The organism is Mesorhizobium sp. B2-4-13, from assembly GCF_006658535.1.
GTDB lineage: Bacteria > Pseudomonadota > Alphaproteobacteria > Rhizobiales > Rhizobiaceae > Mesorhizobium > Mesorhizobium australicum.
Genome location: NZ_VFVB01000001.1, coordinates 563,870 through 677,558 on the forward strand (window position 1 = coordinate 563,870; position 113,689 = coordinate 677,558).

The 113,689-nt window shown below is 63.2% G+C and carries 105 protein-coding genes and 1 riboswitch (2 of these 106 cut by a window edge); of the genes, 68 read left to right on the plus strand and 37 right to left on the minus strand.

Annotated elements, in window-relative coordinates; translation table 11 throughout:
- The 17 genes from FJ936_RS02755 to FJ936_RS02835 all read left to right on the plus strand — a co-directional run.
- Positions 1–95 carry the 3' end of a (2Fe-2S)-binding protein gene (locus FJ936_RS02755; RefSeq protein ID WP_140614790.1) on the plus strand. The gene continues 217 nt to the left of window position 1, outside the view, so only the last 95 of its 312 coding nucleotides appear in the window; its start codon lies off the left edge, out of view; it ends in the stop codon at positions 93–95.
- On the plus strand, positions 61–546 hold the full coding sequence (bfr, locus tag FJ936_RS02760) for a bacterioferritin (protein WP_015314026.1): 486 nt from the start codon (positions 61–63) through the stop codon (positions 544–546). The genes FJ936_RS02755 and bfr overlap by 35 nt, the downstream gene beginning before the upstream one ends.
- Positions 547–558: 12 nt before the next feature.
- Positions 559–2,160 (plus strand): di-heme oxidoredictase family protein, encoded by a 1,602-nt coding sequence (locus tag FJ936_RS02765; RefSeq protein ID WP_140787119.1) that lies wholly within the window; start codon positions 559–561, stop codon positions 2,158–2,160.
- Positions 2,160–3,239 (plus strand): imelysin family protein, encoded by a 1,080-nt coding sequence (locus FJ936_RS02770; RefSeq protein WP_140787121.1) that lies wholly within the window; start codon positions 2,160–2,162, stop codon positions 3,237–3,239. The genes FJ936_RS02765 and FJ936_RS02770 overlap by 1 nt, the downstream gene beginning before the upstream one ends.
- Before the next feature lie 352 nt (positions 3,240–3,591).
- Positions 3,592–4,698, plus strand: a complete 1,107-nt coding sequence (locus FJ936_RS02775; RefSeq protein WP_140787123.1) for a DUF1513 domain-containing protein — start codon at positions 3,592–3,594, stop codon at positions 4,696–4,698.
- Positions 4,699–4,805: 107 nt separating this feature from the next.
- Positions 4,806–5,483: a tRNA (adenosine(37)-N6)-threonylcarbamoyltransferase complex dimerization subunit type 1 TsaB gene (gene tsaB, locus FJ936_RS02780; RefSeq protein ID WP_140787125.1), complete on the plus strand. Its 678-nt coding sequence runs from the start codon at positions 4,806–4,808 to the stop codon at positions 5,481–5,483.
- Positions 5,484–5,565: 82 nt separating this feature from the next.
- Positions 5,566–6,060, plus strand: coding sequence for a ribosomal protein S18-alanine N-acetyltransferase (gene rimI / locus FJ936_RS02785; protein ID WP_140660641.1), 495 nt, complete (start codon positions 5,566–5,568; stop codon positions 6,058–6,060).
- A gap of 121 nt (positions 6,061–6,181) precedes the next feature.
- Positions 6,182–6,982: a 1-acyl-sn-glycerol-3-phosphate acyltransferase gene (locus FJ936_RS02790; protein ID WP_015314020.1), complete on the plus strand. Its 801-nt coding sequence runs from the start codon at positions 6,182–6,184 to the stop codon at positions 6,980–6,982.
- A 63-nt stretch (positions 6,983–7,045) separates the two neighbouring features.
- Entirely contained in the window at positions 7,046–8,467 is a 1,422-nt protein-coding gene (miaB, locus tag FJ936_RS02795; RefSeq protein ID WP_140787127.1) for a tRNA (N6-isopentenyl adenosine(37)-C2)-methylthiotransferase MiaB, read from the plus strand.
- An 83-nt stretch (positions 8,468–8,550) separates the two neighbouring features.
- On the plus strand, positions 8,551–9,543 hold the full coding sequence (locus FJ936_RS02800) for a PhoH family protein (protein ID WP_031241013.1): 993 nt from the start codon (positions 8,551–8,553) through the stop codon (positions 9,541–9,543).
- 18 nt (positions 9,544–9,561) lie between these two features.
- Positions 9,562–10,068, plus strand: coding sequence for an rRNA maturation RNase YbeY (gene ybeY / locus FJ936_RS02805; RefSeq protein ID WP_141906084.1), 507 nt, complete (start codon positions 9,562–9,564; stop codon positions 10,066–10,068).
- A gap of 28 nt (positions 10,069–10,096) precedes the next feature.
- On the plus strand, positions 10,097–11,191 hold the full coding sequence (locus FJ936_RS02810) for a hemolysin family protein (RefSeq protein ID WP_140787131.1): 1,095 nt from the start codon (positions 10,097–10,099) through the stop codon (positions 11,189–11,191).
- A 14-nt stretch (positions 11,192–11,205) separates the two neighbouring features.
- Positions 11,206–11,676 (plus strand): VOC family protein, encoded by a 471-nt coding sequence (locus tag FJ936_RS02815; RefSeq protein WP_140787133.1) that lies wholly within the window; start codon positions 11,206–11,208, stop codon positions 11,674–11,676.
- A gap of 86 nt (positions 11,677–11,762) precedes the next feature.
- Positions 11,763–13,355: an apolipoprotein N-acyltransferase gene (gene lnt / locus FJ936_RS02820; RefSeq protein ID WP_140787135.1), complete on the plus strand. Its 1,593-nt coding sequence runs from the start codon at positions 11,763–11,765 to the stop codon at positions 13,353–13,355.
- A 138-nt stretch (positions 13,356–13,493) separates the two neighbouring features.
- The gene (locus FJ936_RS02825) at positions 13,494–13,913 is read left to right on the plus strand and encodes a helix-turn-helix transcriptional regulator (protein ID WP_127279029.1); all 420 of its coding nucleotides are present in this window, start codon (positions 13,494–13,496) and stop codon (positions 13,911–13,913) included.
- A gap of 168 nt (positions 13,914–14,081) precedes the next feature.
- Complete coding sequence (metK, locus tag FJ936_RS02830; RefSeq protein ID WP_015314012.1) at positions 14,082–15,347, plus strand: methionine adenosyltransferase; 1,266 nt, start codon at positions 14,082–14,084, stop codon at positions 15,345–15,347.
- A 27-nt stretch (positions 15,348–15,374) separates the two neighbouring features.
- Positions 15,375–16,076: a tRNA (guanosine(46)-N(7))-methyltransferase TrmB gene (locus tag FJ936_RS02835; RefSeq protein WP_140787137.1), complete on the plus strand. Its 702-nt coding sequence runs from the start codon at positions 15,375–15,377 to the stop codon at positions 16,074–16,076.
- Positions 16,077–16,128: 52 nt separating this feature from the next.
- Here FJ936_RS02835 and FJ936_RS02840 read toward each other — a convergent pair whose 3' ends face one another.
- Positions 16,129–16,293, minus strand: coding sequence for a hypothetical protein (locus tag FJ936_RS02840; RefSeq protein WP_140714042.1), 165 nt, complete (start codon positions 16,291–16,293; stop codon positions 16,129–16,131).
- A gap of 281 nt (positions 16,294–16,574) precedes the next feature.
- Here FJ936_RS02840 and rimP point away from each other — a divergent pair, with 281 nt between their 5' ends.
- The 10 genes from rimP to FJ936_RS02890 all read left to right on the plus strand — a co-directional run bounded on the left by rimP (position 16,575) and on the right by FJ936_RS02890 (position 28,765).
- Entirely contained in the window at positions 16,575–17,222 is a 648-nt protein-coding gene (gene rimP, locus FJ936_RS02845; RefSeq protein ID WP_140787139.1) for a ribosome maturation factor RimP, read from the plus strand.
- A gap of 49 nt (positions 17,223–17,271) precedes the next feature.
- Positions 17,272–18,867: a transcription termination factor NusA gene (nusA, locus tag FJ936_RS02850; RefSeq protein WP_015314008.1), complete on the plus strand. Its 1,596-nt coding sequence runs from the start codon at positions 17,272–17,274 to the stop codon at positions 18,865–18,867.
- A gap of 38 nt (positions 18,868–18,905) precedes the next feature.
- Positions 18,906–19,556 (plus strand): RNA-binding protein, encoded by a 651-nt coding sequence (locus tag FJ936_RS02855; RefSeq protein ID WP_140614777.1) that lies wholly within the window; start codon positions 18,906–18,908, stop codon positions 19,554–19,556.
- On the plus strand, positions 19,553–22,129 hold the full coding sequence (gene infB, locus FJ936_RS02860; protein WP_015314006.1) for a translation initiation factor IF-2: 2,577 nt from the start codon (positions 19,553–19,555) through the stop codon (positions 22,127–22,129). The genes FJ936_RS02855 and infB overlap by 4 nt, the downstream gene beginning before the upstream one ends.
- 140 nt (positions 22,130–22,269) lie before the next feature.
- Positions 22,270–22,680 (plus strand): 30S ribosome-binding factor RbfA, encoded by a 411-nt coding sequence (rbfA, locus tag FJ936_RS02865; RefSeq protein WP_015314005.1) that lies wholly within the window; start codon positions 22,270–22,272, stop codon positions 22,678–22,680.
- A complete protein-coding gene (gene truB / locus FJ936_RS02870) occupies positions 22,680–23,660 on the plus strand; it encodes a tRNA pseudouridine(55) synthase TruB (protein ID WP_140660646.1) in 981 nt (326 codons plus the stop codon). Before rbfA ends, truB begins: the two co-directional genes overlap by 1 nt.
- A gap of 52 nt (positions 23,661–23,712) precedes the next feature.
- Positions 23,713–24,807: a magnesium/cobalt transporter CorA gene (corA, locus tag FJ936_RS02875; RefSeq protein WP_140787140.1), complete on the plus strand. Its 1,095-nt coding sequence runs from the start codon at positions 23,713–23,715 to the stop codon at positions 24,805–24,807.
- 181 nt (positions 24,808–24,988) lie between these two features.
- Positions 24,989–25,258 (plus strand): 30S ribosomal protein S15, encoded by a 270-nt coding sequence (gene rpsO, locus FJ936_RS02880; protein ID WP_015314002.1) that lies wholly within the window; start codon positions 24,989–24,991, stop codon positions 25,256–25,258.
- A 279-nt stretch (positions 25,259–25,537) separates the two neighbouring features.
- Positions 25,538–27,685, plus strand: a complete 2,148-nt coding sequence (gene pnp, locus FJ936_RS02885) for a polyribonucleotide nucleotidyltransferase (protein WP_140787142.1) — start codon at positions 25,538–25,540, stop codon at positions 27,683–27,685.
- 69 nt (positions 27,686–27,754) lie between these two features.
- Positions 27,755–28,765, plus strand: coding sequence for a class I SAM-dependent methyltransferase (locus FJ936_RS02890; RefSeq protein ID WP_140722943.1), 1,011 nt, complete (start codon positions 27,755–27,757; stop codon positions 28,763–28,765).
- A gap of 116 nt (positions 28,766–28,881) precedes the next feature.
- Here FJ936_RS02890 and FJ936_RS02895 read toward each other — a convergent pair whose 3' ends face one another.
- The 4 genes from FJ936_RS02895 to fabA all read right to left on the minus strand — a co-directional run bounded on the left by FJ936_RS02895 (position 28,882) and on the right by fabA (position 33,188).
- On the minus strand, positions 28,882–30,426 hold the full coding sequence (locus tag FJ936_RS02895; RefSeq protein ID WP_140787144.1) for a bifunctional diguanylate cyclase/phosphodiesterase: 1,545 nt from the start codon (positions 30,424–30,426) through the stop codon (positions 28,882–28,884).
- A 129-nt stretch (positions 30,427–30,555) separates the two neighbouring features.
- The gene (gene fabI, locus FJ936_RS02900) at positions 30,556–31,368 is read right to left on the minus strand and encodes an enoyl-ACP reductase FabI (protein WP_140660650.1); all 813 of its coding nucleotides are present in this window, start codon (positions 31,366–31,368) and stop codon (positions 30,556–30,558) included.
- A 31-nt stretch (positions 31,369–31,399) separates the two neighbouring features.
- Positions 31,400–32,620, minus strand: coding sequence for a beta-ketoacyl-ACP synthase I (fabB, locus tag FJ936_RS02905; RefSeq protein WP_015313997.1), 1,221 nt, complete (start codon positions 32,618–32,620; stop codon positions 31,400–31,402).
- Between the two features lie 49 nt (positions 32,621–32,669).
- The gene (gene fabA / locus FJ936_RS02910; RefSeq protein ID WP_015313996.1) at positions 32,670–33,188 is read right to left on the minus strand and encodes a 3-hydroxyacyl-[acyl-carrier-protein] dehydratase FabA; all 519 of its coding nucleotides are present in this window, start codon (positions 33,186–33,188) and stop codon (positions 32,670–32,672) included.
- Between the two features lie 242 nt (positions 33,189–33,430).
- Here fabA and irrA point away from each other — a divergent pair, with 242 nt between their 5' ends.
- Positions 33,431–33,862, plus strand: coding sequence for an iron response transcriptional regulator IrrA (gene irrA, locus FJ936_RS02915; protein ID WP_015313995.1), 432 nt, complete (start codon positions 33,431–33,433; stop codon positions 33,860–33,862).
- A gap of 28 nt (positions 33,863–33,890) precedes the next feature.
- Complete coding sequence (locus FJ936_RS02920; RefSeq protein WP_140787146.1) at positions 33,891–34,292, plus strand: DUF4260 domain-containing protein; 402 nt, start codon at positions 33,891–33,893, stop codon at positions 34,290–34,292.
- Here FJ936_RS02920 and FJ936_RS02925 read toward each other — a convergent pair.
- Positions 34,265–34,825 carry an SH3 domain-containing protein gene (locus tag FJ936_RS02925; protein ID WP_015313993.1) on the minus strand — a complete coding sequence of 187 codons (561 nt, stop codon included), beginning with the start codon at positions 34,823–34,825 and terminating at the stop codon, positions 34,265–34,267. The genes FJ936_RS02920 and FJ936_RS02925 overlap by 28 nt on opposite strands.
- Positions 34,826–34,973: 148 nt before the next feature.
- Here FJ936_RS02925 and FJ936_RS02930 point away from each other — a divergent pair, with 148 nt between their 5' ends.
- Complete coding sequence (locus tag FJ936_RS02930) at positions 34,974–35,975, plus strand: D-glycerate dehydrogenase (protein ID WP_140660652.1); 1,002 nt, start codon at positions 34,974–34,976, stop codon at positions 35,973–35,975.
- Between the two features lie 35 nt (positions 35,976–36,010).
- Here the strand turns inward: FJ936_RS02930 and FJ936_RS02935 are convergent, their stop codons facing one another.
- The 9 genes from FJ936_RS02935 to FJ936_RS02975 form a co-directional block, all read right to left on the minus strand.
- Positions 36,011–36,496, minus strand: a complete 486-nt coding sequence (locus FJ936_RS02935) for a GNAT family N-acetyltransferase (protein WP_181171000.1) — start codon at positions 36,494–36,496, stop codon at positions 36,011–36,013.
- Between the two features lie 2 nt (positions 36,497–36,498).
- Positions 36,499–37,251, minus strand: coding sequence for a molybdopterin-synthase adenylyltransferase MoeB (locus FJ936_RS02940; protein WP_015313990.1), 753 nt, complete (start codon positions 37,249–37,251; stop codon positions 36,499–36,501).
- A gap of 31 nt (positions 37,252–37,282) precedes the next feature.
- Positions 37,283–38,422, minus strand: a complete 1,140-nt coding sequence (gene recF / locus FJ936_RS02945; protein WP_015313989.1) for a DNA replication/repair protein RecF — start codon at positions 38,420–38,422, stop codon at positions 37,283–37,285.
- A gap of 66 nt (positions 38,423–38,488) precedes the next feature.
- The gene (gene dnaN / locus FJ936_RS02950) at positions 38,489–39,607 is read right to left on the minus strand and encodes a DNA polymerase III subunit beta (RefSeq protein ID WP_015313988.1); all 1,119 of its coding nucleotides are present in this window, start codon (positions 39,605–39,607) and stop codon (positions 38,489–38,491) included.
- Positions 39,608–39,807: 200 nt separating this feature from the next.
- Positions 39,808–41,352 (minus strand): chromosomal replication initiator protein DnaA, encoded by a 1,545-nt coding sequence (gene dnaA, locus FJ936_RS02955; RefSeq protein WP_015313987.1) that lies wholly within the window; start codon positions 41,350–41,352, stop codon positions 39,808–39,810.
- A gap of 855 nt (positions 41,353–42,207) precedes the next feature.
- Positions 42,208–42,474, minus strand: coding sequence for a 30S ribosomal protein S20 (rpsT, locus tag FJ936_RS02960; RefSeq protein ID WP_015319343.1), 267 nt, complete (start codon positions 42,472–42,474; stop codon positions 42,208–42,210).
- Positions 42,475–42,653: 179 nt separating this feature from the next.
- Positions 42,654–43,427 carry an enoyl-CoA hydratase gene (locus FJ936_RS02965; RefSeq protein WP_015319342.1) on the minus strand — a complete coding sequence of 258 codons (774 nt, stop codon included), beginning with the start codon at positions 43,425–43,427 and terminating at the stop codon, positions 42,654–42,656.
- Between the two features lie 33 nt (positions 43,428–43,460).
- Positions 43,461–44,351, minus strand: coding sequence for a bifunctional DNA-formamidopyrimidine glycosylase/DNA-(apurinic or apyrimidinic site) lyase (gene mutM, locus FJ936_RS02970; RefSeq protein ID WP_140787148.1), 891 nt, complete (start codon positions 44,349–44,351; stop codon positions 43,461–43,463).
- Positions 44,344–45,585, minus strand: a complete 1,242-nt coding sequence (locus FJ936_RS02975) for a phosphopentomutase (protein WP_140787150.1) — start codon at positions 45,583–45,585, stop codon at positions 44,344–44,346. The genes mutM and FJ936_RS02975 overlap by 8 nt, the downstream gene beginning before the upstream one ends.
- A 150-nt stretch (positions 45,586–45,735) precedes the next feature.
- On the opposite strand from FJ936_RS02975, the gene FJ936_RS02980 reads away from it, so the two are divergent.
- Positions 45,736–46,710 carry a phosphate/phosphite/phosphonate ABC transporter substrate-binding protein gene (locus FJ936_RS02980; protein ID WP_015319339.1) on the plus strand — a complete coding sequence of 325 codons (975 nt, stop codon included), beginning with the start codon at positions 45,736–45,738 and terminating at the stop codon, positions 46,708–46,710.
- Here the strand turns inward: FJ936_RS02980 and FJ936_RS02985 are convergent.
- The 3 genes from FJ936_RS02985 to FJ936_RS02995 all read right to left on the minus strand — a co-directional run bounded on the left by FJ936_RS02985 (position 46,662) and on the right by FJ936_RS02995 (position 48,483).
- Positions 46,662–47,303 (minus strand): TadE/TadG family type IV pilus assembly protein, encoded by a 642-nt coding sequence (locus FJ936_RS02985; protein ID WP_140660893.1) that lies wholly within the window; start codon positions 47,301–47,303, stop codon positions 46,662–46,664. The two genes, FJ936_RS02980 and FJ936_RS02985, sit on opposite strands and share 49 nt — an antisense overlap.
- Before the next feature lie 40 nt (positions 47,304–47,343).
- Positions 47,344–47,925, minus strand: coding sequence for a TadE/TadG family type IV pilus assembly protein (locus tag FJ936_RS02990; protein WP_015319337.1), 582 nt, complete (start codon positions 47,923–47,925; stop codon positions 47,344–47,346).
- Positions 47,926–48,063: 138 nt separating this feature from the next.
- Positions 48,064–48,483 carry a pilus assembly protein N-terminal domain-containing protein gene (locus FJ936_RS02995; RefSeq protein ID WP_140660658.1) on the minus strand — a complete coding sequence of 140 codons (420 nt, stop codon included), beginning with the start codon at positions 48,481–48,483 and terminating at the stop codon, positions 48,064–48,066.
- Positions 48,484–48,831: 348 nt separating this feature from the next.
- On the opposite strand from FJ936_RS02995, the gene FJ936_RS03000 reads away from it, so the two are divergent.
- From FJ936_RS03000 to FJ936_RS03040, 9 genes are all read left to right on the plus strand, one after another.
- Positions 48,832–49,008 (plus strand): Flp family type IVb pilin, encoded by a 177-nt coding sequence (locus FJ936_RS03000; protein WP_140614764.1) that lies wholly within the window; start codon positions 48,832–48,834, stop codon positions 49,006–49,008.
- Positions 49,009–49,196: 188 nt separating this feature from the next.
- Positions 49,197–49,715, plus strand: a complete 519-nt coding sequence (locus tag FJ936_RS03005) for a prepilin peptidase (protein WP_015319334.1) — start codon at positions 49,197–49,199, stop codon at positions 49,713–49,715.
- Positions 49,716–49,925: 210 nt separating this feature from the next.
- Positions 49,926–50,735, plus strand: coding sequence for a Flp pilus assembly protein CpaB (gene cpaB / locus FJ936_RS03010; RefSeq protein WP_140614762.1), 810 nt, complete (start codon positions 49,926–49,928; stop codon positions 50,733–50,735).
- Positions 50,732–52,246, plus strand: coding sequence for a type II and III secretion system protein family protein (locus FJ936_RS03015; protein WP_140614761.1), 1,515 nt, complete (start codon positions 50,732–50,734; stop codon positions 52,244–52,246). Before cpaB ends, FJ936_RS03015 begins: the two co-directional genes overlap by 4 nt.
- 14 nt (positions 52,247–52,260) lie before the next feature.
- On the plus strand, positions 52,261–52,992 hold the full coding sequence (locus FJ936_RS03020) for a CpaD family pilus assembly protein (RefSeq protein WP_140787152.1): 732 nt from the start codon (positions 52,261–52,263) through the stop codon (positions 52,990–52,992).
- A gap of 47 nt (positions 52,993–53,039) precedes the next feature.
- Positions 53,040–54,329, plus strand: a complete 1,290-nt coding sequence (locus FJ936_RS03025) for a CpaE family protein (RefSeq protein ID WP_140787154.1) — start codon at positions 53,040–53,042, stop codon at positions 54,327–54,329.
- A gap of 23 nt (positions 54,330–54,352) precedes the next feature.
- Positions 54,353–55,864: a CpaF family protein gene (locus FJ936_RS03030; protein ID WP_015319329.1), complete on the plus strand. Its 1,512-nt coding sequence runs from the start codon at positions 54,353–54,355 to the stop codon at positions 55,862–55,864.
- A 29-nt stretch (positions 55,865–55,893) separates the two neighbouring features.
- Positions 55,894–56,907 (plus strand): type II secretion system F family protein, encoded by a 1,014-nt coding sequence (locus FJ936_RS03035; protein ID WP_015319328.1) that lies wholly within the window; start codon positions 55,894–55,896, stop codon positions 56,905–56,907.
- 9 nt (positions 56,908–56,916) lie between these two features.
- Positions 56,917–57,933, plus strand: a complete 1,017-nt coding sequence (locus tag FJ936_RS03040; protein ID WP_015319327.1) for a type II secretion system F family protein — start codon at positions 56,917–56,919, stop codon at positions 57,931–57,933.
- A gap of 89 nt (positions 57,934–58,022) precedes the next feature.
- Here FJ936_RS03040 and FJ936_RS03045 read toward each other — a convergent pair whose 3' ends face one another.
- A complete protein-coding gene (locus tag FJ936_RS03045; RefSeq protein WP_140615415.1) occupies positions 58,023–58,853 on the minus strand; it encodes a tetratricopeptide repeat protein in 831 nt (276 codons plus the stop codon).
- A gap of 126 nt (positions 58,854–58,979) precedes the next feature.
- Here FJ936_RS03045 and FJ936_RS03050 point away from each other — a divergent pair, with 126 nt between their 5' ends.
- From FJ936_RS03050 to pdeM, 5 genes are all read left to right on the plus strand, one after another.
- Positions 58,980–60,344 carry a leucyl aminopeptidase family protein gene (locus tag FJ936_RS03050; RefSeq protein WP_140787156.1) on the plus strand — a complete coding sequence of 455 codons (1,365 nt, stop codon included), beginning with the start codon at positions 58,980–58,982 and terminating at the stop codon, positions 60,342–60,344.
- A gap of 71 nt (positions 60,345–60,415) precedes the next feature.
- Positions 60,416–60,766, plus strand: a complete 351-nt coding sequence (locus FJ936_RS03055) for a MarR family winged helix-turn-helix transcriptional regulator (RefSeq protein ID WP_015319324.1) — start codon at positions 60,416–60,418, stop codon at positions 60,764–60,766.
- A gap of 33 nt (positions 60,767–60,799) precedes the next feature.
- Positions 60,800–61,660: an NlpC/P60 family protein gene (locus FJ936_RS03060; protein ID WP_140787158.1), complete on the plus strand. Its 861-nt coding sequence runs from the start codon at positions 60,800–60,802 to the stop codon at positions 61,658–61,660.
- Between the two features lie 68 nt (positions 61,661–61,728).
- Positions 61,729–64,257, plus strand: a complete 2,529-nt coding sequence (locus tag FJ936_RS03065; RefSeq protein ID WP_140787160.1) for a ligase-associated DNA damage response DEXH box helicase — start codon at positions 61,729–61,731, stop codon at positions 64,255–64,257.
- 3 nt (positions 64,258–64,260) lie between these two features.
- Positions 64,261–64,977, plus strand: coding sequence for a ligase-associated DNA damage response endonuclease PdeM (pdeM, locus tag FJ936_RS03070; protein WP_015319321.1), 717 nt, complete (start codon positions 64,261–64,263; stop codon positions 64,975–64,977).
- 3 nt (positions 64,978–64,980) lie between these two features.
- Here pdeM and FJ936_RS03075 read toward each other — a convergent pair whose 3' ends face one another.
- From FJ936_RS03075 to FJ936_RS03085, 3 genes are read right to left on the minus strand one after another with little or no spacing between them, the layout of a single operon-like run.
- Positions 64,981–65,916, minus strand: coding sequence for a DmsC/YnfH family molybdoenzyme membrane anchor subunit (locus FJ936_RS03075; protein ID WP_015319320.1), 936 nt, complete (start codon positions 65,914–65,916; stop codon positions 64,981–64,983).
- Between the two features lie 6 nt (positions 65,917–65,922).
- A complete protein-coding gene (locus tag FJ936_RS03080) occupies positions 65,923–66,657 on the minus strand; it encodes a 4Fe-4S dicluster domain-containing protein (protein ID WP_015319319.1) in 735 nt (244 codons plus the stop codon).
- Entirely contained in the window at positions 66,654–69,584 is a 2,931-nt protein-coding gene (locus tag FJ936_RS03085) for a molybdopterin oxidoreductase family protein (RefSeq protein WP_181171002.1), read from the minus strand. Before FJ936_RS03085 ends, FJ936_RS03080 begins: the two co-directional genes overlap by 4 nt.
- 278 nt (positions 69,585–69,862) lie before the next feature.
- Here FJ936_RS03085 and FJ936_RS03090 point away from each other — a divergent pair, with 278 nt between their 5' ends.
- A complete protein-coding gene (locus tag FJ936_RS03090; protein WP_015319316.1) occupies positions 69,863–70,759 on the plus strand; it encodes a LysR family transcriptional regulator in 897 nt (298 codons plus the stop codon).
- Positions 70,760–70,767: 8 nt separating this feature from the next.
- Here FJ936_RS03090 and FJ936_RS03095 read toward each other — a convergent pair whose 3' ends face one another.
- The 4 genes from FJ936_RS03095 to FJ936_RS03110 form a co-directional block, all read right to left on the minus strand.
- The gene (locus FJ936_RS03095; RefSeq protein ID WP_140787162.1) at positions 70,768–72,024 is read right to left on the minus strand and encodes an Hsp70 family protein; all 1,257 of its coding nucleotides are present in this window, start codon (positions 72,022–72,024) and stop codon (positions 70,768–70,770) included.
- A gap of 171 nt (positions 72,025–72,195) precedes the next feature.
- Complete coding sequence (locus tag FJ936_RS03100) at positions 72,196–72,984, minus strand: TIGR02186 family protein (RefSeq protein WP_140614750.1); 789 nt, start codon at positions 72,982–72,984, stop codon at positions 72,196–72,198.
- Positions 72,984–73,907 (minus strand): sulfite exporter TauE/SafE family protein, encoded by a 924-nt coding sequence (locus FJ936_RS03105; protein WP_015319313.1) that lies wholly within the window; start codon positions 73,905–73,907, stop codon positions 72,984–72,986. Before FJ936_RS03105 ends, FJ936_RS03100 begins: the two co-directional genes overlap by 1 nt.
- A gap of 192 nt (positions 73,908–74,099) precedes the next feature.
- Positions 74,100–78,164 (minus strand): peptidoglycan-binding protein, encoded by a 4,065-nt coding sequence (locus FJ936_RS03110; protein ID WP_140787164.1) that lies wholly within the window; start codon positions 78,162–78,164, stop codon positions 74,100–74,102.
- Positions 78,165–78,616: 452 nt separating this feature from the next.
- Between FJ936_RS03110 and FJ936_RS03115 the strand changes: the two genes are divergently transcribed.
- The 9 genes from FJ936_RS03115 to FJ936_RS03155 all read left to right on the plus strand — a co-directional run bounded on the left by FJ936_RS03115 (position 78,617) and on the right by FJ936_RS03155 (position 88,147).
- Positions 78,617–79,078 (plus strand): MerR family DNA-binding transcriptional regulator, encoded by a 462-nt coding sequence (locus FJ936_RS03115; RefSeq protein ID WP_015319311.1) that lies wholly within the window; start codon positions 78,617–78,619, stop codon positions 79,076–79,078.
- Positions 79,079–79,343: 265 nt separating this feature from the next.
- Positions 79,344–81,134 carry an acyl-CoA dehydrogenase gene (locus tag FJ936_RS03120; RefSeq protein WP_140787166.1) on the plus strand — a complete coding sequence of 597 codons (1,791 nt, stop codon included), beginning with the start codon at positions 79,344–79,346 and terminating at the stop codon, positions 81,132–81,134.
- A gap of 46 nt (positions 81,135–81,180) precedes the next feature.
- Positions 81,181–82,353, plus strand: a complete 1,173-nt coding sequence (locus tag FJ936_RS03125) for an acyl-CoA dehydrogenase family protein (RefSeq protein WP_140787168.1) — start codon at positions 81,181–81,183, stop codon at positions 82,351–82,353.
- Between the two features lie 34 nt (positions 82,354–82,387).
- Positions 82,388–83,596 (plus strand): acetyl-CoA C-acetyltransferase, encoded by a 1,209-nt coding sequence (locus FJ936_RS03130; RefSeq protein ID WP_140787170.1) that lies wholly within the window; start codon positions 82,388–82,390, stop codon positions 83,594–83,596.
- Between the two features lie 13 nt (positions 83,597–83,609).
- Positions 83,610–85,829, plus strand: a complete 2,220-nt coding sequence (locus tag FJ936_RS03135; protein WP_140787172.1) for a 3-hydroxyacyl-CoA dehydrogenase NAD-binding domain-containing protein — start codon at positions 83,610–83,612, stop codon at positions 85,827–85,829.
- 28 nt (positions 85,830–85,857) lie between these two features.
- A complete protein-coding gene (locus tag FJ936_RS03140; RefSeq protein ID WP_318011802.1) occupies positions 85,858–86,043 on the plus strand; it encodes a hypothetical protein in 186 nt (61 codons plus the stop codon).
- Positions 86,044–86,186: 143 nt separating this feature from the next.
- Positions 86,187–86,492, plus strand: coding sequence for a hypothetical protein (locus FJ936_RS03145; RefSeq protein WP_015319306.1), 306 nt, complete (start codon positions 86,187–86,189; stop codon positions 86,490–86,492).
- Positions 86,493–86,629: 137 nt separating this feature from the next.
- Complete coding sequence (locus FJ936_RS03150) at positions 86,630–87,265, plus strand: helix-turn-helix transcriptional regulator (RefSeq protein WP_015319305.1); 636 nt, start codon at positions 86,630–86,632, stop codon at positions 87,263–87,265.
- 9 nt (positions 87,266–87,274) lie between these two features.
- Positions 87,275–88,147, plus strand: a complete 873-nt coding sequence (locus FJ936_RS03155) for a thermonuclease family protein (protein ID WP_348642576.1) — start codon at positions 87,275–87,277, stop codon at positions 88,145–88,147.
- On the opposite strand, the gene FJ936_RS03160 is transcribed toward FJ936_RS03155, so the two are convergent.
- Complete coding sequence (locus FJ936_RS03160; RefSeq protein WP_015319303.1) at positions 88,113–89,759, minus strand: lysine--tRNA ligase; 1,647 nt, start codon at positions 89,757–89,759, stop codon at positions 88,113–88,115. The genes FJ936_RS03155 and FJ936_RS03160 overlap by 35 nt on opposite strands.
- Positions 89,760–89,915: 156 nt before the next feature.
- Between FJ936_RS03160 and FJ936_RS03165 the strand changes: the two genes are divergently transcribed.
- Entirely contained in the window at positions 89,916–90,329 is a 414-nt protein-coding gene (locus tag FJ936_RS03165) for a tellurite resistance TerB family protein (protein WP_015319302.1), read from the plus strand.
- Positions 90,330–90,368: 39 nt separating this feature from the next.
- Here the strand turns inward: FJ936_RS03165 and FJ936_RS03170 are convergent, their stop codons facing one another.
- The gene (locus FJ936_RS03170) at positions 90,369–91,220 is read right to left on the minus strand and encodes a transporter substrate-binding domain-containing protein (RefSeq protein ID WP_140787174.1); all 852 of its coding nucleotides are present in this window, start codon (positions 91,218–91,220) and stop codon (positions 90,369–90,371) included.
- 257 nt (positions 91,221–91,477) lie between these two features.
- Between FJ936_RS03170 and FJ936_RS03175 the strand changes: the two genes are divergently transcribed.
- From FJ936_RS03175 to FJ936_RS03185, 3 genes are all read left to right on the plus strand, one after another.
- Positions 91,478–92,209, plus strand: coding sequence for a LuxR family transcriptional regulator (locus FJ936_RS03175; protein WP_041163567.1), 732 nt, complete (start codon positions 91,478–91,480; stop codon positions 92,207–92,209).
- 98 nt (positions 92,210–92,307) lie between these two features.
- Positions 92,308–92,946 (plus strand): acyl-homoserine-lactone synthase, encoded by a 639-nt coding sequence (locus FJ936_RS03180; RefSeq protein WP_015319299.1) that lies wholly within the window; start codon positions 92,308–92,310, stop codon positions 92,944–92,946.
- Positions 92,943–93,692, plus strand: coding sequence for an enoyl-CoA hydratase-related protein (locus FJ936_RS03185; protein WP_140787177.1), 750 nt, complete (start codon positions 92,943–92,945; stop codon positions 93,690–93,692). The genes FJ936_RS03180 and FJ936_RS03185 overlap by 4 nt, the downstream gene beginning before the upstream one ends.
- Before the next feature lie 52 nt (positions 93,693–93,744).
- Here the strand turns inward: FJ936_RS03185 and ppk2 are convergent, their stop codons facing one another.
- On the minus strand, positions 93,745–94,653 hold the full coding sequence (gene ppk2 / locus FJ936_RS03190) for a polyphosphate kinase 2 (RefSeq protein WP_140787179.1): 909 nt from the start codon (positions 94,651–94,653) through the stop codon (positions 93,745–93,747).
- A 156-nt stretch (positions 94,654–94,809) separates the two neighbouring features.
- On the opposite strand from ppk2, the gene FJ936_RS03195 reads away from it, so the two are divergent.
- The 3 genes from FJ936_RS03195 to FJ936_RS03205 all read left to right on the plus strand — a co-directional run bounded on the left by FJ936_RS03195 (position 94,810) and on the right by FJ936_RS03205 (position 98,020).
- Positions 94,810–96,075 carry an ATP-binding protein gene (locus FJ936_RS03195; protein WP_015319296.1) on the plus strand — a complete coding sequence of 422 codons (1,266 nt, stop codon included), beginning with the start codon at positions 94,810–94,812 and terminating at the stop codon, positions 96,073–96,075.
- Between the two features lie 114 nt (positions 96,076–96,189).
- Positions 96,190–96,915, plus strand: coding sequence for a phosphate signaling complex protein PhoU (gene phoU, locus FJ936_RS03200; protein WP_015319295.1), 726 nt, complete (start codon positions 96,190–96,192; stop codon positions 96,913–96,915).
- A gap of 97 nt (positions 96,916–97,012) precedes the next feature.
- A complete protein-coding gene (locus FJ936_RS03205; RefSeq protein ID WP_015319294.1) occupies positions 97,013–98,020 on the plus strand; it encodes a magnesium and cobalt transport protein CorA in 1,008 nt (335 codons plus the stop codon).
- A 70-nt stretch (positions 98,021–98,090) separates the two neighbouring features.
- Here FJ936_RS03205 and FJ936_RS03210 read toward each other — a convergent pair whose 3' ends face one another.
- A complete protein-coding gene (locus FJ936_RS03210; protein WP_140614743.1) occupies positions 98,091–98,609 on the minus strand; it encodes a GcrA family cell cycle regulator in 519 nt (172 codons plus the stop codon).
- A 356-nt stretch (positions 98,610–98,965) separates the two neighbouring features.
- Here FJ936_RS03210 and FJ936_RS03215 point away from each other — a divergent pair, with 356 nt between their 5' ends.
- The 3 genes from FJ936_RS03215 to FJ936_RS03225 all read left to right on the plus strand — a co-directional run bounded on the left by FJ936_RS03215 (position 98,966) and on the right by FJ936_RS03225 (position 102,272).
- Positions 98,966–100,165, plus strand: a complete 1,200-nt coding sequence (locus FJ936_RS03215; RefSeq protein WP_015319292.1) for an aspartate aminotransferase family protein — start codon at positions 98,966–98,968, stop codon at positions 100,163–100,165.
- Positions 100,166–100,181: 16 nt separating this feature from the next.
- Positions 100,182–101,093, plus strand: coding sequence for an ornithine carbamoyltransferase (argF, locus tag FJ936_RS03220; RefSeq protein ID WP_140660683.1), 912 nt, complete (start codon positions 100,182–100,184; stop codon positions 101,091–101,093).
- Positions 101,094–101,240: 147 nt separating this feature from the next.
- Positions 101,241–102,272 carry an Hsp33 family molecular chaperone gene (locus FJ936_RS03225; RefSeq protein WP_140660684.1) on the plus strand — a complete coding sequence of 344 codons (1,032 nt, stop codon included), beginning with the start codon at positions 101,241–101,243 and terminating at the stop codon, positions 102,270–102,272.
- 74 nt (positions 102,273–102,346) lie between these two features.
- On the opposite strand, the gene apaG is transcribed toward FJ936_RS03225, so the two are convergent.
- Positions 102,347–102,739 carry a Co2+/Mg2+ efflux protein ApaG gene (gene apaG / locus FJ936_RS03230; RefSeq protein ID WP_023772981.1) on the minus strand — a complete coding sequence of 131 codons (393 nt, stop codon included), beginning with the start codon at positions 102,737–102,739 and terminating at the stop codon, positions 102,347–102,349.
- Between the two features lie 219 nt (positions 102,740–102,958).
- Between apaG and FJ936_RS03235 the strand changes: the two genes are divergently transcribed.
- The gene (locus FJ936_RS03235) at positions 102,959–104,110 is read left to right on the plus strand and encodes a ceramide glucosyltransferase (protein WP_140787183.1); all 1,152 of its coding nucleotides are present in this window, start codon (positions 102,959–102,961) and stop codon (positions 104,108–104,110) included.
- Positions 104,111–104,140: 30 nt separating this feature from the next.
- Here the strand turns inward: FJ936_RS03235 and FJ936_RS03240 are convergent, their stop codons facing one another.
- Positions 104,141–105,331 (minus strand): O-succinylhomoserine sulfhydrylase, encoded by a 1,191-nt coding sequence (locus tag FJ936_RS03240; RefSeq protein WP_140722847.1) that lies wholly within the window; start codon positions 105,329–105,331, stop codon positions 104,141–104,143.
- Positions 105,332–105,387: 56 nt separating this feature from the next.
- A riboswitch (SAM riboswitch) is annotated at positions 105,388–105,465 on the minus strand.
- Positions 105,466–105,623: 158 nt separating this feature from the next.
- On the opposite strand from FJ936_RS03240, the gene FJ936_RS03245 reads away from it, so the two are divergent.
- A complete protein-coding gene (locus tag FJ936_RS03245) occupies positions 105,624–106,718 on the plus strand; it encodes a 2'-deoxycytidine 5'-triphosphate deaminase (RefSeq protein WP_140713983.1) in 1,095 nt (364 codons plus the stop codon).
- Positions 106,719–106,929: 211 nt separating this feature from the next.
- Here the strand turns inward: FJ936_RS03245 and araD1 are convergent, their stop codons facing one another.
- The 4 genes from araD1 to chvE all read right to left on the minus strand — a co-directional run bounded on the left by araD1 (position 106,930) and on the right by chvE (position 112,180).
- Positions 106,930–107,922, minus strand: coding sequence for an AraD1 family protein (gene araD1 / locus FJ936_RS03250; RefSeq protein ID WP_015319285.1), 993 nt, complete (start codon positions 107,920–107,922; stop codon positions 106,930–106,932).
- A gap of 202 nt (positions 107,923–108,124) precedes the next feature.
- Entirely contained in the window at positions 108,125–109,417 is a 1,293-nt protein-coding gene (gene mmsB / locus FJ936_RS03255; RefSeq protein ID WP_015319284.1) for a multiple monosaccharide ABC transporter permease, read from the minus strand.
- On the minus strand, positions 109,414–110,946 hold the full coding sequence (gene mmsA / locus FJ936_RS03260; protein WP_140660687.1) for a multiple monosaccharide ABC transporter ATP-binding protein: 1,533 nt from the start codon (positions 110,944–110,946) through the stop codon (positions 109,414–109,416). The genes mmsB and mmsA overlap by 4 nt, the downstream gene beginning before the upstream one ends.
- A gap of 163 nt (positions 110,947–111,109) precedes the next feature.
- A complete protein-coding gene (gene chvE, locus FJ936_RS03265; protein WP_015319282.1) occupies positions 111,110–112,180 on the minus strand; it encodes a multiple monosaccharide ABC transporter substrate-binding protein in 1,071 nt (356 codons plus the stop codon).
- 290 nt (positions 112,181–112,470) lie between these two features.
- Between chvE and FJ936_RS03270 the strand changes: the two genes are divergently transcribed.
- Entirely contained in the window at positions 112,471–113,460 is a 990-nt protein-coding gene (locus FJ936_RS03270) for a LysR family transcriptional regulator (protein WP_140722844.1), read from the plus strand.
- A gap of 85 nt (positions 113,461–113,545) precedes the next feature.
- Here the strand turns inward: FJ936_RS03270 and FJ936_RS30415 are convergent, their stop codons facing one another.
- Positions 113,546–113,689, minus strand: partial view of a hypothetical protein gene (locus tag FJ936_RS30415; RefSeq protein ID WP_181171003.1) — the 3' portion only. It continues 123 nt past the right edge of the window; the window shows 144 of its 267 coding nt (coding positions 124–267); the start codon falls outside the window, past its right edge — the gene reads right to left on this strand; its stop codon occupies positions 113,546–113,548.

A 113,689-nucleotide genomic window follows, 5' to 3' on the forward strand; every position in this document is an offset into this window, starting at 1 on the left:
ACATCGTTTCACATCTGGATCGCGTCAGAGGCCTGCGCGTCCAATACGGGAGCAGGACCCATGAAAGGCGAACCACAGATCATCGAGCGGCTTAACGAGGCTCTCTTTCTGGAGCTCGGCGCCGTCAACCAGTATTGGGTGCATTTCCGCCTGCTCGAGGATTGGGGATACGCCAAGCTGGCCAAGAAGGAGCGGGCGGAATCGATCGAGGAGATGCACCACGCCGACAAGCTCGTCGCCCGCATCATCTTCCTTGAAGGCCATCCCAACCTGCAGTCCGTGGCGCCGCTGCGCATCGGCCAGAACGTCAAGGAAGTGCTCGAATCCGACCTGGCCGGTGAATATGACGCGCGCACTGCGTATAAGCGCTCGCGCGAAATCTGCGAGGAAGCGGGCGACTACGTGACGATGAAACTGTTCGAGGAACTGCTCGCCGACGAGGAAAGCCATATCGACTTCCTCGAGACGCAGCTCGACCTGCTGGCCTCGATCGGTGAGGAAAAGTACGGCCAGCTCAACGCCGCACCGGCGGACGAGGCAGACTAAGGATATGCGGGAATGCGGCGCCTCTTAGACGTCCTGCGCCGCTTGCGGCGGGCCAAGGGCCCGCCGCGCCTCCGGAAAATGCCAGCCATATCGGCTGGTCGGCACGGCATTATTCTGATGCTGGCGCTGACCACTTCTGCCATCGCCGGCGACCTTCTACCCGCCGGTCTCGCCACCACGCGCACCGACCTTAATGCCAAGGATCAGGTGCGCGTCACAGCCATTACCAGGCCGACCACGGATTTTTCCAAGCCCGAGCCTTTCGAACTGATGCAAGGTGGCGCCGGCACCTCGCGGAAAGACATCAGCCGTGATTCCTTCTCGCAATCTTCGGCCAACATCAGCTTCGAGGAAGAAGGCACCTTCAAGCTCGGCAATGCGCTTTTCCGCAAGAACTGGGTCTCGTCGCCGTCCTCGACGCAGGCATCGGATGGGCTCGGACCCTTGTTCAACGAACGCGCTTGCCAGAACTGCCATCTGAAGGATGGACGCGGACGGCCGCCGCAAGCCGATGTTGGCACCACCTCGATGTTCCTGCGGCTGGCGCGCGATGCCAGCAGCGCGGAAGAAAAGGCGGCGCTCGCCGACCACCGGCTGCTCAACCTTCCAGACCCGGTCTATGGCACGCAATTGCAGCAACTGGCCGTGCCTGGTCTCAGGGGTGAGGGCAGGATGCGTGTCGACTATCGGGAACGGAAGGTGGAACTGCCGGACGGCACCGCGGTTTTACTGCGCAAACCCGCCTATACGATCGATGATCTCGGCTACGGGCCGCTCGATCCGCGCACCACGCTGTCGCCGCGCCTGACGCCGCCGATGATCGGCCTCGGCCTCATCGAACAGATCGCGCCGGCCGACATTCTGGCCCGTGCCGACCCTGACGACAGGGATGGCGATGGTATTTCCGGCAAGCCCAACATCGTGCGTGACGGCCTGAGCGGCGAGCTGACGCTTGGCCGTTTCGGCTGGAAGGCGCAGACCGCGTCGATCCGCCAGCAGGCCGCCGATGCCTTTGCCGGCGATATCGGCATCTCGACGCCGGAGGCGCCGAAACACTGGGGCGATTGCACCGCCGCGCAGGAAAAGTGCCTCGCCATGCCCAACGGCGTGCAGGCGCGCCTCGGCCCGGTCGAGGCGCCGGCGCCGGTGATGGATCTCGTCACCTTCTATTCGCGCAACCTGGCGGTGCCGGCGCGACGCGACCTCGCCTCGCCTGAGGTGCTCGCCGGCAAGAAGGTCTTTTATGAAATCGGCTGCGTTGCCTGTCACACGTCGAAATTCGTTACCCGTCGCGATGCACCTGACAAGCCGCAGGCGTTCCAGTTGATCTGGCCTTATTCCGATTTCCTGCTGCACGACATGGGGCCGGATCTTGCCGACGGCCAGGCTGTGGGCGATGCGACCGGCAATGAGTGGCGCACGCCGCCGCTATGGGGCATCGGCCTCACCGAAATGGTCAACGGCAATTCCTTCTATCTGCACGATGGTCGTGCGCGCACTTTGGTCGAGGCCATCCTGTGGCATGGCGGCGAGGCGCAGAAGGCGCGCGACCGCTTTGCCGCCACCAGCGCCACCGAGCGCGATGCATTGGTCAAATTCCTGGGGTCACTTTAATGGCGAAGCGTTTCGCGCTGGTTCTCGTTCTTCCGCTGGTTCTGCTGGGCGCCTTGCCCGCATCGGCCGCGGTGAAAGCCTCTGATGTCATCCAGCGCGCGATCGACGGCTTTGTCCGCCCGGCATATGAGGACCTGCACCAGCATGCGGAAGCCCTCGCCAAAGCCATGCACAAGCTTTGCGGGGCGCCCTCGCAAGCGGACCTAGAAGCGGCGCGAGCCGCGTTCTCGGCTACCGTCTACGCCTGGTCATCGGCCGAGATCATCGGTTTCGGGCCGATCAAGGAGAACAACAGGCTGGAACGCATGCTGTTCTGGCCGGATCGCAAGAGCATCGGTCTGAAGCAGGTGCAGGCGGCGTTGTCGGACAAGGATCCCGCCGCCACCGATCCTGTCCAGCTTGCCGGCAAGAGCGTTGCCATGCAGGGGCTCGGGGCGCTGGAATTCGTGCTTTACGGCGACGGCGCCGACGCCTTGACGGGCAAGGCTGAACCCTATCGCTGCGCTTATGGCGCGGCTATTGCCGGCAACATCGAAACCATCGCCGCGGATGTCGGCGCGGCCTGGAACAAACCAGACGGATTCGCGGCAATGTGGGCCAATCCCGGGCCGCAAAACGCGCTCTATCGCGATGGCAACGAGGCGGTCACCGAACTGGTCGGCGTCTTCATCAACGAACTGGAAATGATCCGTGACGTGCGCCTGAAGGCTTTTCTGGGTGCCAAGCCCGAGGCCGACAAACCAAAACAGGCGATCTACTGGCGTTCGCAGAACACCGCCAACGCGCTGGCCGGAAATCTGGCCGGCATCGATGCGCTGTTCCAGGTGTCGAAGCTCGGCAACGCGCTGCCGCCGGATGCGCGCTGGATGGCAGAGTCGATCCACATTCAGCTGCTCAACGGCGTTGCGACCGCCAAGGCCGTCCAGGGTCCGATCGACAAGGCGCTCGCCGATCCGGCGCTGCGCGAAAAACTCGAGCATTTCGCCCTGATCACCTCCAGCCTGTCGACCCTGATCGGCACCAGGCTGACCGCCGAATTCGGCCTGACCGCCGGCTTCTCGTCGCTGGATGGAGACTGAGCGTGACCTTGAGATTGGCCGAAACGCCCATAGCTTCGTCATCCTGGGGCGAAGCAAGGAGCGAAGCGACGCGGCGTAGACCCCAGGATCCATGCCGTGACCGCAAGGCCTTGCAACGGTTCAGAATTCTGCTCTGCTGCATTCCTCGGCGAAAGTCACGGCATGGATCCTTGGGGCTCCGCGACGGAGCTACGCTCCTGCTCCGCCCAAGGATGACGAAGTTCCGGAGGCTTCGGCCAACTTCCAACGTCTGCGATGAGTCATTCGAAGAATCGGCAGGTGCCAAGCGTCAGCTCCGATCCCTAAAAATTACCATGTCTTGGAGCCGGCCAGTGCAGGGGAGGGCCATGTCTTGAAAACGCCTCTCATCGACCGCCGCGATTTCTTGAGGGCCGCCGGCATTGGCTTTGCCGCCGCCGTGACGCCCTCGGCCTGGGCAAATACGCTCGCGGCGGATGCCGTGTTCGCCACCGCCTTCGTCAAGCGCGACGGCAGTTTTGGTGCCGCCGTTCTGTCCGAGGCCGGCAAGGTGCTGCATGCGATCGACCTGCCCGATCGCGGTCATGACGTCACCTTCGATCCGATCTCGAAGCGTTCGGTGGTTTTCGCCCGCCAGCCCGGCACCTTCGCCGTCGTATTCGATCACGCCGGGCGCGACGCCCCGCGGACCATCGCCAGCATCGCAGGCCGGCACTTCTTCGGTCATGGTGTCTTTTCGCCCGACGGCGCTCTGCTCTACGCCACCGAGAACGACTTCGACAACGCCGCTGGCGTGGTCGGCGTCTATGACGCGCGGGCGAAATTCAATCGCATCGGCGAATTCCCGACCTACGGCATGGGCCCGCACGAACTTCTTCTGCTGGGCGACGGCAAGACGATCGCGGTCGCCAATGGCGGCATCGAGACCCATCCAGACTATGGACGCGCCGAGCTCAACATTGCCACCATGAAGCCTTCCTATGTGCTGGTCGACCGCGTCACCGGCGACCTGATCGAAAAGCATGAACTGTCGGCCGCTCTCCACCAATTGTCGATCCGCCACATGGATATCGACCAGACCGGCACCGTCTGGTTCGGTTGCCAATACAGGGGCTCCGGCACCGATCGTCCGCTTCTGGTCGGTCGCGCCGCACGGGGTAAGGAGTTGGCATTGCTCGACATGCCGCGGGATGTGCTGTCCGGTTTCCGCAACTATATCGGCTCGGTCGCCGCCAATCCTGGTGCCGGCACCGTCGCCGTCTCCTCGCCGGAAGGCAATTCGCTTGTCGTGATCGATGCGGGCAGCGGCCGGATCGTCTCCTCCAGCGCGCTGGTCGAAGTCTGCGGCGTGGCGCCCGACGGGGCAGGTTTCATGGCCACCACGGGCGCCGGCGAGATCATCGAGGGCGGTGGTGCCACGCGGACGGAACCGGACTATGTCTGGGACAATCACATGCTGCGCATAGGGCCGGCGGCATAAGCTCTTCTGCCGGGCCAAACCGAAGCCGCTTAACAAATTATGCACTACACACTTGCGGTTGCGCGCCATGGCGGGCACAGGGAATTGTTTCTCGAACCGGTCGTTTCATGAAAGTTCTCGCCATCGACTGTGCCGCCAGCCTCTGCGCCGCCTGCGTCTACGACGCGGCGGCTGGGCTGGAGCTTGGCCGCTCGGTGCTTGATCTGGGCAAGGGTCATGCCGAGCACCTGATGGCCGTCATCGCTGACGCGTTGAAGACCGGCGCGACCGACTACGCCGGACTTGGCGCCATTGCCGTCTCTGTCGGTCCGGGTTCCTTCACCGGCCTGCGCGTCGGCGTGTCGACGGCGCGTGGCCTGGCGCTGGCGCTCAAGCTGCCGGCAATCGGGGTGACGACCCTCGAGGCACTGGCCGCCGAGGCGGCCAGTGCCTTTCCTGGCCGCGCCGTGCTGGCGGCGCTTGATGCCGGCCGCGAGGAAATCCATGCCGCCCTGTACGATGAAATGTCAGTGTTGACTTACGGTCCGGCCGTGGCCACGCTTGCGGATGCGGTGACGATGGCGTCGGAACGTTTCGCGGTGCTCGCCGGCACGGCAGCGACGCTGATCGCTGACGCGGCCGGCCGCACCTTTGACATCGGGCCTCGGGCGGCCACCGCCGACATTCTCACCTACGCCCGGCTGGCTGCCGCAAAGGGGCAGGGCGAAAGGCCGAAGCCGCTTTATCTGCGCGGTGCCGATGCCAAGCCGCAGGCCGGGTTCATACTTTCGAGGCAAAGACCATGATCCCGAAAAGTGGAAGCCGGTTTTCGCGGACAAACGGTTCCGTTTGTCCAGAGGTCATGGTCAGACGAGAAAACGAGAATTGATGCGCATACCTTTTCTTCAACCACGTCGCCGGGACTACGCGCTCGAGCTGCTCAGGATCACCGACAGCGCCGCGGTCTCGCTGCTGCACCGCGAGGATTTTGTCCGCCCCTGGACCGATGGTGAGTTCGCCGCCTTGCTCGAACAGGACACCGTGTTCGGTTATGCCGCGCGCGAAACCGGGCAGGGCGCCAAGCCGCCTGTCGGCTTCGTCCTCGCCCGGCTGGCCGCGGGCGAGGGTGAAATCCTGACCGTCGCGGTGGCACGGTCGCATCGTCGCCAGGGCCTGGGCTGGCAGTTGATGGACGCAGTGCTGCGCGAATTGCATTCGCAGCGCGCCGAAGCCTTGTTCCTCGAGGTCGATGAGACCAATGCCGCGGCGATCGCTCTCTATCGTCGGTTGGGTTTTCGGGAAGTCGGCAAGCGTCCGGATTACTACAAGTCGCCCGATCGCGGGCCGACTGGGGCGCTTGTCATGCGCCGCGATCTTCGCTAGCCAGGGACCGCATGATCCCGAAAATCGAATCCGATTTCGGAGAGGATCATGCGCCAGAATTAAGGTGTTACAGCGTCCTTTGCGCGTCCAAGAGGACGCGCGGCGCTGTAATGGTAGGGCGATGATCAAGAAAATCAGGATTTTCCTGGCGCTGGGCCTCGTCGTCGCTGGGTCGCTGGTTTTCGTGCCGCTGCAGATCCTGTCGATGAAGACCGGTTGGTGGCCGGAAACCTTCATCCTCAAGATCTGGCACCGGCTGATCATCCGGGCGCTCGGCATGCGTATCCATGTCAGGGGGGCACTGTCCGACAAACGCCCCTTGCTGGTTGCCTCGAACCACATCTCCTGGACCGACATCATGGTGCTGGGCTCCTTTGCCGATGTGAAATTCATCGCCCGAGCCGACATGGAAGGCTGGCCGCTGATCGGCATGCTGTCGAAACTGCAGCGCACTGTTTTCATCGAGCGCGAACGCAAGCGTTCGTCTGGCGATCAGGCCAGCGAGATCGCCAGACGCATGGCCAAGGGCGATGCCATGGTGCTGTTCGCCGAGGGTTCGACCGGTGACGGCAATGTCGTCCTGCCCTTCAAAAGCACCCTGTTCGGCGCCGCCTCGATGGCCATCTCCGAAGGCGCGGCCGAGCAGGTCTTCATCCAGCCCGTTGCGATCGCCTATACGCGCCTGCACGGCGTACCGCTCGGCCGCCGCCACCGCCCGATCGCAGCCTGGATCGGCGATGAGGACCTGATGCCGCATCTCAAGGTGCTGATGGCCGAGGGCGCGCTCGACGTCGAGGTGCATTTCGGCGAACCGATCGCTTTTGCCAAGGGTTCCAACCGCAAGGAAACGGCCAAGCTGATGGAAGGCCGGGTGCGCGAGATGATGCAGGCGGCCCTTACCGATCCGCTCCCGAGCCGCTGAACCCAGCGGCCCCAAGGCAGAATCGTCTGTTTTTTGTCACGGAAAGGCGTTAGAAGCCGCCGGATGGACTTGAACACGGTTGAAAGCGACGACATCGGCACTGCGGCCGGACAGCCGGCGGCGAACGCCACGGCAGCCAAGAAGGTCTTCGTCAAGACCTATGGCTGCCAGATGAACGTCTATGATTCACAGCGCATGACCGATGCGCTGGTCGCTGACGGTTATACGGCGACCGATGCCATCGGCGAGGCCGATCTGGTGTTGCTCAACACCTGCCATATCAGGGAAAAAGCCGCCGAAAAGGTCTATTCCGAACTTGGCCGCATCCGCGACATGAAGGCCGAGCGGGCCAGCGCTGGCCGCGAGATGCTGATCGGTGTCGCCGGCTGCGTGGCGCAAGCCGAGGGCGCCGAGATCATCCGGCGTTCGCCGGCCGTCGACCTGGTCATCGGTCCGCAGACCTATCACCGTCTGCCCGACGTGCTGGCGCGTGTTCGCGGCGGCGAAAAGATCGTCGAAACCGAATACGCCATCGAGGACAAGTTCGAGCATCTGCCGCAGCCCAAGCGTGCCGAGGTGATCAAGCGTGGCGTCACCGCCTTCCTCACCGTCCAGGAAGGCTGCGACAAGTTCTGCACCTTCTGCGTCGTGCCCTATACGAGAGGCTCGGAAGTGTCGCGGCCGGTGGCGCAGATCGTCGCCGAGGCCGAGCGGCTGGCCGAGGCCGGGGTGCGCGAGGTGACGCTGCTCGGCCAGAACGTCAACGCCTGGCATGGCCAGGGCGAGGCCAAAGGGGGCAAGACCGCGGAATGGGGTCTCGGGCGGCTGCTGTTCCGGCTGGCCGAAATCCCCGGCCTGGCGCGGCTGCGCTACACCACCAGCCATCCGCGCGACATGGACGACGAATTGATCGCCGCGCACCGCGACTTGGCCGCACTGATGCCCTATCTGCACCTGCCGGTGCAATCCGGGTCGGATCGCATTTTGAAGGCGATGAACCGCAGGCATACGGCCAAGGACTATCTGGCGCTGCTCGACCGCATCCGCGCCGCCCGCCCCGATATCGCGCTGTCGGGCGATTTCATCGTTGGTTTCCCCGGCGAGACGGAGGCCGATTTCGAGGCGACCATGAATCTGGTGCGCCAGGTGAATTATGCCTCGGCCTTCTCGTTCAAATATTCGCCGCGTCCCGGTACGCCCGGCGCCGAGATGTCCGACCACGTGCCGGAAGCGGTCAAGGACGACCGCTTGCAGCGCCTGCAGGCATTGCTCTTGAAGCAACAGCAGGATTTCGGCTTGAGTTTGATCGGCAGCACCATAGATACGCTGATCGAGAAGCCCGGTCGTCAGGCCGGCCAGAAGGTCGGCCGCTCGCCTTGGCTGCAGCCAGTTATTGTTGATGAAAACGCCGGCGAAATCGGTGACATTATCAAGGTGCGAATCACGAAGACGGGCTACAACAGCCTGTTCGCCGAATTGGCCTGATGGTCTCGGCAGATGAGGAGAGACGGTTGAGCGCAGCGGAGCTGAAGAATCTGCCCCCGGTACCGGCATCCGGGGCTTCTGACATGGCGCACATCGTTTTGACTTTCGACAACAACAAGCTTGCCAGCGCCCTTTACGGCCAGTTCGATGAAAACCTGGCCCGGCTTGAGCAGAAGCTCGGCGTCGACATACGCTCGCGCGGCAACCAGCTGACCATCAAGGGATCCGCTTCGGCCGCCGAACAGGCGCGCCGCGCCTTGGACAATCTCTACGGCATCCTGCAGAAGGGCGTCGATATCAGCCAGTCCGATGTCGACGGGGCCGTGCGCATGGCTATCGCCGCCGACGACCAGCTCACGCTGCCGACATTGGAGCGCAAGGGCAAGGTCTCCGCCGCCCAGATCGCCACCCGCAAGAAGACCATCTATGCCCGCTCCCTGAACCAGGACGCCTACATGCGGGCGCTGGAGCGGTCGGAACTGGTGTTCGGCATCGGTCCAGCCGGCACCGGCAAGACCTATCTGGCGGTGGCGCATGCGGCGATGCTGCTGGAACGCGGCATGGTCGAGCGCATCATTTTATCGCGACCGGCTGTCGAGGCGGGCGAACGGCTGGGCTTCTTGCCGGGCGACATGAAGGAGAAGGTCGATCCGTATCTGCGGCCGCTCTATGACGCGCTCTACGACATGATGCCGGCCGACAAGGTCGAGCGTGCGATTGCCGCCGAAGTAATCGAAATCGCGCCGCTCGCCTTCATGCGCGGCCGCACGCTGGCGCACGCCGCCGTCATTCTCGACGAAGCGCAGAACACCACGCCGATGCAGATGAAAATGTTTCTCACCCGTCTCGGCGAGAACTCGCGCATGATCGTCACTGGCGATCCGACACAGATCGACCTTCCTCCGAGCACCAAGTCAGGCCTGGTCGAAGCCTTGCGTGTCCTCGACGGTGTGGCAGGCGCGGTAACCGTGCGCTTCAACGATGTCGACGTCGTTCGCCATCCGCTGGTGGCGGAAATCGTCAGGGCCTATGACCGGGACGCCAAGCTGGCTCGTGGCCTCGGTGCCGAGAATTGATCTTGACGATGCGGCCTCATGGCTGAGGACAACACATCCGGCGGCGGGAGCCTTCCGGTTCCCGTCGAGATCGATATATCGGTTGAAGCGGGCGACTGGCCCGATGAAGCAAGCCTGACGCGGCTGGTCGATCGCGCGGTTGACGCCGCCTTTGCCGAGACCGGTGCGACGGGTCATTCCGAACTCAGCATTGTTTTTTCCGACGACGCCCATATCCGTACGTTGAATGCCGGCTGGCGCGGCAAGGACAAGCCCACCAACGTCTTGTCTTTCCCGGCTTTTCCGCCGGCAAAAGGCGGCCCGCTGCCGCCGATGCTCGGCGACATCGTGCTTGCCGCCGAGACGGTGGCGCGCGAGGCGGCACTGGAAGACAAGCCGCTGGAGAACCATATCTGCCATCTCGTCATCCATGGCCTGCTGCATCTCATGGGCCATCACCACGAGACCGACGCGGAGGCCGAGGAGATGGAAGCCATCGAGCGCGCCGCGCTGGCAAGGCTTGCCATTCCCGATCCCTACGCGTAACTAAAAAAGACCAATTGACCGGACGACGATGAACGACAAACCAGAGACTGCCGCCCGCCCCGATGTCGGCAGTGCGATCAAGGCTTCCGATACGTCGGAAGAGGGATCAAGTCCGAGTACCGTTACCCCTGGTGTTGCCAACACCGGCAGCGCGGCCATCGAGCCGTCGCCTGCCGGCCCCTCCCTGTTCAACCGCGTGCTGGGCCTGTTCCGGCAACGCAACGGCACCAGCCTGCGCGAAGAGATCGCCGGCGCGCTCGCCGAGACGACGAGCGATGTCGAATCCTTCTCGCCTGGCGAGCGCGCCATGCTCAACAACATCCTGCGCCTGCGCGAGGTGCGCGTCGAGGACGTCATGGTGCCGCGCGCCGATATCGAGGCGGTCGAGATCGCCACGTCGCTCGGTGACTTGCTTGGCATGTTCGAACAATCCGGCCATTCCCGCATGCCGGTCTATTCCGAGACGCTCGACGACCCGCGCGGCATGGTCCATATCCGCGACGTGCTGGCCCATATCACCAAGCTGGCGCGCGTCAGGAAGGGCCGTGCAACCCGCAAAACGCCTGTTGCCACGGTTCTCGATCTTGCCCAGGTCGACCTCGCGCGCACCATCGGAGAGCTCAATCTGATCCGGCAGGTCCTGTTCGTGCCGCCGTCGATGCTTGCGTCCGACTTGATGGGCCGCATGCAGACGACGCGCACGCAGATGGCCCTGGTCATCGATGAATATGGCGGCACGGACGGCCTCGTCTCGCTCGAGGACATCGTCGAGATGGTGGTTGGCGACATCGAGGACGAGCACGACGACGACGAGCCGATGATCACCCAGACCGGCGACGGCGTGTTTATCGTCGACGGCAAGGCCGAGATCGACGAGGTAGCCAAGATGATCGGCGAGGATTTCGCCGCCGGTGAACATGGCGAGTATGTCGACACCATTGGCGGCATGATCTTCAACACGCTCGGCCGCGTGCCGGCGCGCGGCGAGGTGGTGCAGGCCATTCCCGGCTTCGAATTTCATGTGCTGGACGCCGATCCGCGCCGCGTCAAGCGCGTTCGCATCGTGCAGAGCCAGAAGGGCGAACGCCGCCGGCGGGCCACGGCGCGCACCGAACAGGCCTGAAAGCCTGCTGTCGCATGACGATCGAGGATCCGTTCAAGCACTCGGTCCTCGGCTCCGGTGTGTTTTACAAAGATCCACGCTCTGCCCTGGATTGGCTTGAAGCAGCCTTTGGCTTCGAGCGCAGCATGGTGGTCAGCAATGCCGAGGGAAAGCTGGTCCACGCCGAAATGCGGTTCGGCGATTGCTACCTCATTGTCGATTCTGAATGGGCCGATCATGTCGCGAGCCCCGCGTCGGTCGAGGGCAAGAACACGCAATCGGTCTATGTCAGGTTGAAAGACGGCCTGGATGCGCATTGCGAGCAGGCCCGCGCGGCTGGTGCTGCAATAATCCAGGAGCCGGCCGACCAGTTCTACGGCGAACGCCAGTATCGGGCGCGCGATCCCGAGGGCCATGTCTGGACGTTCACGCAATCGATGGGTTCTGTTTCTCGTGAAGAGGCCGAGCGGTTGGGTGGCCTGCGCATCGAAGGCTGGCACCGGTAGAGAGCGGCCGGTAACCACGCCGGCGTTTGGAGCGCGCGGCGCGGCCTGATAAATCTTAGCTCCTGATTCGCGCGACGGAAATACGCATGGAGCGCCTTGCCGGCCGGATAATTCTGCTTTGGGGTTGGCGGCGTTCGCTTGTGGCGTTTTTCGCTGGGGCGCTGACGGTTCTGGGCCAGGCGCCTTACGATTTCTTTGCCGCCTGTTTCATTTCGTTTCCGCTGCTGGTCTGGCTGCTCGATGGCGCGACCGGCGAAGCCTCGGGCAGCCTGTTGCGGCGCCTGCGGCCGGCTTTCGCCGTCGGCTGGTGGTTCGGCTTCGGTTATTTCCTCGCCGGCCTTTGGTGGATCGGCTCGGCGCTGCTGGTCGAGGCCGACGACTTTGCCTGGGCGCTGCCGTTCGCGGTGGTCGGCATTCCCTTCGCGCTCGCATTTTTCTACGGCTTCGCAACGGTGGTCGCGCGGCTCCTGTGGAGCAGCGATATCGGCCGTATCGCTGCCCTTGCCTCCGGTTTTGCGCTGGCGGAGTGGCTGCGCGGCTTCCTGTTCACCGGTTTCCCCTGGAACGCCATCGGCTACGCGGCGATGCCGGTGCCGCTTTTGATGCAGAGCGTCTCGGTGACCGGCATGATCGGCATGAACGCGCTCGCGGTTTTCCTTTTCGCGCTGCCGGCGCTGCTGGCGGCGCGTCGGCATCTTCGGCTGGGCGCCGCGCTGTTTGTCGTGCTCGCCGCCGCCCATGTCGGCTTTGGCTATGTCAGGCTCAACGCCCCCGAAAAGCCGGCGACGCGCAGTCTCGATGTCCGCATCGTCCAGCCGGCCGTGGATCTGTCGGAAAAATGGGATGCCTCGGTGCGCGACCGCATCTTCGCCACCTTGCTGGGCCTCTCCGCAAAGGCACCGGACCCAGGTCACGAAAAACCGCAATTGATTCTCTGGCCGGAAACCTCGGTACCGTTCCTTTTCACGGAGCGCCCTGACGCCTTGACGGCGCTGGGCGACATGCTGGGCGGTGGCCAGATGCTGATCGCCGGCGTCGTGCGTGAGGAGGGCGGCTCGGCGGCCAGCGTCGACAGCCGCTACTACAACTCCGTGGTGGCGATCAACGACAAGGGCGAGATCGCCGACGCCGTGGACAAGGTTCATCTGGTGCCGTTTGGCGAGTACCTGCCTTTCGCCGACCTGCTCGCTCGTTTCGGCATCGAACAGCTCGTCGCCGGGCCGCTGACGTTCACGGCCGGCAACGAGCGTCATGCCATCACGCTCCCGGGCGGCATTCGTGCCCTGCCATTTATCTGTTATGAGGTGATCTTTCCCGATCTGGTGGCAGTTGACGCTACGTCATCGCAGCTTATTGTGAACGTGACCAACGATGCATGGTTCGGCGACACGCCGGGACCGTATCAGCATTTCAGGCAGGCCCAGATTCGCGCAGTGGAGAATGGATTGCCCTTGTTGCGTGCTGCCAACAACGGCATCTCGGCCGTGGTCGACGCCCGTGGCCGCGTCGTCGACGCCCTTGCGATCGACGCGCGCGGAGCCATCGATGTGAAGGTGCCTGTTTCCGCACAGACGGTCATTTCGTCCAGCCAGCGGCGCATTAACGGAATGCTGATCATGTTGCTGTTTGCGCTTGTAGGGGGGCTGTTGAACGTAAGGCAAAAGCTACGGGTGAATTGACAGCTGGCACATTAGAAACTCATACTGTACCGCCTGAAAATTTCTCGAAGCTGGTGGATCGTTCTGTTGGGGCAGTCGCCTCCGGCTTTCTTTGGGCAGGAAAAAATCACAAAGCCGAAAAAATTCGGCGAGGAAAAAATGACAGAAGAAAACAAGAAGAAGCCCAATCCCATCGATATTCACGTGGGAAGCCGGGTCCGGCTTCGCCGCAATATGCTCGGAATGAGCCAGGAAAAGCTGGGCGAGAATCTCGGCATCACGTTCCAACAAATCCAGAAATATGAAAAGGGCACCAATCGCGTCGGTGCCAGCCGCCTGCAGGCGATTGCCTCCATACTCGGCGTCCCCGTCGCCTTCTTTTTCGAGGATGCGCCAGGCCAGGAATTGACCGCCAACCGCGGCTTTGCCGAGGATAGTTCGATGGCTTTCGCTGTCGAGTTCTGCGGCAGTCCCGAAGGACTTCAGCTCAACCGGGCCTTTGTCAAGATCGCCGACGTCAAGGTACGCCGCAGGATCATTGACCTGGTGAAATCGCTCGCCGAGGACGATCTCGACTGATCCGCAATGCGCTTTGCGCCGGCGGCATGCGCCGCCGGTGGCACAAGATATCGCCTCCGACATTCGGGCCAGAGCCGCGGCAGCGCTTGACGAGCAGCGCTTTGCCCCGCTAACACGTGGCGCGCCAAAATCGGCAGCCTGCCGATCGTTTTTCAAGAGGGGACACCCGTGACGCGGCAGAACTACTTCTTTACCTCGGAATCCGTGGCCGAGGGCCATCCCGACAAAGTCTGTGACCGCATCTCCGACGAAATCGTCGATCTGGTCTATCGTGAAGCCAAGAAGACCGGCATGGACCCATGGAAAGTCCGTGTCGCCTGCGAGACGCTCGCGACCACCAACCGAGTCGTCATCGCCGGTGAAGTGCGCGTTCCCGAGACGTTGTTGAAGAAGGACAAGGCCGGCAACATCCTCAAGGATGCCGCGGGCCACCCCGTCGTCAACCCGGCGAAGTTCAAATCCGTCGCCCGCAAGGCGATCCGTGAGATCGGCTACGAGCAGGCCGGCTTTCACTGGAAGACGGCCAAGATCGAGGTCCTGCTGCATGGCCAGTCGCCTGATATCGGCCAGGGCGTCGACAATGCCGCCGACCGTCAGGGCGAGGAAGGTGCCGGCGACCAGGGCATCATGTTCGGCTATGCCTGCCGCGAGACGCCGGACCTGATGCCGGCGCCGATCTATTACAGCCACAAGATTCTGGAACTGCTGGCAGCGGCCCGCCACGAAAACAACGGCGAGGCCGGCAAGCTCGGGCCGGACGCGAAAAGCCAGGTCACCGTCCGCTATGTCGACGGCAAGGCCGCCGAGGCGACGCAGATCGTCCTGTCGACCCAGCATCTGGATTCAAGCTGGGATTCCAAGAAGGTCCGCAAGGTGGTGGAACCTTATATCCGCGAGGCATTGGGCGACCTCAAGATCGCTGACGATTGCATGTGGTACATCAACCCCACCGGCAAGTTCGTCATCGGCGGTCCGGATGGTGATGCCGGCCTGACCGGCCGCAAGATCATCGTCGACACCTATGGTGGCGCAGCCCCCCATGGCGGCGGCGCCTTTTCCGGCAAGGATACCACCAAGGTCGACCGGTCGGCTGCCTATGCGGCGCGCTACCTGGCCAAGAATGTCGTGGCGGCGAAGCTCGCCGATCGCTGCACCATCCAGCTTTCCTACGCCATCGGTGTCGCCCAGCCGCTATCGGTCTATGTCGACCTGCACGGCACCGGCAAGGTCGACGAGGCAAAGCTCGAGGACGCGCTGCGCAGCGTGATGGACCTGTCGCCGTCAGGCATCCGCCGTCATCTCGACCTCAACAAGCCGATCTACGCCAAGACGTCGTCTTACGGCCATTTCGGCCGCAAGGCTGGCCGTGACGGGTCTTTCTCCTGGGAAAGGACCGATCTGGCCAAGGCGCTCAAGGATGCTGTCGCGGCCTGAGGGCGGCGGCAGGACTGGCGCCAGTCGATGAGTGACGCGGACAGGCCAAGCCGCATGACCGAAGCCTTCTTCGGTCGCCGGCGCGGCAAGCCCGTGCGCCCGCAGCAGGCCGCGGCGCTGGAAAGCGGGCTTGGCAAATACCGGCTCGATCTGACGGCCGAGGCACCGCCAGACCTGCGCGTCCTGTTTGAAGCAGAGGTTTCGGCGGTTCGGCTCGAGATCGGCTTTGGCGGCGGTGAACATCTCCTGCATCGCGCCATCGAGGCGCCCGCGACAGGCTTCATAGGCGTCGAGCCCTTCGTCAACGGCATGGCCAAGATGATGATGGCGGTGCGGGCAGCGCCGCTGGCCAATCTCAGGGTCTACGACGACGACGCCACCCAGTTGCTTGACTGGTTGCCGCCGGCCTCGCTCGACGGCATCGATCTTCTCTATCCCGATCCCTGGCCAAAGAAAAAACACTGGAAACGGCGTTTCGTCAGCCCGGTCAATCTCGACCGTTTCGCACGCGTCCTGAAACCCGGCTCGAAGTTCCGCTTTGCGTCCGACATCGACACTTATGTGAACTGGACCTTGCTGCATTGCCGGGCGCACGGCGCTCTCGCATGGCAGGCTGCGGAAGCGGCGGACTGGCATCGTTCCTATGAGGGCTGGCCCGGCACGCGCTATGAGGCAAAGGCCATTCGCGAGGGGCGCCGGCCGGCCTATCTGACTTTCGTCAGGACCTAGGTCCGCCCAACCGACAACCTGCCGGGAGGACGGGGTCGAATGCCTGTTGGAGTCAGAAACGACCGATCCTGTTGAATACGGCCGGATCCATACCGAGGTTTCGCAGGTCGTCGGCTCTGGGCTTGCGCCCTGCTTCCACGGCGCGAGACGCGGCAACGGCGCTGCCGAATGAGGTGAACAGATCGCCCAAGGCGGAGAATATCCTGCGGTTGCTCATGGTCTTGTCCTTTCGCGCGCCAGCGCGCCAATTCAATTCGTTTGATGGCAAATAAGAGCGCGCCGCGGGCTCTCACAGGGGGATTGCCGCATGCCGGCCATGCGCCTGGAACAACCCTGAACCCACAGGCTTTCGTCCGGCCGGGACTGCGGACTTGAAACACGAACCGTGTTCGTTTATATCAGCCTCAAATTCTTGGTCGGTATGACGAAGAGTGGGTCCACCCGGTCCCGCTCTTTTTTATTACCTGCCGATAGGTTCGAGACGAACGATAGGCAACGATGGCTGCAACTGCAAACGAAGGTGACGATCGCATCATCCGCGAAAGCGGCATCGATGCGCGCATTGCGCTGATCGTCCAGCCGGTGCTGCGCGGCATCGGCTTTCGCCTCGTGCGCGTGCATCTGTCCGGCCAGAACGGGCTGACGCTGCAGATCATGGCCGAGCGTGAGGACGGCACCATGACCGTCGAGGATTGCGAAGAGGTCAGCCGCGCGGTGTCGCCGGCGCTCGACGTCGATGATCCGATCGAAAAGGCGTATCATCTCGAGGTTTCATCGCCCGGCATCGACCGGCCCTTGGTGCGCAAATCGGATTTCGTGACCTGGACCGGTCATTTGGTGAAGATGGAAACATCGGTGGTCGTCGCCGACCGCAAGCGCTTCAAGGGCAAGATCGCCGAGGCCGGTGAGAACGACGTGCTGATCGAGCGCGACAAGGCGGCCTATGGCGAGGAGCCGACGGTGCGCGTGCCCTACGATGCCATTGCCGATGTCAGGCTGATCCTGACCGACGACCTCATTCGCGAAGCGTTGTCCAGGGACAACAGGGAGCGCAAGGAAGCCAAGAGACGCCGCGGTGAACCGGACGACGATGTGTCCGAGGGTACGGAACCGGACGCCACGGAAGAACACGAACAGGAAATTTGATTGAGCTGCCGGGCGCAAAGATCCGGCGAACAGGCTCGGGAGAAAGAACATGGTTGTAAGCGCCAACAGACTTGAACTGCTGCAGATCGCCGATGCGGTCGCGCGTGAGAAGTCGATCGACAAGTCGATCGTCATCGCCGCCATGGCCGATGCGATCCAGAAGGCGGCACGTTCGCGTTATGGCCAGGAGACCAACATTCGCGCCGACATCAACCCGAACACCGGCGAGATGAAGCTGCAGCGGCTGATGGAAGTGGTCGAGAAGGTCGACGATTACGCCACCCAGATCGCCATTTCCTCGGCGCGTGAGCGCAATCCCGACGCCCAGCTTGGCGATTTCATCGCCGAACTGCTGCCGCCGATGGACTTCGGCCGCATCGCCGCCCAGTCTGCCAAGCAGGTCATCGTGCAGAAGGTGCGCGAGGCCGAGCGTGACCGTCAATACGACGAATACAAGGACCGTATCGGCGAGATCGTCAACGGCACCGTCAAGCGCGTCGAGTATGGCAACGTCATCGTCGATCTCGGCCGTGGCGAGGCGATCATCCGCCGCGACGAGCTGATCCCGCGCGAAAACTACAAATATGGCGATCGCGTGCGTGCCTATGTCTACGACGTGCGGCGCGAGCAGCGCGGCCCGCAGATATTCCTGTCGCGCACCCATCCGCAGTTCATGGCCAAACTCTTCACCATGGAAGTGCCGGAGATCTATGACGGCATCATCGAGATCAAGTCGGTCGCCCGCGACCCGGGCTCGCGCGCCAAGATCGCCGTCATTTCGCGTGACAGCTCGATCGATCCGGTCGGCGCCTGCGTCGGTATGCGCGGCAGCCGCGTCCAGGCCGTCGTCGGCGAATTGCAGGGCGAGAAGATCGACATAATTCCGTGGTCGCCTTCGGCGGCCTCCTTCATCGTCAATGCGCTGCAGCCGGCGGAAGTCGCCAAGGTCGTGCTCGACGAGGATGCGGAGCGTATCGAAGTGGTGGTTCCCGACGATCAGCTGTCGCTGGCCATCGGCCGCCGCGGCCAGAACGTGCGCCTTGCCTCGCAGCTCACCGGCTGGGACATCGACATCCTGACCGAGGCCGAGGAATCCGAGCGCCGCCAGAAGGAATTCGTCGAGCGCTCGGCGCTGTTCATGGAAGCCCTCGATGTCGACGAGATGGTCGGCCAGGTGCTGGCCTCGGAAGGCTTCACCAGCGTCGAGGAAGTCGCCTATGTCGATGCCGGCGAGATCGCCTCGATCGACGGCTTCGATGAGGATACAGCCTCGGAAATCCAGACCCGCGCCCGCGAATATCTCGAGAAGATCGAGGCCGAGCACGACGAGAAGCGCAAGGCGCTGGGCGTTTCGGATGATCTGCGCGAACTCCCCGGCGTCACCACCGCCATGATGGTGACGCTCGGCGAGGATGGCGTGAAGACGATCGAGGATTTCGCCGGCTATGCCGCCGACGACCTCACCGGCTGGAAGGAACGCAAGGACGGCGAGACCAAGGTCTATCCCGGCGTGCTGGCCAATCACGGCGTTTCGCGCGCCGATGCCGAGCAGATGGTTCTGGCCGCTCGCCTCAAGGCCGGCTGGATCACCGAAGACGAGCTTGCGGCCGAAGAAGAAACGGCCGACGAAGCCGTTGGTGCGTGAGGTGAAACCGCATCGCACACAACCCGCCCTTGGACGAGATGAACGATCGCACCTGCATCGTCACCCGCAAACAGGCCGAACCGGATGAACTGATCCGGTTCGTCGTCGGCCCGGATTCGGCCGTCGTTCCCGATCTCAAGAGAAATCTGCCCGGCCGTGGTTGCTGGGTGAGTGCGGACCGCCTACATATCGAGAAGGCGGCGGCCAAGAACCTTTTTGCCCGCGCCTTCAAGGCACAGGTGGTCGTGCCGCCCGATCTCGGCGGCATGGTCGACGGGCTGCTTTCCAGATACGCTCTCGGTATGCTGGGTCTTGCCCGCAAGGCAGGCTCGATTTCGCTAGGCGCTACCAAGGTCGAGAGCGCGGTGCGCGGCGGACTGGCGCTTTTCGTGCTCCACGCGACCGAAGCGTCCGAGGATGGCGTGCGCAAGATCAGCCAGGCGCGGCGGGCGACCGTCCATATCGGCGGCCCCTCCATCCTTGCCTACAAACTTTTCTCCGAGGCCGAGTTGAGCTTGGCATTGGGGGGTACAAATGTGATACATGCTGCCGTCCTCGCGGGAGACGCGGGTAAGGCGGTCCAGAAGCGCATGGTTGCGCTCGACCGATATCGGGGCGGTACCCCGGACGATCTTGCAATGCTTGCGGCCGTTGCTGACGAAGATGATGCCGCAGAGGATATGGAATGAGCGATACGAAATCGGGCGACGACAAGACGTTGAGTGTTACACCGAAGAAGACCTTGACGCTGAAGCGCCCCGGCATGGAACAGGGCACCGTGCGCCAGAACTTCTCGCACGGCCGTACCAAGTCGGTCGTGGTCGAGACCAAGAAGCGCAAGTTCTCGCTGCCCGGCGACAAGCCGGAGCCGGCCGCGGCTCCGCCTGCGCCCGTCTTCACGCCGAAGCCGGCGGTCGTGGCGGCGCCTGTCGTCCAGGAAGCGCCCAAGGCGCCACCCCCGCCGCCGGCTCCGGTCGAGCGCAGCGGCATGGTGCTGAACGAATTGTCGCGCAGCGAGATGGAAGCGCGCCGCAGGGCGCTCGAGGGCTCGAAGGTCCGCGAGGTCGAAGACCGTCAGCGGGCCGCCGAGGATGCCAAGCGCCGCGCCGAGGACGAAGAGCGCCGCAAGCGCGAACGTGAGGATTCCGCGCGCCGCCAGGCCGAGGAAGAGGCACGGTTGCAGACCGAGGCCGAATCGCGCCGCCGCGCCGAGGAAGAGGCGCGCCGCCGCGCACCGCAAGCCGCCGAGTTGGCGACCGCCGACGAGGAGGAAGAGGTCAAGCCGAAGCGGGCGACCGCCGGCGCACCGGTGCGCCGTCTGGTCACGCCTGAAGTGGCGCGCCCGGCAAAGCCCACCAAGAGCGAGGAAGACCGCCGCCGTGGCAAGCTGACACTGAACTCCGCGCTGTCCGACGAGGATGCCCGGGCTCGTTCGCTGTCGTCGATGCGTCGCCGCCAGGAAAAATTCAAGCGCGCGATGCACAACGAGCCGCGCGAGAAGGTCATGCGCGAAGTGATCCTGCCCGAGACCATCACCATCCAGGAACTGGCGCAGCGCATGTCGGAGCGTGCTGTCGACCTGGTCAAGTATTTCATGAAGCAGGGCCAGATCCTGAAGCCGGGCGACGTCATCGACGCCGACACGGCCGAACTGGTCGCCACCGAATTCGGTCATACGGTCCGCCGCGTTGCCGAGTCCGACATCGAGGAAGGCCTGTTCAACATCGCCGACAATGCCGAGGACCTGGTGTCGCGTCCGCCGGTCGTGACCATCATGGGCCACGTCGACCACGGCAAGACCTCGCTGCTCGATGCGATCCGCAATGCCAATGTCGTTTCCGGCGAGGCCGGCGGCATCACCCAGCATATCGGCGCCTATCAGGTCGAGAAGAACGGTCAGAAGATCACCTTCATCGACACGCCCGGCCACGCCGCCTTCACGGCGATGCGCGCCCGTGGCGCCCAGGCGACCGACATCGCCATCCTGGTGGTCGCGGCCGACGACAGCGTCATGCCGCAGACCATCGAATCGATCAGCCATGCCAAGGCGGCCGGCGTCCCGATCATCGTGGCGATCAACAAGATCGACAAGCACGACGCCGATCCGCAGAAGGTGCGTTCCGAGCTGTTGCGCCATGAGGTCTTCGTCGAATCCATGGGCGGTGAAGTGCTGGACGTCGAAGTTTCGGCGACCAAGGGCACCAATCTCGACAAGTTGCTCGAGGCGATCCTGCTGCAGGCCGAAATCCTCGACCTCAAGGCCAACCCCGACCGTACCGCCGAGGGCGTCGTCATCGAGGCGCAGCTCGACAAGGGCCGTGGTCCCGTCGCCACCGTTCTGGTGCAGACCGGCACCCTGATGCCGGGCGACATCCTCGTCGCCGGCAATGAATGGGGCCGCGTGCGCGCTCTGGTCAACGATCGCGGCGAGCAGATCAAGGAAGCACCGCCGGCGATGCCGGTCGAGGTGCTCGGCCTTCAGGGAACGCCGCAGGCCGGCGACCGCTTCGCCGTGGTCAACAACGAGGCCCGTGCCCGCGAGATCACCGAATATCGCCAGCGTCTGGCGCGCGAGAAGGCGGTGGCCAGGCATGCCGGCCAGCGCGGCTCGCTCGAACAGATGATGTCGCAGTTGCAGACGAGCGGGCTGAAGGAATTCCCGCTGGTCATCAAGGGCGACGTGCAGGGTTCGATCGAGGCGATCAATGCCGCGCTCGACAAGCTTGGGACCGACGAGGTTCGTGCGCGCATCGTTCATTCCGGCGCCGGCGCCATCACCGAAAGCGACGTCTCGCTGGCGGAAACGTCTGGCGCGGCGATCATCGGCTTCAACGTTCGCGCCAATGTGCAGGCACGTGCCGCGGCCGCGGCCGCGGGCATCGAGATCCGCTATTATTCGATCATCTACAACCTCGTGGATGACGTGAAGGCGGCTCTGTCGGGCCTGCTCTCGCCGGAGCGTCGCGAGACCTTCATCGGCAATGCCGAGATCCTCGAGATCTTCGACATCACCAAGGTCGGCAAGATCGCCGGCTGCCGTGTCACCGAAGGCAAGGTCGAGCGTGGTGCGGGCGTACGCTTGATCCGCGACAACGTCGTCATCCACGAAGGCACGCTGAAGACCCTGAAGCGCTTCAAGGACGAAGTTTCGGAAGTCCCGGGCGGCCAGGAGTGCGGCATGGCCTTCCAGAACTACGAGGACATGCGCGTCGGCGACGTCATCGAGTGCTTCCGCGTCGAGATGGTGACCCGCACACTCTGAGGTCGAGTGACTTGTCGATATCGGGCGGTGGTCGAAAGACCGCCGCCCCAAGCCTGTTGACCACAAGCCTGTTGAGAATAATCATTTGAGACATGCGGCACGGTCCCATCCCGCGCCTCACGCTTTCAGGATCGAGAAAAATGCCCCGTTCCACCACGTCAAGCCCATCCCAGCGCATGTTGCGCGTCGGTGAACAGGTGCGCCATGCGCTCTCGGAAACCCTGCAGCGCGGGGACATCATCGACCCGTTGATTGAAAATACCGTCGTTTCGGTGTCGGAAGTGCGGATGTCGCCGGATCTCAAGATCGCCACAGCCTTCGTTTCTCCGCTCGGCGCAAAGGATACCGACGCGGTGATCGAAGCGCTGAACAAGCATGCCAAGTTCGTGCGCGGCCGCGTCTCCGGCGCGCTCCGGCAGATGAAGTACATGCCGGAGTTCCGTTTCCGGCTGGATACGTCCTTCGACAATTTCGCCAGGATCAACGACTTGCTGAAGTCGCCCGAAGTGGCACGCGACCTCGATAGCGACGACAACAAGGAAGAAGAATAATGGGGCGTCGCGGCAAGAAGAAGGGCCGGCCGGTCTCCGGCTGGGTGGTGCTGGACAAGCCGGTCGGTATGGGCTCGACCGAGGCCGTCTCCAAGATCAAATGGCTGTTCCAGGCCGAAAAGGCCGGCCATGCCGGCACGCTCGACCCTCTTGCCTCCGGCATGCTGCCGATCGCGCTCGGCGAGGCCACCAAGACCGTGCCCTACGTGCAGGACGGCGCCAAGATTTACCGTTTCACCGTTGCCTGGGGACAGGAGCGGTCGACCGATGACCTCGAAGGTCCGGTGACGAAAGAGGCCGATCAGCGTCCATCGGAAGCCGATGTCCGGGTGTTGCTGCCGAAATACACCGGCGTCATTATGCAGACGCCACCGCAATTTTCCGCGATCAAGATTGCGGGTGAACGCGCCTACGACCTCGCCCGCGAAGGCGAGACGGTCGACATACCGCCGCGCGAGATCGAGATCGGCCGGCTCGACATTGTCGAGCACAAGCCGGACCAGACGATTTTCGAGGTCGAATGCGGCAAGGGCACTTATGTGCGTTCGCTGGCCCGCGACATGGGCCGCGACCTCGGCTGCTTCGGCCATATCAGCGAACTGCGCCGGGTCGAGGTCGAGCCGTTTACGCCAGAGGACTTCGTCACCATCGCCGAACTCGAGGCCGCGCGCTTCGGCGCGCAAGGTGACGATAAACCGGATCCGGAGGCAGATGCCGCGGACGCAGTGGAGATGCCTATCGATTTCGGCGCCATCGACGGGCTTCTCGTCGACACCTCGGCGGCGCTCGACTGCCTGCCGCAGATCGCGATCAGCGACGATGCCGCGACCAAGATCCGCCTCGGCAATCCGGTCATCATTCGTGGCCGTGACGCGCCGGTGGAGGCGGAAGAAGCCTGTGCGACGGCGCGCGGCAAGCTCGTCGCCATCGGCGCTATCGAGCAAGGCATGTTCAAGCCCAAGCGGGTCTTTGCCGGGTGATCGGTCTGATCGCCATGGCGGTATAGGACAAGCAGGTTCGACGGGTGGTGGCATGGCAAAGGCCGAGGTGGTGAAAAAACGGGCGCCGGTGAAGACGAGGCGGCCTCCGGTTGGCGCCTCGCCCGGCACGCTGATCGCCGATCCGGCGGCGCGGCGCTCCGAACTGCGGCTGACCTTGATCTCGCCGCAGAAGTTCAAGACCATCGAGAACGCCAGCATCGACGATGTCGAGGCCAGTTGCCGGAAATGGCCCGTCATCTGGCTCGACTGCACCGGCCTTGCCAACATCCAATTGATCGAGGAGATCGGCCGCATCTTCAGCCTGCATCCGCTGGCGCTGGAGGACGTCGTCAACACCGGCCAGCGGCCGAAAGTCGACTTCTTCGAGGATCACGCCTTCGTCGTCATGCGCATGATCGACGATGTCACGTCGCATCGCTACGAGCAGATCGCTCTCTTCCTCGGCGAGAACTTCGTCGTCACTTTCCAGGAGCGCGAGGGCGATCCGTTCGATCCGGTGCGCAAGCGCATCGAGAGTTCGGCCCCCAACCGGTTGCGCACGCGCGGCGCCGACTATCTCGCCTATGCGCTGATCGACGCCATCGTCGACAGCTATTTTCCGCCGATCGAGGCTGCCGGCGACCTGGTCGACAGCATTGAGGACCAGATGCTGCATTCGACGCACAAGCACCAGATGCGGCAGCTGCACGAATTGCGGCGCGATGCCAATGTTTTGAAAGGCGTGCTGTGGCCCATGCGCGATGCGCTGGCAACGCTGATCCGCAACGACGTGGCCTATGTCACAGCCGAGACCAAGGTCTTCCTCAACGATACGCTCGACCATTCGCTCAGGCTGATCGAGCTGGTCGAGACCCAGCGCGACATGCTGACCGGCCTGATCGAAATGCATCTGTCGCTGAGCCAGGCCCGCACCAACGATGTCATCTCCTATCTCACCATCGTTTCGGTCATCTTCATGCCGCTCACCTTCCTGGTCGGCATCTGGGGCATGAACTTCGACCCCGCCAGCTCGCCATGGAATATGCCGGAGCTGAAGGCGTACTACGGCTATCCCTTGTCTCTGCTGTTCATGGCTGCCGTCGCTGTCGGGCTGATTGCATTCTTCAAATGGAAGAAATGGCTTTGACCGGGTTTAAACCTGTCATTTGAGCCTCAAAAGCCGGCTTGTGAATTGGGCTGGTGTTTTTCTGGGAATTGCACTATATGCGCCGCAGCATAGCGCCTTGACGCTTTGCATGCACGGCCCCTGCTGGACGACATCCCGGCTGTGGGCGACCCGTTTCCTCAAACAGATAAGGAAAAACACGATGTCGATTACTGCCGAGCGCAAACAGGAATTGATGGGTGAATTCGCAACCGCCAAGGGCGATACCGGGTCTCCGGAAGTCCAGGTGGCCATCCTTTCCGAGCGCATCAAGAACCTGACCGACCATTTCAAGGACCACAAGAAGGATAACCATTCCCGCCGTGGTCTGCTCGCTCTCGTGTCCCAGCGCCGCAGCCTGCTTGATTATCTCAAGCGCAAGGACGACTCGCGCTATCAGACACTGATCGAGAAGCTCGGTCTGCGCCGTTGACGAATTGACCGGCGGGCTTTCTTCGGAGAGCCCGCCGGTCGCGCATTCTGCCAGTCGCACAGGCTGGCCAGACCCGGTTTCGAACGTGCAAAGGGCCGTTCGAAACCGCCCATGGACGGTCATGGGGCAGGATTGCAGGACGCTCGCGCGCGCTTGTCGCGCCTAAATCACCCGAGCTTCCCGTTGTCTTGCCCGTGGCTGCCCGAGAAAGGAAGCCAGGCAAAGGGCATCCGCGCACCGTGAAACGGCGCGGCCCTTTCCGCTTATTAAGGACAAGACATGTTCAATCACCACAAAGTGGAAATCGAGTGGGGCGGTCGTCCGCTCATCCTGGAGACTGGCAAGATCGCGCGCCAGGCCGACGGCGCGGTGCTCGCCACCTACGGCGAGACCAAGGTTCTCGCCACCGTCGTTTCGATGAAGGAGCCCAAGCCCGGTCTCGACTTCTTTCCGCTGACCGTCAATTACCAGGAAAAGACCTATGCCGCCGGCAAGATCCCGGGCGGCTATTTCAAGCGCGAAGGCCGTCCGAGCGAGAAGGAAACGCTGGTTTCCCGTCTCATCGACCGCCCGATCCGCCCGCTCTTCGCCGCCGGCTACAAGAACGACACGCAGATCGTCGTCACCGTCGTCCAGCACGATCTCGAAAATGACCCGGACATCCTGTCGATCGTCGCCACCTCGGCGGCCCTGACCCTGTCGGGCGTTCCCTTCATGGGCCCGATCGGCGGCGCGCGCGTCGGCTACATCAATGGCGAATATGTGCTGAACCCGCATGTCGACGAGATGCAGGAATCCAAGCTCGACCTCATCGTTGCCGGCACCACCGATGCCGTGCTGATGGTCGAGTCGGAAGCCAAGGAACTCGGCGAAGAGCTGATGCTCGGCGCTGTCATGTTCGGCCACAAGGGCTTCCAGCCGGTCATCGACGCCATCATCAAGCTGGCGGAAGTTGCCGCCAAGGAGCCGCGCGACTTCACCGCGCCGGATTATTCCGCGCTTGAGGCCGAGATGTTGAAGGTCGTCGGCGACGAGCTCAGCAATGCCTACAAGAACGTCGACAAGCAGAAGCGCTACGCCGCCGTCGACGCTGTCAAGGCAAAGGTCAAGGCCGCGTTTGCCCCGGCTGAAGGCGAGGACGCAAAGTACACCTCCGAACAGATCGGCTCGGTATTCAAGGAATTGCAGGCGAAGGTCGTTCGCTGGAACATCCTCGACACCGGCGCGCGCATCGATGGCCGCGACTTGAGCACGGTTCGCAAGATCGTCTCCGAAGTCGGCGTCCTGCCGCGCACCCATGGTTCGGCGCTGTTCACCCGCGGCGAGACCCAGGCGCTCGTGGTTGCCACGCTCGGCACCGGCGAGGATGAGCAGTACGTCGATTCCCTGACCGGCATGTACAAGGAGAAATTCCTCCTTCACTACAACTTCCCTCCCTACTCCGTCGGTGAGACCGGCCGCATGGGTTCGCCGGGCCGCCGCGAAATCGGCCATGGCAAGCTCGCCTGGCGCGCCATCCGTCCGATGCTGCCCTCCGCCGACCAGTTCCCCTACACGCTGCGCGTCGTCTCGGAGATCACCGAGTCCAACGGCTCGTCCTCGATGGCTACCGTCTGCGGCACCTCGCTGGCGCTGATGGATGCCGGCGTGCCGCTGGCCAAGCCGGTGGCCGGTATCGCCATGGGCCTGATCAAGGAAGGCGAGCGCTTCGCCGTGCTCTCCGACATCTTGGGCGACGAGGATCACCTCGGCGACATGGACTTCAAGGTAGCCGGCACCGAAGGCGGCATCACCTCGCTGCAGATGGACATCAAGATCGACGGCATCACCGAGGAGATCATGAAGATCGCCCTTGGCCAGGCCAAGGACGGTCGCCTGCATATCCTCGGCGAGATGTCCCATGCCCTGACCGGCGCCCGCCCTGAACTCGGCGAGTTCGCGCCGCGCATCGAGGTCATGCACATCCCGACCGACAAGATCCGCGACGTCATCGGTTCGGGCGGCAAGGTCATCCGCGAGATCGTCGAGAAGACCGGCGCCAAGATCAACATCGAGGACGACGGCACGGTCAAGATCGCTTCGTCGAACGCCAAGGAGATCGAGGCGGCGAAGAAGTGGATCCACACCATCGTCGCCGAGCCGGAAGTCGGCGAGATCTACGAAGGCACGGTCGTCAAGACCGCCGACTTCGGCGCCTTCGTCAACTTCTTCGGTCCGCGTGACGGCCTCGTCCACATCTCGCAGCTTGCCAACGACCGGGTCGCCAAGACCTCGGACGTCGTCAAGGAAGGCGACAAGGTCTGGGTCAAGCTGATGGGCTTCGACGAGCGCGGCAAGGTCCGCCTGTCGATGAAGGTCGTCGACCAGGCCACCGGCAAGGAAATCGCCCGCGACAAGAAGACCGAAGGCGAAGAAAACGCCGCCTGAGGCCTCTGACGGAAAAATCGAAGCGGGCGCGGCTTATGTCGCGCCCGTTTTTGTTTATGGAGCACGGCCATGTCCGCTGAAGCGTTGAAGACGCTGTTTCATCCATTCGAGGCCGAGGCTCTTTCCCCGCCGGGCAGGGACGAGCGCATTCTCTTCCTTGGCGCCGAACCCGGCCTGCGCTTGCCACAGGGCTTCGAGGCTACGCTGCATCTCGTACAGGGCTTTCGCCCGTATTTCCGCGCTTTGCAGGCGGCTGGCTTCACGGTCACGCCGCGATCGGCCGGTGAGGATTTTGATGCCGTGCTTGTGCTCGCCGGCCGCCATCGCGGCGAAAACGAACTGCGCATCGCCGAGGCTCTCGAGCGGGTGGCGGAGGGCGGATTGATCGTCATTGCCGGTGGCAAGGAGGATGGCATCGCAAGCCTGCGTAAGCGCGTCGGCGATCTTGTTCTCCTTGATAGCCACATGCCAAAATATCACGGCATTGCCTTCTGGCTGCGTCGTCCGGTTGATGTGCAAGCCGCCGCCGCGCTTCGCGCCGCCAATCCCGCCTTGCTTGTTGAGGACCGGTTCCGCACCGCACCCGGCATGTTCTCCTTCGACCGCGTCGATGCCGGTTCGAAACTGCTGGTCGACAATCTGCCCGGTGATTTGCGTGGCACCGCGGCCGATTTCTGCGCCGGCTGGGGTTATGTGGCGGCCGAGATGGCTGCCCGCTGTCCGGGCTTGTCGGCCCTCGATCTTTACGAAGCCGATTTCGATGCGCTGGAGGCCGCCAGGGGCAACCTTGCCAACACCGTGGCGCAGGGCTTCTTCTGGACGGATCTGCTGGCCGAGCCTGTCGAGCGCCGCTACGACGTCATCGCAATGAACCCACCCTTCCACCGCAGCCGTGCGGCCGAGCCCGAGATCGGCGTCGGCATGATCCGCGCCGCGGCCAAGGCCTTGAAGCCCGGTGGGCGCCTGTTCATGGTCGCCAACCGCCAGCTTCCCTACGAGCCGGTGCTGTCGGCCGCCTTTGCCAGCCACGCCGAGCTTGCCCGCGACGGCATGTTCAAGGTGTTTGTCGCACGGCGCTGACGCGATGCATTTAATGCGTGTCGCCCGGAAGCGTCATCGGTTCGGGGACAACGCCATCCATAAATCGGAAGCTTACAGCAGGTCGGGCGAATCCTATTGCCGCGACATGTTGTAGGTCAGTGTAGATTGGCGACGCGCCGGACTTCGTCGGTGGCGTGCCTGTCACCAGCGCTGAATTTGAGCGGCGCCGGCCGGCCGAACAGATAGCCCTGCACCACTTCGCAACCAGCTGCCCGCAGCAGTGTCGCCTGGTTCTCGGTCTCGACGCCCTCGGCAATGATGCTGACGCCAAGCGCCCGGGAAAGCCCGACAATGGTCGACACGACCGCGCCGGAGCTCGCATCGGTATCGATGCGGCTGACGAAGGAGCGGTCGATCTTCAGCTTGCCGAACGAGAAGTCGATCAGATAGCTGAGGTTGGAATAGCCGGTGCCGAAATCATCGACGGCGACCGAGACCCCCATCTCGGCGAGTTCTTTCAGGATGGCGGCCGCGCGGTCGCGGTCCTGCATCATCGCCGTCTCGGTGACTTCCAGTTCCAGCCGTGACGGCTTGATGCCGGTGCTCCGCATCGTGTCGCGCACAAGGCCGACGAAATCCTTGGTCATGAACTGGACCGGCGAGATGTTGACGGCGACGAAACAGTCGTCCGGCAGATGGCGGGCATCGCTGCAGGCCTTGCGCAGCACCCATTCGCCGATCGGATTGATCATGCCGGTCTCCTCGGCGATCTGGATAAACTCCATCGGAGGGATCATGCCGCGTTCGGGATGCTGCCACCGGATCAACGCCTCGTAGCCGACGATGCGGCCTGTCGGAAGGTCGAGCTGCGGCTGATAATGCAAGTCGAAATCGCCGCGCTCGAACGCATTGTGCAGTTCGGACTCGACCCATTGGCGATGGTCGGCCACCCGCCCCATATCGCTGTTGAAGACCGACCAGTTGCCAACCCCGCTGGCGCGCGCATTCTGCAGCGCCAGGTTGGAACGGCGCAGGATGAGGACCGGATCGATCCCATCCTTGGGCATCGCCACGATGCCCACCGACAGGCTCACCGATTGCTGGTGGGTGCTGAGTTCATACGGCTCCATCATCTCGTCGATGAGCCTCTCGACCATGCTTTCCAGGGTCCCCTGGATCTGGTGATCGGGAAGCAGCACCGCGAACTCGCCGGCCCCGATCCGCCCGATCAGTGCGCGCGCCGGCACGCAGTCGCGCAGCCGCTTGGTGAAGGCGCGGATCAGTTCGTCACCGTGAGTGTAGCCGATTGCATCGTTGATCTGCTTGAACCGGTCGATGTCGATGTCGATCAGGAACATCGGTTCCCCGGTGCGGCTTGTCGCGCATGCCGCCTCGGCGATCTTGCCGACCATCGCCGGGCGGGCCAGCAGTCCGGTCAGCTTGTCGAAATGGGTTTCGTTGAAGACGAAATCCGCTGATTCATCGACACCAGCAAAGAAGGACATTGCCGCCACCGATGCGGCCAGCGCACAAAGCGCGGCCATGATCGACACCATCATATCAGCCGAAATGCCGGCAAATCCGTCGCCGAGACCGTGCTTCAGCCCCCAGATTCCGATGACGAAACTGCCAATGCCCGAACTTGCTATCGTGAGCAGTCGGAACACGGGTGTTCGCTTCGGGTTGATGGCGGCAGGCATGAAAAGGTCCCCAGATGGGAAGCTTTATAGCGGAAACCTTCTTAAAATGAGTTTCCGCGAATGAATCCAATTTTACTGGAGAGGATTATTTTCTTTACTGGCAAAAGACCCGCGTGACCGGGGCCGCCGTCAGTCGCGGCCGCCATCCGTCTGCTTCAACTCGTCGAGGGTCGGCATCGATACGATATGGTAGCCGGAATCGACATAGTGGATTTCGCCTGTGACGCCGGAAGCAAGGTCGGACAGGAGATACAGCGCGGAGCCGCCGACCTCGTCGATCGTCACCGTCCGGCGCAGCGGCGAGTTCCGCTGCTGGTAGGAGAACATGTGGCGGGCGTCCGAAATGCCGGCGCCGGCCAGTGTACGCACCGGACCGGCCGAGATGCCGTTGACCCGGATGCCGCGCGGACCGTAGTCGTTGGCGAGGTAGCGCACGCTGGCCTCCAGGCCAGCCTTGGCGACGCCCATGACATTATAGTTCGGCATGACGCGGACCGAGCCGGCATAGGTCAGCGTGATCATCGAGCCGCCGGCGGTCATCAGGGGCGCGGCATTGCGCGCCACCTCGGTGAAGGAATAGCAGGAGATCACCATGGTGCGGACGAAATTGTCCCGGCTGGTATCGGCATAGAGGCCCTTCAACTCGTTCTTGTCGGAAAAGCCGATGGCATGGACGACGAAGTCCAGTCCGCCCCACGCCTTGCCAAGCGTCTCGAACGTGGCGGCGACCGAAGCGCTGTCCTCGACGTCGCAGGGAACGACCAGCGAAGCGCCGAGCTTGTCGGCGAGCGGCTTGACCCGGCGGCCAAAAGCCTCGCCCTGGTAGGTGAAGGCCAGTTCCGCCCCCTGTTCGGACAATTTCCGGGCAATGCCCCAGGCGATCGAATGATCGTTGGCAACACCCATGACAAGCCCGCGCTTGCCCTTCATCAATCCGTCCATGGCCGGCAATCCTTATATGAAAAACTTGGCCTTATGCGGAGTAGCGCTGGAAAACGAGCGTCGCGTTGGTGCCGCCGAAACCGAAGGAGTTCGACAGAACGGTGTCGATCCCTGCGTTGTCGATGCGCTTGCGTACGATCGGCATGCCCTCGAATTCCGGATCTAGCGTCTCGATATGGGCGCTTTCGCCGATGAAGCCGCCTTGCATCATCAGGATCGAATAGATGGATTCCTGCACGCCCGCCGCGCCCAGAGAATGGCCGGTCAGCGACTTCGTCGACGTGATGAACGGCATCTTCTCGCCGAACACTTCACGGATGGCGCCCATTTCCTTGGAATCGCCGACCGGCGTCGAGGTGCCGTGCGTGTTGATGTAGTCGACCGGCGTGGAAACCGTCGCCAGCGCCTGGCGCATGCAGCGGACCGCGCCTTCGCCCGAGGGCGCAACCATGTCGAAACCGTCCGAAGTGGCGCCGTAGCCGACGATCTCCGCGTAGATCTTGGCGCCGCGCGCCTTGGCGTGCTCCAGCTCTTCCAGCACCAGCACGCCGGCGCCGCCGGCTATGACGAAGCCGTCGCGATTGGCGTCGTAGGCGCGCGATGCGGTCGAGGCCCTGTCGTTGAACTTCGACGACATGGCGCCCATGGCGTCGAACAAGTCCGACATCGTCCAGTCAAGATCCTCGTGGCCGCCGGCAAAGACCATGTCCTGCTTGCCCCACTGGATCAGCTCGTAGCCATTGCCGATGCAATGCGCCGAGGTCGAGCAGGCCGAGGAGATCGAATAGTTGACGCCATGGATCTTGAACCATGTGGCCAAGGTTGCCGAGGCCGTCGACGACATCGCCTTCGGCACCGCGAAGGGACCGATGCGCTTGGGGCTGCCGTTCTTGAGCGTGGTTTCGGCCGCCTCGACGATGGTGCGCGTGGAGGGGCCGCCCGAACCCATGACGATGCCGGTGCGCTCGTTGGTGATGTCGCTCTCGTCGAGGCCGGCATCCGCGATCGCCTGGTCCATGGCGACGTGATTCCACGCCGCGCCCTGGCTCAGGAATCGCATCGCGCGGCGGTCGATCATCGCCGAAGGATCGAGCGTCGGCGCGCCCCAGACCTGGCACCGGAAGCCATGTTCGGCAAAGGAATCGGAAAAGCTGATGCCGGATCTGGCGTCATGCAGCGAGGTCTGCACCTCGTTGGCATTGTTGCCGATCGACGACACGATGCCGAGGCCTGTGACTACGACACGTCTCATTCGCAACTCCTTCCAGGGATGCTGGCCAATGCGCGGGCCAGGGCTGCGGTCAAGCGACCGCCGACTGCTTGGACAGACCGACCTTCAGGTCCGTCGCCGCATATATGGGCTCGCCATCCGCCTTCATCCAGCCATCGGCGATGCCGAGCACCAGCCGGCCGCGCATCACACGCTTGAAATCAACGCCGTACTCGACCTTCTTGACCGATGGCGTGACCATGCCCTTGAACTTGACCTCTCCGGTCGACAGCGCCATTCCCTTGCCGGGTTCGCCAAGCCAGCCGAGATAGAAGCCGGTCAATTGCCACAGGGCGTCAAGGCCCAGACAGCCCGGCATGATCGGATTGCCGATGAAATGGCAGGCAAAGAACCACAGGTCGGGATTGATATCGAATTCCGCGCGAATGAACCCCTTGTCGAAGGCGCCGCCGGTCTCGCTGACCTCGGTGATACGGTCGAACATCAGCATCGGCGGGTAGGGCAACTGGGCATTGCCCTCTCCGAACAGCTCGCCACGAGCACAGGCCAGCAATTCTTCGTAGTCGTAGCTGGATTTCGAACCCGCCATCAATTTCGTCCCCATACCGTCCGGGCGGTAGCGCGCCCTTGTCGTTGGTGTCCTAACACAATCTGTTTCAGGCCGGAAACCGGCGTTTGCGCTTAACCCGCCAGTCTGCCCGGGTCAATGCGCGCTATTGATCGCACTCGGGCGACAGAATATATGTCAACAGGGGTCCGGTTCCGGCAGACATTCATTTTTTTGCCATTCTGGGCGTGTCTTGAAGCGGGACTGCGAGCTTGGAAGACCAGATGGACCGGGGCTGCCGGAAGGAAAATGTCGCTGTGGACAAGCGGGTACGTGAAGCCGGCCTGAGGCCGACCCGTCAGCGCATTGCGCTGGCCGACCTGCTTTTCGCCAAGGGCGACCGCCATTTGTCGGCTGAGGAACTGCATGAGGAGGCGCAGGCCGCCGGCGTGCCGGTATCGCTGGCCACCGTCTACAACGCGCTTCACCAGTTTACCCAGGCGGGGCTGCTGCGCATTCTCGCCGTCGAAGGTTCCAAGACCTACTTCGACACCAACACCTCCGACCACCACCATTTCTACATCGAAGGCGAAAACAGGATTTTCGACATCGCCAACGGCCCGGTAACCGTCACCAATCTGCCGGAGCCACCCGAAGGCATGGAGATCGCCAATGTCGATATCGTGGTGAGGCTGCGTCCCAAGCGTCCGGAATGATCGGCAAGGCCGGAATAAGCGGTCTGGGATGAAATTCCTCGATTGGATAGTCCGGCTCGAATGGGCCGTCGCGGCGGCTGCCGCGATCGTCTTCTATGGCGCGACAGGCGTTTCCTGGTGGCTCTTCGCGTTGCTCATCCTGGCGCCGGACCTGTCGATGCTGGGTTATCTCGGCGGCCCACGCGTCGGCGCCATTGCCTACAACGCCTTGCACATTCTGATCGTACCGGTGCTTGTGTTGCTTGCCGGGCACCTCGCCGGCAGTGCGGTCGGCAACGCCGTCGCACTGATCTGGATCGCGCATATCGCGATCGACCGCGCGCTGGGCTACGGCTTGAAGCTGTCAACAGGATTTCAGGATACCCATCTCGGCCGTATCGGGCGCAAAAGCGAGCGAGACGTTCAGTCCTTGACCCGCTCGCCCGGATAAGCGCCCCAGACGACCGACTGGGCAAGCCAGCCGGTGTGGCCGTCGAACGTCATCTCGCACCACTGGCCGTCGCAGGCTTTGATCGTGCCCATGACGCCGGGTTCTACGATCGCCACCACTCTGGCATCCTTTTCGGGGCTCTTGAGAAGGTTGATCTGGCCGCCCTTGCCGCGCTGCCAGGGAGCGACGATTGCGGTACGTCGGCCCGAAAGCAGCGACTGGTTGATCCATCCTTCCGAGCCGTCGGCGTCGCGCACGCGCCGCCACGTATCGAATTCCTGGATGATTTCCATGGGCAGGCCAGCCTTCATGTACATCCAGTCGACCGAATAGTTGGCGCCGGGGCCGACACGCGAGTTGACGCGGCCGGATTTCAGGCTGACGAATCGCGGCAGCGGCAGGCCGCTCGGTCCGAGCGTGATGGCGCTCTGGGCGGGAGCGGCCGCGCTTTGCGCGCCGGCAAGCGGAGAATAGAGAAGAGCGCCGAGAAATGCTGCGCTGAGGGCCAGGCGAAGCGACGCGAAACCAGACACTTTCGTTCCTTTCGGCACCGGCCCGATGGCTGCGGCACCCCTTTTTCTTTGTCTTCGGCGGCACCGCTTGTTACATGGGTAAATCGGCTACCGCGACCGGCTTTCAGTTTCGCCTGTCTTGGTTAAAGAGGTCTCAACGAGGGAAACAATGGTAGGCAAAAAGAAGCCTCTCGTGGTCATCACGCGAAAGCTGCCCGACCCGGTCGAGACCCGCATGCGCGAGCTGTTCGACGCAAGGCTGAACGTCGAGGACAGGCCGATGACGCAGCCGGAACTGGTCGCCGCGGTCAAGGAAGCCGACGTGCTGGTGCCGACCGTGACCGACCAGATCGACGCCGCACTGATTGCCCAGGCCGGCGACAATCTCAAGCTGATCGCCAATTTCGGCAACGGTGTCGACAAGATCGACGTGGCGGCGGCGGCCAAGAGGGGCATCACCGTCACCAACACGCCCAACGTGCTCACCGAAGATACCGCCGACATGACCATGGCGTTGATGCTGGCGGTGCCGCGCCGGCTGGCGGAAGGCGCCAGTGTGCTCACGGGCGACAAGAAATGGGCCGGCTGGTCGCCGACCTGGATGCTTGGCCGGCGCATCTGGGGCAAGCGGCTCGGCATTGTCGGCATGGGCCGCATCGGCACCGCCGTTGCCAGGCGAGCCAAGGCTTTCGGCCTGTCCATTCACTATCACAACCGGCATCGTGTGCTGCCGGCGGTCGAGGATGGGCTGGAGGCGACCTATTGGGAAAGTCTCGACCAGATGCTGGCCCGCATGGACATCATCTCGGTGAATTGTCCCTCGACACCCGCTACCTTTCATCTTCTGTCGGCGCGGCGGCTCGCGTTGCTGCAGCCCACCGCCTATATCGTCAACACTGCCCGCGGCGACATCATCGACGAAGAAGCGCTGGTCAAGCTGATCCAGGACGGCAAGATCGCCGGCGCCGGCCTGGACGTTTACGAGCACGAACCGGCCCTGAACGGCAAGCTCTTGAAGCTGGCCGCCAGGAACAAGGTCGTGCTTCTGCCGCATATGGGCTCGGCCACGCTCGAGGGCCGCATCGACATGGGCGAGAAGGTCATCATCAATATCCGCGCCTTCGTCGATGGCCATCGCCCGCCGGACCGCGTGCTGCCGCTCAGGACCTGAAAACCTTCCAGGCGCCGGCTTTCATAAACCGAAGCTTACGAAATGGTCTTGCGCATGGTGATGGACGTCGGCCTGTCATAGCCCTCATGCGCCGTCCGTTCGGTTTCGCGAAAGCCGAGCCGGGCAAAGGCGGCATGATTTGCGGCCAGTTCGATCCTCGTCTCCAGTTCGATGTCGGCCTTGCCGCGGCTGCGGGCCAGATCTTCGGCCGCTTGCATCAGCCGCCGGCCAATGCCTTGCCCCTGCCGGTCCGGGGCGACGGCGAGCTTGCCGACATAAAGACCCTCGGCCTTTTCGAGAGCAAAAACGCAGCCCACGATCCTGTCGCCGTCGAGCGCCAGAAAGCCTGTCTCCCGCAAGGCTTTGGCGCGCAGTGCTTCGACTGTGAGCAGGTGAGCCGACGACGGCGGGTCGATGATGTCGTCCATGAAGGCGAAGGCATGCATGATCAGGGCAAGCACATCACCCCAGCGGCCGAAATCGGCGGGGATTTGCGTGATCGAAACAGGGGGTTGTTCCAAGATCAGCGTCTCTTGTAGCGGATGGTCTCGAAGCGGGCGGCGAGCGCATCGTAGAGCAGCAGCCGGCCGATCAGCGGCTCGCCTATGCCGGTGACCAGTTTGATCGCCTCCATCGCCTGCAACGTGCCGACGACCCCGGTCAGCGCGCCGAGCACTCCGGCCTCCGCACAGGACGGCACCAGGCCCGGCGGCGGGGCTTCGGGAAACAGATCCCGATAGCTCGGGTTCGGCTTGCCGTCCCTGCCGTCCTCGAAAGGCTTCAACACGGTGACCGAGCCATCGAAACGTCCGACGGCCGCATGCACCAGCGGCTTCCCTTCGCTGGCGCAGGCATCGGCAACCACATAACGCGTCTCGAAATTGTCGGACCCGTCGACGACGATATCGTACTTGGCGACGAGGGCAGGGGCGTTTTCCGCGGTGAGCCGGAATGTGTGCGTTTCGACCGATATGTTGGGATTGATGCGGGCGATCGCAGCGCCGGCGCTCTGGGTTTTCAGCATGCCGACCGTATCGGTGCCGTGAATGACCTGCCGTTGTAGGTTGGAGAGCGAAACAGTGTCGTCGTCGACAATGCCGAGCGTGCCGACACCGGCCGCGGCGAGATATTCAAGCACCGGCGCCCCGAGGCCGCCAGCGCCGATCACCAGCACCCGCGCCTGCTTGAGCTTCTGCTGGCCAGCGCCGCCGACCTCGGGCAGCACGATGTGGCGGGCATAGCGTTCGATCTCGTCGGCGGTGAGGGCGGTAGTCATGTCAGGACCATATAGCGGCCGAAAAATCTTGTCAGGGGTCTTCGGTTGGCCCAACCGTGCCATGGTCGACCGTCAGGAACTGAGCGCGGCCATGCAGGCTGGAAAACAGCGCCGCATCGGTACCCGTCATGAAAGCCTGGCAGTTCAGGTCTTCCAGGATCGAGAACAGTGCCGCGCGCCGGCCGCCATCGAGGTGCGCCGCGATCTCGTCGAGCAGCAGGATCGGCGTCAGGCCGGACATTTCGCCGGTCAGCCGGGCATGCGACAGCACGATGCCGACCAGCAACGCCTTCTGTTCGCCGGTCGAGCAGAGTTCGGCCGGCATTGCCTTGGGCCGGTGCCGGACCATGAGGTCCGAGCGGTGCGGGCCCTCGAGGGTACGTCCGGCGGCGCGGTCGCGGTCGCGGCCATCGGCAAGCGCCCGTCGGAACCGCTCCTCGACATCGACCGCCGGCGCACCGGCAATCTCGGCCTCCAATTCACCCGAAAGGCCGATATCGGCCCGCGGAAACGGTCCGGTGTCGGGCAGCCTGTCGATCATGGCCACCAGCAGGCGCACCAACTCGGCGCGCGCGGCCGCTATCGCCACGCCGGTCTCGGCCATCTGCGTCTCTATCGCCTCGAACCAGCTGGCATCCCGCGAGCCTTCCGTCAGCAAGCGGTTACGGCCTCGCATCGCCTTCTCGTAATCGAGTGCGCGCTGGCCATGGCCGGGATCGATCGCTAGCACCAGCCGGTCGAGAAAGCGCCGGCGATCCGCGGCCGGCCCGGTGAACAGCGAATCCATCGCCGGCGTCAGCCACACGACCCGCAGCCATTCCAGCATGTCCTCGGCCCGCGCCGCGGCTCCATTTATACGCACCCGCCTGCCGCTCTCCGCGGTGTCGCCCCCGGAAATGCCTGTACCGATCTCGACCTCGCCTTCAGGTCCGTCGAGCCGTGCATGCAGGGCAAAACCGCCATCGCCACCCTCACGGGCCACATCCCCGTAGGCTGCGCGGCGCAAGCCGCGTCCCGGTGTCAAAAAGGAGATCGCTTCGAGGAGATTGGTCTTACCGGCACCATTGTCGCCGGAAAAGACCACGGCGCCCGGCGCGACATCTATCGCAAGGGTCGCATAGTTGCGAAAATTGGTAAGCGTGAGCTTACTTATGTGGGTTTGTGCCGGCAACCGCTATCCGCCTGTAGAAGTCGCCGCAACCAAGGCCTAGTCGTATCGCCAGCGACGCCGCGCCGGCTATACCCGCATCGGCATCAGCACGTAAAGCGCGGTCTCATCGGCCATGTCGTGGATCAGCGTCGGCGAACCGGCATCGGCCAACATGAATTTGGCCTCCGTGCCGGTCAATTGCGCGGCGACATCGAGCAGGTATTTGGCGTTGAAGCCGATCTCGATCGGGTCGGCCGAATAGTCGGCCGCCAGTTCTTCCGTGGCGCTGCCTGAATCCGGATTGTTGACCGCAAGCGTCACCTGGCCTTCGCTGATCGAGAGCTTCACCGCGCGGCCGCGTTCGGAAGAGATGGTCGAGACCCGGTCGACCGCGGCGGCGAAGCTTTGGCGGTCGAGGATCAGCTTCTTGTCGTTGCCGGTCGGAATGACCCGCTGATAGTCCGGGAAGGTGCCGTCGATCAGCTTCGAGGTGAGGACGACGCTGCCGATGGTGAAGCGGATTTTGGTGTCGGACAGTTCGGTGGTCACGGCGACATCCGGATCGTCGACCAGTTTCTGCAACTCGCTCACTGTTTTGCGCGGAATGATGATGCCCGGCATGCCCTCGGAGCCGGCCGGCGCGTCAATCTCGGCGCGCGCCAGCCGATGGCCGTCGGTTGCCACCGAGCGCAGCTTCAGCTTGCCGCCGACTTCATGCGTGTGCAGGTAGATGCCGTTGAGATAGTAGCGTGTCTCCTCGGTGGAGATGGCGAACTGCGTCTTCTCGATCAGGCCCTTCAGCGCCACCGCATCGAGGCGGAAGATGTGCGAGAAGGATCCGGCCGAAAGCTCGGGAAAATCGGATTGCGGCAGGCACTGCAGGCGGAAGCTCGAGCGGCCCGACGTCACCGTCATGGCGTTGCCGTCCTCATCCGTCTTCAGCATTACCTCGGCGCCGTCGGAGAGCTTGCGCACGATGTCATAGAGCAGGTGCGCGGGGACCGTCGTCGCGCCGCCGCGCTCGACCTTGGCGGGCGTCGCTTCCGTCACCTCCAGATCGAGGTCGGTGGCCTTCATTTCGAGGCTGGCGCCGTCCGCGCTGAGAAGCACGTTCGACAGGATCGGTATGGTGTTGCGCCGTTCGACCACGCGGTGCACGTGGTTGAGCGACTTCAGGAGATTTGACCGTTCCAGGATAACACGCATGACGAAACAGGCTCGCTTGAATGAATGAACGGGTCTCCGGCTGCCGGCGCCCCGCGAAAGCTCTGAACAGGCTTCAGAATCTACGCAAACTGACAGGAAAAAACCAGTGAACGCAAGCCCGCGCCACCGGTTCGGGCCGGTTGCGCGGGCTTTCTGGGGATAAAGCTGGCCAACCCCGCAAGCGGGCGCTTTCCAGCCGGTCAGGCCTGGTCGTTGATCAGCCTTCTCAGCAATTCCAGTTCCTGCGCCAGCGTGTTGTCATTGCCGGAAAGGTCCTCGATCTTGCGCACGGCGTGCAGCACCGTCGTGTGATCGCGGCCACCGAAGCGCCGTCCGATTTCCGGCAGCGAGCGCGGCGTCATCACCTTCGACAGATACATGGCGACCTGTCGCGGCTTGACGATGGTGCGCGTGCGCCGATTGGACAGCAATTCCGTCTTCGAGACGTTGTAGTGACGCGCCACGATGCGCTGAATGTCCTCGATGCGGACCCGCTTCGGCTCGCCCGTGCGATAGATGTGGCCGAGGATCTCGTCGATGCGGTCGATGGTGATCTGCGGCTCGAACGACTGGCGAAACAGGAGCTGGTTGAAGGCGCCCTCCAGTTCACGTCCGCTGCCGGTCACGGTGCGGGCAACGTGGTTGAGGATCTCTTCGGAAATGCCCAGCGATGCATCGTCGATCCTGGCCGTGGCCAGACGCAGTTTGAGCATGCCGAGCCGCATGGCGAAATCGGGCGCCGACATTTCGAGCGCGACGCCGCCATTGAGACGCGAACGGACCCGCGGTTCGAGCGATTCCAGCTCCGACGGTGGCCGGTCGGCGGCAACGACGACCTGCTTGGCGCTGTCGAGCAGCATGTTGATCAGATGACAGAATTCATGCTGGATCGATTTGCCCTGCAGGAATTGCATGTCATCGATGATCAAGAGATCGATGTCGCGCAACTGCTCCTTGAGCGTCAGTGCGTTGTTGTCGCGGATCGCCGTGGCGAAGCGCCACATGAAATACTCCGCGGTGAGGTAGACGACGCGTGACTTCGGGTTCTGCTTCAGCGATTCCGCCGCGATGGCCTGCAGCAGGTGCGTCTTGCCGAGCCCGACGGTGGCATGCAGGAAAAGCGGGTTGAAGCGTACCGCGCTCGACTGCGATTCCGCCACGGCCTTGGCGGCGGCGAAGGCAACGCGGTTCGACGGTCCCTCGATGAAGGAGCCGAACGTGTAACGCGGATCAAGCGGTGATCCCAGGACATTGTGGCGGAACTCGCTCTCGACCGGCACGCCCGGACGCGGCATCGGAGACCGCTCCACCCTACTTGGACTGACGGTGCCGGCGGCCAGCGCCGTCTGCGTCTGCCGCGTCATCTTGCGGGCCGGCGCCAATTCCGGTTCGGGCTGGCCGCGCCCCTGACGGGTTGCGGTGCGCACGACGATTTCGATCTTGAGAAGCTCGGGATCCTCGTGCTTCCACAGCTCTGAAATGAGATCATGATAGTGGCCGTTGATCCACGAGCGCAGGAATGCGGTGGGCACGGAGATGCGGACAATGCCCTTGGACGCTTCCGCGACCTTCATGCGCCCAAACCAGCTGGAATAGACTTCGGTTCCCAGGCGCGCCTTCAACTGGGCCTTGACCCGGTCGAATTTCTGTTCCGCGTCGCTGGAGACCGCCATCTCGTTTGCTCCGATCAAAGTTCCAGGAAATGGGAGGTCGCCCGTAAGCTCCCTTTCGATGCCGCTCTGCATGATCGAGTTCCTTGCCTTTCTGTACCTGTTTTTCGCTGGGGATGCGCCTCCTGCATCCTTTTCCGGCGACCGTGTCTTCGCTACGATGCCCATTGCCGCCGCCGGCAATGAACGTCGCCCACTATCCGACGGGAACCGGTGCCGGCCCATGGAAGCCAGTCCGCGTTGGGTATGTCAGGGCAATACAACACCGTCCGGCGAAAGAGCGCCGGCGCGCCGTCCTACCTGCCATGTCTAGTTACGCCAGTCCCCTACCGTATCGAAAAAGAGCAAACCATACCCGTTCGCGGACTTGATCCACGTCGCAAATCCCGCCAATTTAAGCTGGCCGCGTAAGGCTAGGTTAAGGGCCAGAGGCCCGCCCCGTTCGATAGATCGACATTACCGAAATCGCTGTGGATAGGGCAAGGCCACGTCTAACGGATTTTTAAGGAATCTGGTTACCTCGGTCGGGTTGGAGCGCCATGCCGCAGCGGCATATTTTGACAAAGCCATTGGGATTCAAACCCTTTTCCGACGAATATGAAAAAGCCGGGCCGGCGCGAAATTTTCTGAAATAATTCACTTGACAGCCAGTTGTCCTCCCGTCCCTTCGGCGCGTTGTGGACAAGCTGTGGATGACTGTCGCTAACTGCTTGAAAGCAATTATCTATTTGTGCGGAGCGTAGTTTTTTCAGTCAGCGCTTTTCAAGCGTGCCGGTCATCAGCGGGCATGTATGTGCCGGCAAACCATTTCGAACTCGGGAACCTGCACTTGAGGCTGTCTGCGGCTATTCTTTTTAAGTACTTGCCGGCAAACGAAAAAACCCGGCGCGATCGGCCGGGTTCGAAGAAGATCGTCCTGAAAAGGCGATGTCAGGCCGACAGCACCTTGAGGCGCTGGGCGAGGCGCGACACCTTGCGGGACGCTGTGTTCTTGTGCATCACGCCCTTGGTTGCGGCGCGCATCAATTCCGGCTCGGCTGCCTTGAAGGCGGCCTGTGCGGCGGCCTTGTCGCCGGAGGCGAGTGCCTCTTCGACCTGGCGCACGTAGGTGCGGACGCGCGAGCGGCGGTTCTTGTTGATCGCTGCGCGGCGGGCGATCTTGCGCGTTGCCTTTTTGGCCGAGGATGTGTTGGCCATGATGCCTCTCTTCTGATCTGGTCGGCGCACGCGGCGTGCCGCAGGGCGCAAAAAACAAACGGGCAGCCACGGGGCCGCCTCGGTTGGTGCGGCTTATAGTTCAGCTTTTCCGGCGCGTCAACGCCGACTGGCGTTCTTTTTGCTGATGCCACGGGTTTCGGATGCTGGCCCGCCACGTCCTACCGGTTGGTGAAATTCGGCTTCCGTTTTTCGGCGAACGCCGCCATCCCTTCCTTCTGGTCTTCGAGCGCGAAAAGCGAGTGGAACAGGCGGCGTTCGAAGCGCAATCCCTCGGCAAGCGTCGTCTCATAGGCCCGGTTCACCGCTTCCTTGGCCATCATCACCGATGGCAGCGAGAAATCCGCGATTTTGGCCGCCGCCTTGACGGCCTCTTCGACCAGTTCGGCGGCCGGAACGACCCGCGACACCAGGCCCGAACGTTCGGCCTCGGCGGCATCCATCATCCGTCCCGTCAGGCACATGTCCATTGCTTTCGATTTACCGACGAACCGGGTCAGGCGTTGCGACCCGCCCATGCCGGGAATGACACCGAGCGTGATCTCGGGCTGGCCGAATTTGGCCGTGTCGGCGGCGATGATGAAGTCGCACATCATGGCGAGTTCGCAGCCGCCTCCCAGGGCATAGCCGGCCACCGCCGCGATGATCGGCTTTCGTGCCCGCGTGAACTCTTCCCAGCCAACGAAGAAGTCCTGGCTGTAGGCATCGGCGTAGGAGATCGCCTGCATTTCCTTGATGTCGGCACCGGCGGCGAAGGCCTTGTCGGAACCGGTAACAACCACGGCGCCGATGCCAGGATCGGCGCAGAAACCGTTCACGGCCGAGACGAGTTCAGCAAGGATCCGGGAATTCAACGCATTGAGCGCCTTTGGCCGGTTCAGCGTGATCAGCCCGACCTTGCCACGCGTCTCGGTGATGATCGTCTCATAGTCCATGGGCTGCTTCTCCTTGCTCGACGGCGGTCTAGCCTACCTCTGACAGGTCCGGCAATAGAAGGTCGAGCGTCCGCTCTGCACGATACGTTCGACATGGCCGCGGCAGCCGGGCTTGGGGCAAGGCTCACCCTCGCGGTCGTACACGGCGAAGGAATGCTGGAAATAGCCCAGCGACCCATCGGTGTGCACATAGTCGCGCAGTGAAGACCCGCCGGCCGCGATGGCGTCCGCGACGACCGAACGGATTGCCTCGGCGAGGCCTTCGCTTTGTTCCCTAGCCTTCTTGCCTGGCTTGGCGATGGTGCCTGCCTCGCGCAGGGGTGATAGGCCTGCGCGCCAGAGCGCCTCCGAGACGTATATATTGCCCAAGCCGGCGATCAGCCTCTGGTCGAGAAGCGCTGCCTTGAGCGGCGCTCTGCGGCCTTTCAGCAGCGAGGCAAGCAGACCGCCGTCCAGCGCATTGCCGGTGGGCTCGACACCCAGCCCGCCCAGCATCGGATGCGTCTCCGGCGGCTCTTCCGCAAACAGCATGAAACCGAAGCGGCGCGGGTCGTTGAAGATCACCCGGGAGCGCGCGCCGGCCGCGGAAACGACATGGAACACGACATGATCGTGCGCCGCGCTCTTCGAACGCTCATGATGGAATACGCCCGGTGTCTCGTCGTCGTCGCCGGTCTCGATGCGAAAGGAGCCCGACATGCCGAGGTGGCAGATCAGAACCGGACCACCTTGCATATGCATGGTCAGATATTTGGCGCGGCGGCCAAGCGCCGTGACCGTCCTGCCTGTCAGCCGCTCCGAGAACCGTTCGGGAAAGGGGAAGCGCAGATCGGGTCGTCTCATCTCGACCTTGGCCAGATGGGCACCTTCCAGGACCGGCTGCAGGCCGCGCCGGACCGTTTCGACTTCGGGCAATTCAGGCATGGCCGCCAATCGTGGCGTGGAAGGACGTGCCGTTACGGCCGCGCGCCAGCCGCAGATGTTCGGCAACCGTCTCGCCGATATCGGCGAATGTCGCCCTCAGCCCTATGTCGCCGCCTTTGAGGCCGGGTCCAGTGCCGATGACCGGAATGCGTTCGCGCGTATGATCGGTGCCGCGCCAGGTCGGATCGTTGCCGTGGTCGGCGGTCAGGATGAGAAGGTCGCCCTGCTTCAGCTTCGCAAACGCCTCCGGCAGACGCCGGTCGAAGGCCTCGAGTGCGGCGGCATAACCGGCGACGTCGCGGCGATGGCCGAATTCGGTGTCGAAATCGACGAAATTGGCGAACACGAGGTCACCGTCGCCGGCCTCGTCCATGGCGCCCAGCGCCTGGTCGAACATGGCCATGTTGCCCGCCGCCTTGCGCACCTGCGAAATCCCGCGATGGGCGAAGATGTCGCCGATCTTGCCGACGGCGATGACGCGGCTGCCGCGCGCCGTCAGCCGGTCGAGCAATGTCGCTTCGGGTGGCGGCACGGCGTAGTCGTGGCGGTTGTAGGTTCGCTCGAAGGTGGCTGACGTCTCGCCTACGAAGGGGCGGGCGATCACCCGTCCGATCCTCAGCGGGTCAACCAGCCGTCGCACCACCTGGCACAATTCATAAAGCCGCTCCAGGCCGAAATGGACCTCATGCGCGGCGATCTGCAGGACGGAATCGACCGACGTGTAGCAGATCGGCTTGCCCGTGCGGATGTGTTCCTCGCCGAACCGCTCGATGATCTCGGTGCCTGGCGCATGGCAATTGCCGAGGATGCCTGAAACCTTGCCCTCGCGGATGATCGCCTCGGTCAGGTCGGCCGGAAAGGCGGGAACCGTATCCGGGAAATAACCCCAGTCGAAGCGTACTGGCAGGCCTGCGATCTCCCAGTGGCCGGAAGGCGTGTCCTTGCCGCTCGAAATCTCCTGCGCCGCGCCATGGAAGGCATTGGCGAGCAGGTCCGTCCCGAAATGAGCAAAACCCAGTCCTGTCGCCGTCTCGGCCGCCTTGCCAAGTCCCAGCGATGCCATGTGGGGGACGAACAGTGGTCCCTGACGAAGCCCGTCGCGATCGGCGCGCTCTTCCGCGCAAGCTTCGGCGATGTGCGCCAGCGTGTTTGCACCGGCGTCGTCATAACGTTCTGCGTCGGCCGCGCCGCCGATGCCGAAGGAATCCAGGACAAAGAGGAATGCACGCGCCATCGGGTCATTTGTTGCCAGTGTGGACCTCAAGACATAGGGTTCCACGGCGGCCTTGGCAATTCGGAAACCAAACGGCAATACAGGCACAAAGATCAGGTGTCGCGACCAGTTGGGCGCCCACGGACAAACAAGAGGCAAGGCGGTCCTGTCATGAAGGCTGCGCTCAAGACATGGACTGCCCTCATGGCTGTGAACGGTGCGTTCTGTTGTGGACCGGCGTGGGCAGACTGGCGCGACGATATCGGCACATTTCGCATCGGTATCGTCGCCGAACCCGGCGCCGGCAATACCGTTCCGGGGCTGGCCGTGCTGACGCAAGCCTTTACCAATGCGCTCGGCATGAAGGTGGAATTCGTCGTTGCCCGCGATTACGCGGCACTGATCGAGGCACAGGCCAATGCGCGGATCGAATACGCCATCTATTCGGCGACCGCCTACGCCGCGGCGCTGCAACGCTGCGAATGCGTCGAGCCGCTCGTAGCTCCGGTCGATTCAAACGGTGCGGCCGGCATCCGCTCGGTACTGCTGACCAGGGACGGCAAATTGCCCGGCCTGGCTGACATGGAGACCCGCCGGATCGCCATGCCGCCGCCGGACAGCGTCGGCGGTTCGCTTTTGCCGCTGGCGGGCTTGGCCGCCGAACATGTCAGGATCGCCGAAGACGCACCATTCCTTGTCCATGCCCCGTCGGCGTCGGCGGCTGAAACCATGCTCGTCGACGGCGAGGCCGACGCCATGTTCGGCTGGGTGAAGGCAGCGGCCGATGGTCAGCCGCGACTGCCTGGGGGCACGCAGGCAAGGCTCGAGGCATCAGACCTTTCGGCGTCGGCCCTTCAGGTCGTGTGGACGTCGGGTCTGCTGAGATACGGTCCCCATGCGGTGCGCGGCGACCTCGATCCGGAAGCCAAGCGTCGGCTGACCGTGTTCCTCACCAACCTTAAATCGACGACGCCGGATGTCTACGACCTTCTGGAGCCGAAGCATGCTGGCGGCTTCATGCCCGTGGCTCCCAAGGACTATGCGGCGGCGGAGGCCATCGTGCGGATGGTATCAGTCGATGGGCGGCAACAAGTCCTTCAGCAATCGCTGCAAGGGATCGTGACGCTTCTGCGGGGACGCAGATAATAGGTTTCGCCCATCGTCATGCCTTTGGCGAGCGTCTCGACAAACCCGAGCTTCTGTTGGCTGTCGGTCGTCCAGCTGATGATCGGCTTATAGGCCAGGGTGCTGTCGACGCGGACGAGGAAGGTTCCGGGGACCCTGAGGCTTGCCGGAACCGTGGTGGCGGTGCCGGCGGTGGCCCCGACGCCGTTCACACCGTTGACCACCTTGCGCGACCACACCACCAGGACCTGCGGCGTGGCATCGGTGGTGACCTGTATGGCCGTGATGGTGATGTCCGGCACGGAGCGGTTATAGGGTTGAAGGGTCAAGGTGCCGATCTTCATGATGGCATCGAGGTCCACTTTGGCGATGGTCGGCTGTTGTGTGACGAGATCGGCGACCATGCTGCCGACACGGCTGACCTTCTTGCTCGTCTCGATGGCCTGCGAAGCCTCCATGGTCATGAAATACATGACCAGCAGGATAGGCGCGATAAGCGCGAACTCGACCGCCGCGACGCCACGACGATTGGACCAGAACCGGATTGATTTGCCCCAGAGCATTGATTTGCCCCAGAGCCCAGCAATTCCCTGATGTGCCCCCGCACGCATCATATTCACTGCCTTTTTTCTTGTTGTTGCTTCGGTGATTGTCTCAATTGTCGAACGGCTCGTTCTGCCAGGTCACCGAAGCGAAATGCAGCGTTTTGTTGCCGCCCATCGACTGCGCCATCAGGTTGGTCATGATGGGCCATTTGTAGAAAACCCGCAGCATGTTCCTTGACTCCGCCGCACCCGCCGTGACGGTAAAGGGCACATCGGCGCCGCTATTCGTCAGCTGGATGTTACCGCCCTGAATCCTGAAGCCGGCCTGGGCCGCGTCGGCGAAAGCCGTGTACTGGCGAAGATCGACGCTCAACTGATTGGGGCAATCCTGCGAAACGATGATTTCCAGCTTGCCGCAGATCATGTTCTTCAAATTGTCTCCGGCGACGTCAGCGGCCCTCAACTGGCCGGTGCGCAGCCGGCGCGCGACATCGTCTGTAATGTTGGCCATCACCTCCTGGCTGGCAAACGAGATGCAGCTTTCGAGGATGGCGAAGACGAGAAGCGCGAACGGCATCGCAAGCAGCGCGAACTCCAGCGCCGTGGCGCCGCGCCGGTCGCGCACGAAGCGCTGGAAAGGCCTGGCGCGCTCGATCTTGCGTTGATCTGTCGAGCCGATTTCCTTGCTCATGCGATGTTCCTGCCATCCTGGACGGTGCTGACAGGTGTATTAGTGCAAACCAATTGAGGTCCGGTTTGAATGATCGTTAAACTCGGCGCAGGCGCTTTAACCAGGCAGTAACCTGGGCGCTGGCACGGCCCCCATGGCTTATTTGCTGACGCTCATCTCGGCTTCGGACGATTTCTCCGCGTCGCTCTTGTAGGAGCTTTCGCAATAGGGCGTGCACGACATGGTCTGGACCTCCGCGCGCCGGTAAATGCGAACCGACGAGGCCGCCTGGCGGACCACGGTAACCTGTGCGTCGACGATCGGGCTGCCCTCTGGGTCGAGAACGACGAGATTGGTGACACCGAAACCCTTGCCGGTGAGCACGATCGTCGAGGCATCCTGGACGGAGGCGTCGGCGATTGCCGGGTTGCCCACGACGATCGTATCGGCGGGGCGCGACAATTTCACGATCTTGGCCTGGTTCATGGTGACCTCGATCCCGGCGCCGGCCCTGGCGGGCGCGGTCAAGCTGGCGGCAAGAAGCACGGCAATCAGAATTGAGGATCTCGGCACGGCCATCACGGCGCTCCACGCAAGCGGACTGTTCAACAGAACATGAACGAGATTGGTGAACCAACGGTTAAGTTGACTTGTTGCGCCCGGATATGGCGGTCGGCATGGCCGAGCGCACCATTGGACTCGTGCAGGCGTCGCAAGCCTGCCCAAGCCCTTGCCGTTTGCGGCGTCGACCTGCAAAACAGAACGCTTAGTGTGGAGTTAACCACGCAACATGTTCTAGCCGGGAAAGGAATCGGTAAGGCTGTTTATTAAGCCGATCGAAAGAGCTTCTCCCTAGATTTGCAGCATCCGATCAACCATCACAGAAGTTGACGGAAGTGCTGTAACACGTGGAGTAGGAGCTCTCGAATGTCTAATCTCATCGCACGTTTCGTGAAAGACGAATCCGGCGCGACCGCCATCGAATATGGTCTGATCGCCGCTCTCATCGCGCTCGCCATCATCACCGGCGCAGGCGCGCTCGGCAATGCCATCAACGCCAAGTTCACGACCATCGGTACAACGCTGAACAGCAGCGGCAGCTGATCTGCTTATTTGCTGATCACCTGGATTGCATTCTGGACAGGGGTCGCCACATTGCGGCCCCTGTTTCTCTGTGACCGGTCCAGAGTGCTGCCGACAACGACCGTCTTTTCATGCGGACCTCATCAATCGTTAATCGAACCGACCTAGATTGAGTATCCTGGAAATCCGCACAATAGGCATAAGCGCCGATGCTTGAGGCCCTGATTTTCGTCGTCTTCCCGTTCTGCATGCTGTTTGCCGCGATCTCCGACATGCTGTCGATGACGATCGCCAATCGCGTGCCGGTTCTGCTTGTCGTCGTCTTCGCGCTGGTGGCGCCGCTGACGGGCATGGACTGGGCAGCCTATGGCGGACATTTCGCCGCCGGCGCCATCGTCCTTGCCGTGACGTTCGGCCTGTTCGCCTTGGGTGGCATGGGCGGCGGCGACGCCAAACTGCTGGCCGCCACGGCCGTGTGGATGGGGCTCAACGTGCATCTCGTCGAATATCTTGTCGTCTCGACATTCATCGGCGGCCTTCTGACAATCGCCATCCTGCTTTACCGGAAGTCGACGCTGGCGGTTTTCACCGGCCGCAATCCATTCCTGCGTCATTTCGCCGAAGAGTCGGCCGGTGTTCCCTATGGGATCGCGCTCGGCCTGGGCGGACTGCTGACCTTCCCCGATTCCCCCATGATGGTATGGGCGCTGGCAAGGCTGGCGAACTGAATTCATCAATTTTTCGTCGGCTGGCATGCCTTGCAAGCCGTCTTGCGGAGCGGCGGCCCAGCATTTCCACGCATCTCGGCGCGATCCATCCAATTTATGTAAACCTTAAATTAATCACGATCGTAAGCATTGCATTAACCTTGTTTTGACGATTGCCGCTGCAAAGTCCGGCTTGGCTAGGTGGTTTGCCAAGGGCGAGGGTTCGGACAGATGCCAGCATCCCGATTGATTATTCTGAGCGTGGCGGTGGCCGCGGCGGGCGGTGCTGGCTATGTCGCAAAAAACATGGTCGCTCCGCCGCCTCAGATCGTCGTCGATTCTGGCCCCCAGGCCCCGGCGGTATCCCTGCAGGATGTGCTCGTGCTGTCGGGTGATGTCGCGATGGGCAACGCGCTCCAGAACAGCATCGCCTGGCAATCCTGGCCCGCTGACGGCATCAACGCGAATTTCATCACCAAGGCCACCGCTCCCGATGCCCTGGAGAAGCTGAAAGGGTCGATTGCCCGTGTGCCGATGTATGCGGGCGAGCCCGTGCGGCGCTCCAAGCTGATCGGAGAGGGGCAAAGCTTCATGTCGTCCATCCTGCCTTCCGGCATGCGGGCGGTCGCCACGACCATATCGGCCGACACCTCGGCCGGCGGCTTCATTCTTCCAAACGATTTCGTCGACGTCATCATGACCCGCAGGGCCGATGCCAACACCGGGGCCGGCTTCAGCACCGAGACCATCCTGAAGAATATCCGCGTCCTGGCAATCGATCAGACCATCCAGGAAGACGAGGAAGGCAAGAAGACCAGGGTAGGCCAGACCGCCACGCTGGAGCTGACACCCAAACAGGCGGAGATCATCACCGTTGCCCAGCAGATGGCGGATCGCCTGACGCTGGCGCTGCGGGCGATCACGGACACCCAGGAAAAGAATGTGGACGAGGCCGACTATCTCGTTTCCGGCAATGGTCGCAGGGGAACGGTGAGGCTGATCAAGTCGGGCGAAGTCTCCGAGGTAGGGGCAAGGAAATGAGGCTAAGCGCTAAACTGCCGGCAATCGTAGCCATGGCATTCGGCCTGCTGCTCGTCGGAGCGAATGTGCAGGGCGTCGAGGCGAAGAGCACGCAGGTGTCGGCCACGACAGCCACCCAGCGCGTCAAGCTTGGCCTCAACAAGTCGGTGGTCATCGACCTGCCGAGCGATGCCTATGACATTCTTGTCGCCAATCCCTCCGTTGCCGACGCCGTGACCCGTACCGCAAGGCGTATCTATCTCTTTGGCAAGTCGGTCGGCGAAACCAACATCTTCGTCTTTGGACCGAACGGCGAACAGATCGCCAGCCTGGACCTGGCCATCGAGCGCGACGTCGCCGGCCTGGAAGACTATATCAAGCGCTTCCTTCCGACCTCGGCCGTCAAAGTGGAACTGCTCAACGACAACGTGGTTCTGACCGGCACCGTGGATACCCCCTTGGATGCCAAGCGTGCCGAACAGCTGGCAAATATGTTTGTGTCCGGCGGTGAAGCGACGACGGGACAATATTCGCAGACCGCCGCTGGCGGCTCGGCCCAGAGCGGTGTCGACATCAACAATCCGGACCAGGAGCGCCGCGTCAGCCAGATCGTCAATCTGCTGCAGATCATCGGAGATGATCAGGTCACGCTGAAGGTGACGGTGGCCGAAGTCAGCCGTTCCGTGATGAAGCAGCTCGGCGTCAATATGGTCGGCAGTGGCGGCAGCAACGGCATCAGCTATGGAGCGATTAGCGACAATTTCACCGGACTCGGTAAGCAGCTGTCGAATTCGGGGTTCAATATAGGCGCCTCGGGGCTGCAAGCCTATGTCAATGCCATGGAGCAGTCCGGGGTCATGAAGACCTTGGCCGAGCCCACCTTGACTGCCGTATCCGGCGAGAAGGCAACCTTCAAGGTCGGCGGTGAATACAACATGGTGAGCGGCGTCACGGCGAACGTGTCGACCGACAACCAGACTGGCCTGAAGAACTATACCATCGACAAGATCGAATATGGCATCGGCCTGGAGTTCCAGCCGGTGGTGCTGTCTCCCGGTCGCATCAGCCTGAAAGTCAGAACGTCGGTTTCCGAGCCGACCACCGAAGGGTCCGTTTCGCTGTCCTCGGGTGTGACAAGTCCCGGCACGAATGTCCTGTCTCTGCGCAAGCGTCTTGCCGATACGACGGTGGAACTGCCCTCCGGCGGCTCCATGATGATCGCCGGCCTTGTTCGCGACGATGTCAGGCAAGCCGTCAACGGCTTGCCTGGACTGACAAAGATCCCGGTGCTCGGCGCGCTCTTCCGCAGCAGGGATTTCGTGCGCAACGAGACCGAGCTCGTCATCATCATTACGCCCTATCTGGTGAAGCCGGTGGCGCGCAATGAACTCGCCAAGCCGGACGACAATTTCAACCCTCCAAGCGACGGGGCCGGCATGTTCCTTGGGCGTGTCAATCGCGTCTACGGCACCATGCAGACCGACAGGCCCAACGGCCGCTATCATGGCGTTGTCGGCTTCATCTACAAGTGAACGGGAAAGCGGACATGTCTCAGTCAGTATTGAAGGCAAAGACCATGGCGATGCGCTCCGGCCGTTCTCGGACAGGCCTGCGGGTCCTTCCGATCCTCGCGGCAGCGTTGACGGCTCTCCTGGCCGGTTGCGCCCACCGCGACAGCATTACCGTCGGCGCCATCCCCGACGACTATCGCACCAATCATCCGATCGTCATCGCGGAGAAGAACCAGAAGATCGATCTTCCCGTTGGCGCCGGCGACCGTGGCATGACCGGCGCGCAGCGCGACACGCTTCTGGGGTTCCTCGACGGCTACGACAAGAGCGCCGCTCCGACATTGACGATCCAGGTTCCAAGCGGATCCGCCAATGAGCTTGCCGCCACGGCGGCCGGCCGCGATTTCGCCCGGCTCGCGGCCGCCGCCGGTATCAAGCGCAACCGGATCGTCGTGGTCTCCTATCAGGCTGGATCGAGCGAGGCATCAGCCCCGGTTCGCGTCTCCTATATCGCGGTGAGGGCACAGACCGACAAATGCGGACGTTGGCCCGATGACCTGGTGGAAACGTCGGAAAACAAGCACTACGCCGATTTCGGCTGCTCCTATCAGAACAATCTGGCCGCCCAGATGGCCAATCCGGCCGACCTTCTCGGGCCGCGCAAGTCTACCACCATTGATGCGGCAAATCGCAGCAAAGCCATCGGTGTCTACCAAGACAGGGGCATTTCGGATGAATTCCTCGGCAACTCGGAAGTGACTTACTAAGCCGCCTTCGGAAAGAAGCGACGCCAGGAACAGGCCACGGAAAGAGCATGACCATGAGCAGCCTTGCCTATGACGCCACCGTCGAGGGCGGCGATACCTCGCCACAGGATGTCGCCGCGATGCAGGCGTTGCGGCCGGTTCCGCGCATTTCGATCCAAGCATTCTGCGAGACCGAGGGCGTAGCCAATCCGGTCCAGCGCGCCGGGGAGGACCGTCGCATGACCAAGGCGCATCTCAAGGTCCATATGGGCGGCGTCGCCACCGCAATCGAATTCTACCAGTCGGCACCGACACCGAACCTGATCCTGCTGGAATCGCGCAGCGAACCCAAGCAATTGCTGGAGCAGCTCGCCCAGCTTTCGGAATACTGCGATCCATCCTCGAAAGTGGTGGTGATCGGTCACTACAATGATGTCGGCCTTTATCGCGAACTCATCCGTTCCGGCATCTCCGAATATGTCATCGCGCCGGTGTCGATGGCCGACGTTGTCAGCGTCGTGTCGTCGATCTTCGTCGATCCGGATGCCGAACCGCTCGGCCGCACCGTCGCCTTCGTCGGCGCCAAGGGTGGCGTCGGCTCTTCCACGATCGCCCACAACGTCGCCTGGGCAATGTCCTCGCTGTTCAAATCCGAGGTCGTTGTCGCCGACCTCGATCTCGCCTTCGGCACCGCCAACATCAATTTCGACCAGGATCCGGCCCAGGGCATTGCCGAGGCGGTGTTCTCGCCCGAGCGCATAGACGAAGTCTATCTCGACCGGCTGTTGACCCAATGCGCCGAGCACCTGTCGCTGCTTGCGGCGCCCTCGACGCTGGAACGCGTCTACGACTTCGATCCCGATGCCTTCGCGCAACTTGTCGATACCGCGCAGCGCAGCGTGCCGCTGCTTGTGCTCGATGTTCCTCATGTCTGGACGGGATGGGCCAAGAACACGCTGGTCAAGGCTGACGAGATCGTCATCACGGCGACTCCGGAACTGGCCAATCTGCGCAACACCAAGAACCTGGTCGACATGTTGAAGCGGCTTCGTCCGAACGACCCGCCGCCGAAATTGATCATCAACCAGGCCGGCGTGCCCAAGCGGCCCGAGATCTCGGCATCCGATTTCGCCGAACCGCTCGGCCTGACACCAATGTCGGTCATCGGCTTTGATCCCCTGCTGTTCGGCAATGCCGCAAACAACGGGCGCATGCTGGGCGAGATGGATGCCAAGAATCCGGTTGTGGCCACGATCAACGAGATTGCCCATGTGCTGACGGGCCGCAGCGAAATCCGGGCGAAGAAGAAAGCTGGCCTGGGCAGTCTGCTCGGCAAGCTCTCGCGCAACAAGAAGTGACGCAATGGGGTCGGTAGTCGGTCATGTTCGGTAAAAGAGGCAACGACGACGGCAACCGGTTCACGCCGGAATTCCGCCAGCCGGCATCGGCACCGGCTACGATTGCGCCGGCCGCCGCGGGTCCGGCCGACACCGCGGTGCTTGCCCGGCCCGCGGCCACGCCTCAGCCGAGCGCACCTGTCGCGCCGCCGGCCAGGCGCGCGGTCGAAGCGCCACCCATGGCGCCGGAACCGAGGAGGGGCCGCGAAAAGAGCGAAACCTACTATGACACCAAGAGCCAGGTGTTCTCGGCTCTCATCGATACGATCGACCTGTCGCAGCTCGCCAAGCTCGATCCCGAAAGCGCGCGCGAGGAAATCCGCGACATCGTCAACGACATCATCGCGATCAAGAACTTCGCGATGTCGATCGCCGAGCAGGAAGAACTGCTCGAGGACATCTGCAATGACGTGCTTGGCTATGGGCCGCTCGAGCCGTTGCTGGCGCGCGACGACATCGCCGACATCATGGTCAACGGGTCCAAGAACGTCTACATCGAAGTGAACGGTAAGGTCGAGCAGACCGGCATTCGGTTTCGCGATAACCAGCAGCTTCTCAACATCTGCCAGCGCATCGTCAGCCAGGTCGGCCGCCGCGTCGACGAATCCAGCCCGATCTGCGACGCTCGTCTTCCCGACGGGTCGCGCGTCAACGTCATTGCGCCGCCGCTGGCTATCGATGGCACCGCGCTCACCATCCGCAAATTCAAGAAGGACAAGCTGACGCTCGATCAGCTGGTCAAGTTCGGCGCCATCTCTCCGCAAGGGGCAGAAGTTCTCAAGATCATCGGCCGTGTCCGCTGCAACATCGTCATCTCGGGCGGCACCGGCTCCGGCAAGACGACATTGCTCAACTGCCTGACCAACTACATCGACCGCGACGAGCGCGTCATCACCTGTGAGGACTCGGCCGAACTGCAGCTGCAGCAGCCGCATGTCGTGCGCCTGGAAACGCGTCCACCCAATCTCGAGGGCGAGGGCGAGGTGACGATGCGCGACCTGGTCAAGAATTGCCTGCGCATGCGGCCTGAACGCATCATCGTCGGCGAAGTGCGCGGACCCGAGGTCTTCGACCTTCTTCAGGCGATGAACACGGGCCATGACGGCTCGATGGGCACGATCCACTCCAACAGCCCGCGCGAATGCCTGAACCGTATCGAATCCATGATCGCCATGGGCGGCTATTCGCTGCCGCAGAAAACCGTGCGCGAAATCGTCGTCGGCTCCATCGACGTCATCATCCAGGCGGCACGCCTGCGCGACGGATCGCGCCGCATCACCCATATCACCGAAGTGATCGGGATGGAGGGCGACGTCGTCATCACCCAGGATATCGTCCTCTACAACATCAAGGGCGAGGACGCCAACGGCAGGCTGCTGGGAGAACACGTCTCGACCGGCATCGGCCGCCCGCATTTCTGGGAACGCGCGCGCTACTACGGCGAAGAGCAGCGCCTCGCAATAGCGCTCGAGGCCATGGAGAAACGTGCTGACTGACGCACTCACAGGCGTGAAGGTTCTGGTCGATGTTTGGAATTGACGGCACCGTACTGGCGTTTGTCGTACTCGCCGGCTTCAGCGCCGGCGCGGTCGCCTATGTATTTCTGTTCAACCAGATCAGCAACGAGAAACAGGCCGGCAGGCGGCTGGAAACGATCAAGGCCGCCGAGACGGACCGTTCCGTCGTCAAGGCCACCCGCGACCGGGCGGCCGACGCCGCCAAGCGCCGCAAATCGGTGCAGGATTCACTGAAGGATCTCGACGAAAAGCAGAAATCCAAGGACATCGCCGTCAAGAAGCCGCCGCTGAAAGCGCAGCTTCGCCAGGCCGGGATGAAGGTGTCGATCGAACGTTTCTATATCTATTCGGCCATCTGCGGTCTCGCGCTGACGGTGGTCGCGTTCGTGGCCGGTGCGCCGATGATTGTCTTGCCCGGTGTGCTGCTCGCCGGAGCGCTTGGCCTGCCGCGTTGGTTCGTTTCTTTTCGTCGTAGCCGGCGCGTCAAGTCATTCCTCAACGAATTTCCAAACGCGCTCGACGTCATCGTGCGGGCGGTCAAGTCCGGCCTGCCGCTGAACGATGCCATACGCCTGATCGCCAACGAATCCCCTGAACCGGTCAAGACCGAGTTTCGCCGCATCGTCGATTCGCAGCAGATGGGCCTGTCGATCCCCGACGCCACCTTGCGCATGCCCGAAACCATGCCATGCACCGAGGCGAGCTTCTTCGGCATCGTCATCCAGATCCAGTCGCAAGCCGGTGGCAATCTCTCCGAAGCGCTAGGCAATCTTTCGCGCGTCTTGCGCGACCGCAAGAAGATGAAGGCCAAGGTCGCGGCCCTGTCGATGGAGGCGAAAGCATCCGCCGCCATCATCGGCGCCTTGCCTTTCATCGTTGCCTTTCTCGTCTATCTCTCCAGTCCCAACTACCTGATGCCGCTGTTCACGACCAGCGTCGGCCATCTGATCCTCGGTGTTTCCGGCATCTGGATGTCGATCGGCATCTTCGTGATGCGCAAGATGATGAATTTTGAAGTCTAGGGCCGTGGCATGACCGAACAAGTCATCAAATCACTGACGGATCCCAGCCTCCTGATTGCGATGCTGGTCGCTGTCGCCGTGTTCGCAACCGTTTTTACGCTGCTGCCGGCCCTTGGCGGAAACCAGCTCAAGGCGCGCATGAAGTCGGTCGCGCTGGAGCGTGACGAGCTTCGCGCCAAGCAGCGCGCGCGGCTTGCGAACGAGGCCGATCGCCGCCGCAAGGGCCTGCGCGAGCAGCAGTCGGTCGGTATGCGCAACATTGTCGACCGGCTCGATCTGCGCCGTGCGTTGGCCGACGAGTCCACCTTGCAAAAGCTGAAGGTCGCCGGCTTTCGCGGGCAAAATCCCCTAACGCGATTTCTGTTCTTCCGTCTGGTGCTTCCTTTTGTCGGTTTCGCGCTGGGTCTGTTCTATATTTTCGTGCTCGGAGGGTTGCCCGACAAGCCATTGGTGATCCGGCTTTTCGTCTGCATCCTCGTTGCCTATGGCGGCTTCTATGCGCCGGTCCTCTACGTCAACAACCGCGCGACCAAGCGCAAGCAGTCGATCCAGCTGGCATGGCCGGATGCGCTCGACCTGATGCTGATCTGCGTGGAATCCGGCATGTCGGTGGAAGCCGGCCTGCGCAAGGTCGCCGACGAGATCGGCGCGCAATCGGTGGCCCTGGCGGAAGAATTCATCCTGACCAACGCCGAGCTCTCCTACCTGCAGGAACGTAAGCAGGCTTACGAGAATCTTGCGAGCCGTACCGGCTTGGAATCGGTCAGGTCCGTGTCACAGGCGCTCGTCCAGGCCGAGCGCTACGGCACGCCAGTGGCGCTCGCACTGCGTGTGCTTGCCGCGGAAAGCCGCGACATGCGCATGAACGCGGCCGAGAAGAAGGCCGCCGCGCTGCCGCCCAAGCTCACCGTGCCGATGATCCTGTTCTTCCTGCCGGTGCTGTTCGCCATCATCCTGGGTCCTGCCGGCATCCAGGTCAGCCAGCGCGGCATCTTCGGCCAGTCGCAAAGCAACGGCACCCAGTAGGCGAATCCGCACAATCCAAAGCGAAAGAGCCGCGCGGAAAATGCCACGCGGCTCTTTCGTTTGGCGCGATCGGGCGCCGCGCGCGACGATCAGTTGGTGGCGGTTTTCGCCGTTTTCGCCTTGTCCTGATCCTTGAGCTGGCTCCAGGCGTTCTGCTGGGCCAGCATCTGCCGGAGATAGGCGACGTTGGCCTGTGCCTGTTCGGGGGAAAGTTCTTGCGAGGCGATCTTCTCGGCTTCGTCGAAGCGACCTTGCAGCCCGACAACGAGCGCCAGGTTCTGACGCACCCGGCTGTCGGCATTCGGCTGCTGGGCGGCAGAGCGCATATAGGTCTCGGCGGTGCGCAGATCCCCTTCCAGCACATAGGACATGCCGAGATTGGAAAGGATCGATGGCTCGTTCGGCTTGAGTTCAAGCGCCTTGCGGTAGAGTTGGCGCGCTTCGTTCTTCTGGCCGACCTGATCGAGGATGGCCGCCTCCGCCGACACCAGCCTCCAGTCGGGGTATTCCGGCGTTTGTGCGCGGCGCACGGCGTCGAGCGCTGCCTCGAGCTGGCCATTGGCGGCCAATGCCTTGCCATAGGCGGCGAGAACTTCGCGGTCCTTGGGGTAGGCGATCGCCAGCTTGCGCATCACGGCAAGCGACTGGTCGGCATCGCCGTCCATCTGCAGCGCCGCCGCGAAGTTGGTCGCTATCCGCTTGTCGTTGGGGTTCCTCGCGTAGGATTGGCCAAGTGCGGCCGTGGCGTTGTGCAATTCTCCCGCCGACATCGTTTCCAGCGGCTTGCCGCTGGTGCGTCCGATCGACCCTGTGGTGAGTTTGTCGGTCGCGCAACCGGCAACGCCCGCCGCGAGCGCCAGCATGAATGCCGTGGTAATGAGCCGTTTTCCCCGGATGTCTATTGTGCGGTTGGTCGGCATCGGCACCTGGGCCTCCATTCATGCGTGGCCATTGCGTGGCCATCTTCCCTCCAGCAGAAATATTCTGTTAACCCTAACGGAGGGTTAAGACGCGCCGACTCGCAAACTCGGCAGGAGAAACATCTGATGTCCGTTGAACTGGTCGAGAGCAAGCCGAAGAACCCGCTGCCAATCCATCTGGTCGCCAGGGACGGGCTGGAGGCAGCCGGTCTGTCGCCGTCTATTGTCGCATGGGCCAAGGCAAACGGCTTTTCCGGCGAGGCTGGCAGGACGCTGGTCCTGCCAGGCGAGAACGGAGCGCTTGGCGGCGCCATGTTCGGCCTCGGTGAGGGCGAGGGCGCGCTTGCCGTCGGTGCGCTGGCGAAAACCTTGCCGGAGGGCGATTGGCATTTTGCCTCCAGGCCTGCGGAGCCGGAACTGGCGGCTCTTGCAATCGTGCTCGGCGGTTATGTCTTTGCCCGCTACGGCAGGAAACCGGGCAAGGCGCTGCGCTTCGAGCTGCCGGCCGGCGTCGATGCGCAGCGCGTTCGCCGCGTCGTCGATGGTGTTTTCCTGACGCGCGACCTGGTCAACACACCGACCAACGATATGGGGCCGGACGATCTGGAGAAGGCGGTGCGAACCCTGGCCGGGGCTCACAAGGCCGAAGTCTCGGTCATCAAGGGCGACGATCTGCTCGCACAGAACTTCCCGATGATCCACGCCGTCGGCCGCGCTTCGTCCGATGCCCCGCGTCTGATCGACATGACCTGGGGGCGGCAGGGCGCGCCGAAGGTGACGCTGGTCGGCAAGGGCGTCTGCTTCGACACGGGCGGGCTCGACATCAAGCCGTCATCGGGCATGCTGTTGATGAAGAAGGACATGGGTGGCGCCGCCAATGTGCTGGGCCTGGCCTCGATGATCATGGCCGCCGGGCTCAATGTGCGGCTGCGCGTGCTGATCCCCGCGGTCGAGAATTCGATCGCCAGCAACGCTTTCCGCCCGGGCGACGTGCTGGCGAGCCGCAAGGGCATCACGGTCGAGATCGGCAACACGGACGCCGAGGGTAGGCTGGTGCTGGGGGACGCGCTGGCGCTGGCCGACGACGAGGAGCCGCAGCTTCTCATCGACATGGCGACGCTGACCGGCGCCGCCCGCGTTGCGCTTGGCCCCGACCTGCCGCCCTTCTACACCGATAACGAGGCGCTTGCCTCGGAGCTGGCGGCGGCGTCGCTGGCGGTCGAGGATCCGCTGTGGCGCATGCCGCTATGGCGGCCTTACGACGCGAAACTGTCGTCGAAGATAGCCGACATCAACAATGTCACATCAGATGGTTTCGCCGGTTCGATCACCGCGGCGCTGTTCCTCAAGCGCTTCGTCGAGAAGACGGCAAGCTGGGCGCATTTCGACATCTTCGCCTGGAACCCCGCCGATCGCCCGCATGGCCCGGCCGGCGGTGAGGCGCAGGGCATCCGGGCGCTGGAGCGGATCATCTCGACGCGCTATGGCTGATTGCCGCAAGCAGAGTCGGCGATTTCGAGAACTGAAACGGAACCGAAACAATTTGCCGTCATGCTGGCGCGATGTCGATTGCGATGCGCCCGAGCCAGGCCCTGCGACTGTGGCAGCAAGTGATGCTGTCGCAGGTGCGCGAGGACGCGCCTGATCTCACCATGCGCCAGACGGCGATCCTGTTCACCATCTACCTCGATCCGCCGCCGCACACCGTGCGCGGGCTCGCCGCCCGCCTCAACGTCACCAAGCCGGTTATCACGCGCGCGCTCGACACGATGGGCGCGCTGAAACTGGTGTCGCGCCATCGCGACGAGCTCGACAAGCGCAACGTCCTGATCAAGCGCACCGTCGAAGGCGCGCTCTTTGTCGAGCGTTTCGGAGATGGTATCATCGCCAAGGCCCACGAACTGCCGATCTGACAAGTGCTCTGTCTAACTAACTGGATTGCCGATTTGACCGCCCACGACGCCCGCCTGCACGCTTTCCGCTCCGACCTTGCCGATTCGCGCCTGATAGGCGAGGTCACGGCGGAGCGTTTCGTCGCCGGCCGGCCGGCGCGGATTTCCGCATCCGTTGCCGAAGTGCGCAAGGCGCCACGCCCGGATGCCGGCATCAACACGCAGTTCCTGTTCGGCGACGATGTCCTCGTCTTCGAGCAAACCGAAGGCTGGGCCTGGGTCCAGGGCGAACGCGATGGCTATGTCGGCTATGTCGCCGATGCCATGCTGGGCGGGCGCGACCATGCGTCCACTCATATCGTTTCGGTGCCACGCACGTTTCTTTATCCCGGTCCGGACCTGCGCTTTCCGATTGCCGGGCAATTGTCCATGGGATCGACCGTAACCGTTACGGGTGCCGCTGAAACACGGGGCACGCACTATGCGTTGCTGCCCTCCGGTAAAGCCGTGATCGCTGGCCATTTGCAGCCGATCGGCGAAGTGGCCGGCGACTATGTGTCCGTGGCCGAGACATTTCTCGGCACGCCCTATCTATGGGGCGGTGTTTCCGGCTTCGGCATCGATTGCTCCGGCCTGGTGCAACTGGCCATGCGCATGGCCGGCAAGGATGTGCTGCGCGATTCCGACATGCAGGCCGCCTCGATCGGCGAGCCGCTCGAACCGGGCCCTGATTTTTCGGGGCTGCGACGTGGTGACCTGGTGTTCTGGAAAGGGCATGTCGCCATCATGACCGACGCCGAAACCATGATCCACGCCAACGGTCACACCATGCTTGTGTCGCGAGAGGACCTGAAGGAGGCGATAGCTCGCATCGGCTATCTCTATGGCGGGCCGACAGGGTTCCGGCGCCCGTAAGGCTTTTTCGATCCCCTTTTGTTCCGAATCTGCTTGGCGATTGCCTGTCGCCGCGCTACCTCTGGCGCGTGACAGTTGAGCCCCGCCTCGCCGACCAGAATGCCGCAGTCGTCCTGCCCGAGCCATTCCTGAAATGGTTCGGCGAGAAAGGCTGGTCGCCACGCGCGCATCAGATAGAGCTCCTGGCGAAGGCCCAGGCCGGGCAATCGGTGCTGCTGATCGCGCCGACCGGCGCCGGCAAGACGCTGGCCGGCTTCCTGCCGACGCTGACCGAACTGGCCGTCAGGCCGAAGCGAAAACCAGGCCAGGCGCGGCGCGGCATCCACACGCTGTACATCTCGCCGTTGAAGGCACTGGCCGTCGACATCGAGCGCAATCTCGGCAAGCCGGTCGCGGAGATCGGCCTGCCCGTCACCATCGAAACGCGCACCGGCGACACCCCCGCCCACAAGCGCCAGCGCCAGAAGCTTGCGCCGCCCGACATTCTGCTCACCACGCCGGAGCAACTGGCGCTGTTGATCGCGGCAGGCGACGCGAGACGCTTCTTCGAGGATCTGCGCTATGTCGTGCTCGATGAATTGCATTCGCTGGTGACGTCGAAACGCGGCCATCTTTTGGCGCTCGGCCTCGCGCGGTTGCGCAGCTTTGTCCCTGGCCTGCAGACGATCGGCCTGTCGGCGACGGTGGCCGAGCCGGACGAGTTGCGGCGCTGGCTTGTCAGCCAGAACCCACCGGGTGACATGGCGGAATTGATCACTGTGACGGGTGGTGCCAAGCCCGAGATCTCGATCCTCGATTCCGAGGAGCGCGTGCCGTGGGCAGGGCACTCGGCGCGCTACGCCACGCCGGAAATCTACCGCGAGATCAAGCGCCACAAGACGACCTTGCTGTTCGTCAACACACGCAGCCAGGCGGAGCTGCTGTTCCAGGAGTTGTGGCGCGTCAACGAGGACACCTTGCCGATCGCCTTGCATCATGGTTCGCTCGACGTCGCCCAGCGCCGGCGCGTCGAGAAGGCAATGGGCGAGAACGCGCTGCGCGCCATCGTCGCCACGTCGACGCTCGATCTCGGCATCGACTGGGGCGATGTCGATCTGGTCGTGCATGTCGGTGCTCCGAAGGGCGCCAGCCGGTTGGCACAGCGCATCGGCCGTGCCAACCACCGCATGGATGAGCCGTCCAAGGCGATTTTGATCCCCGCCAACCGTTTCGAGGTGCTGGAGTGCCGGGCCGCACTCGACGCCAATTATCTCGGCGCGCAGGATACGCCGCCACTGGTCAATGGCGGGCTCGACGTGCTGGCCCAGCATGTGCTCGGCTGCGCCTGCGGCGCACCGTTCCGCGCCGATGACCTATACGAGGAGGTACGAACGGCGGCACCCTATGCCGGCCTCGATCGGCCGACCTTCGACCGTGTCATCGATTTCGTAGCCACCGGTGGCTATGCACTGAAGAACTATGAGCGCTATGCCCGCATCCGCCTTAACAAGGACGGGCTGTGGCGCGTCTCCAATCTGCGCGTCGCCCAGCAATACAGGCTCAATGTCGGCACCATCATCGAGGTGCCCGCCCTCAACGTGCGTTACGTCAAGGCCGGCAGCAAAGGCGCGGCGTCGCACGGTGGCCGCGTGCTCGGCAAGATCGAGGAGGCCTTCCTCGAAACGTTGACGCATGGCGATACTTTCATGTTCGCCGGCAAGGTGCTGCGTTTCGAGGGCATCCGCGAGAATGAGTGCTTCGTGTCGAACGCGCCCGGCAGCGACGCCAAGGTGCCATATTATGGCGGCGGCAAGTTCCCGCTCTCGACCTACCTCGCAGAGCAGGTCCGCATCATGCTGGACGATCCGCAGCGCTGGAAGAAGCTGCCGGAGCAGGTGGCCGACTGGCTGCGGTTCCAGTCGGACAAATCCATGCTGCCCAAGCGCGACGATTTGCTGATCGAGACCTTTCCGCGTGGCAATCGCCATTATCTGGTCGCCTATCCCTTTGAGGGCAGGCTGGCGCACCAGACGCTTGGCATGCTGCTCACCCGTCGCCTCGACAGGGCGGGCGTCAGGCCGCTCGGCTTTGTCGCCACTGATTATGCCTTGGCCATATGGTCGCTGGGCGACATGGGCGCGATGTTCAAAGCCAGGAAACCTTCACTGAGCGCGCTGTTCGATCAGGACATGCTGGGCGACGATCTCGAAGCCTGGCTGGCCGACAGCTGGCTTCTCAAGCGCACTTTCCGCAATTGCGCGCTGATCTCGGGCCTGATCGAAAAACGCCACCCCGGCCAGGAGAAGAGCGGCCGGCAGGTCACCGTGTCGACCGACCTGATCTACGACGTGCTGCGCAGCCATGAGCCGGACCACATCCTCCTTCAGGCGACGCGTGCCGATGCAGCGACCGGCCTGCTCGATGTCAGCAGACTTGCGGACATGCTCTCGCGCATCCAGGGTCGAATCATGCATAAGGCGCTCGAACAGATATCGCCGCTTGCCGTGCCGATCATGCTCGAGATCGGCAAGATGCCGGTGAACGGCGAGGCCGATGAAACGCTGCTGATGGATGCGGCGACGCTGGTCGAAGAGGCCATGGGGCCTGGGAATGGCTGAGGAATGAGTTTTTCGCTGGCGCGCGCATCGCTGATCGCCGAGGCCGATCTCGTCGGCATCGCGGGCGAGCGCGCGGTCTGCGATCCGCGCGGTGTGCTGTATTTCCCCGAGCTCAAGCTGCTGACGGTATCGGACCTGCATCTGGAGAAGGGGTCGTCCCTGGCAAGGCGCGGCACGCTCATCCCGCCCTACGATACTGGCGCGACCCTGCTCAGGCTGCAGGCGGTCATATCGGACTACCAGCCGTCGATCGTCATCAGCCTGGGTGACTCCTTCCACGACGGTGGCGGCGCAGCGCGCATGCATTCGAGCTTTCGCGAACGGCTGGAAGCGCAGATGGCAGGCCGTGACTGGTTCTGGGTCGCCGGCAATCACGACCCCGAAGCGCCGGCGGATCTGCCTGGCGAGACCGTGCGGGAACTGGCCATAGGCTCGCTGCTGTTCAGGCATGAGCCATCGAAGGTGAGGGTCGAGGGCGAAATATCTGGTCATCTGCACCCCTGCGCGCGCATTGTGCAACAAGGCCGCTCGGTGCGCAGGCGCTGCTTTGCCGGCGATGGCGGCCGCATGATCATGCCGGCTTTCGGCGCCTATACCGGTTCGCTCAACGTGCTCGACCGCGCCTATGCCGGGCTGTTTCGCCTGGAGTCGCTGATGGCCTACATGCTCGGCACCGAGCGCATCTTCGCCATCTCGCACTCGATGCTGCGGCCAGGCTGAGATCTATCGCCCATAATAGAGCATGACCGTGTGCTTCGCTTCGGCGAAGAACAGCCAGCGTTCGACCAGCATGCCGGCAAACTGGGCGATCGCGGCCAGCGCCGATAGCGCCGCCGCGAGCGGCCACGGCAAGGCGAAGGCGGCAAGCAGCAACAGGATCGGCAAACCGAAGGCCAGCGCCTGCGTGATCCGGCGCAGCTTTGCGCTGTGCTTGCGCGCGATGCGAAAACCCATTTCCTTGAGCAGGTAGTTTTCTTCCGTATGCGGCCACTCCAGCGACTGCACCGTGCCACCGGTCAGCCCCGTCGCGGTGTTGGCATTGGTCGGGATTTCAAGCCGGTCGTTGTGGCGCCAGGTCGCCAGCTTCCAGCCCCAGCCAAGCAAAGTGAGCAGCGCGGAAGCCGCCAGAAGCATTTTCGAGCCGAGAGAAAATGCTTGCAGCACAGCGTTCAGAAGCACGCTGCCGCTCATCGCCGAGTAGATGAGATAGCCGGGCAAGGTGTAGGGGCTGTGCCAGTGGGCGATGGGTTTCAGCGAGGCATAGATCATGCCTGTCATGCAGACCGTGGCTATGGCGCCGACGGCGGCCAGGACGCCGGCGGCCGCCACCCAGCCATCGAGGCGGCTAAGGAAGACCCAGCCTACGCCGAACACGCCTGCGGGAATGAAGGTGGCGACCGAGGCAACGCCTTCGCGCGACAGCCATGAACTGCGCCATTGCGAGAACGCCCGCCAGGCACGTTCGGGCCTGCCGAGATGGCCGGTCGATGACAACAGGCCGGCGGCGATCAGGCCGAGCGCCAGCCCCATGCCGACGAAGCCCGGCCAGAAATCGGGCGCGACGAAGCCGAGCGGGCCGAGCACGCCGAGCAGCGCGAGCAGCCCATAGCCGGCACCCGTGGCGGTGGTGAAGAAGACGACCGAAAAAGCTGGATGCATGGATGGTCAGCTCGAAAGCATGCGGTCGACCCAGCCAAGGAAACCGCCCTCGGCCCGTAGCGGCTCCAGCGCGGGAGCGGTCACCGATGCGGCGCGTTGCGTGTGAGCGCGCGGCGGCAGGTATTTGTTGGTCGGGCGATAGCCGAGTTCAGGCATCAGGTCGACACCGCCGCGCTCCGCCACCAGTTGCGAAACGGGGGATTGGGGATCGCCGAGGTCGCCGAAATGCCGGGCGCTGGTCGGGCAGGCGGCGACGCAGGCCGGCACGCGGTCCCCCTCGGCCAGATTGTCGTTATAGATGCGGTCGACGCAGAGCGTGCATTTCTTCATCACCCCGACATCGCCATCGAATTCGCGCGCGCCGTAAGGGCAGGCCCAGCTGCACAATTTGCAGCCGATGCACTTGTCCTCGTCGATCAGCACGATGCCGTCCGACGCGCGCTTGTAGGAGGCGCCGGTCGGGCAGACGGTGACGCAGGCCGGCGTCTCGCAATGCAGGCAGGAACGCGGGAAGTTGACCGTGCGCCCACCCATCTCGGTGATGTGCTCGTAACTGTGCACGCGGTTGAACCAGACCCCGTCGACATGGCCGCCATAGGGGTCGATGTCGGTCAGCGGCGCCATGTGGCCGCCGGTGTTCCACTCCTTGCAGGCGGTAACGCAGGCCTGGCAGCCGACACAGGTGTCGAGATCGATGACGAGGCCGAGCTTCTTGCCGCCTGGATTTGAAAGACAGGTCATTCGGCCGCCTCTCTTGCCTGCCGAAACCCGGCGCCGAAAGTGAGCTTGTCGGGCGAGGGTTCGAAATGCGGCGGCTGTTGAAAACGCTCGAATTGCGGTTCGGTGAAGCCGGCCTCCTCCGCCGCGCATTTGACGATGCGCACGCGCAGATCGGACCACGCCGCCTGGCCCGTGACCGGATCGGAATTCGAATAACGCTTGCCCTGCGCGTCGGCCAAGGTCTGGTCTCCGATGATGTGGTTGAGCAGGAAGCCGCGATTGCTTTCGGCGGCATTGTCCTTCAGCCCCCAGCTGCCGCGTCGCTTGCCGATCGCGTTCCAGGTCCACACCGTGCTTTGGTTGACCCCTTCGACCAGCTTGATCTGCCCCTTGACCCTGCCGTTGATGCTCTCGATCCACACCCAGTCGTCGTCGCCAAGGCCGAGCCCGGCGGCGGTTTGCTGATGCACGAACAGCCGGTTCTGGCTGGTGATCTGCCGCAACCACGCATTTTGCGAACCCCAGGAATGGTACATGTGCATGGGCCGCTGCGTCAGCGCGTGCAGCGGGTATTCTTCCTGGTCGACGGACGCTTCCTCGAACGGCATGTACCAGAACGGCAGCGGGTCCATGTAGGTCTCGACGCGCTTGCGTTCGCTTTCGGGCGGCACCACCCGGCCATGACCACGCGCGGCCAGCCGAAAACGCTGCATCGGTTCGGAATAGAGCTGGAAGACGATCGGCTCGGCCTTGGGGATGAAGCCCAGTTGCACCGCGAAGTCGAGATAGGAGCGGTTGGCCATCTTGTAGTAGCGCTGGTCCTCGGTGAAATCGTGGTGCCAGAACCCGCCATTGTCGATGTAGCGTTGCAACTGGTTGGGATTGACGTCGCCCTTGCCGATCGAGTTTTCGTCCTTGCCGCGCCAGCCTGCGAGCGGGCCGATGCCGGGCGTGCGTTCATGATTGACGATGTAGTCGGCATAGTCGCGGTACTTCGGCGAGCTTTCGTCATCGACGAAGCCGGGCAGGCCAAGCCGCGCGCCGAGGTCGATCAGCACCGACTGGAAGGGCCTGACGTCGCGGTCGGGCTCGACGACCGGATGGCGAATGGCGTCGCCCGGCCCGTCGGCATGGCTGATCGGCCGGTCGAGCAGGCTGATGCAGTCATGACGCTCTAGATAGGTGGTGTCGGGCAGGACCAGGTCCGCGAACGGCACGGTCTCGGAGTAGTAGGCATCGGAATAGATGATGAAAGCGATCTTGTAGTTGCCCGCTTCGTCATGGTCGGTGAGCATGGCCATGGTCTCGACGGTGTTCATCGAGGAATTCCAGGCCATGTTCGACATGTACATCATCAGCGTGTCGATCGGGTAGGGATCGCCGGCCCAGGCGTTGCGGATGACTGTGTGCATCAGCCCATGCGCCGCAAGCGGCGAATCCCAGGAATAGGCCTTGTCGATGCGCAGCGGCGTACCCGCTTCGTCGACCAGCAGATCGTCGGGTCCACAGACGAAACCGAGCGGCATGCCGTCGAGCGGCGTCATCGGCCTGACATCCTTGCCGCAGGGCTTCGGGCCGGGCGGCGCCGACCTGGGATAGGGCGGCTTGAAGCGGAAGCCGCCCGGCACATCCACCGTGCCCAGCAGAACCTGCAGCAGGTGGATGGCGCGACAGGTGTGAAAGCCGTTGGAATGGGCCGAGATGCCGCGCATGGCATGCATCGAAACCGGCCGTCCCTTTATCGTCTGATGCCGGCGCCCGGCCCAATCGGTCCATGCCACCGGCAGTTCGATCGCCTGCTCGAAGGCGACATGGGCCAGTTCGGCGGCGATCCGGCGGATCGTTCCGGCGGAGATGCCGCAACGCTCCGCGACCGCATCGGGAGAATAGCTGACGTCCATGTAGCGGTCCGCGATCAGCTGGAACACGGGAAGGCACCTGCGCCCGTCGACTGTGAAGCTGCCGGTCAGTGCCGGTTTGGCATTTGAATCGACTGCGTTGACGGAGGTCGTCGCCACTCTGTCCCATGCCAGCGGATTGCCGTCGCTGTCGCGCATGAACAGCCCGTCATCGGCCGCGCCCGGCTCCTGGATAACCAGGACATGCGCGTTGGTGTAGCGGAGCAGATAATCGAGATCGACGCGGCCGGCTTTCAAGAGTTCGTGGATCAGCGCGAACACGAACAGGCCGTCCGTGCCGGGCCGGATGCCGATCCAGTCGTCGGCGATCGCATTGTAGCCGGTCCGGCATGGATTGATCGACACCACCTTGGCGCCGCGCGCCTTGAGCTTGCCCAGTCCGATCTTGATCGGATTGGAATCATGGTCCTCGGCAACGCCGAACAGCATGAAGTATTTCGTGTTGTCCCAATCGGGCTCGCCGAACTCCCAGAACGAGCCGCCGATCGTGTAGAGCCCGCCCGCCGCCATGTTCACCGAACAGAAGCCGCCATGAGCGGCGAAGTTCGGCGTGCCGAACTGGCTCGCCCACCACCCTGTAAGAGATTGTGATTGGTCACGGCCCGTGAAGAAAGCGAGTTTCTTAGGATCGGTCCGGCGGATATTCGACAGCCGCTCGGTGGCGATCGAGAAGGCCTCCTCCCACTCGATCTCGCGGAACTCACCCGAGCCGCGCGGCCCGGTGCGCAGCAATGGCTTCTTCAGCCTGGCCGGGCTGTAGTGCTGCATGATGCCGGAGCTGCCCTTGCCGCAGATCACGCCGCGATTGACCGGATGATCCTTGTTGCCGTTGATGTAGCGGACCTTGCCGTCTTTGATGTGCACGTCGATGCCGCAGCGGCAGGCGCACATGTAGCAGGTCGTCTTGGCGATGCTGTCGGAAACATCAGGCGAGGTGTCGACACCGTCGCCTTCATCGGGCGCCCGCGTGTCGGCAAGCGGGCGTTGCGAGGGGGCTGAATTGGCGCCGCGCGGCGGTCCTTGCATCATGATCCCGTGGTGCTCGCGCGGCCAGCGGATTTGGCTCGCGTCTTCGGCCCGGGGCCGCGCATATAACGTTCTTCGGGATGGTAGCGGTCGCCGGCCAGCCGTCGCCTTATACCGCGGCTCCAATGCGCAAGCAGGGATCTGAACCGCCCGATCATTTTGCTCTTTGCGACCTGCAGGCTAATTTTTTCTAACTTCCGACGAAAAAGTAGAATAAAGCTATCGATCCGTCTAATCAGTTGTTCTTGTAAATTCGATCGATATTGGTTCTTAATACAGGCATGACCCTCGATCAGTTGCGCATTTTCGTCGCCGTCGCAGAGCGCGGCCACATGACCAAGGCGGCGGAGCTTCTGGGCATTTCCCAATCGGCCGCGTCGGCGGCCATTCGCGCTCTGGAAGAGCAGCATGGTGTCCATCTGTTCAACCGCGTCGGCCGCAACATCGAGCTGGCTCAGACCGGCCATCGGTTTCTGCCGGAGGCCAAGGCCGTGCTGGAGCGGGCCGCCGCCGCGCGCAATGTCCTGGAACATGTTTCGCAGACGGTCGCCGGCAGCCTCTCCATCGCCGCCAGCCTGACCATCGCCAGCTACTGGCTGCCGCGCCGGCTGGCCTCTTTCCACGAGGCCTATCCGGCCGTCAGGCTGAGCGTCACCATCGGCAACACAAGGCAGGTCGAGGCCAGCGTGCTGGATGGAACCGCCGATCTCGGCCTGGTCGAAGGGCGCACCGAGTCCGACTTATTGCGCCGCGTCAAGGTCGATACCGACCGGTTGATGCTGGTCGTTGCCAGCTCCCATCCAGAGATCGCCGAAACCGCGCCGGGCCGCCCCGACATCACCGGTCTGCGCTGGATAATCCGCGAGGGCGGCTCCGGCACGCGTGAGGTGCTGGAGGACCTGGCGCGCCGCGAGGGCATTTCGCTTGCCGACCTCAGGATATTCCTGGTGTTGCCCAGCAACGAGGCGGTTCGCCAAGCTGTCGAGGCGGGTGCCGGCGCGACCATCATTTCGGAGCTGGTCGTCGGGCGCGCGGTCGCCGAGGGGAGCCTGAGAGCCGTGCCGATCGAATTGCCGAAGCGCGACTTCGCCATGATCACCCATCGCGACCGTCAGGCAAGCCTGGCCCAGATGGCGCTGAAGGCGCATCTGGCCGCGGAGGCGAACGGGACTACGTAGGGGTAGGTTCAGCCGAACTTCCGCTGCGCATCGAGCGCCAGGCCGAGTCCGACCGATCCGAACATATCGCCTTCTATGACGGAAGCCCGCGGCACCAGCGACAGGATTTCCCGCCTTGCCAGCGGGATCGCCGTCGATCCGCCGGTCAGGAACACCGCGGTGATGTCGGAGGGCTTGACCCCGGCGTCGCGGATGGTCTGCGCCACCGTTTCGGTAACCCGCTCGATGTCCCGAGCGATCGTGGCCTCCAGCCCGTCGCGTGTGATCCCGGCGGCGAACGCCGCGCCCGGCAGCTTCACCGCCACGTCCGCCGATGACATGTCGGTCAGCTCTATCTTGGCTTTCTCGACCAGCGCCGCCAGCGCGTGCCCGTAGCGGTGCTCGACGATATGGATGAAGCGGTCGACCAGGTCGGCGCGCGCGGCCTCGTAGCGGATCTGGCGCAGATGCGTCATCGCCTTGGCGGTGTAGACCAGATTGATGCGCTGCCATGTGGCGAGATCGATGAAGTAGCTGGCCGGCAGATTGCGCTTGCCGTCCTTGGTCGCGGAGAGGTAGCCGAGCTGTGGCATGACATGGGCGATGCTCAGCAGCCGGTCGAAATCAGTGCCGCCGATATGGATGCCGCGGCTGGCCAGGATGTCGTCCTTGCGATCGGTCGATCGCGCGCGCTCCGGCGAGACCCGCACGATGGAGAAGTCGGACGTGCCGCCGCCCATGTCGATGATCAGCGCCAGTTCCTCGCGTGTCACCTTCTGCTCGTAATCGAGCGCCGCCGCGATCGGCTCGAACTGGAAAGCGATATGCTTGAAGCCTTGGGCACGGGCAGCCTTCTCGAGTTCGCGTTGCGCCTCCGCGTCGGCTTGCGCGTCGTCATCGACGAACTGCACCGGGCGGCCGAGCACCACGCTCTCCACCACGCCGCCGGCGTCCTCTTCCAGCCGCGTCCTCAGATGACCGATGAACAGGCCGATAATGTCGATGAAGCCGATCTGTCGTGCCTTGATCCGCGTCTTCTCGTGGGCGAGCGAACTGCCGAGCACGCTCTTCAACGAGCGCATCAGGCGGCCTTCGATGCTGTCGGTATAGTCGCCGATCGCGCGGCGGCCGAAATAAGTATGGCCGTCCTCGAAATTGAAGAACACGGCACTTGGCAAAGTGGGCTGCCCGCCCTCCAGCGGGACCAGCCGCGCCTTGCCGTTCCGGATGACGCCTACCGTGGAATTGGACGTGCCGAAGTCAATGCCGCCGAATGCCTGATGCATCGCAGCCTCCTGTCATTGTTTCATGGCGGCAAAACAGCGGCGACGCGTCGCCGCTGTCATCGGGATGCCGGACCGCTCCTGGCGAATGGTATGTGCGTGTTTGCCCCTGGGCTGGGAGGCGGCGGTTTATCGCATGACGGCGAAAAGGGGAACCCCTCTTTTCCCGCGGCATCAATCCTTGCGGAACACCAGCCGGCCGAGCCAGCCAGTCACCATGGCCAACGATACGGCGAACACGCCGTAGAGGAACGAATAGTCGTGGGCGACGCGGAAGATCGATTGTTCGAAGCCCGATTTGCGGATTTCGAGCTGCGCCGAACTCTCCTTGACGAATAGGCCGCTCTTGAACAGGAATGCGCGCGCCTTGTGCGTGCCGACCGAGACATCAGGCGCCAGCCTGACGGTAGCGCGAAACAGGTTCTGCGACAGGAATTGCACGCCCCCGACATTCTCGCTGTAGAGGCCGGCGGCGGCCTTGCGTTCGCGCAGTGCGGCCGTGAATTCCTCGATCGTCGCCGGGCTGTCACCGGCTTCGGCGGGCTGCATGTAGAGGTTGGAGGCGCCGAGCGACAGCTGCTTGTAGCTGTTGGGTTCGGTGATGTCCTGCAGCGGCCGCGTCGTCGCGACCGAATAGGACACCGGCACGTTCTCGAAGGTCTCGGAATCCAAATTGACCCAGACGCCCAGCACCCGGTCCTTGCGGCGCACGACCACCGGTTTCGGCGGCCCTTCGAGCACGACGATGACGTCGTAACGGCCCTGGCGTGCGACCAGCGGGTCGGGATTTTCCAGCGAACCGAAGATGGTCAGGTCGGCGCCGGAAAAACCGGCGGTGATCGACACCGCGTCGGTGGAAAGGCCGATCTGGATGCCTTCCGTCAGCGGCGTCTGCGCCTTCGCCGGCGCGGCGGCGATCAGGGACAGGAGAGCGACGGCTGCGAGCGCTTTCAGGCCATTCATCAGTTGAGGCCCAGGCCGGACAGCGAATAAAGATTGGGCGGCGTGACGAACAGATCGGTGGCAAGCCGGATCGCCACCGCCAGCACCAGCAGCGCCAGCAGCGCCCTCAATTGCTCGCCGCGCAGCCGCTGGCCGGCCTTGGCGCCATATTGCGCCCCGGCCACGCCGCCGGCCATCAACAGGAAGGCCAGCATCACATCGACGGTCTGGTTTGTGGTGGCGTGGACCAGCGTCGTGTAGGCGGAGGTGAAGATGATCTGGAACAGCGAGGTGCCGATGACGACATTGGTCGGCACTTTCAAGAGATAGATCAGCGCCGGCACCATGATGAAGCCGCCGCCGACACCCATGATCGACGACAGGAAGCCGATGCCGGCGCCAAGCCCGAGCACCGGAATGACGCTGACGAACAGCTTCGACGCGCGGAAGCGCATCTTCAGCGGCAGGCGGTGGATCCAGTTGTGCTGGCCGGATTTCTTCAGCACCGGCGCCGCGCCGCTGCGCGTGGCGCGCAGTGCGTTGATGCTCTCGACCAGCATCAGCCCGCCGACGGTGCCGAGCAGCACGACGTAGAGCAGCGAGATGAACAGGTCGAGCTGGCCGAGCCTGCGCAGGAAGCCGAACACATAGATGCCGCCGGTTGAGCCGACGACGCCGCCGGCCAGAAGCACGCTGCCGAGCTTGAAGTCGAGCGTCCCTCGCTTCATGTGCGACAACACGCCGGAGACGGAAGAAGCGATGACCTGGTTGGCGCCGGTGGCGACCGCGATCGCCGGCGGGATGTTGTAGAAGATCAAGAGCGGCGTGATCAGGAAGCCGCCGCCGACCCCGAACATGCCCGACAGGAAGCCCACCGCGGCGCCCATGGCCAGCAGCACGAAGACGTTGACGGAAATTTCCGCGATCGGGAGATAGATGCCCACCCGTCTGTCTCGATCAGTTTGCCTGTCGGCGAATAAAGCCGCTGCGGGCACTATCGCATCGAAAAGCCAATTTTCTCTTGCGCCGACGCGGCAGCGGGACCAAACCCCGTCACCGCGCCGAAACAAAAAACAACTCAATCAGTTAACAGGCAAATGTAAGGCAAGGGCGTCGTGGAAACGACGCTTCTGCCGTTATTTGCGCGCCAGCAATGCCTTGACCAGCTTCTCGTCGACCGCGCCCGTCGCTGGCAGCTTGTTGTCGGTCTGGAAAGCGATGATCGCGTTCTTGGTCTTCCCGCCCATCACGCCGTCGGCGCCGCCGGCGTCATAGCCGTTCTTGTTGAGGATGAGCTGGATGTTCTTGACCGCCTTCTTCATGTCGATGCCGGCCGTCGTCTGCGGCGTGCCTTCCTGCCAGGATTCGGGAATGTCCACCGAATTGGCCGCCGCGTTGAGCGGCTTGGCCTTCCACAATTCGGTCGCCGCGCGCGCGCGCGCGAGCTGCTCGGGTCGCAGCGCGTTGGCGATCTCGTCGCGCTTGGCCGCGGCATCCTTGTCGCCGGTCTTGGCGACGAGCGCGAACCATTTGTAGGATTCCTCCAGGTTCTGCTTCATGCCGACGCCCTTGGCGGCGAGGATGCCAAGATTGAATTGGCTGTCCTTGACGCCGAGGTCGGCGGCCGCCTGGAACCAGTGCGCGGCCGATTCATTGTCGGTTGCGCCGTCGGCGGCCATGGCGAACAGCACCGCCAGATTGTGCATGGCGCTGGCGTTGCCCTGCGCGGCGGCGAGCTGGTACCAGGTCTTCGACTTCTTGATGTCGCGCGCGACGCCGATGCCCTTCTCGTAGAAATTGCCGATGCGGTATTCAGCCGGCGCGAAGCCGAGTTCCGCCGATTTCTCGTACCATTTGGCGGCAGCCGGCATGTCTTCCTTGACGCCGCGCGACTCGGCGTAGCGCGAGCCGACCTCGAACAGCGCCTTGGCGTCGCCACCGGCGGCGGCGTCACGCAAGGCGACCGGGCCGGCATCGGCCGGAATGTCGAACTTGATCGCGGCTGTCGCCGCCGGCTTGTCCATGGGCGCAACGGCGCCAGTCGTGTCGTTGGTCGTCGCCTCGGTCGCCACTGGCGCGGCAGGGGCCGCTTGGAGATCGGCATCCGTCGCCTGCGTAGCGCCGGCGGCTGGTGCCGGATCCGTCATGGCTGGGGCAGCGGTCATCGGAGCAACCGGCGCGGCCGAAGCCATCGCGTCGGGGGCGCTCGGGCCGGAAGCCATGGCCGACGTGACCGGCGAAGCGGGCTCGGCCGTGGGCGCTGTGTCCGGCATCGCGTCCGTATCAGACGGCATGGCCACGACGGTCCGCGCCGCCATATCGTCCTTGCTGGCCGGCGCGGATTGTTCGGCCTGCCTGGCCGGACGGGCCGGCGCGCTGTTCATCGCCGTCGGCTGAACTTCGGTCTTCGGCTGGCTGGCGGTATCCAGAGATGCCGTCTGAACCGGCTGCGGGGCGACGATCGGGGATGCGTCGTTGCTTGCCACCTGGGCGGGATCCGAAAGGAACGCCTTGCCGAGCTGCAGGCCGGCAAGCGCCAGCATGATCGCTGCCGCCGCCATCAGGATCGGCTTGCGCCGCGCCTTGAGCAGGTCGCCTATCCTGAGCGCCTTGACCGGGCCTTTCATCGTCGACTGGCGCTTCAGGGCGTCGGCCTCGGCCGCGGCCGCCTGCGCCGCGCGCCGGGCGGCGGCGATGAAATCCGATTTCGCCGCGTCGCTGTCGCCGAGCTTGGCCGGTTGTCCGCGCTCGTCGCGCACGCGCTTCATGATGGCATTGAGGTCAGGCGCGCCGGAGCCCGGCTCCAGCGGGCGGTTGGCGACCTTCGGGTCGAGCGGCTCGTCGAGATCGACACTCGGGATGTCGGCGCTCGGCGCCGAGCCGGCCAGCGGCGGAACATCCGCCGCCTTCTTGCCCTTGAAGGCCCGCGCCAGTCCGCCGAACATCGATTTGCGGCCTGCCGGCTGGTCCTTTCCGGCGGTGGTGTCGGAACCGAGTGCGGCTATCGCGGCGGCGGCGGCGGCTTCCGCCGGCGAGCGCGTGCCCGGCCGGGGAGACAAGCCCGTTCCAACGTGCAGTGCGGGCTCGCCGGGCTCGGTGCGCACTATGGCCGCGGCACGCGCGTCCAGATCGGCCATGTCGCCAGTCAGCGGCAGCTCGTCCATGGTCATGGATGGTGCGTTCACGGCCATCTTGGGCCGCTGCAAGCCACGCCAGCCACTGGGTTCGATCGAGGCCGCGTCCAGCAGCTCGCTTACCGCCTCGGACGGGTCGCTGGTTTCCAGCGAGCCCAGCCTGTCGACGATCTTGAGCAGTGTGTCGTGAATGGCCTCGAAGGTCCGCGAATTGCGCTCGTCGGAACGCCGCGTCAGCGTCTCCAGGGTCTTCAGATCCTGGGCGAGGCCGGATACCGCGGCCGTATTGGTGCTCGTTCCGGCCAGCGAGCGCACCGCGTTCTCGGCCGCCTCACGTGCCGCGCCGAGGATGGAATCGCGGGTCCCGGCCAGCGCTTTTTCGATTTCGTCGAGGCGTGGGCTGATGTCCTCGAAGTCCGGCAGCGGCGTGCTGGGCTTGGAAAGATGCGCCGACAGGCCGGCGACCTGCGCCTCCAGGCTGCGGATCAGCGCCGGATCGATGCCGGCCACCTGGGCCGCCGAAGCGTCCAGCCGGCTTGAAATATCTTCGAGCCGGCTTTCCAGGCCCCGGATCGCCGCCTCGCCGGCGGGATCGGGAGCGCGTGTCTCCATGCGCTTGGCCAGTGCGGTGAAGCGAGCGTCGATGGCGTCCATGATGCCGGCACTGTCGACCTGCGGCATGCTGCGCTGGTCCAGCCGGTCGGCAACCTCGTCCAGCCGGCGCTCGAGATCGCGAAACAGCATGTTGCCCTGCTCGATGGCGTCGCCCTGGCGCCGCTCCATCATGCCCGACAGCACGTCGAAGCGCTGCTCCAGCCCGTGGAAGATGTAGTCGGCGTCGGGCATGGCCGGCGCCTGATCGATCTTGTCGGCGATCAGCGCGATCTGCTTGGCGAGCCGTTCCATCGCCTGCTCGGGCAGGTTGGCGCGGCCGGCGAGGTCGTCGACCCGGCTCGACAGCGTGTTCAGCCGGTCGATCACGACATTTGCGGGACGGTCCTGCGCCACTTCCTCGATCTGCTGGGCGAGCGAGTCGATCCGCTTCTCGATGCGCTCGAAGGCTTCGTGGTCGACTGAATTCGCCTGTGCGGCGACTGTCGAGGCGACGATGGCGCGGGAAATCTCGTCCAGCCGCTCGTCGATCATGGCCAGCGTGCCGCCGCCGCGATTGTCCTGCTGGCTGGCGAAATGGTCGACCGCCCCGGCCAGCGTGCGGACCTTCTCCTCCAGCGAACGCAGGGACAGCGATTCCGGCAGGTTGTTGACGGCGTTGCTGATTTGCTCCAGCCGGTCGGTCAAGGCGGCAAGGGCGGGGTCGTCGGAGCGTTTGCGCTGGTCGGCGTCGACGCGGTCCTCGAAGGCCGTCCAGCGGCGGTCGAACTCGTCCCAGCGGCGGTCGACCTTCTGCACGCTCTCCTCGCGCGCCAGCGTGTCGAGCGCGGCTTTGACCTGTTCGAGTTCCAGTCGCAGCAGGTTGACGCTCCTGTCGTCGCTCTTCTCCGACAGCGATTTAATGGCGCCGGAGAGCCGCTCGAATTCCACGCCGAGTTCAGCGCTGCCCTTGCCCGAGGTCCCGGACTTGGCGTTCGACTGGAAGGCGCGGTCGATGTCCTTGCGCAGCGCGTCGAATTCGCGCTGCAGCCCTGAAGTCACCTGGTGGCGCAGTTCCTCGCGCATGCCGCGCAGTTCGCCGGCGATCTTGCCGACCATGGCGACGCTGTCTTCCTGGCCGCGCACGCGGTCGATGTCTCGCGCGATCGCCTGATAATTCTGGTCGAAGGGTGCAGGGGAGGGCGCCGGGTTGTGCGCACGCGGTGCCGGCTGCGGATCCTCATACCAGCGCTGCTGGGCCGTCGGCTGCGCAGCGGGATAGCGCGGGTCGGAGGCGGGGTAACGCGGTTCGGCGCCATATTGGCGAGGAGCGGGTCGTGCCGTCGCGTCCTCGCGCGTCTGCCCCAGGCGCTGTTCCAGCGTCTCCAGGGAGCGGTTCAGCTGCTCGAGCGTGGTCTGCGGCTTGCGCTGCCTGCCAGCATTGAGTGTATCGAGGTAGGACCGCTTGCTGTTCATCGGTGCGTCCGTCTTTCAGATTGGCCGGCTTGCGGCCAGCTCCCCAAGTCCCTGCCGGAACGAGGCGACCGCGCTTCGATGCCACGGTGGAAGACAAGCTTCCCGGGTTTCCCCGCGCTCCGAAAAACCGTGAAAATTCGATACAGGATAACCACGGGTAGCCGACACGCGCACATTTCGCCCAACGTGGTAAACAACGCGTTAACCAAGCTTAAGAAGTTGCAAGGAAGTTGGCTGACGTGACTTCCGGTGCGGCATAAAGCACCGTTCTCAGAACGCCCTTGCGTCATGAGACGGCTACCGGTATAGAATTGACGTAAACGTAAATGGCGTATCAACTGCGCTGTTTGCGATTTGTTTGTCGAAACCACGGCCGGAAGCACGCCCCCGCTTCCAGTCAGGCGACGCATGGTCCGGGACCGCGACGCCACCAGACGGGGAAGCCAGTGACCATGAAGCTTATCTCGGCCGGCGAGACCGCGGCCAATACCAATAATGCAACCGTTGAAGCCGGCGAGGATCTCTCCCGCATCGGCGAGATGGCCAAGAAGTACGGCGTGACGCTGCGCACGCTGCGTTTCTATGAAGACAAGGGCCTGCTCAACCCCCAGCGCGACGGTTCGACCCGTCTCTATACGCGCCGCGACAAGGCGAGGCTGAAGCTGATCCTGCTCGGCCGCAAGGTTGGGTTCTCGCTGCGCGACGTCAAGCAGATGATGGACCTCTACGATCCGACCGGTTCCAACACCAAGCAGTTGCGGCTGGCGCTGGATAAGTCGGAAAAGCAGCTCGCTCGCCTGCAGAAGCAGCGGGCGCTGATCGACGACGCCATCAATGAACTCGGCGGCTCGATGTCGGCGGTGCGTCAGATGCTGGCCGAGCGTTCGGCGCCGCAAGCGAGCGTCGCGAGCTAAGCCGCCCTCCGATACTGTCGGACCCTTCACCACAAAGCCGCGTGGCCATGCCGCGCGGCTTTTCGCTGTCTGGCCTGCCTGCTTCGCGCTGGCTTGCGCATTGCCGTGACGCTTGGCCGATTGCGCCCGTGGTGGCGGAAATCTTGCCGCAGCGCAAATATTGACGTTTACGCAAACGTCAATATTTGCTATTGCGGCTTCGACATTGGCCCGCTTGCCGCGCACGGCTTGATTTCGGGGTCAATCCGCATGGTGGAGGAAAAGCATGCCGATCTACAGGGCCCCGGTCCAGGACACGCTGTTCGTGCTCAACGAGGTGCTCGGCTATCAGCGCTATTCGAACCTTCCGGGATTCGCCGACGCAACGCCTGACGTGCTGGAGGCAATTCTTGCCGAAGGGGCCAAGCTCGCCGAGAACGTCATGCATCCGCTCAACCGTGTCGGCGACATGGAGGGCTGCGTGCGCCATGACGACGGCTCGGTGACCACGCCCAGGGGCTTCAAGGAAGCCTTCGACCAGTATCGCGAAGGCGGCTGGATGGGCCTGGCGGCGCCCGTCGAGTTCGGCGGCCAGGGCCTGCCCTATGCCGTGCACACGGCGGTGGCTGAATACATGGTGTCGGCCAACATGTCGCTGATGATGTATCCGGGCCTGACCCAGGGCGCGATCGCCGCCATCATCACCCACGGCACCGACGAGCAGAAGGCGACCTGGCTGCCCAGGATGGTCGAGGGCAGCTGGACCGGCACCATGAACCTGACGGAGCCGCATTGCGGCACCGATCTTGGCCTGCTGCGCACCAAGGCGGTGCCGAACGGCGATGACACCTACAAGATTTCAGGCCAGAAAATCTTCATCTCGGCCGGCGAGCACGACATGTCGGACAACATCGTCCATCTGGTGCTGGCCCGCATCGAAGGCGCGCCGGAGGGCGTCAAGGGCATTTCGCTGTTCATCGTGCCCAAGCTGAAGCTCGACGCATCGGGCAATCCGGGGACGAGAAACACCGTCTCCTGCGGCTCGATCGAGGAGAAGATGGGCATCCACGGCAACTCGACCTGCGTCATGAATTATGACGAGGCCGAAGGCACGCTGCTGGGCGAGGCCAATGGCGGCCTCAAGGCGATGTTCACGATGATGAACGAGGCCCGCCTCGGCGTCGGCCTGCAGGGCCTGTCGCTGTCGGAGATCGCCTACCAGAATGCCGCCGCCTATGCCAAGGACCGGTTGCAGGGTCGCTCGCTGTCGGGCCCGAAGGCGCCGGACAAGAAGGCCGACCCGATCATCGTTCATCCCGACATCCGCCGCTCGCTGATGACCATGAAGGCGTTCAACGAGGCCGGCCGTGCACTGGCGCTGTGGACCGCGATCAAGTCCGATATCGCGCACCGCTCCGCCGACGACAAGGATCGCCAGGCGGCCGACGATTACACCGGCCTGATGACGCCGGTGGTCAAGGGCGTGCTGACCGACAAGGGTTTTGATCACGCCGTCATGGCGCAGCAGGTGTTCGGCGGCCACGGCTACATCGAAGAGCATGGCATGAGCCAGTTCGTGCGCGATGCCCGCATCGCCATGATCTATGAAGGCGCCAACGGCATTCAGGCGCTCGACCTCGTCGGCCGCAAGCTCGGCTTGAACGGCGGCCGAGCCATCCAGGCCTTCTTCAAGGAGGTCGGCGAGTTCTGCGAGGAAAACCGCGCGCACGAAAAGATGGCGCCCTTCACCAAGGGGTTGAAGAAAGGCCTCAACGATTTGCAGGCGGCGACCATGTGGCTGCTGCAGAATGGCATGGCCAAGCCCGATAATGCCGGTGCGGCCTCGACCGACTACATGCATCTCTTCGGCCTCGTCGCGCTGGGCTACATGTGGGCGCAGATGGCCAAGGCGGCACAGGGCAAGACTGATGCCAACGGCTCCCAGTCTTTCTACGATAACAAGGTGGTGACGGCGCGCTTCTTCATGGAGCGGATCATGCCGGAGACCTCGGCGCACCTCGCCCGTATTTCGAGTGGTGCCGATACGCTGATGGCCCTGCCGGCGGAAGCGTTCTAAACTCCGTCTCGCTAGCCTTTCTGTCTGTCGATACGCGGAGGAAATCGTGGCGACAAATCCCGCCGAAGTGCTCTCTTTGCCGAAACCAGCCTGGGCGGCCGACGAGGTCGGCATGCTCTACGACATGGCTACCCGCTTCATGTCGGAGGAGATCGCGCCGCGCTACAACGAGTTCGAGAAGAACGAGATGGTCGACCGCGAAAGCTGGCTCAAGGCTGGTTCCGCCGGCCTGCTCTGCGCGTCCATGCCGGAGGAATATGGCGGCTCCGGCGGCACCTTCGCGCATGAGAGCGCCATCATCGAGGCGATCGGCCATGTCGGCGTCGACGGTTTCGGCATCGGCCTGCACAATTCGATCGTCGCCCCCTACATCCTCCATTACGGTTCGGAAGAGCAGAAGAAGAAATGGTTGCCCAGGCTCGCCACCGGCGAACTGATCGGCGCCATTGCCATGACCGAGCCCGGCGCCGGTTCCGACCTGCAGGGTGTCAAGACCCGTGCCGAGAAGGACGGCAACCAGTACAAGATCAACGGCTCCAAAACCTTCATCACCAACGGCCAGCTGGCGAACTTCATCATCGTCGTCACCAAGACCGATCCGGAGAAGGGCGCCAAGGGCACCTCGCTGATGGTCATCGAGACCGACGAGGTCGAGGGGTTCGAACGCGGCCGCAACCTCGACAAGATCGGACTGAAGGCCAACGACACGTCGGAGCTGTTCTTCAACGACGTGCGTGTGCCGACCTCCAATCTGCTCGGCCATGAAGAGGGACAGGGCTTCGTCCAGCTGATGCAGCAATTGCCTCAGGAGCGATTGCAGATCGGCACCGGGGCGATCGCCATGATCGAGCGGGCGCTGGCGCTGACCATCGACTACGTCAAGGAACGCAAGGCCTTCGGCAAGGCGATCATCGATTTCCAGAACACACAATTCAAACTGGCGGAGCTGAAGACCGAGGCCACCATCGGCCGCGTCTTCTACAATGACTGCGTCACCCGCCACATCAATGGCGGCCTCGATCCGGTGACCGCTTCGATGGCCAAGTACTGGCTCTCCGACCTCCAGGGCAAAGTCGTCGACGAATGCCTTCAATTGCATGGCGGCTATGGCTACATGAATGAATATCCGATCGCCCGCATGTTCCGCGACGCTCGCGTCCAGCGCATCTATGGCGGCACCAACGAGATCATGAAATTGCTGATCGGACGCTCGCTCTGAGCAGCTTTTCAGCGAACCCCAGGGAGCATGAAAAATGACCGAAGCTTATGTCTATGACGCCGTGCGCACGCCGCGCGGCAAGGGCAAGAAGGACGGATCGCTGCACGAAGTGCCGGCGGTACGGCTCGCCGCCAGGACGCTCGAGGCCCTGCGCGACCGCAACGGGCTGGACACTGCAAACGTCGACGACATCATCTTCGGCTGCGTCGACCCGGTCGGCGAGGCGGGTTCCGTCATTCCACGGGCCGCAGCATTCGAGGCCGGCTACGACACCAAGGCACCCGGCATGCAGATCTCGCGCTTCTGCGCCTCCGGCTTGGACGCCATCAATTTCGGCGCCGCCAAGATCGCGCAAGGCGCCGATGAAATCGTCATCGCCGGCGGCGTCGAATCCATGTCGCGCGTCGGCATGGGCATGTCCGGCGGCGCCTGGTTCATGGATCCTTCGGTCGGCCTGCCCGGCTGGTTCGTGCCGCAAGGCATTTCGGCCGACCTGATCGCCACCAAATACGGCTTCTCGCGCGACGACGTCGACGCTTACGCGGTCGAGAGCCAGAAGCGCGCCGCGAAGTCGTGGACCGATGGCCGCTTCAAGAACTCGGTCATCCCGATCAAGGACCAGAATGGTCTCACCATTCTCGATCATGACGAGCATATGCGGCCGTCGACCGACATGCAGTCGCTCGCCTCGCTCAACCCGTCCTTCGTCATGCCTGGCGAAATGGGCGGCTTCGACGCGGTGGCGGTGCAGAAGCATCCGGAGGTCGAGGAGGTCAACCACGTCCACCACGCCGGCAACTCGTCCGGCATCGTCGATGGCGCGGCCGCCGTGCTGCTCGGCTCGAAGAAGGCCGGCAAGGCGATGGGTCTCAAGCCGCGCGCGCGCATCCGCACCTTCGCCAACATCGGCTCCGAGCCGGTGTTGATGCTGACCGGCCCGGTCGACGTCACCGAGAAACTGTTGAAGCGCGCCAAGATGAAGCTGTCGGACATCGACCTGTTCGAGCTCAACGAGGCCTTCGCCTCGGTGGTGCTGCGCTACATGCAGGCTTTCGAAATTCCGCACGACAAGATCAACGTCAATGGCGGCGCTATCGCCATGGGTCACCCGCTCGGCGCCACCGGCGCGATGATCCTCGGCACCGTGTTGGACGAACTCGAGCGGCGCGACCTCAACACCGCGCTGGTGACGCTCTGTATCGGCGCCGGCATGGGCACTGCAACCATCATCGAACGCGTCTGACGGGGAGAGAACGATGAGCTACACCAATTTCACCCTCGACATCGACGCCGATGGCATCGCCTTGGTCACCTGGAACAGCCCGGACCGCTCGATGAACGTCTTCACCGAAGAGGTGATGCGCGAGCTGAACGATATCGTGGACAAGGTGGCCGGCGACGCCGCCATCAAGGGCGCGGTGATCACCTCCGGCAAGGACACCTTCTCCGGCGGTGCCGACATCACGCTGTTGCAGAGGATGCTGACCACCTTCGCCACCGACAAGGTCAAGGATGTCGAAAAGGCGACCAAGGCGCTGTTCGACAATGCCGGCATCATGACCGGCCTGTTCCGCAAGCTGGAAACTTGCGGCAAGCCATGGGTCTCGGCGATCAACGGCACCTGCATGGGCGGCGCCTTCGAAATGTCGCTCGCTTGCCATGGCCGCGTCGCGGCCGATTCCGACAAGGTCAGGATGGCACTCCCCGAGGTGAAGATCGGCATCTTCCCCGGTGCCGGCGGCACCCAGCGTGTGCCGCGGCTGACCGACCAGCAGCAGGCGCTGCAAATGCTGACCTCCGGCCAGACCCTGTCGCCGCAGAAGGCGAAGGCGATGGGCCTGATCCATGAGATCGCCGAACCGGCCAAGCTGGTCGAGATCGGCAAGGCGATGATCAGGAACGGCCTCAAGCCGGTGGCGCCGTGGGACGAGAAAGGTTTCAAGCTGCCCGGCGGCCCGGTCTATTCGGCGGCCGGTGCCAATCTGTGGCCGCCAGCCATCGCCATCCTGCGCCGCGAGACCCATGGCAATTATCCGGCCGCCGCGGCGATCCTGAAATGCGTCTATGAGGGCCTCCTGGTGCCCTTCGACACGGCGCTCAGGATCGAGCAGCGCTACTTCACCGAGATCATGCAGACCAAGGAAGCGGCGGCGATGATCCGCTCGCTGTTCGTGTCGCTGCAGGAATTGAACAAGGGCGCACGCCGCCCGGCCGGCGTGCCGGACACCAAGTTCAAGAAGATCGGCATCCTCGGCGCCGGTTTCATGGGCGCGGGCATCGCCTATGTCACGGCCAAGGCCGGCATTCCGGTGGTGCTGCTCGACCGGGACATGGAGGCGGCCGCAAAGGGCAAGGCGCATTCCGACGGCCTGATCTCGGATCAGGTCAAGAAGGGCCGTGCCAAGCCCGAGGATAAGGACAAGCTCTTGTCTCTGATCACGCCGACGGCAGACTATGCCGACCTCGCCGGCTGCGATCTCGTCGTTGAAGCCGTGTTCGAGGATTCCGCCGTCAAGAAGAACGCCACCGAACAGGCGGAAGCCGTGCTGAAATCGTCGGCGATCTTCGCCTCGAACACCTCGACCATTCCGATCACCGGCCTCGCCAGGAATTCGGCGCGGCCGAAGAATTTCATCGGCATCCACTTCTTCTCGCCGGTCGACAAGATGATGCTGGTCGAGATCATCCTTGGCAAGAAAACCGGCGACAAGGCCCTGGCCACCGCGATCGACTTCGTGCGGGCCATCAAGAAGACGCCGATCGTCGTCAACGACACGCGCGGCTTCTACGTCAATCGCTGCGTGCTGCGCTACATGTCGGAAGCCTACAAGATGCTGATCGAAGGCGTGCCCGCGCCGATGATCGAGAATGCGGCAAAGGCCGCCGGCATGCCGGTCGGTCCCCTGGCGCTGACCGACGAGACGGCCATCGACCTTGCCCAGAAGATCATGAAGCAGACCATCAGGGATCTCGGCGAAAAGGCCGTCGACCCCAGGCAGATGGCGCTGATCAACACCATGGTCGACGATCACGGCCGCTTCGGCCGCAAGAACGGCAAGGGTTTTTACGACTACCCGGGCAAGCCGGCCAAGAAGAAGCTGTGGCCCGGCCTGAAGGATCTTTATCCGCAGCTCGCGGCCGAGAAGGTCGACTATGAGGAGCTGCAGCAACGCCTGCTGGTCACCATCGCGCTCGAAGCGGCGCGCGTGATGGAAGAGGGCATCGTCACCGATCCACGCGAGGCCGATGTCGGCTCGATCCTGGCCTTCGGCTTCGCGCCCTACACCGGTGGCGCGCTGTCCTATATCGACGGCATCGGCGCCAAACAATTCGTCAAGATCGCCAAGGCGCTGCAGAAGAAGTATGGCGCCGAGTTCAAGGCGCCCAAGCTGCTCCTCGACATGGCCGAGAAAGGTGAGACCTTCTACGAACGCTTCGACCCCTATGCCAAGGGCGATGTGAAGCAGGCAGCCTGACAGAGCGTCATGTTATGTCTGGGCGCGCATGCCGGCCACGGCGCGAAGCCGTGGCCCCTACATGATGGGCGGTGAAGGCCGGCTGGCCTTTCGCTGCCTGCCGACCGACTATGACCGCAAGGCGCGCCGCTTCCTCGACATTGACGCGGTTGTCGCCGCACTTGGCCGTGCGGTGAACCGCGGCCACCGACCGAGGCAGAACGCATTTTCATGACATCGCACCAGGGACTGCGCGGCCTGGCCAAATCGTCCGGCTGATCAACCCGTTGGCAAGCAGGATTCGATCGACTTTCCCAAACCAGGCGCGGATGATATATTAGATATCGCTAACATGATGTTGGCGGAGGAGTAATCATCATGCGTATGATGCTGAGAGTTTCCATCCCGGCCGAGGAAGGCAATAAGGCGATCAAGGACGGCAGCATGGGCAAGATCATCGAGCAAACCCTGTCCGATCTCAAGCCGGAGGCTGCCTATTTTACCGCGGACGGTGGTTGGCGGACGGCCTACCTTTTCCTGGAGGTAAAGGACAGTTCGGACATGCCCTATGTCGCCGAGCGGTTCTTCTTCGCCTTCAATGCCACTGTCGAGCTCATCCCGGTGATGAACGTCGACGAGCTCCAGAAAGGCCTGCCGAGGGCGATGGCGGCATTGGCCGGATAGCGGCTTCGGCCATGACACTGTGCCGTCGTTGCGGCACACAGCTTTGTTCGTGATCCGCCGGCCCGCTGGTGGACAACGCAGCCGTTGCGCGTTAGACAGGAAGAGGCATTTTTTCCTGTTTCGAAGGAGAGCACGTCATGCTCTCGCACGACCGAGTCTGGGCTGCCATCGATGCTCTTGCCGAGCGCTATTCGCTTTCGGCTTCGGGTCTGGCAAGGCGCGCGGGACTTGATTCAACCGCCTTCAACAAATCCAAACGCTTGTCCTCGGACGGTCGGCCGCGCTGGCCCTCGACCGAATCGCTGGCCAAGATCATCGAGGCGACGGGCGCTTCGCTGGACGAATTCACCGGGCTGATCGAAGGCCGTGGCGCATCGCCCGCCAGCCGGCGCGCGGTGCCGTTGCTCGGCTTCGCCCAGGCCGGCGCCGGCGGCTTCTTCGACGATGCCGGCTTTCCGGCGGGGCAGGGCTGGGATCTCGTCGAATTGCCGGCGCAATCGACCGAAAGTTCCTATGCGCTGCAGGTGCAGGGCGATTCTATGCTGCCGCTCTACCGCAATGGCGACGTCCTCATCGTCGAGCCGGGTGCGGCCACCCGTAAGGGCGACCGCGTCGTCGTCAAGACCACTTCGGGCGAGGTGATGGCCAAGGTGCTCGAGCGCCAGACAGTCAAGTCGATCGCGCTGGTCTCGCTCAATCCGGAGCATCCGGACCGCGATATCCCCATGCTCGAGGTCGAGTGGGTGGCGCGGATCGTCTGGGCAAGCCAATAGGTGCAACGGGTGCGACTTCCTCATCTTGTCCTAGCGGTTCTGATGATCCCGGCGATGGCGGCGCTGGTCGTTGCCGGCGGACGCACGCTGAAAGGCAGCGAAAGCACTGTTGCGGTGGATCAGATCGATCCCGGCGCCGACACTACCGCTGAGGCAGATAGGGATGCGACGCCCGAGGAACCGTCCACCTCAGCGATTCGTGCACCGGCGCAGCCACCAAATCCGGCGGTGCATTCGCGGGCGATCGACCCGGACGTGGTCGCGCCGCCGGAACTGCCCACCGGCGAACTCGAGCGGGTCGAGCCGCGTGCGCCGTTGAGCAAGCTGGCGCTCGCCGTGCCGCCCAAGCCTAAAATGCCCGACGACTGGAACGGCACGAAGCTGTTCCAGCCGGTCGCTCCGGCCGCCGGCCTGATCGAGGCGAAGGGGTATTCGGTCGCGATTTCCGGCATCGATGTCGTCAGGCAGGACGAGACCTGCACCACCGACGGGAAACCCTGGCCGTGCGGCATCCGCGCGCGCACGGCATTCCGCGCCTTTCTGCGCGGCCGCGCCGTGGTTTGCACGGTGCCGCCGGAAGGCGGACGCGACCGGATTGCGGCGGAATGCCGGATCGGCAAGCAGGACGTCGGTCAATGGCTGGTCGAAAACGGCTGGGCGCGTGCCGCCAAGGGCGGACCCTATGTCGAGGCCGGTGACAAGGCACAAGGCGCGAAGAAAGGCATTTTCGGGTCGGCGCCGAACCTTGCCGGCATCTCGGCGATGCCGGCCGCACCCACCCCAGCGCCTCAGGCGCCGGGCTCGATCCTGGAGGAGGACTCGATCCTGCAAGAGGAGGGCGGCGTCCTCAAGCCAGCTGACCAGCCAGCGCCTTCTGAATGAGCGAGCGGGTCTCGGCGACGCCGTAGAGGGCGGCGAACGACCCGAAGCGTGGGCCACGCTCCTGGCCGATCAGCACCTGGTAGATCATCTGGAAGAAGGCGCCTGAAACACCCGGGCCACCTTCCGGACTTTGCTTGGAATGATCCTGGTAGCGTTCGATCTTGCGCGCCACGTTGAGCGAAGCGTTCTGGATCGCTTCGCCGCTGGCGCCCGCCGGCAAGTCGCCAAGTGCCTTTTCGAGAGCCACCAGCGCTTCCCGCTCGACCTCGTCGGCCGGGCGAAAGGTTTTCGTCGGCTTCACGAAATCGTCGAAGTAGCGGATCGCGTAGCCCGTCAGCCGGTCGAGCTCGGGATGGGTCGCCGGAGTCACACCCGCGACGTGACGCGAGATGAAGCCCCACAGCACCTCCTTGTTCTGCGCATTGGAGGCGCTGACAAGGTTGAGCAGCAACGAGAACGGCACCGGCATGTCGATGGCGGGCGGATTGCCGTCATGCATATGCCAGACCGGGTTGCCCAGCCGCTCCTTCCACTCCTGGCGGGGATAGGCGGCGAGGAAGGTGTAGTATTCGTCCACGGCCCGCGGGATGACGTCGAAATAGAGTTTCTTGGCCTGCCGCGGCCGCTGGTACATGTAGAGCCCGAGGCTCTCGGTCGGCGCATAGGTCAGCCATTCGTCGATGGTCAGGCCGTTGCCTTTCGACTTGGAGATCTTCTGGCCATTCTCATCGAGGAACAGTTCGTAGACGAAATGCTCCGGCGCCCGCCCGCCCAGTATGTTGCAGATGCGGTCATAGACCACTGCATTGGTCTGATGGTCCTTGCCGAACATCTCGAAATCGACGCCGAGTGCCGCCCAGCGCATGCCGAAATCCGGCTTCCACTGCAGCTTCACGCGGCCGCCGGTGACCGGCAGCGTGGTTTCGGTGCCATCATCGTCGAAGGTGATGGTGCCGGCCTTGGCGTCGACATGCTTCATGGGAACGTAAAGCACGCGCCCACTCTTTGGCGAGATCGGCAGGAAGGGGCTGTAGGTCGCCTGCCGCTCGGGTCCGAGCGTCGGCAGCATGACCGCCATGATCTGGTCGTAGCGTTCGGCGGCGCGCAACAGCATCGCGTCGAAACGGCCTGACTTGTAGTACTGCGTCGCACTGGCGAATTCGTAATCGAAGCCGAACGTGTCGAGGAAGCGGCAGAGCATCGCATTGTTATGGTCGGCGAAGCTCGCATAGTCGCCGCCGAAGGGGTTGGGCACCGATGACAGCGGCTTGTGCAGATATGGCTCGAGCGCAGCGCGGTCCGGCACGCTGTCGGGTATCTTGCGCATGCCGTCCATGTCGTCGGAAAAGCACAGCAGCTTGGTCGCGACCTTGTCCTGCGTCAGCACGCGAAACGCATGGCGCACCATCGAGGTGCGCGCCACTTCGCCGAACGTGCCGATATGCGGCAGGCCCGACGGCCCATAGCCGGTCTCGAACAGGATCGTTTCGGGGAAATCGGCGCCCTTGTAGCGTTCGATGATCTTTTTGGCTTCCTCGAACGGCCATGCCTTGCTCTCGGCCGCGGCCGTCAGCAGTTCGGGATTGAGATCGATGATGTTTGATCCCGCCATGTCACAGTTTTCCAGATTGTATCCCGGCAATAGCCGCAAGTGCATTTTCAACCGGTCTCTAGGCGTGCGTGGCCGGAGCGTCAACGCGTCGGGCGCTTTTTCCTTGCGGCCTCAGGCTCCCCTTCCTACCTTCGGAGCCCGTTCAAGGAGCAAAGAATGCTGTCGCCCACCCCGCACGAAGCCCTGATCTATCTGATGGTCATCACTTCGGCCTCCGACCGGGACATGACCGATGTCGAACTGGCCAGGATCGGTGAGGTTGTTCGCTCGTGGCCGGTGTTCGAGGATTTCAAGCAGGACCGGTTGGTTGCCGTGGCCCAGGCCTGCCAGAAGATGCTGCATGAGAAGGGTGGGCTCGAAGGTGTCCTGACCCAGGTCTCGGAGGCGCTGCCGGAGCGGTTGCGCGACACCGCCTATGCCGCGGCCTTCGAAGTGGCCGCCGTCGATCTGGAGATGCGGCTGGAGGAAGTGCGGGTGCTGCAGTTGATCCGTCGCCAGCTCGATCTCGACACGCTGACCGTGGCGGCCATCGGCCGTGCGGCCAAGGCAAGGCTGCGAACTCTGACCTGACGAGGTTACGGCCGGATCAGAAAAGCTGACCGGACCGGATCAGAAGAAACTGACCGGGAAATAGCGCAGGTAGAATTCGGCAAAGGTGCCTTTCATCGAAATCTCTTGCAAAGCGTAGTCGAGGGCCGCGGCCAGCGCCGGATTGTCCGCTCGCGTGGCGATGGCCATTCCGGTGCCCAGATATTCGGGCGCCAGGTAGGGGCCGCCGGCAAAGCGACAGCAGCCGGCGGCATCGGAGCCGCCGAGCCAGAAGGCGAAGCGCATGCCATCACCGAAAGCCGCGTCGATCTTGCCGGCCTTGAGGTCGCCATAGAGGGCTTCCGGCTTGTCGAAGGGGACGACCTGGATCGTGCCGAAATAATCGCGCAGCATGCGTTCATGGGCCGAGCCCGATATCACGCCGACTCGCTTGCCGTGCAATTTGTCGAAGAGCGGTTCCGCCAGCGCCTTGTTCTTCGCAGTGATGAAGCGCGCCGGGAACTGCAGGTAGGCGCGCGAGAAGGCGTATGTCTGGCGCGACTGTGACGTCGGGGCAATGCCGGCGATAACAGCTTCACCTTCGCCCCTCTCAAGCGCGCCTTGAAGCTCCGCCCAAGGCAAGGCCTGGATCTGGCATTTGTCGACGATGCCGAGTTCCGCGCAGATGGCGCGCGCTAGGTCGATGTGGAAACCGGACAGCTTCCCCGCGCCGTCGAGGAAATTGAAGGGCGGAAAATCCGTGGTCGTCAGGAACCGCAGCCGCGGCAGCGCCGCAAGGTCGGGCTTCGGAAGCCGCTCCTTGGCATCCCACAACACCGGCACCTGCGGCTCGGCCGCGCCCGCGCCGGAAACCCATGACAATGCGGCGATGAGCGCCGCTGCCAGGACATGGGACCTCCATTGGAACGCCACGATAAAACTCCCGCACCCGTGCTCGTGCCGGTTTTGGTACGAAAACGATACAGGCACAATGCTTTTTGATTTCAACGCTTCGATTTCAGGATATGGTTCGGTCGGTTTGCAAACAGCGGTGGCTGCCCTGGTGGGAATACCAGGGTCGAGAACCACAACCGGAAGCGGGCGCTTTGCAATCCGCGGTCGGTGGCGAAGTGCCGGGAAGGCGCGGACCATGGACTTAATGCATGAGGCAACATGGGGTTGATGTTGCGATGAGTCAGTTCGATCGAACGCTGGAATACATAGATCAACTGCAGCACGCCGCAACGGCGGCCGCGGTCTGCGAGAAACTGTTGGGCGTAACGTCGGAGTTCGGTCTGACCGCGCTGATGGCCGGAACCGTTCCGCAGCCGGGCACACCGACGGGCCAGCAGAAGCAGCATGTGCTGCTCTGCGACTGGCCGGTCGAATGGCTCGAGCGCTACGTGACGCGCAACTATGTCGATCACGATCCCGTCGTCAGTCACATGAAACAGCTGCAAGCGCCGTTCCAGTGGCGGGAAGCCGCCCAGGGCATCCGCATCGACAAGAGCAGCGGCGAAGTGATGGGCGACGCCGGCGCCTTCAAGTTGCGCGACGGGCTGGCCTTTCCGTTGATCACGCTCGACGGCGAAATCGTCATGGTGTCGCTGGGGGGCGAGGCCGTGGAACTGTCGGCGGCCGAGTTCGGCCTGGTCTCCCTGGTCTCGACCTATGCCGTCGGCCGCGCCATGCAACTCCACACCATGGCGACCACGACGATCGATCACATCGAGCTGACGCCGCGCGAACGCGAATGCCTGCAATGGGCTGCCGTCGGCAAGTCCGAATGGGAGATTTCCCAAATCCTCGGCATCTCCGAGCACACCTCGGAGAAACATCTTCTTAACGCCAAAAGCAAACTCGGTGCCGTCAACCGGGTCCAGGCAGTCGCCGAGGCGATAAGGCGCGGCTACATTAGCTAGGTCGGCCGTGCAGGCCTAGAACTTCTTGCCTACGTGATCACGCAATTTTCGCATCGAAGCACGGCCGTATCTTCCCCTGAACCACAGGAGACTACGGAATGCTTTTTTGTCTTACGACCAAGGAATTGATGGAACGTCCCGACCTTTGGGAGGCCGTCCATCGGCTGCGCTACCGGATATTCGTCGAGGAGATGGGATGGGAGGACCTTCGGCGCCCCGACGGATTTGAAGTCGACCAGTTCGATCATGACGAGGCGGTGCATCAGATCGTCATCAGGGGCAATGAAGTCGCGGGCTATCAGAGGATGTTGCCGACCACACGGCCGCATTTGTTGACCGAGGTGTTGACCGATCTCTCCGAAGGAACGCCGCCGGCGGGTCCCAACATCTGGGAGTTGACCCGCTACGCGGTGGCTCCGGGTTTTCGCGATGGCCGGCGCGGCGTCTCGACCGTCGGCACGGAATTGATAGCCGGTTTCGTCGAGTGGGGTCTGAAGCGCGGCGTCGACAAGGTGATCATCGAGTTCGAGCCGATGTGGGTGCTGCGCGCATTGCAACTGCACTTCCTGGCGACGCCGCTCGGTTATCAGCGCACCTATGGCAACCAGCAGGTCGTGGCGACGCTGCTCACCTTCAACGAGCACACGCTGGACGTGGTGCGTTCGCGCCGCAATCATCATGCACCCGTCCTGGCCAGGGGATATCCCGACATGTTCGGTCAAAGGAGGGCGTCATGAGCGCGCACCCGCAACCCGAACTGCGCAACCACACACTGATCGTCACCGTGTCGTCGAACGACGGCCGGCCGGTGCTCGACCGGAGGGCCTATGAGAGCCTTGCCAGGACGTTCCATGAAGCCGCCGAGAATGACGAGGTGCGGGTTGTCGTGCTGCGCGGCCTGGCCGGCTGCTTCTGCCTTGGTGGTGACTTTTCCGAATTCCTGGATGCCGCCAAGCACCAGAAGCTGATCGCCGCCGTCACCGACATGTTCCGCATGCTGGCGACGTTTCCAAAGCCGATCCTGGCCTGTGTCGACGGCGATGCCGTCGGCGTCGGCTGCACCATCCTGTTCCATTGCGACATGGTGATCGCATCTGAAAAAAGCACCTTCCGGGTGCCGTTCGTCGATTTCGGCCTGGTGCCGGACGCGGCAACCAGCATCCTGGCGCCGCAGAAACTCGGCTATGCCGGTGCTTTCCGCTTCTTCTGTCTCGGCGACACGCTTGGTGCCGAAGACGCCAGGGCGCTCGGCCTCGTCGCCGAGATCGTCGCGGAAGGCAGCGTCGAGGAAGCGGCGCTTGGCCGGGCCAGGCAGCTCGCCAAAAAGCCGGTTGCCGCTTTGCTGCAGACACGGGGCCTGCTCAAGGGGAACACCGCCGCGCTTTGCGAGCGCATCGACGAGGAGATATCGCTGTTCCAGCAGGCGCTGCAGGACGACGCCACGTTGCGACGGTTGCAGCGGATCGCCAGGCTGGCTGCCTGAGCCACCGCCCGGAATGCCGTGCCGCGCGGACCATCACGCGGCACGGCAGGGATCAGCTTTCCTTGCCCAGGAATGACGGCCCTTCGCCGATGATCTTCTTGTCTTCCTTGCCGATATCGTCGAGATCGCGCCCCTCATAGGGCAGCGACAGGAGGATGCGGCGCATCACCGCCAGCCGCGCGCGGCGCTTGTCGTTGGCCCGCACGATGATCCATGGCGCGAACTCCTTGTGGGTGCGCTCGAACATGGTGTCGCGCGCCTTGGTGTAATCGTCCCACTTGGTGATGCCGGCAATGTCGATCGGCGAGAATTTCCAGCTCTTCAGGGGGCTGTAGCGGCGATCGTGAAAGCGCTCGAGCTGCGTCTCCCGGCCGATGTTCAGCCAGAATTTGAAGAAATAGATGCCGTCATTGACGATCATGCGTTCGAAATGCGGCGTCTCGTCGAGAAACTTCTCGTGCTGTTCGGGGGTGCAAAAACCCATTACCGGCTCGACGCCGGCACGATTGTACCAGGAGCGGTCGAAGGTGACGAATTCGCCCGCTGTCGGGAAATGGTCGGCGTAGCGCTGGTAGTACCATTGCCCCAGTTCCGTCGGGGTTGGCTTGGTCAGCGCGACGTTGCGCGCCGTGCGTGGGTTAAGATACTGGCGCAGCACGAATATCGTGCCGCCCTTGCCGGCCGCGTCACGACCCTCGAACAGCGCCATCATCCGCTTGCCGGTCGCCTGCAGCCATGCCTGCGCCTTGACGAGCTCGATCTGCAATTTCTCGAGCGTCTCGTCATACTCCTCGCTCTTCATCTTCTTGTCGTAAGGATATCCACCCGCGGTCAGCTTGTTCTCCTCGACCCAGTCCGGAAGCTCGGGATTCTCGATATCGAACTCCCGTTCCTTGCCGCCGATCCTGATTTTCAGCGGGCCTGAGGTTGGAGTGACCGAATTGTCGTTGGCTTTTTTCATGCAGACGAACCCTTTTAAGTGTCTGGACTCATGCTATTGGGAGCCACTACAGCGCCGCGCCTCCGTTTGGACGCGCAAAGGAGGCTGTAGCACTTTTGATTTGCGGTCCAGCGGAAGTTTTCGCCGCCGTCTGACCGGTGGAGGCTGGGCGCGCGAATGACCGAGCTGGGCGCAGAGCAGAAGAGCACGGGGCAAGCTGTGGCCGCTCGGCTGTGGCACAGCCGCTGGCTGCTTGCGGCCGGTGTCGTGGCGGTTCTGATCGCCTTTGGCTTCGCGGGCTTTTCCGCCTACGTGCTGGTGCCGGCGCTGCTCCTGCTGCCGGCCGCGGCAATATTGCCGGTCACCGGCGCCCGCCATTCCGCGGGGAACGCCGCGGCGATCGAGGCGATTGGCTTGCAGCGCCTGTCCGGTGAATATCTGGCGGCCGCCGTGGCCGACCCGCTCATCATCTTCGACCACGCCGCCACCATCGTCCACGCCAACGCCGCCGCCTTTGCCGCCTTTGGCGGCATCGCGCCCGGCATATCGCTGCCGCTGAAATTCCGGGCGCCGGAAATGCAGGCGCTGCTGGACAGTGTGCTGTCGGGCACTGTCGCCTCGGATGTCGTCGACTACACCGAGAAACTGCCTGTCGAACGGGCCTACCGGGTCAGCGCATCCTCGGTCGGGCATGGCACCGATCTTTATGTGCTGGTTTTCAAGGACCAGAGCGAGGCGCGGCGTATCGACCGCATGCGCGCCGATTTCATTGCCAATGCCAGCCACGAATTGCGCACCCCGCTGGCCTCGATCGCGGGCTTCATCGAAACGCTGCGCGGACCGGCCCGCAACGATCCGGCGGCGCGCGAGCAGTTCCTCCAGATCATGCAGAACCAGACCGGCCGCATGGCGCGCCTGATCGACGACCTCCTGTCGCTGTCGCGATTGGAGATGAAGCCCTATCTCAAGCCGGGAACCGAAGTCGATCTGCGCCAGACCGTCGACAGCGTCATTGATTCGCTCGGCCCGCTCGCCCGCGAAAACAATGTCGCCATCGAGCGCGATTTCGCCAAGGGGCCGCTCGATGTGCCGGGCGATCGCGACGAGTTGTTCCAGGTGTTCGAGAACCTTTTGGAAAATGCCTGCAAATACGGCCAGTCGGGCGGTCGTGTCGTGGTGTCGATCGCGCGCGGCGATGATGGTTCCGAACCCGGCATCGACGTCACCATCAGGGATTTTGGCCCCGGCATCCCCGAGGAGCACATACCGCGCATCACCGAGCGCTTCTATCGTATCGATGTCGAGACCAGCCGGACCCAGAAGGGCACGGGGCTTGGCCTGTCGATCGTCAAGCACATCCTGACGCGTCACAACGCCAGGCTGACGATCAGGTCCGAGGTCGGTAAGGGCGCCGCCTTCTCGGTCCATTTGCCGGCGCACTGATACTGCCCTAGTTTTCCACGGGGCCGTTTCTTTTTTCTGTCATCCCGTTAGCGTATCAGCGGGGATTCGAGGAAACGACTCAAAGACAAGATCCCGTGGGAAGGCATTTCATCCATGCAGTCCGTTCACATTGTCAGCGCCTATGACGAGGAACTGAAATATCTTTCGAAGCGCATCGCCGCGATGGGTGGGCACGCCGAGCGCATGGTCGAGCAGGCGGTCGCCGCCCTGGTCAATGCCGATCCGGGGCTGGCTCAGAAGGTCATCCGAGACGACGCCGTCCTGGACGAGGGACAGCGTGAGATCGACGACAAGGCGATCATCATTATCGCCAGGCGTCAGCCTATGGCGACTGACCTGCGCGAGATCGTCGGCGCCATCCGCATTTCGGCCGACCTCGAGCGCGTCGGCGACCTCGGCAAGAACGTCGCCAAGCGGGTGGTTGCCGTTACCGACGGCCGGCAGCCGACCAGCCTGTTTCGCGGCTTGGAGGCTCTGGCCAATTTGGCGCTGACCCAGCTGAAGGAAGTCCTCGACGTCTATGCATCGCGCTCAGTCGACAAGATCGGCTTCGTGCGCGACCGTGACGACCAGATCGATGCCATGTACACGTCGCTGTTTCGCGAATTGCTGACCTACATGATGGAAGATCCGCGCAACATCACGCCCTGTACGCATCTGCTGTTCTGCGCCAAGAATATCGAGCGGATCGGCGATCACGCCACCAACATCGCCGAGACCATCTACTATATCGTCACCGGCGACCAGATGCCCGCCGACCGGCCGAAAGGCGACAAGACCGACAAGATCGGCCTCCCCGAGGCGCTGCCGGTGAAGTGAACGCACGTCCTCTCGAACGCTTGATCATATTGCGCTAGACTATCCCAAGATAAGCTTGCCGGTTCCCCAGGGAAGGCAACGCTTTCGGGAGGCTGCCATGGAATATGTCCGGGAGTTCAAGGCCTCGCCGCCGACATCGGGCATCATCGCCTGCGGTGTCTATACCGCCGGGCGCCGTATCGCCGATATTCCGATCGAGGAAGCGGGCGAATGGGCCAAGAAGTCGGGACATGTCGTCTGGATCGGGCTGCTTGAGCCTGACCGCGAACTTCTGCTGCGCGTCAAGGCGCAGTTTCATCTGCATGAACTGGCGATCGAGGATGCCGAGCATCCGCACCAGCGGCCAAAGATCGAGCAATATGGCGATGCGCTGTTCATCGTCGCCCGCACGGCGCAGCTGATCGACGGGCGCGTCACCTTCGGCGAGACACATCTGTTTGTCGGCTCAGGCTATATCGTCAGCGTCAGGCACGGTCCTTCGACATCCTATGCCGCCGTGCGGCAGCACTGGGAAAGCTGCCCGCACTCGCTGGCCAAGGGAGAGGATTTCGTCCTCTATGCCATTCTCGACTTCATCGTCGACAATTACATGCCCGTGCTCGAGCAGATCGAGGACGAGGTCGAGGCGATCGAGGACAAGGTCCTGCTGAAGCCAATGACCGGCCCCGACATCGAACGCCTTTACATGCTGCGCCGCGACCTCCTGCGCCTGCGCAACGCGGCATTGCCCCTGGTGGAAGTCTGTCGCCGGCTGACCAGCGCCGACCTGCCGCAGATCCATTCGGCCATGCACCCGCTGTTCCGCGACGTGACGGATCATATCCGTACCGTCCAGGAGAAGATCGACAGTCTGCGCGAGGTGCTGGCCTTTGCCTTCGAGGCCAGTCTTCTGGTCGGCCAAAGCCAGGAAACGGCGATCTCCAAGAAACTCGCTTCATGGGCGGCCATCCTGGCGGTGCCAACCGCATTCGCCGGCATCTACGGCATGAACTTTACCGACATGCCGGAGCTGAAGATGGCATATGGCTATCCGATGGTGCTGGCCACCATCGCGCTGATCTGCTGCTTCCTGTATTGGCGCTTCAGGAAGAACGGCTGGCTGTGAGGAAGTCGGTAGTGAGTAGTGATTAGTGAGTAGTCGGTTGTGGGAGCGCTTATTTACTCACTACTCACTCTCAGCGATTGCGCCGCCGCTCCGCCGCCGGCTGGAACGCCACGCGGGCATGGTATTTACAGTAGGGACCGGTTTCAGCGGCTTCGTTGCCGCAGAAATTGAAGTCCTCCGAAAGTGGATCGCCGTTCGGCCATTTGCAGGTGCGCTCGGTCAGTTCGACGAGCTGCAGATGCCGTGAGATCGGCACTACGACGTTCTCGACCGGACGGATGTAGTGCCGCGCCACCGGTTCGGCGTCGAATTGCGTCTGAAGGGCCGTCGCGCCGATCGAAGTCGTGACGTGGCGTGCCGTGCTTGCGGCGCGCGCCACCGACTTCTGGACGGTCGATCCCTGCGTCGCCTTCTTCTGGCGCGCCGGCGTCGCTGTTGCGCGACCGCGACCCGACAGCTTCAGCCGGTGCACCTTGCCGATGACGGCATTGCGGCTGACCCCTCCAAGCTGCGCAGCAATCTGGCTTGCGCTCAGACCCTCCGACCACAGTTTTCTCAAGAGTTCTACCCGCTCGTCAGTCCAGTTCATGACCGCGCTCCTCATAAGCGTGCGGCAATCAGAATCCATTCCCGACCCAGCACCACTGCTGGGGCAGACACCACATATATCTGGTGATTAGGTCCGCCGCACGAAATCTAGTTATTTCTCGACTACAACTACTCTATGCGCTGACTCGGTGACAAGAGTCCCAAGTGCAACACGAATCGGTTTTTTCGGTTTTCCCCAACTTGCCCGGTCGCTCATGAGCCGGCGTTGCGTCGGGGAGCTTGCCGCGCGCCACTACGCGACGTTTTCGTTGACTTCATGGCCGAAAAACACGATAAGCCGCAGAAGGCCGCCGCTTTGGCGGCTTTTTTGATTTTCCGGTACCGGAGACGCATATAATGAGCGGTTCGGCGCTTTACGAGACCTTTGCTCGCGCACCCCTGGCCTTCGACCATGGGGAAGGCACTTGGCTGGTTACCGACAAGGGCGAGCGATATCTCGATTTCGCCGGCGGCATCGCGGTCAATTCGCTTGGCCATGGCCATCCGCACCTTGTCGCGGCCCTCACCGAGCAGGCGGCGAAACTCTGGCACGTCTCCAATCTCTATGAGATCCCGGGGCAGAGCAGACTTGGCGAGCGGCTGGCTGATGCCACCTTCGCCGACAAGGTGTTCTTCACCAATTCCGGCGCCGAGGCGCTGGAATGCGCGATCAAGACGGCGCGGCGCTACCACTTCGTCAAGGGACATCCCGAGCGCTTCCGCATCATCACCTTCGAAGGCGCCTTCCATGGCCGCACGCTGGCGACCATCGCGGCAGGCGGCCAGTACAAATATCTCGAAGGCTTCGGACCCAAGGTCGAAGGCTTCGACCAGGTTGGCTTCGACGACATCGACGCCGCCGAGAAGGCGATCACGCCCGAGACCGCCGCGATCCTGATCGAGCCGGTGCAAGGCGAGGGCGGTATCCGCCCAGTACCGACACAGTCGCTCAAGCGGCTGCGGCAGCTCTGCGAACAGCACGGCCTGTTGTTGATATACGACGAGGTCCAGTGCGGCATTGGCCGTACCGGCAAGCTGTTCGCACATGAGTGGTCCGCGGTGACGCCCGACATCATGGCAATCGCCAAGGGCATTGGCGGCGGCTTCCCGATGGGCGCCTGCCTTGCCACCGACGAGGCGGCCGTCGGCATGACCGCCGGCGTGCACGGCACCACATTCGGCGGCAATCCGCTCGCAATGGCGGTCGGCAACGCCGTGCTCGACGTCGTTCTGGAAGACGGCTTCCTGGAGGATGTCCAGCGCAAGGCGCTGCTGATGAAGCAGGGGCTAGCCTCGATAGCCGACGAATTCCCCGAAATTGTCGAGGATATCAGGGGCACCGGGCTGATGCTCGGCCTCAAATGCGCGATGCCTAACGGCAAGGTGAACATGGCGCTGCGCGACCAGCATTTGCTGGCGGTTCCGGCCGGCGACAACGTCATTCGCCTGCTGCCACCGCTCACCGTCACCGACGCCGAGATTCACGAAGCGCTCAACCGCATCCGCGCCGGCGCCAAGGGCCTGTCGGAGGCGATCGCCTCCGCCGCCGCGAAGTAATCCGGAACCATTCCTGATGTCAGTTCGCCATTTCACCGATCTTTCCACCGTTTCCGAAGGCGATTTGCGCTTCATGCTGGATGATGCGGTGACGCGAAAGGCGCGTCTCAAGGCCGGCGAGCGGAGCAAGCCGCTCGAAGGCAAGGTGCTGGCCATGATCTTCGACAAGCCGTCGACGCGCACGCGCGTTTCTTTCGACGTCGGCATGCGCCAGCTCGGCGGCGAGACCATCATGCTGACCGGCACCGAGATGCAGCTCGGCCGCTCCGAGACAATCGCCGACACCGCCAAGGTGCTGTCGCGCTATGTCGATGCGATCATGATCCGCACCACCTCGCATGAGCGGCTGCTGGAGCTGACCGAGAATGCCACCGTTCCGGTGATCAACGGACTGACCGACGACACCCACCCTTGCCAGCTGATGGCCGACATCATGACTTTCGAGGAGCATCGCGGTCCGGTGGCCGGCAAGACGATTGCTTGGACCGGCGACGGCAACAATGTGCTGCACTCGCTGCTCGAGGCCTCGGCACGGTTCCGCTTCAATCTCAACGTCGCCGTGCCCGAAGGCAGCGAACCGGCGCAGAAGCATGTCGACTGGTCCAAGGCGCATGGCGGCAAGCTGCATTTCACCCGCTCGCCCGAGGAAGCCGTCGACCAGGCCGACTGCATCGTCACCGATTGCTGGGTGTCGATGGGACAGGAACACCGTGCTCGCGGGCACAATGTCTTCTCGCCCTATCAGGTCAACGCGGCGCTGATGGCCAAGGCCAAGCCGGATGCATTGTTCATGCACTGCCTGCCGGCCCATCGCGGCGAGGAAGTGACCGACGAGGTCATCGACGGGCCGCATTCGGTGGTCTTCGACGAGGCCGAGAACCGGCTCCATGCCCAGAAGGCAGTGCTTGCCTGGTGCCTCGGTGCTTGAAGTGTCTTGGGGCTTGAAGTGTCTTGGACGCCCGAAATGCCCAGGCGCCTGAAATGCCCAGGCGCTTGATCTGCGGCGGCGCGATGCCTATCTGCGCCGCATCACGCAAATCAAGCGCGTTTGGACGCATGTGCCCACCAGGGCCGCATGGCCGCGCCCTGGAGCTTTGTCATGTTGGAAAGCCATCAAGTGACTGAACATCACCCCAAACTCGGCGAGTTCGGCTACGCCGGCGACGATCACGTCGTTCCCTTCGAGGTCGGTCCGCTCGACGTGCGCGGCCGCACGGTCCAGCTTGGGCCGATGCTCGACGCCATCCTTGGCCGCCACGATTATCCCGAGCCGGTCGCCCGCCTGCTGGCGGAAGCCTGCGTGCTGACCGTTCTGCTCGGCACCTCGCTCAAATTCGAAGGCAAGTTCATCCTGCAGACCCGTACCGACGGGCCTGTAGACATGCTGGTCGCGGACTTCTCCACGCCCTCGGCACTGCGCGCCTATGCACGCTTCGATGCGGATCGGCTCGAAGCACTGGTCGCGGCAGGCGAGACGTCCCAGCAGACGCTGCTTGGCAGCGGCGTGCTGGCGCTGACCATCGACCAGGGCGCCCATACCCAGCGCTACCAAGGCATCGTCCAGCTCGACGGCGAAACGCTGGAAGACGCGGCGCGCACCTATTTCCGTCAGTCGGAACAGATCCCGACCGATATCAGGCTCTCGGTCGCCAAGCTGCTGACGCCCGGGATCGGCGGCGCGCGCGAGCAATGGCGCGCCGGCGGCATCCTGGCGCAGTTCCTGCCGCAATCGCCCGAGCGCATGCGCATTCCGGACCTGCCGGGTGGGGACGGCGATCCGCGCGAGGAAGTCCACGATCCGGCCGATAATTCCTGGCAGGAACTCCTGGCCTTGCTCGGCACCATCGAGCCGACCGAATTGATCGACCCGACCATCGGCGCCGAGCGGCTGCTCTATCGTCTGTTCCATGAGCATGGCGTGCGCGTCTTCGGCGGCGTTCCCGTGGCCGACCAGTGCTCATGCTCCCGCGACAAGATCCGTGGCATCCTCGAAGGCTTCTCAGCGCAGGAGATCAAGGACAGCACCGAGGATGGCGGCATCCATGTCGCCTGCGAATTCTGCTCGACGCAGTACGACTTCGATCCAGCCGAGTTTGCGGCTCAGTAAAGCCTTTCCTTCTCTCCGTTCTGCGGGGAGAAGGTGCCCGAAGGGCGGATGAGGGGCGACGCGACCGTCGGCCCTCAGTTCACCGTGCGCCTTGTCCCCGGCAGATCGAGCGAGAAGGCCGGGATGGCGATGTCGAACGTCTCGCCGCGCTTGTTGCGCATCGTGTAGCGTCCGACCATGATCCCGGAGGGTGTCGAGAGCGGGCAGCCGGACGTGTACTGATAGCTGTCGCCGGGATTGAGTTCCGGCTGGTCGCCGACAACGCCCGGCCCGCGGACTTCCTCGACCCGGCCGGCACCATCGGTGATGTGCCAATAGCGCGACAGAAGCTGCACGAACTCGTCAGACTGGTTGTCGATCGTTATCTGATAGCCCCAGACGTAGCGGTTCTCCTGGGGATCCGAACGATCCTCCAGATAGAACGGCCTGACCTGCACTTCGATGTTGCGCGTCACGGCGCGGTACATGAGCGGCTCCAAAACAATCCGACGACTTTCGACGCTCGCGGTGAGCAGGTCAACGTGCGCGTCTTGTCGCGCCTGGGATTGAAACGCAGGTGCCGGCAAAGAATGTCATTTAAGTGACACACGACAATGGTGGTGTGCGCGAACCGGGCGACTCGGCCCTCTGTCGAACTGTTGAAAACGGCCGCGACGCGGGCCGACTTCCGGAGTGACCAGATCTCGATGGAACTCACTCTCATATCCGCCTCGCTTTCGACTGCCCTCATCCTCTCGAACGCTGCCAGCATCCTGCTTGCCGCTTCACAGCTGAAACGGCGCACCACGATCGCCCCGCCGGCGGGCAGATCGCCGGCGGTGTCGATTGTCGTCCCGTCGCGCGGCGTCGAGCCGTTCACACATGAGACGCTGGAACGGGCCTTCGCGCTCGACTGGCCACGCTACGAACTGATCTTCTGCGTCGCCCATGCCGACGACCCGGTGGTCAAACTGATAAACAGGGCGATTGCCCGGTTTCCGCAGGTGCCGGCCCGGCTGTTGATCGGCGACGACCGTGTCAGTGCCAATCCAAAGCTCAACAATTGCGTCAAAGGCTGGGAAGCGGCGCGCCACGCCTGGGTCATTCTTGCCGATTCCAACGTTCTGATGCCGAGGGACTATGTCGAGCACATGATGGCGGCGTGGCAGCACGGTACCGGCCTTGTCTGCTCGACGCCGATCGGCTCCAGGCCAGATGGTTTCTGGGCCGACGTCGAATGCGCCTTCCTCAACACATTGCAGGCCCGCTGGCAGTATGCCGGCGAGGCGCTCGGCCTCGGCTTCGCGCAGGGCAAGAGCATGCTGTGGAACAAGCCGATGCTCGACGCCAACGGCGGCATCCGCGCGCTGGCCGCCGAGATCGCCGAGGACGCCGCCGCAACCAAGCTGGTGAACGGCCTCGGCCTGCGTGTCAACCTCGTTGCGGCGCCCTTCGAGCAGCCCCTCGGCCAGCGCACGTTTGGCGAAATCTGGTCGCGCCAGGCCCGCTGGGCGCGCCTGCGCCGCGTCACTTTCCCGCTGTTCTTCGCGCCCGAGATCCTGACTGGTGCGGCGGTCCCGCTGGTTCTTGCGCTGATTGCCGCGGCGAGCGCCGGCGTCAGTCTCTGGGCGACCGCGATTGCCGTGCTGGCGGCATTCTATCTTCCGGAATGCGCTCTGGCCCTGGCCAAGGGTTGGCACGTCTCGACGCGCATGATCGCGGCGACGGTCGCGCGGGACGTCATGCTCCCGGCCATCTGGGCGCGCGGCTGGCTCGGCGGCGCTGTCGACTGGCGCGGCAACGCCATGACCATCCGGACCAAGACGGCGGAACTGGAGGAGACGCCGTCGAGCGCCTGATCGCTGCTGACGACGCTGCCTGGACGAAACCTATTTGGCGGCCTTCAATGCTTGGGCGATATCTTCCAGCAGGTCGTCCGTATCCTCCAGGCCGACCGACAGCCTGAGCGTACCTGGCCCGATGCCGAGTTCGGCGCGGGCCTCGTCGCTGAGGTTCTTGTGGGTGGTCGTCGCCGGATGGGTGATCAGGCTTTTGGCGTCGCCGAGATTGTTCGAGATCAGCACGATGTCGAGGGCGTTCTGCAGGGCGAAGGCCGCCGGCTTGCCGCCCTTGACGTCGAGGCAGATCAGCGTCGAGCCCCCCGACATCTGCTTCTTGACGATATCGGCCTGCGGGTGGTCGGCGCGGCCGGGATAGATGACGCGGGCGATCTGCGGCTGCTCGGCCAGGAAGTCGGCGATCTTGCCGGCGCTCTCGGTCTGCTGGCGCACGCGCAGCGGCAGCGTCTCTAGGCCCTTCAGCAAGGTCCAGGCATTGAACGGCGACAGGCTCGGGCCGGTGTGGCGGAAATAGTCGTGCAGGTTCTCGTCGATCCACTTCTTGTCTGACAGGATGACGCCGCCAAGGCAGCGGCCCTGGCCGTCAATATGCTTGGTGGCCGAGTAGACGACGATGTGCGCACCAAGCTGCAACGGCTTCTGCTGCAGCGGCGTGGCGAAGACATTGTCGACGACCAGCCGCGCGCCGATCGAATTGGCAAGCGAGGCGACGGCGGCGATGTCGACGACTTCCAGCGTCGGGTTGGTCGGGCTTTCCAGGAAGAACAGCTTGGTATTGGGCCTGACCGCCTTTTCCCAATTGGCGATATCGGTGCCGTCGACCAAGGTCGCCTCGATGCCATAGCGCGGCGCCAGCGTCTCGACGACCCAGCGACAGGAGCCGAAAAGCGCGCGCGCGGCCACGATGTGGTCGCCGGCCTTGACGCTGCACAGAAGGGCAGCCGTCACCGCCGCCATGCCCGACGCCGTGGCGCGCGCGTCTTCGGCGCCTTCAAGCGCGCACATGCGCTTTTCGAACATGTCGACGGTCGGGTTGGCGTAGCGCGAATAGATGAAACCAGGCTCTTCGCCCTTGAAGCGGGCCTCGGCGGCCTGCGCCGTCTGATAGACATAACCCTGGGTCAGGTACATCGCCTCGGAGGTTTCGCCGAAGCCGGAACGCAGGGTTCCGCCATGCACGAGTGCCGTCTGAGGTTTCCAGTTGCGCTTCTTGGTGCTCATCGCTTTGTTCCAGACACAAAAAAACCGGCCGCGAAAGTCGCAACCGGTCCATACGGCCTTGCGGCCCGACGGTCCTTTAGCGACTTGTTTAACGTGGCTGCAAGCCGACCGGCCAAATCACCACGGGATAACGACCCTTTAGACCCGCGCCACGCTTGCGTCAATTGCCGGCTTCATTAAGACGTTTGTACCAAGGCAGGTTCCGCAGAAGTGCCCGGCGGTTTTGCGGCAAGAACCTGCAACAAACAAGAACCTGCAACGAAAGAGACCAGTCTTGGGGCGGAGCCAGACTTTGCGGCAGACAGGCATTCTTCCCGATCAGGACATTTCGGCGCTGTTCCGGTCCGGCGCGCTGAAGTCGCCGCGTGCGCTCGATGCCGACCAGATCCAGCCGGCGAGCCTTGATCTCAGATTGGGCGAAAAGGCCTGGCGGGTTCGCGCCTCGTTCCTGCCCGGTCCCAACCACAAGGTGTCGGAAAAGCTCGATCGGCTGCAACTGCACGAGATCAGTCTGACCGAAGGCGCGGTCCTCGAAACCGGCTGCGTCTATATTGTGCCGCTGCTCGAAAGTCTGGCCCTGCCGGCTGACATTTCGGCCTCGGCCAATCCGAAGAGCTCGACCGGGCGGCTCGACATCTTCACCCGCGTCATGACCGATCGGGGCCATGAGTTCGATAAGATCGCCGCCGGCTACAACGGTCCGCTCTATCTCGAGGTCAGCCCGCGCACCTTTCCGATCATCGCGCGCACGGGTTCGCGCCTGTCTCAAATCCGCTTTCGCACCGGCAACGCGCTGCTCTCGGAAGCCGAGTTGCATGAGCTGCATCGTGCCGAGATGCTGGTCGCCACGGAGCCGCCGAACATTTCCGGCGGCGGCATCGCGCTGTCGATCGACCTCAATGGCGACAAGGATGGGTTGGTCGGCTATCGCGGCAAGCACCACACCGGCCTCGTCGATGTCGACAAGCGCGCCGCGCAGGATGTCCTCGACTTCTGGGAGCCGATCCACAAGAGCCGCGCCGGCGAACTGGTGCTCGATCCCGACGAGTTCTACATCCTCGTCAGCCAGGAGGCGGTGCATGTGCCGCCGCTCTACGCCGCCGAGATGACGCCGTTCGATCCGCTGGTCGGCGAGTTTCGTGTCCACTATGCCGGCTTTTTCGATCCGGGTTTCGGCCATTCGGCGGCCGGCGGCACCGGCAGCCGGGCGGTGCTCGAAGTGCGCAGCCACGAAGTGCCGTTCATCCTCGACCACGGCCAGATCGTCGGCCGGCTGGTCTACGAGCATATGCTGAAGCGACCGCAGGCGCTCTACGGCACCGATCTCGGCTCGAACTACCAGGCGCAGGGCCTGAAGCTGTCAAAGCATTTCCGCGCCGTGCGCTAAGGTCGAAGCTGCCGATCCCCCCACGAGGGGCCCTTGTGGAAGAGAAGCCCGGCAGGGCAGAGGGGACGCGAAGGGTTGCTGCCCTCATTCATCCCTGCGATCTGTTGAGAGCCGAAGGCGTGACGGAAACCTATTGCTAGATCGGCGGGACAGCGCCCCGCTCTGGCTTGCCAGCCATTCCCCACGAGAGGGGAATCACGCGCTCATGGCTTCAAAGCGCCTTCACCGACACCTTCACCGGCTTTTCGATCTCGAGCGGGTTGCGCAGCGGCAGTCCGAAATCCCCGGCCTCGATCTCGAACACGTCGCCGGCTTCCGTCTTGATGCCGTCGGCGAAGGATAGCGTCGCGGTGCCGAACATATGCACATGCACGTCGCCAGGTTGGCGGAAGGCCGAATATTTGAAGTGGTGGTGTTCGAGATTGGCGATGGTGTGGGACATGTTCGTTTCACCCGACAGGAAGGGCTTTTCCCACAATGCCTTGCCGTCGCGCAGGATGCGCGACGTGCCGCGGATGTCCGAAGGCAGGTCTCCGATCAGGATCTCCGGGCCGAAGGAGGCATTGCGCAGCTTGGAATGGGCGAGGAAGAGATAGTTGACGCGCTCGGTCACATGGTCCGAGAATTCGTTCGACAAGGTGAAACCGACGCGGAATGGCGCGCCGTCGTCGCCGATGACATAGATTCCGGCGACCTCGGGTTCCTCGCCGGCATCCTTGGCAAAGGCCGGTGACATGAGCGCCGCGCCAGGCGCGACCGCCATGGTGCCGTTGCCCTTGTAGAACCATTCCGGCTGCACGCCGACCTGGCCTTTCGCAGGCTTGCCGCCTTCCAGTCCCATGCGGAACATCTTCATGGAATCGGTGAGTTGCTCCTCGCCGTCGGTGCTGAGCTTCTTGTGCATGGAATCGCGCGTCGCGGCCGACCCCAGATGCGTCAGCCCGGTGCCGGTCAGGTGCAGATGCGCTGGGTCGGGGTGATTGATCGGCGACAGCAGGCGCCCCCGCTTGTAGGCGGCGTCGAGATCGATCGTCTCGCCAAGCCCCTTGCGTTCGATCAGGGCGGCCAGGCCGACGCCGGTGCGGGCGGCCTCCATCGCCAGCGAATAGACGCTGCGCGCACCGTTGATGATCCGGGTCTTCCCGCCGCTGCGGGCAACGACACGGATCGTCTCGGCGTCGTCGAGAATCTGCGAGATCAGCATGATCAGTCCTCTCTCATTTATCTGTATCCGGCTGCCAATGGGCAAACCCTGACCGGCGCGGCGCGGAAACGCGCCACGGTTGAAACGCTTCGTCCGGATTGCGTTCGCGAGCCTGGTCCTTCCCCGGACTTCTTGGTGCCGACGGGCTGCCGGCAGCTTCGCGATCTAGAACCCGTATGCCTCCTAGTCCTCGCCCCAGCCCTCAAGCCTTGTTCTTGTTGTAGACGTCGAAGATCACGGCCCCGAGCAGCACCAGGCCCTTGACCACCTGCTGCCAGTCGACATTGACGCCCATGATCGACATGCCGTTGTTCATCACGCCCATGATGAAGCCGCCGACCACCGCGCCGATGACTTGGCCGACGCCGCCCATCGCCGAGGCGCCGCCGATGAAGACGGCCGCGATCACGTCGAGCTCGCTGCCGAGGCCCGCGGCCGGCACGGCCTGGCCGAGACGTGCGGCGATGATCAGCCCGCCGAGCGCCGACAGAACGCCCATATTGACGAACACCCAGAGCGTCAGCCTTTCGGTGTTGATGCCCGACAGTTGCGCCGCCTTGGCGTTGCCTCCCATGGCGTAGATGCGGCGGCCGATGGTCATGCGCTTGGTGACGAAGACGAACAGCGAGATCAGCACGCCCATCACCAGCAGCACGATCGGCAGGCCCCGATAGGTCGCGAACTGGAAGACCAGGAAGAGCGCCAGCGCGCTGCCGACCAGGGTCTTGATGACGAACAGGGTGAAAGGCTCGGCCTCATAACCGTGGAGTTCGCGCTTGCGTCGCGTCCTGAAGCCGAAATAGGCGTAGGCGAGCACCGCGATCAGGCCCAGCACGACTGTCGTCATGTGAAGCGTCAGGCCACTGCCCAAAACGGTCTTGCCGGCCGCGTTCACCGTCGGCGGGATCAGGGTCAGCGGGCCGATCACATCGGGGATGAAACCGGAACTCAGCGCCTTGAAACTGTCGGGAAGCGGGCCGACCGAGGAGCCGCCGCCAAGCAGCGCCTGGCAGATGCCGCGGAAGATCAGCATGCCGGCGAGCGTCACGATGAAGCTTGGTATGCGGTGATAGGCGATCCAGTACCCTTGCGCGCCACCGATCAACCCGCCGACGATGAGGCAGACGATCGAGACAACGAGGGGATTGCTGAATATGCCGAGCGGCCAGATGACCATCATCATGGCGGCAAGCGCGCCGATGAAGCCGGCGACCGATCCTACGCTGAGATCGATATAGCCGGCGACGATGACCAGCAGCATGCCGAGCGCCATCACGATGATGAACGAGTTCTGCTGCACCAGGTTGCTGAGGTTGACCGGTTTGAACAGCGTTCCCGACGTCGTGTACTGGAAGAACAGCATGATGACGATCAGCGCGATGATCAGGCCGTATTCGCGCAGGTTCGTCGTCAGCGCCGAGACGGCGACGCGAGGACCCTGCTTGACGTCCTCGGCGGTGCCGCTTTGAGGTGCGGGAGCGCTGTCTGTGCTCATGATGCTTTTCCTTCTCCGCGAACAATGGCGCGCATGATTTTTTCCTGGCTGGCGTCGCTTGCCGCCATCTCGCCGACGATGCGTCCTTCGTTCATGACATAGATTCTGTCGGTGATGCCGAGCAATTCCGGCATTTCAGACGAGATGACGATGATCGCTTTGCCCTCGGCAGCAAGGCGAGCGATGATTGTATAGATTTCGTACTTGGCGCCGACGTCGATGCCGCGCGTCGGCTCATCGAGGATCAGGACTTCCGGGTCGGCGAACAGCCATTTCGACAGCACCACCTTCTGCTGGTTGCCGCCAGAGAGGTTGCCGGTCAGCTGATAGACGCTGGAGGCGCGGATATTGGTCTTCTTGCGATAGTCGTTGGCGACGCTCATTTCGCGCATATCGTCGATCACGCCGCCACTGGAAACGCCGCCGAGGTTGGCCAGCGTCACATTGTGCTTGATATGGTCGATGAGGTTCAGCCCATAGGTCTTGCGGTCCTCGGTGACATAGGCGATGCCGTTCTGCACGGCCTTGCCCACTGTGGAAAGGTCCACGGGCTTGCCGTTGAGCAGCACCTCGCCGCTGATGCGCCGGCCATAGGAGCGGCCGAACAGGCTCATGGCGAATTCGGTGCGACCGGCGCCCATCAGTCCCGCTATGCCGACAACTTCGCCCTTGCGCACCTTGAGGTCGATGCTCTTGATCACTTGCCGTTCGGCATGGATCGGGTGGTAGACGGACCAGTCCTTGACCTCGAAAATGACGTCGCCGATGCTAGGTTCGCGCGGCGGGTAGCGATCGTCGAGGGATCGGCCGACCATCGAGGTGATGATGCGGTCCTCGCTGATGTCCTTCCTCGGCAATGTCTCGATCGTGCGCCCGTCGCGGATCACCGTCACCTTGTCGGCGACGCGGTTCACCTCGTTGAGCTTGTGGGAGATCAGGATCGAGGTCATGCCCTGCCGCTTGAACTCGAGCAATAGATCGAGCAGCGCCTGGCTGTCCTTCTCGCTGAGCGATGCTGTCGGCTCGTCGAGGATCAGCAGCTTCACTTCCTTGCTGAGCGCCTTGGCGATCTCGACCAGCTGCTGCTTGCCGACGCCGATATGGGTGATCAGCGTCTTGGGGTCTTCCTTGAGCCCGACTTTCTTCAAAAGCTCGGCCGTGCGCGCCTCGTTGGCGTCCCAGTCGATGACGCCGTATCTGGCTTGCTCGTTGCCGAGGAAAATGTTTTCGGCGATCGACAGCATCGGCACCAGCGCAAGCTCCTGGTGGATGATGACGATGCCCTTGTGTTCGCTGTCATGAATGCCTTTGAACTGGCATTCCTGGCCCTGAAAGATGATCTGGCCATCATAGGTGCCGGAGGGATAGACGCCCGAAAGCACCTTCATCAGTGTCGATTTTCCGGCGCCGTTCTCGCCGACCACGGCATGGATTTCGCCTTCCTCGACGTGGAGGTTGACGTTCGACAGCGCCTTCACGCCGGGGAACGTCTTGGTGATGTCGCGCATCTCCAAAATCGTCGAGGTCATCAGGGCAAGCTCCTCCTAGACTTTCTTTTTTAGGCGATTCCTGACGGAAAACCGCTGCGCACTTTTCCGGGAATGGCTCTAGGCCGGCAGAGACAATACCGGGGCCGCTTGTGAACGAAAAGGGGCCCTGCGTCGCGCAGGACCCCTGCCTTTGTAACCGGGATTACTTCAGGTCTTCGGCCTTGATGTAGCCGGAGTCGACGACCAGGGCCTGGTAGTTCGACTTGTCGACCTCATGCGGCGTCAGCAGGATCGAGGGAACCACCTTGACGTCGTTGTTGTAGGTCTTTTCGTCGAGGCCTTCCGGCTTGCCGCCGGAGAGCACCTTGTCGACCAGCTGCACCGTGGCCTTGGCCAGTTCGCGGGTGTCCTTGAACACGGTCGAGTACTGCTCGCCCGAGATGATCAGCTTGACCGAGGCGGTCTCGGCGTCCTGACCGGTCACGATCGGCCAGGGCTGTGCGTCGGTGCCGTAACCGACAGCGCGCAGCGAGGCGGTGATGCCGCGCGACAGGCCGTCATAGGGCGACAGAACGCCATCGACGCGGCTGCCGTCCGAGTAGTTGGCCGACAGAAGGTTGTCCATGCGCGCCTGGGCGGTGGCGGCGAGCCAGCGCAGCGTGCCGACCTTGTCCATCCCGGTCTGGCCGGACTTGATCTTGATCGAGCCGTCGTCGATCAGCGGCTGCAGGACGGAGATCGCGCCATTGTAGAAGAAGAAGGCATTGTTGTCGTCGGGCGAGCCGCCGAACAGTTCGACGTTCCACGGCTTGGTGTTCGGGAAACGCTCCTTGAGGCCCTTGACCAGGGAATTTGCCTGGATCACGCCGACGCCGAAATTGTCGAAGGTGGTGTAATAGTCGACATTCTTGGTCTTCTTGATCAGGCGGTCATAAGCGACGACGACGACGCCCGCGTCGTTGGCCTTCTGCAGCGCATCCGACAGCGTGGTGCCGTCGATCGAGGCGATGATCAGCGCCTTCGGACCCTTGGTGATTTCGTTTTCCAGCTGGCTGAGCTGGTTGGGGATGTCGTCCTGCGCGTATTGCAGGTCGACAGTGTAGCCGAGCGCCTCGAGCTGGGATTTGACGGCGTCGCCGTCATTGATCCAGCGTTGCGAGGTCTTGGTCGGCATCAGCACGCCGACAAGACCCTTGTCGGCCGCGTGCGCCTGATAGGTCATGGCAGCGATGCCAAGGGCCGCCACGGCGGCCAGCGTCTTGATAATCTTCACATTACTCTCCCTGGTTGATGGACGCGACACCTCGGGGCTTCGCGGGCCGCGCAGCCAGACAGGAGCGCAAACGCGCCGCTGTCGGCATTATCGATCTCCGGTATCCTCCCAATCGGCTCCGCGACGCAGTTTCAATCGATACGATTTTGATCGCTACGATCCTTGCGTCCCGGAACGCGCGAAGGGTGGGTCCCTTTGCCATAACTGTCAAATGCGATCTTTGCTGGTTGCTATACCGAAACCGGTATGATCTAGCATCCGGAAAGCAATCGGCGAGAAAGCTGGAGATCATGGCGGCATTGCGCGATCCCGATGCGATTCCAGTAAGTTACGAGAAGCTCCCGGGAGACGGTGAGACACTCCTGCGCAGTGGTTTGAGCTTGCGCCACATGCGCATGATCGCCGCCCTCGACGATCACGGACGGGTGAGCGCCGCGGCCCAGGTCATGAACATCTCCCAGCCGGCCGCTTCGCGCATGATCGCCGAGATGGAGGCGGTGCTCGACGTGAAGCTGTGCGAACGGCTGCCGCGCGGAGTGACCCTCACGCCCTATGGCCAGGCGCTTGCCAGGCGGGCCCGCTCGATCCTGCTCGAGATGCGCGAAGCCGACCGCGAGATTGCCGAGCTCAAGGCTGGCAAGGGCGGTTCGGTGTTCCTCGGCGCCGTGACCGCGCCGGCGATCGAATTGGCGGTGCCGGCGATCCGTGAAATCCGCCGCATCTACCCGCGCATCGAGATCACCATGCAGGTCGAGACGTCGAACGTGCTCGCCCGCGAGCTGATCGGCTCGCGCCACGACTTCATCATCGCCCGCATTCCCGACGACCTCAATCCACGACTGTTCGAATCCCGTGTGATCGGCGTCGAGAAGGCCTGCCTGATCGTGCGCCGCGGCCACCCGCTCGCCGGAGGCAATGTGGTGCGGCTGGAAGACACCGCTGCCTATGACTGGGTGTTCCAGTCGGGCGGTTCGCCCTTGCGTCAGGCGATGGAGAGCAACTTCCTGAACCGCAACATCGCGCTGCCGGACCGGATCTTGAACACCAGTTCGCTGCTGCTCACGCTGGTCATGGTCGCGCAATCCGATGCCATCGCGCCGGTCTCGGTGCAGGTGGCGAAGTTCATCCAGAACCCGGACGGGCTTGCCGGCGCCATCGATGTCGTCCAAACCGAATTCGACATCGAGGTCAGGCCTTACAGCCTGATCACCGTCAGGAATCGCGTACTGTCGCCGGCTGCCAAAATGCTGCATGATTTCATCCTGCGCGAAGTGGGGTGATGGAACGAGAACCGCTGCCGCGCGTTCAAACCGTTCGGCATGCGCGCTGGAGCCCGTTGCGGGCGAGGAAACGAGGTGTCGACGATTAACAACTCGGGAGGTTTTTATGGAACGTCGGTTGTTTCTTACTGGAATGCTTGGCCTCGCGGGGGCAGCGGCGTTTGCGAGCGTGGCCGGACCCGGCCGCGCGGTAGCCGGTGTTCCCCAGGGAAACGGAATTCTCGATGAA

Coding starts and splice junctions, on each gene's coding strand:
- bfr (WP_015314026.1), top strand. CDS start 61: ATGAAAGGCGAACCACAGATCATCGAGCGGCTTAACGAGGCTCTCTTT.
- FJ936_RS02765 (WP_140787119.1), top strand. CDS start 559: ATGCGGCGCCTCTTAGACGTCCTGCGCCGCTTGCGGCGGGCCAAGGGC.
- FJ936_RS02770 (WP_140787121.1), top strand. CDS start 2,160: ATGGCGAAGCGTTTCGCGCTGGTTCTCGTTCTTCCGCTGGTTCTGCTG.
- tsaB (WP_140787125.1), top strand. CDS start 4,806: ATGAAAGTTCTCGCCATCGACTGTGCCGCCAGCCTCTGCGCCGCCTGC.
- rimI (WP_140660641.1), top strand. CDS start 5,566: ATGCGCATACCTTTTCTTCAACCACGTCGCCGGGACTACGCGCTCGAG.
- FJ936_RS02790 (WP_015314020.1), top strand. CDS start 6,182: ATGATCAAGAAAATCAGGATTTTCCTGGCGCTGGGCCTCGTCGTCGCT.
- miaB (WP_140787127.1), top strand. CDS start 7,046: ATGGACTTGAACACGGTTGAAAGCGACGACATCGGCACTGCGGCCGGA.
- FJ936_RS02800 (WP_031241013.1), top strand. CDS start 8,551: ATGGCGCACATCGTTTTGACTTTCGACAACAACAAGCTTGCCAGCGCC.
- ybeY (WP_141906084.1), top strand. CDS start 9,562: ATGGCTGAGGACAACACATCCGGCGGCGGGAGCCTTCCGGTTCCCGTC.
- FJ936_RS02810 (WP_140787131.1), top strand. CDS start 10,097: ATGAACGACAAACCAGAGACTGCCGCCCGCCCCGATGTCGGCAGTGCG.
- FJ936_RS02815 (WP_140787133.1), top strand. CDS start 11,206: ATGACGATCGAGGATCCGTTCAAGCACTCGGTCCTCGGCTCCGGTGTG.
- lnt (WP_140787135.1), top strand. CDS start 11,763: ATGGAGCGCCTTGCCGGCCGGATAATTCTGCTTTGGGGTTGGCGGCGT.
- FJ936_RS02825 (WP_127279029.1), top strand. CDS start 13,494: ATGACAGAAGAAAACAAGAAGAAGCCCAATCCCATCGATATTCACGTG.
- FJ936_RS02835 (WP_140787137.1), top strand. CDS start 15,375: ATGAGTGACGCGGACAGGCCAAGCCGCATGACCGAAGCCTTCTTCGGT.
- FJ936_RS02840 (WP_140714042.1), bottom strand. CDS start 16,293: ATGAGCAACCGCAGGATATTCTCCGCCTTGGGCGATCTGTTCACCTCA.
- rimP (WP_140787139.1), top strand. CDS start 16,575: ATGGCTGCAACTGCAAACGAAGGTGACGATCGCATCATCCGCGAAAGC.
- nusA (WP_015314008.1), top strand. CDS start 17,272: ATGGTTGTAAGCGCCAACAGACTTGAACTGCTGCAGATCGCCGATGCG.
- FJ936_RS02855 (WP_140614777.1), top strand. CDS start 18,906: ATGAACGATCGCACCTGCATCGTCACCCGCAAACAGGCCGAACCGGAT.
- infB (WP_015314006.1), top strand. CDS start 19,553: ATGAGCGATACGAAATCGGGCGACGACAAGACGTTGAGTGTTACACCG.
- rbfA (WP_015314005.1), top strand. CDS start 22,270: ATGCCCCGTTCCACCACGTCAAGCCCATCCCAGCGCATGTTGCGCGTC.
- truB (WP_140660646.1), top strand. CDS start 22,680: ATGGGGCGTCGCGGCAAGAAGAAGGGCCGGCCGGTCTCCGGCTGGGTG.
- corA (WP_140787140.1), top strand. CDS start 23,713: ATGGCAAAGGCCGAGGTGGTGAAAAAACGGGCGCCGGTGAAGACGAGG.
- rpsO (WP_015314002.1), top strand. CDS start 24,989: ATGTCGATTACTGCCGAGCGCAAACAGGAATTGATGGGTGAATTCGCA.
- pnp (WP_140787142.1), top strand. CDS start 25,538: ATGTTCAATCACCACAAAGTGGAAATCGAGTGGGGCGGTCGTCCGCTC.
- FJ936_RS02890 (WP_140722943.1), top strand. CDS start 27,755: ATGTCCGCTGAAGCGTTGAAGACGCTGTTTCATCCATTCGAGGCCGAG.
- FJ936_RS02895 (WP_140787144.1), bottom strand. CDS start 30,426: ATGCCTGCCGCCATCAACCCGAAGCGAACACCCGTGTTCCGACTGCTC.
- fabI (WP_140660650.1), bottom strand. CDS start 31,368: ATGGACGGATTGATGAAGGGCAAGCGCGGGCTTGTCATGGGTGTTGCC.
- fabB (WP_015313997.1), bottom strand. CDS start 32,620: ATGAGACGTGTCGTAGTCACAGGCCTCGGCATCGTGTCGTCGATCGGC.
- fabA (WP_015313996.1), bottom strand. CDS start 33,188: ATGGCGGGTTCGAAATCCAGCTACGACTACGAAGAATTGCTGGCCTGT.
- irrA (WP_015313995.1), top strand. CDS start 33,431: ATGGACCGGGGCTGCCGGAAGGAAAATGTCGCTGTGGACAAGCGGGTA.
- FJ936_RS02920 (WP_140787146.1), top strand. CDS start 33,891: ATGAAATTCCTCGATTGGATAGTCCGGCTCGAATGGGCCGTCGCGGCG.
- FJ936_RS02930 (WP_140660652.1), top strand. CDS start 34,974: ATGGTAGGCAAAAAGAAGCCTCTCGTGGTCATCACGCGAAAGCTGCCC.
- FJ936_RS02940 (WP_015313990.1), bottom strand. CDS start 37,251: ATGACTACCGCCCTCACCGCCGACGAGATCGAACGCTATGCCCGCCAC.
- dnaN (WP_015313988.1), bottom strand. CDS start 39,607: ATGCGTGTTATCCTGGAACGGTCAAATCTCCTGAAGTCGCTCAACCAC.
- dnaA (WP_015313987.1), bottom strand. CDS start 41,352: ATGCAGAGCGGCATCGAAAGGGAGCTTACGGGCGACCTCCCATTTCCT.
- rpsT (WP_015319343.1), bottom strand. CDS start 42,474: ATGGCCAACACATCCTCGGCCAAAAAGGCAACGCGCAAGATCGCCCGC.
- FJ936_RS02965 (WP_015319342.1), bottom strand. CDS start 43,427: ATGGACTATGAGACGATCATCACCGAGACGCGTGGCAAGGTCGGGCTG.
- mutM (WP_140787148.1), bottom strand. CDS start 44,351: ATGCCTGAATTGCCCGAAGTCGAAACGGTCCGGCGCGGCCTGCAGCCG.
- FJ936_RS02975 (WP_140787150.1), bottom strand. CDS start 45,585: ATGGCGCGTGCATTCCTCTTTGTCCTGGATTCCTTCGGCATCGGCGGC.
- FJ936_RS02980 (WP_015319339.1), top strand. CDS start 45,736: ATGAAGGCTGCGCTCAAGACATGGACTGCCCTCATGGCTGTGAACGGT.
- FJ936_RS02985 (WP_140660893.1), bottom strand. CDS start 47,303: ATGATGCGTGCGGGGGCACATCAGGGAATTGCTGGGCTCTGGGGCAAA.
- FJ936_RS02990 (WP_015319337.1), bottom strand. CDS start 47,925: ATGAGCAAGGAAATCGGCTCGACAGATCAACGCAAGATCGAGCGCGCC.
- FJ936_RS02995 (WP_140660658.1), bottom strand. CDS start 48,483: ATGGCCGTGCCGAGATCCTCAATTCTGATTGCCGTGCTTCTTGCCGCC.
- FJ936_RS03000 (WP_140614764.1), top strand. CDS start 48,832: ATGTCTAATCTCATCGCACGTTTCGTGAAAGACGAATCCGGCGCGACC.
- FJ936_RS03005 (WP_015319334.1), top strand. CDS start 49,197: ATGCTTGAGGCCCTGATTTTCGTCGTCTTCCCGTTCTGCATGCTGTTT.
- cpaB (WP_140614762.1), top strand. CDS start 49,926: ATGCCAGCATCCCGATTGATTATTCTGAGCGTGGCGGTGGCCGCGGCG.
- FJ936_RS03015 (WP_140614761.1), top strand. CDS start 50,732: ATGAGGCTAAGCGCTAAACTGCCGGCAATCGTAGCCATGGCATTCGGC.
- FJ936_RS03020 (WP_140787152.1), top strand. CDS start 52,261: ATGTCTCAGTCAGTATTGAAGGCAAAGACCATGGCGATGCGCTCCGGC.
- FJ936_RS03025 (WP_140787154.1), top strand. CDS start 53,040: ATGACCATGAGCAGCCTTGCCTATGACGCCACCGTCGAGGGCGGCGAT.
- FJ936_RS03030 (WP_015319329.1), top strand. CDS start 54,353: ATGTTCGGTAAAAGAGGCAACGACGACGGCAACCGGTTCACGCCGGAA.
- FJ936_RS03035 (WP_015319328.1), top strand. CDS start 55,894: ATGTTTGGAATTGACGGCACCGTACTGGCGTTTGTCGTACTCGCCGGC.
- FJ936_RS03040 (WP_015319327.1), top strand. CDS start 56,917: ATGACCGAACAAGTCATCAAATCACTGACGGATCCCAGCCTCCTGATT.
- FJ936_RS03045 (WP_140615415.1), bottom strand. CDS start 58,853: ATGCCGACCAACCGCACAATAGACATCCGGGGAAAACGGCTCATTACC.
- FJ936_RS03050 (WP_140787156.1), top strand. CDS start 58,980: ATGTCCGTTGAACTGGTCGAGAGCAAGCCGAAGAACCCGCTGCCAATC.
- FJ936_RS03055 (WP_015319324.1), top strand. CDS start 60,416: ATGTCGATTGCGATGCGCCCGAGCCAGGCCCTGCGACTGTGGCAGCAA.
- pdeM (WP_015319321.1), top strand. CDS start 64,261: ATGAGTTTTTCGCTGGCGCGCGCATCGCTGATCGCCGAGGCCGATCTC.
- FJ936_RS03075 (WP_015319320.1), bottom strand. CDS start 65,916: ATGCATCCAGCTTTTTCGGTCGTCTTCTTCACCACCGCCACGGGTGCC.
- FJ936_RS03080 (WP_015319319.1), bottom strand. CDS start 66,657: ATGACCTGTCTTTCAAATCCAGGCGGCAAGAAGCTCGGCCTCGTCATC.
- FJ936_RS03085 (WP_181171002.1), bottom strand. CDS start 69,584: ATGATGCAAGGACCGCCGCGCGGCGCCAATTCAGCCCCCTCGCAACGC.
- FJ936_RS03090 (WP_015319316.1), top strand. CDS start 69,863: ATGACCCTCGATCAGTTGCGCATTTTCGTCGCCGTCGCAGAGCGCGGC.
- FJ936_RS03095 (WP_140787162.1), bottom strand. CDS start 72,024: ATGCATCAGGCATTCGGCGGCATTGACTTCGGCACGTCCAATTCCACG.
- FJ936_RS03100 (WP_140614750.1), bottom strand. CDS start 72,984: ATGAATGGCCTGAAAGCGCTCGCAGCCGTCGCTCTCCTGTCCCTGATC.
- FJ936_RS03110 (WP_140787164.1), bottom strand. CDS start 78,164: ATGAACAGCAAGCGGTCCTACCTCGATACACTCAATGCTGGCAGGCAG.
- FJ936_RS03115 (WP_015319311.1), top strand. CDS start 78,617: ATGAAGCTTATCTCGGCCGGCGAGACCGCGGCCAATACCAATAATGCA.
- FJ936_RS03120 (WP_140787166.1), top strand. CDS start 79,344: ATGCCGATCTACAGGGCCCCGGTCCAGGACACGCTGTTCGTGCTCAAC.
- FJ936_RS03130 (WP_140787170.1), top strand. CDS start 82,388: ATGACCGAAGCTTATGTCTATGACGCCGTGCGCACGCCGCGCGGCAAG.
- FJ936_RS03135 (WP_140787172.1), top strand. CDS start 83,610: ATGAGCTACACCAATTTCACCCTCGACATCGACGCCGATGGCATCGCC.
- FJ936_RS03140 (WP_318011802.1), top strand. CDS start 85,858: ATGCCGGCCACGGCGCGAAGCCGTGGCCCCTACATGATGGGCGGTGAA.
- FJ936_RS03145 (WP_015319306.1), top strand. CDS start 86,187: ATGCGTATGATGCTGAGAGTTTCCATCCCGGCCGAGGAAGGCAATAAG.
- FJ936_RS03150 (WP_015319305.1), top strand. CDS start 86,630: ATGCTCTCGCACGACCGAGTCTGGGCTGCCATCGATGCTCTTGCCGAG.
- FJ936_RS03160 (WP_015319303.1), bottom strand. CDS start 89,759: ATGGCGGGATCAAACATCATCGATCTCAATCCCGAACTGCTGACGGCC.
- FJ936_RS03165 (WP_015319302.1), top strand. CDS start 89,916: ATGCTGTCGCCCACCCCGCACGAAGCCCTGATCTATCTGATGGTCATC.
- FJ936_RS03175 (WP_041163567.1), top strand. CDS start 91,478: ATGAGTCAGTTCGATCGAACGCTGGAATACATAGATCAACTGCAGCAC.
- FJ936_RS03180 (WP_015319299.1), top strand. CDS start 92,308: ATGCTTTTTTGTCTTACGACCAAGGAATTGATGGAACGTCCCGACCTT.
- FJ936_RS03185 (WP_140787177.1), top strand. CDS start 92,943: ATGAGCGCGCACCCGCAACCCGAACTGCGCAACCACACACTGATCGTC.
- ppk2 (WP_140787179.1), bottom strand. CDS start 94,653: ATGAAAAAAGCCAACGACAATTCGGTCACTCCAACCTCAGGCCCGCTG.
- FJ936_RS03195 (WP_015319296.1), top strand. CDS start 94,810: ATGACCGAGCTGGGCGCAGAGCAGAAGAGCACGGGGCAAGCTGTGGCC.
- phoU (WP_015319295.1), top strand. CDS start 96,190: ATGCAGTCCGTTCACATTGTCAGCGCCTATGACGAGGAACTGAAATAT.
- FJ936_RS03205 (WP_015319294.1), top strand. CDS start 97,013: ATGGAATATGTCCGGGAGTTCAAGGCCTCGCCGCCGACATCGGGCATC.
- FJ936_RS03210 (WP_140614743.1), bottom strand. CDS start 98,609: ATGAACTGGACTGACGAGCGGGTAGAACTCTTGAGAAAACTGTGGTCG.
- FJ936_RS03215 (WP_015319292.1), top strand. CDS start 98,966: ATGAGCGGTTCGGCGCTTTACGAGACCTTTGCTCGCGCACCCCTGGCC.
- argF (WP_140660683.1), top strand. CDS start 100,182: ATGTCAGTTCGCCATTTCACCGATCTTTCCACCGTTTCCGAAGGCGAT.
- FJ936_RS03225 (WP_140660684.1), top strand. CDS start 101,241: ATGGCCGCGCCCTGGAGCTTTGTCATGTTGGAAAGCCATCAAGTGACT.
- apaG (WP_023772981.1), bottom strand. CDS start 102,739: ATGTACCGCGCCGTGACGCGCAACATCGAAGTGCAGGTCAGGCCGTTC.
- FJ936_RS03235 (WP_140787183.1), top strand. CDS start 102,959: ATGGAACTCACTCTCATATCCGCCTCGCTTTCGACTGCCCTCATCCTC.
- FJ936_RS03240 (WP_140722847.1), bottom strand. CDS start 105,331: ATGAGCACCAAGAAGCGCAACTGGAAACCTCAGACGGCACTCGTGCAT.
- araD1 (WP_015319285.1), bottom strand. CDS start 107,922: ATGCTGATCTCGCAGATTCTCGACGACGCCGAGACGATCCGTGTCGTT.
- mmsB (WP_015319284.1), bottom strand. CDS start 109,417: ATGAGCACAGACAGCGCTCCCGCACCTCAAAGCGGCACCGCCGAGGAC.
- mmsA (WP_140660687.1), bottom strand. CDS start 110,946: ATGACCTCGACGATTTTGGAGATGCGCGACATCACCAAGACGTTCCCC.
- FJ936_RS03270 (WP_140722844.1), top strand. CDS start 112,471: ATGGCGGCATTGCGCGATCCCGATGCGATTCCAGTAAGTTACGAGAAG.